Consider the following 115,343-nt stretch of genomic DNA (forward strand, 5'->3'; position numbering starts at 1 on the left):
ATGGGCAGGTTCCGATCCGGCATAACGCAATCCAGGTGCTGGCCACCAAGGGGTTCATGAGCACGCGCGCAGAGTATTTCACCGGCGAACTGATCGCCGCGCTGCAGATCGTAGAGGCCGGTCACGTGAACGGCCGCGCGATGAAAAGCAGCTGGGCCGGCGCGTTGGGCCAGCCCCAATTCATGCCGACCAGCTTTTTGAACCACGCGACCGACGGCAATGCAGACGGCCGGGCCGACATATGGGGGTCGGCCGACGACACGATCGCATCGATCGGAAACTACCTCGCGCGGCACGGTTGGGTCAGCGGCCGCGATTGGGGGTTCGAGGTGACGGTACCGGCATCTGTGTCCTGCGCGCTTGAGGGTCCCGATCAGGGTCGCCCGATCCGCGACTGGGTTGCTATGGGCATCACACGCGTCTCGGGCCGCCCCTTCCCCGAACACGAGCTGCGCGGCGAGGGCTACCTGATGATGCCGGCTGGCCGGAATGGTCCGGCTTTTGTCGTAACGCCCAATTTTTACGTTCTCAAAGACTACAACATGAGCGATCTCTACGCCTTGTTCGTGGGCCATGTGGGCGATCGCATTCAGTATGGCGTGGGCGATTTCAAAGGGCGCTGGGGCAAGGTGGGCGGTCTGTACCGATCGGATATCGCGACCATGCAGCAGGCGTTGATCGCGATGGGGCACGACGTGGGCGGTGCCGACGGGCTCCCGGGATACAAAACCCGCCGGTCGATCGGCCGCTGGCAGGAAGAAACCAGCAAGCGCCCCACCTGCTTCCCCGAGGCCGGGATGAAGTCGCGGTTGCGTCCCTGACCGTTGGCGATTCGCCTGATCGGGCGAAAGCGAGCGGCGAAATTCTGCCGAAACAGATCGCGCCTCGGGCTGCAATCCGAGCGGCTCGGGCACGAAAATATCGCAACGATACACGCCATCGTTACAAAATTTCAGCGACCACGCGTCACGAAGTTTCTTTCTACCTTTAGGCGATCCGGACTCATGGGAAGGCTTTAACCCTGCCCAAAATAGTGGCACGGTCTCGGCCAGCGAGAGGAAGCTCTTGCATCCACTTCACCGACTGCAATCCAGAAAGCTGCGACGCAGTGTTCCTTGCGAATTGGCACAACCCAAAATTCAAAAGAACCGGGTCCCAGCGGATGTCGGGCAACCAGGGCCGCCGGACGCCATCCCATATGGATGCGCAGACCGCCGCCACAATAATTGGGAGAAGATCATGAACACCATCCTTCGAAACTCGGTGGCGGGCCTGCTGTGCTCGACCTTCATCACCGGAGCCGCGCTGGCCGCGGGCACCCATCCGGTCACCGGCGAGCCGCTGGCCGATGACCAGACCTTCGTCTACCGCGTGCTGGACGAGCACAGCTCGGTCGACCCGCAGGTGGTCGAGGACGTGTCGGGCGCCGAGATTGTCCGCGACCTGTTCGAAGGTCTGATGAACCAGGACGAAGACGGCAACCTGGTTCCGGGCGTGGCCACCGGCTATACCACCAACGAAACTAAGGACGTTTACACCTTCACCCTGCGCGACAACGCCAAGTGGTCGAACGGCGATCCGGTCACCGCACATGATTTCGTTTTTGCGTGGAAACGCGCCGTCGATCCGGCCCTGTCCTCGCCCTATGCCTGGTTCATGGAACTGATGTCGATCGAGAACGCCGCCGAGATCATCGCGGGCGACAAGCCGGTCGACGACCTGGGCGTCAAGGCGATCGACGACCACACGCTGGAAGTGAAACTGAGCGCGCCGCTGCCCTATTTCCCGCAGATGACCACGCACTCGACCACCTTCCCAGCCCCGCAGAAGGTCATCGAGCAGTTCGGCGATGAATGGACCAAGCCCGGCAACATCGTCTCGAACGGCGCCTATGTCCTGACCGAGCACCTGCCCAACGAACGCTCGGTGCGCGAGCGCAACCCGATGTACTGGGACAACGACAACACCATCATCGACAAGGTCGTGGCGCTGGTCATCAACGATGAAAACGTGGCCCTGACCCGCTATCTGGCCGGTGAGCTGGACCGCACCGAGGTGCCCGCAGGCCAGTTTCCGCGCCTGAAGAAAGAATACCCGAACGAGGCGATCAGCTTCCCGCGCCTGTGCAACTACTACTACACGTTCAACCTGTCCGACGGCGGCCCCGAGGCCTTCAAGGACCCGAACGTGCGTCAGGCCCTGTCGCTGGCGGTTGACCGCAAGATCATCACCGAGAACATCCTGGCCGGCGGTCAGCCCGAAGCCTATACCTTCGTGCCCGAAGCCACCGCAGGGTTCACCCCGCCGGTCGTGGAAATGGCGTCGATGACGCAAGCCGAGCGCGACGAGCTGGCCAAGGAACTGCTGGCCGAGGCCGGATACGGTCCCGACAACCCGCTGAGCTTCGCGATGGTCTACAACACCTCCGAGGCGCACAAGAAAGTCGCCGTGGCCCTTAGCCAGATGTGGAAGCAGAAGCTGGGTGCCCAGGTCGAGCTGGCCAACATGGAATGGAAGATCTTCCTGGAAGAGCGCGGCAACCAGAACTTTGAACTGGCCCGCGGCGCATGGTGCGGCGACTACAACGAAGCCTCGACCTTCCTGGACCTGCTGCAGTCGGATTCCGGCTATAACGACGGCAAGTACAACAATGCCAAGGTCGACGAGCTGCTGGCTCAGGCCAAAACCTCAGACGATCCGGCCCCGCTGTACACCGAGGTTGAGCGGATCATCGCACAGGAAACCCCTGTGATCCCGATCTACCACTACGCCGGTGTCTACATGATGGACAGCGACGTGGGGAACTGGCCGGTGAACAACGTCGAGCAGAACTGGTACTCGAAGAACCTCTACAAGATCGCCGAGTAATCATCATCCTTTGATCGCGCCCTGCCCCGGACATGCTCTGGGGCAGGGCCAATAATTGGGGGCATGAAATGCTTGCCTATGTCATCCGGCGACTGCTGATCGCCGTTCCGACGATCCTGTTGCTGATCGTCGCCAGTTTCTTTCTGATGCACTTCGCGCCCGGCGGGCCCTTCACCTCGGAGCGGCCGTTGCCGCCGCAGGTTCTGGCCAATATCGAGGCGCGCTACGGGCTGGACCAGCCGCTGTGGAAACAGCTGTGGGATTACCTGTACAACATCGTGGTGCATTTCGATTTCGGCCCGTCCTTCAAGTTCAAGGACCGTGACGTGAACGACATCATCGCGCAGGGCTTTCCGATTTCGCTGACCTACGGGATGCTGTCCTTCATCGTGGCCACGCTGGTGGGCGTCGGGCTGGGCATCGCCGCCGCGATCCGCCACAACAGCTGGATCGATTATTTCGCCGTGGGTCTGGGCATCGCCGCGCAAGCGCTGCCGAACTTCATCATGGGCCCGATCCTGATCCTGACCTTCACCCTGTGGCTGGGCTGGCTGCCGGGCGGCGGCTGGAACGGGGGCCAATGGCAATATTTGATCATGCCCGTCATTGCGCTTGCGACGTCGTACATGGGCTCGATCGCGCGGATCACGCGGTCGTCGATGCTCGAGGTTCTGAATTCGAACTTCATCCGCACCGCGCGGGCCAAGGGCCTGCCCACCCGCACCGTGATCTGGCGCCATGCGCTGAAACCCACGCTGCTGCCGGTGGTGTCCTACCTGGGGCCGGTCTTCGTCTATGTGCTGACCGGTTCGGTGTTTGTGGACATCTATTTCTCGACCGGCGGGCTGGGGCAGGCCTATGTGGGTTCGGCCCTGTCGCGCGACTATGCGGTGCTGCTGGGGGTCACGATCCTCTATGGCGTGCTGACCGTTCTGGTGAACCTGCTGACCGACCTGGCTTATGCCTGGTTCGATCCGAAAATCCGTTACTGAGGGGGCTGGCAAATGCTTGGAAAATCTCAGAAAGCCGCCCATCTGGCCGAAGACATCACCGATTACACGGTCATTCAGGGACGTTCGCTTTGGCAGGACGCGCGGATGCGTTTTGTCCGCAACAAGGCCGCCATGGCCAGCGTGTTCATCCTGGGCCTGATCGTTCTGTTCACGATCATCGGGCCCTACTTTGCCGTCTGGAGCAACGAGGAAATCGACTGGAACGTCATGGGCGACGTGGCCGGCATGGGAATGCCGTCCATCGAGACAGGGCACTATTTCGGCGTCGACGATCTGGGGCGCGACCTGTACAGCCGGGTCATCCAGGCCACCACAACCTCGTTGCTGGTGGGTCTGATCGGGGCGGCCACCGCGCTGATCGTGGGCACGTGCTATGGCATCGCCGCCGGATATATCGGCGGGCGCGTCGACGGCGTGATGATGCGCTTCGTCGACATCCTGCTGGCCATTCCGGCCACGCTGGTCATCATCCTGCTGCTGGTCGTGGCGGGGCGGTCGTTCTTCATGCTGTTCATCGCGCTAGGTGCGGTGGGCTGGCTGACCATGGCGCGGATCGTGCGCGGCCAGACCCTGACCCTGAAGAACCGCGAGTTCATCGAGGCCGCCCGCGCCGCCGGTGTCAGCGAGTTCACCATCATGTACCGCCACATCCTGCCCAACCTGCTGGGCGTTGTGATCGTCTATGCTTCGCTGCTGGTGCCCGAGATGATCCTGACGGAGAGCTTCATCTCGTTCCTGGGGCTGGGGATTTCCGAGCCCTATACCTCGTTGGGTCGTCTGATCGCCGAGGGCGCTGGAACCATGGGTTACGGCACGTTGTGGCAACTGATGTACCCCCTGGCATTTTACGTCACCATCATCATAACGATGTTCTTCATCGGCGATGGCCTGCGTGACGCACTGGATCCGAAGGACCGCTGACATGAGCCTGCTTTCCGTAAAGAACCTGAGCGTTCAGTTCGACACGTCCGACGGGGTGGTCGAGGCCGTCAAGAACATCAGCTTTGACATCGCGCCGGGCGAATGCCTGGGCATCGTCGGCGAAAGCGGGTCAGGCAAAAGCCAGACGTTCATGGCCGCGATGGGGCTGCTGCCGCCGGCGGGCCGGGCCACCGGGTCGGTGCTGCTGAACGGGCAGGAAATTCTGAACCTGCCCGTGAACAAGCTGAACCAGATCCGCGGCGATGACGTGGGCATGATTTTTCAGGACCCGCTGACTGCCCTGACCCCGCATTTGCGGGTCGGCCAGCAGATGCGCGAAGTCTTGCAGGTGCACGAAGGCCTGCAGGGTTCGGCCGCGCGGCAACGGTGCCTGGAATGGCTGGACCGCGTGCGCATACCCGAGGCCGCGCGCCGGCTGGACCAGTTCCCGCACGAGCTGTCGGGCGGGATGCGCCAGCGGGTGATGATCGCCATGTCGATGCTGTGCAATCCCAAACTGCTGATCGCCGACGAACCGACCACCGCGCTGGACGTGACCGTTCAGGCCGACATCCTGGACCTCATGGTGCGTCTACAAAAGGACGAAGGCACGGCCATCGCCCTGATCACGCATGACATGGGCGTCGTGGCCCGCATGTGCGACCGGGTGCAGGTCATGCGCCTGGGTGAGTTCGTCGAGGCCGGTGACACGCGCGAGATCTTCCACGCGCCCAAGCACGACTATACCCGCACTCTGATCGAGGCCATGCCCCGCATCGACGCGGGCGACGCGCCCAAGGCAGTGGAAACCGACGAGGCGCCGCTGCTGAAGGTCGATGACGTCAAGGTGCATTTCCCGATCCACGTTCCGGGCGGCATCTTCGGCCGCAAGGTGCCTTTGAAGGCGGTGAACGGCGTCAGCTTTGACATCCGCAAAGGTGAAACCCTCGGCGTGGTCGGTGAATCGGGCTGCGGCAAGTCCACCCTCGCCCGTGCCGTGCTGCAGCTGATCGAGCCGAGCGCCGGCAATGTCAGCTGGCTGGGCCATCCGATCGTCGGGCTGAAACGGGCCGAGCTGAACAAGTACCGTAAGGATCTGCAGATCGTGTTCCAAGACCCGCTGGCCAGCCTGGACCCGCGGATGACGATTTCGGCCTCGATCGCGGAACCGCTGAAAACCTATCGCCCCGACCTGACCGAGCGCGAGCGCAAGCAGATGGTCGCCGAGATGATGGAACGGGTCGGCCTGAACGCCAACATGATCAACCGCTACCCGCACGAGCTGTCGGGCGGCCAGAACCAGCGGGTGGGCATCGCCCGGGCGATGATCAACAAGCCCAAGCTGATCATCTGCGACGAGGCGGTCTCGGCGCTGGACGTGTCGATTCAGGCGCAGATCGTGCAGCTGCTGAAGGAACTGCAGCAGGAATTCGGCCTGTCGATGATCTTCATCAGCCACGACCTGTCGGTGGTGCGCGCGGTGTCGAACCGGATCATGGTTCTGTATCTGGGTCGCATCGTCGAGCTGGGCGATGGCGAGGTGATCTGCGCGAACCCGGTTCATCCCTACACGCAATCGCTGATCTCGGCGGTTCCGATCCCGGACCCGGATGTCGAGCGCAGCCGCCAGCGGCTGAAACTGCCCGGCGAACTGCCCTCGCCCATGGATCCCAAGGCAGCGCTGCGGTTCCTGCCCAGCCGTCTGGCGGCGGGTCAGACCGACTATGTTCCCGCGCTCAGCGAGATTGCGCCTGGGCACTTCGTGGCCGAGCATGATCCGCTGGAAGCGATCATGGCAAACGCTTGATCCTGTCCCCGAAGCCGGACAACCGGCTTCGGGGCGCTTGCCCGTTAGGGCAGTGTTATTGGGACTGGGTGTTTTGACTTTGCCATGACCAGATGGCACCCTTCGGTCGTTTTCGGCCTGTTTTTTCGGGCATCATTGATTGATCCGGTTTCGCAGCCTAAGAGGAAGCCCCGGATGCACCACATCCGCCGGCTAAGTTTTTGAAATTGAGAGGTCACATGTCACGCAAGGTCACCAAGGCGATTTTCCCTGTCGCAGGATTGGGCACCCGGTTTCTTCCGGCAACGAAATCCGTTCCGAAGGAAATCATGACGCTGGTTGACCGGCCTCTCGTTCAATATGCCATCGACGAAGCCCGCGCTGCGGGTATTACCGAGTTCATCTTCGTCACATCACGCGGGAAATCGGCGCTCGAAGACTATTTCGACCACAATCTCGTGCTGGAGCAGGAGCTGAAGGCCAAAGGCAAGGATGATTTGCTGGAGGTTCTCGAGAACACCAACATGGAAAGCGGTGCTATCGCCTATATCCGCCAACACAAGGCATTGGGCTTGGGACACGCCGTCTGGTGCGCCCGCCGTCTGATCGGCGATGAACCCTTTGCGGTCATGCTGCCGGACGACGTTATTGCGGCCGACAAACCCTGCCTGCAGCAGATGGTCGAGGCTTATGAGGAAACCGGCGGCAACATGGTCGCCGCGATGGAGGTCGCACCCGAAAAAACCAGCTCGTACGGGATACTGGACGCCGCCGACAGTTCCGGCAAGGTGATCCGCGCCCGCGGCATGGTTGAAAAGCCCAAGGCCGACGAGGCACCGTCGAACATGGCAGTGATCGGTCGATACATTTTGGGGCCGTCGGTGCTGTACAACCTCAATCAGATGAAGAAAGGCAGCGGCGGAGAGATCCAGCTGACCGATGCCATCGCCGAAGACATCGGCAACGGTGTCCCCGTTTTCGGATACCGCTTTGATGGTCAACGCTTCGACTGCGGATCAAAAGCGGGCTTCCTACAGGCCACCGTGGCCTTTGCCCTGGCCCGGAATGACCTGCGCGACGACCTGAGCGCCTATCTGAATGATATTGTTGCCACAGGTCGGGCTGCCCAATAAGCGGCGGTCCTTCACCCACCCTGTGATGACTGCGATAAAACGTCAGAAAACCAGCCGAAAAGCCCATTCGTCATGACCACCATCTATCCTGTCATTCTGTGCGGCGGCTCCGGAACCCGGCTTTGGCCGCTGTCCCGAAAAAGCTATCCCAAACAGTTCGTGCCTCTAGTCGGAAACAGCAGCCTGTTGCAGGACTGTGCGGACAGGATGCGAGGGCCCAAGGACGCACCGTACGCCAAGCCCCTGATACTCACCAATGAATCGTTCCGCTTCATCGTCACCGAGCAGCTTACCGCCATTGGTGTCGACCCGGGTCCGATCCTTATTGAGCCTGAGGGCCGCAACACGGCTCCGGCGGTCTTGGCGGCCGCGCTTTACCTGTCCAAGGTAGACCCGGATGCTTTGATGCTGGTGGCGCCGTCCGATCACGTCGTTCCCGACAAATCCGCGTTCCACGCGGCGGTTTCGCAAGGTGTGACCGCCATCGAGAGGGACCGCCATCTGGTGACGTTCGGGATCACTCCGGACCGGCCGGAAACCGGATATGGATATCTGAAGTTAAGCGCTGCGCCCGACGCGACAGGTGCTGCGGTCGCATTGGACCGTTTCGTTGAAAAGCCCGATCTGGATCGGGCCAAGGCCATGATTTCCGATGGCAGTTACCTGTGGAATTCCGGCATTTTCCTGTTTGCGGTGCGCGACATCATCGCTGCGTTCCAGGATCATGCACCCAATTTGTTGCCGCCGGTTCAGACTGCCGTCGAGGACGCGAAGGCCGATCTTGGCTTTCTGCGACTGGACGCATTGGCCTGGGGGAAAGTCGAAGACATTTCGATCGACTACGCGGTCATGGAACGGGCCAAAAACCTGAGCGTTGTTCCCTATGCCGCCGGCTGGTCGGATGTCGGCAGCTGGTCGGCCGTCCAGGAGCTGAGCAGCCCCGACGAAAACGGCGTTGCGACCACCGGTGAGGTGACGACGATCGACTGTAACAACGTGTTGATCCGGTCCGAGTCAGCCTCCCAAGAAGTCGTGGCCATGGGGCTCGAGAACATGATCGCTGTGGCCATGCCGGATGCCGTTCTGGTGGCCAGCATGGACAAGGCACAGGATGTCAAACAGGCCGTGGCCGCCCTGAAGGCCAAAGGGGCACCGCAGGCCGAAGCTCTGCCGGTCGACCATCGCCCCTGGGGCTGGTTCGAGAGCCTGGTCGTGGGCGAACGATTCCAGGTCAAACGGATTCACGTAAACCCCGGCGCGGCCCTGAGCCTGCAGTCCCACCACCACAGGTCCGAGCATTGGATCGTCGTAGAAGGTACCGCCAAGGTCACGATCGATGACGAGGTTCGTCTGGTCAGCGAAAACCAGTCTGTCTACATCCCCCTTGGCGCGGTTCACCGGATGGAAAACCCCGGCAAGGTGCCTATGGTCCTGATCGAGGTCCAGACCGGCGCCTACCTCGGAGAAGACGATATTATCCGGTACGAGGATGTCTACGCCCGCAACTGATCCTGGCTGAACACCTCGGCTCCGGTCGCCAACGGTTCACGCTTTGGGCGTACAGGTCAGAATCAGCTGACCGACCTCCATACTAAAAATATCCACAGCCGCCCCAAAAGGGCGGCTTTGTTTCGTATTTGGAAATCCACAAGTAACCAAATCCTTTTTGTGTCGTTCGCACGTGAAAGCGGGGATTCATCCCATCCGCGGCAGGGTGGCGCGCAGCGAATTCCGTGAATCGATGGCCCAAGGAGGATCCCGCCCGTGTCCCAAAACACCCCCCGTTTGAATCTGCCGTTTCTGCAACCCTCACAGGCGCAAAAACACGTTACCCACAACGAAGCGCTGCGGCAGCTGGACCTGATCGTGCAGCTGAGTGTTGTGGCTCTGGATGAAACCATTCCACCTGCGGCACCAGATCAAGGTGCCATCTACGGCTTGGGGGCCAGCCCGACAGGCGCCTGGGCGGGGAAGCCTGGGCAACTCGCGGCTTGGTTGGACAATGCTTGGGTCTTTGTCACTCCGGCAAACGGATGGCGCGTTTGGGACCAAGCCGGCGCCGCACTCAAGGTTTGGGACAACGGGGGATGGATCGATCCTCCGATCAATACAGCGAACCTTGCCGGGGTCGGGGTCGCAACCGGATACGATCCGACCAATCGCCTGTCGGTTCGGGGTCCCGCCACATTGCTGAGCCATGACGGGAGCGGTCACCAGTTGAAGATCAACAAGGCGAGCGCGACTGACACGGCCTCCCTCCTGTTTCAGTCCAACTGGACCGGTCACGCCGAGATGGGCCTTGCGGGCAATACCGATTTTTCCATCAAGGTTTCACCGGACGGAGGCTCTTGGACCGAGGCGGTGCGCGTGGATGCCACATCGGGAACGATCAGCGGCGCGGCCGTTCAAGCCACCCCTGAAGATGTAACACCCGGACGGCTGATGCGAGCCGACTACGGATATTGCCCCGGCAACCTCGTGGGTCCGGTGACGCAGTCTGGCGGGACCCCGACCGGCGCAGTGATCGAACGCGGCGCAAATGCGAACGGCGAATTCGTTCGTTTCGCGGATGGAACCCAGATCTGCACCCTCGCGGCGAGCGCGGTGGCCTGTACTGTCGGCAAGGGGCCACTGTTTGCAAGCGCCCAGAATACTTGGACTTTCCCCGCGCCTTTTGCTGTGGGCAGTACTCCAACCCTAAGCGGCAGCGGTAATGCCCTGGGACGGTTCATCAGCTTCGATTTGCCGACCGAAACGCAGGTAGCGTGGCAAGTTCTGTCGCCGGTATCCGATCCGGCGGCAATACCCCCGGCGGTCTCGGCCATCGGTCGCTGGTTCTGATCAGCGAACGCACCCGGTCTTTGGGCCGGGTGCCTATTTGGCCCGCAGGTCGTCGGTCGATTGATCAAGGAACCAGGCATAGGTCTCGCGGATACCATCTTCGAGGCCTATGCGTGCCTTCCAGCCCATCTTGGCCAACCGGGAAACGCCCATCAGCTTGCGCATCGTACCATCTGGCTTGGTGGTGTCCTGCGTGATCCGGCCGGTATATCGGGTGATTTCGGCGATCAGTGCGGCCAGCTCGGCAATCGAAACGTCCTGCCCGCAGCCCACGTTTATGTGGCTCAGCATGGGTTGCGTATTGGCCTGATACACGTCCTGCGGCAAATCCATTACGAACAGCGATGCCTCGGCCATGTCATCGACATGCAGGAATTCACGCCGCGGCTTCCCAGTTCCCCAGATCACCACTTCGTCCAGCCCGTCGCGTTTGGCTTCGTGGAAGCGGCGGATCAGTGCTGGCAGAACATGGCTGTTCTCAGGGTGGAAATTGTCGCCCGGCCCATACAGGTTGGTCGGCATGACCGACCGGTAGTCGACCCCGTGCTGGCGGTTGTAGCTTTCGCACAGCTTGATCCCGGCGATCTTGGCAACCGCATATGGTTCGTTCGTCGGCTCCAAAACACCCGTCAGCAACGCGTCTTCGCGCATCGGCTGCGCTGCTTCACGCGGGTAGATGCAGGAACTGCCCAGCTGCAGAAGACGCCGTACACCGGCCGCAAAAGCCTGATGGATCACGTTGCACTCGATCATCAGATTTTCGTAAATGAAATCTGCAGGATACGTGTTGTTGGCGTGAATCCCACCGACCTTTGCAGCAGCCAGGATCACGACGTCTGGGCGCTCGGCCTGCATGAAGGCACGGACGGCCGCCTGATCGGTCAGATCCAATTCGGAATGGGTTCGGGTCACCAGTTCAAGCGGCTCGCCATCGGCCTGGCGCGCCTTGAGCTGACGCAGGATTGCTCCACCTACCATGCCACGATGTCCGGCGATGTAGATCTTGCGCATTTCTGCCTCCTCAGCCGTTTTCCAGGCTGACCGGCAATTCGAACCCGTGCTCTTTCAACAAGGCGTGGCGCTTGGCGGTTTTGAGGTCTTCCAGAACCATCTCTGCGCACATTTCCTGCACGGTCAGCTCCGGCTCCCATCCCAATTTGGCCTTGGCGTTCGACGGGTCACCCAGCAGAGTGTCCACCTCGGCTGGTCGGAAATACTGCGGGTCGATCCGTATGATCACGTCACCGGGTTTCAGCGCTGGGGCGTTGTCGCCGTCGATCGCCGTCACCGTTGCAACCTCGTCCACACCGCTGCCCGAAAACTCCAAGGTGAGCCCAAGCTCGGCCGCCGACCATTCGATGAATTGCCGCACGGAATACTGCTTGCCGGTGGCAATAACGAAATCCTCGGGCTTGTCCTGCTGCAGCATCATCCACTGCATCCGCACGTAGTCCTTGGCATGGCCCCAATCGCGCAGACTGTCGATATTCCCCATGTAAAGGCACTTCTCCAAGCCCTGGGCGATGTTGGCCAGACCACGCGTGATCTTGCGGGTGACAAAGGTTTCGCCGCGGCGCGGGCTTTCATGATTGAACAGGATTCCGTTGCAGGCATACATCCCGTACGCCTCGCGATAATTGACCGTGATCCAATACGAATACAGTTTGGCCACCGCGTAGGGCGAGCGGGGATAGAACGGGGTCGTTTCGCGCTGCGGAGTTTCCTGAACCAGCCCGTAGAGTTCCGACGTGGACGCCTGATAGAACCGGGTCTTGTTCTCAAGTCCCAGGAACCGGATCGCCTCAAGCAGGCGCAGGGTGCCGATGGCATCGACATCCGCGGTATATTCCGGCGACTCGAAGCTGACGGCCACGTGAGATTGGGCGCCCAGGTTGTAGACTTCGTCGGGCTGAACCTCCTGAATGATGCGGGTCAGGTTCGAGGTATCGCTCAGATCGCCGTAGTGCAGGCGCAGCTTCGGATCAGGCTCGTGGGGGTCCTGATAGATGTGGTCGATCCGCTGGGTGTTGAACGAGGATGCCCGACGCTTGATCCCGTGAACTTCATAGCCCTTTGCCAACAGAAATTCGGCCAGGTAAGACCCGTCCTGTCCTGTAACTCCAGTGATCAGCGCTTTTTTGGTCATCAGTTTGTTCCACCAGTTTCATGGACGCCCATTTGTCGCCCCAAAAACAGCAAGATGTCATGGAATGCAACCCGAGGCCACCGTCAGGCATTGAAACCGGCGGAAGTTTCTCCGAATGTGTGGCCGCCCGAGGTGGCATTGGTAACAAGGGAATTTGAATAATGCGTATTGCGATGATCGGCACGGGATATGTGGGTCTGGTGTCGGGTGTGTGCTTCTCGGATTTCGGTCATGACGTCATTTGCGTCGACAAGGCCGAAGCTAAGATCCAGATGCTGCAGGACGGAAAAGTTCCAATCTACGAACCGGGACTGGATGTTCTGATGGCCAAGAACGTGGCCGCCGGCCGGCTGAGCTTTACCACCGATCTGGCGAATGCAGTGAAAGGCGCGGATGCCGTCTTTATCGCTGTCGGGACACCAACCCGCCGCGGCGACGGCCATGCGGATCTGACCTATGTGATGGCAGCGGCCGAGGAAATCGCCCATGCGATGGATGGCTACACCGTGGTGGTGACCAAATCCACGGTTCCGGTCGGGACCAACCGCAAGGTTCAGGAAGTTGTCGCGGCGGCAAACCCCAAGGCAGACTTTGATGTCGCCTCGAACCCGGAATTCCTGCGCGAAGGCGCTGCGATCGACGATTTCATGCGTCCTGACCGCGTCGTTGTAGGGGTCGAGAACGACCGCGCCGCCGAGGTGATGGCCGAAATCTACCGCCCACTTTACCTGCGCGATTTTCCGATCCTGACGACGGATCTGGAAAGCGCCGAAATGATCAAATACGCGGCAAACGCCTTTCTCGCCACCAAGATCACATTCATCAACGAAATCGCTGGCCTGTGCGAGCGGGTCGGTGGCGACGTCAAGGAAGTGGCGCGCGGCATCGGCTTGGATGGGCGAATCGGAAACAAGTTCCTGCATGCCGGCCCCGGCTACGGCGGATCATGCTTTCCCAAGGACACCGCGGCGCTTGCGCGGATCGGACAGGAACATGCCTTTCCAATGCAGATCACCGAAACCGTCATGCGCGTGAATGACGAGGTCAAAAAACGCATGATCGAAAAGATCCGCGAAGCTTGCGACGACAGTTTCAACGGCAAGACCGTGGCGGTTTTGGGAGTGACGTTCAAACCCAACACCGACGACATGCGTGACGCTCCATCACTGACCATCGTGCCCGCCCTGATCGGTGGCGGCGCCAAAGTTCGCGTGGTCGACCCTCAGGGCCGATCCGAGGGTGAGGCTCTGCTGCCGGGTGTAGAGTGGGTCGAAGACCCGTATGCCGCTGCCAAGGACGCGGACGCAGTGGTGCTGTTGACCGAATGGAACGAGTTCCGCGCGCTGAACCTGACGCAGATGGCCGCTGAGATGAAATCTCCACGCATGGTCGACCTGCGGAACATCTATTCACGCGACAAGGTCAAGAAATCCGGTTTTGAAACCTATGTCGGGGTTGGGCGCTAGGCGTCCAATCCCCTGGCCTTTGGGTTTCGAACCCGGCTCAATCATAGAGCGGAACGGTGGCCTTGGCCCCAGCTGCCAGCGCCTTGCCCAGATCGCGGCGCACCTGTTCGTACAGGGCAAGCGACTCGTCGGAAAACAGGGTGGCGGGCGGATCGACATGGATGAAGTTTCCCTGCCGGTCCTCTCCGCGCGCGACCATCGCGTAGTCGCGGTCCGCCACCAACTGCTTCGCATTCGGGCTGATATAGCGGATGGCCATCCCGATACGCCGATCGTCCGACCGGTTCGGACCCGAGCCATGAATGGTCAGCCCGTGGTGAAGTGACATCTGCCCGGGCGCCAGTTCGATATGGGTTTTGTCTTCCTCGGCCACTTCGACCGCAATCTCCTGCCCGCGCGACAGCAGGTTGGTCTCGGAATAGGTGTCATTGTGCGGAAGAATGGGGTTCTTGTGACTGCCCCGGACAAAATCCATGCAGCCGCTTTCCACGGTTGCCGGCGACAGGGCCAGCCAGGCCGTAACCTGATCCGGGGTCTCGCCCATCCCCCAATAGGTCAGGTCCTGATGCATGCCAACTGTCTGGACGGTGCGTGGTTCTTTGATGAAAAATTCGGCCGACCAGATCATGATGTCCGGACCCAAGACGCCTTCGACGGCATCCAGTATACGCGGGTCCATGGCCAGTCGCGCCGCCAGCGGCATGACGAGGTGTGAGTTCACGCGCTTGTAGGTATTCAGCGGCAGAGGCAGATCGGCGGCCATCCAGTCGCGTTCAATCTGCTCGAGTTCCGAGCGCACCTGCGCGGGCTCGTCAGCAGACAGAATATCCAGCGGAAACAGGAAGCCGTCTTCCCAGTATTGCGCTGCTTGCGATGGGGTCAGTTTGTGCCGGGCCAGGTCTTGGATGTCGGGCATGGGTGCACCTTTTCGGATCGTTTCACGCACAGCCTAGCCGAACCGGTCTTGCGACGAGAACGCAAAGCCTTGCCTGTCAGGACAAGTTCAGCTTAGCCTGATTGCCATGTCGACCCGCATCCCCTCTCTCAACTGGCTGCGCGTTTTCGAGGCCGCGGCCCGCACCGAAAGCTTTGCCCGTGCTGCCGCCCAGCTGAACATGTCGGCCGCCGCCGTCAGCCAACAGGTCAAGGCACTGGAAACTCGTCTGGGCACGCCGCTGTTTCATCGCCATGCCCATGCCGTCACTTTGACCGAGGCCGGGAGGGCGTACCTGCCGGTCGTGCAGCAATCGCTGGTGATGCTGGACTCAGCCACTACCGGCCTGTTCGGCCAGACCCGGGACCAACGGCTGTATGTCCAATCCGTGTTGTTGTTCGCGCAAGGGGTGCTTGCGGCGGGCCTGACCCAGTTCCAAAAATCCCATCCTCAGATCAACCTGTCCCTGACGACCGGGAACCGGATGGCCGACTTCGCCAATCGTTTTACCGACCTGCAGATCGTGTTCGGCAACCCGACGCTGTTCGGCGCCGAAGGTGACATGCTGTTGACCGAGACCCTTTTTCCCGTGGCACCACCGGACATTGCCGACCAGATCAGCACTCCGCTGGATCTGGCCCGGTTTCCGCTGATCGAGGTTTCGACCCACCGGGCCAGTTGGCCGCACGTGTTCGAAGCCCTGCGGCTGCCGACCGGGCAGGCTCAGTATTTCTTCGCGGACAACTCAGTGATGGCGGCCGAGCTATCCGCGCAAGGGGTCGGGATCGCCCTGGCCCGCGCGCCCGCGTCTGACCGGATCATGCGGATGTCTGGCCTGGTGCCATGTCTGCCCGAGGTGGCCGTGCCGGGCCGGGATGCCTACCACCTGATCTACCCTTCACGGGCCACATTGCGGCCACCCGCGCGCGCGTTCCGTGAATGGTTGTTGGACTACAGCGCGGCAGCCCAAACCCGATAACGGCCCTGCCCGGTCACTTCGCGGATCAACCCACGTTCGGTGAACTTGTCGAGATTGCGCTGCACGGCCGCACGCGATGCCTGCGTCAACTCCTCGGCCAATGGCGCAGATACCATGGGCCATGCGGTCAGCACATCGATCAGGACCGGCGGCGTCCGCCCGCTGAGACCCTTGGTGGCCTCGCGTGCCCGGGCCTCCCACGCGCTGACGCGATCCAGGTGCAGCAGCGCGGCCAAGGCCGCCTGCCCTGCCCCACGAACCCAAGCGTTGAGTTTTTCCTCTGGCGTGCCGATGCCGCGCAGCGCCCCGGGGCCCGACAGTGCCAGCGGCATGAACAGTGCCCCGCCCCGACCCATCGTGGCCGCATGCCGCGCAGCGATCACCGCTGCTTCGGTATCCTGTCCATTTCCTTGCGAAAGCGCGCGCCACGCGTGAAAGGCAATGGCCGACTGCGTGACAGGGTGCAGGGCTTGTGCGCTATCCATCACTTCGGCCAAGTCCGCGACCGCCTCTGGGACTTCGTCTATCCCCTGAGCCATCCGGTCCAGAAAGGCGGCCAGTCCCGATTGCCAGCCGCCGTCCGACGGCCCTGCGCCCGAAGTCAGTCGCCGAACCGCCCAACCCGCCCGAAACAATGCTTGCACATCGTCCCCGGTGGCTCCGATACGCAATCCGGTCCACAGGGCAAGCCGATCAACGCTGATCCGGTCACCGGTCCACCACCCCAGGTCGGATACGTCCATCAGGGCCAGCCGGTGGGTCCACCCCTTTGGACCACTGCGCAACCGCTCGTCCAACGCCCCGAAGGTCAAGGTCAGATCCGCCAAACCCTGCGCCACTTCTGCCTGAGCTGCGCGCCAGTCCCGCGGGTCGAACAAAGCGCCCCGATCGGCACGCGGACCCGGCGGCAACATGTCCTCGGGCGCCGCTGCATCTTCGGGCGGCAAAAACCAAAGGTCTTCGTCGTCCGGCGGATCGACGTCATAGATACTGCGCGGCCCGTCCAGGACATCGTCCTCGTCCGGGTCCGGGTTCGTGGCCTTGGTCGTCATGCCATGCATTGTTCGGCCAATCGCACCGGTTCACAAGAGGTTTTGCGCAAGGCGGCTCAGCCGGCGAATGTCTGGGCCAGGTAATCCAGCTGCACGGTCAAATCGTTGTCCGGCCGGTTCCCCAACAGCATGTATCCGTACCCGTCGCGCGCCCACCGGGCCGTTGCAAGCCCGCTCAGGACTTCCTGCTTCAACTCTGAATTCGGCGCGCCATCGCCCTGACGGATCACGCACAGCGCAAAGGGATTGCCATCAGCGTCGGCAAAAACGATCTGAACCAATGGTTTGCCCTTGAAGGACAAAACCTGCGCGGCCTTCAGTTCCAGCCCCGGCAAACCTTCAAGCGAATCCCGGTTCAGCGGGCGGCCCAGTTTCTCTTCGGCCAATGAGATCTGGGCGTCGACGAGCGCCGGCGGGTATTCCAGCGTTGCAATCGAATCCGCCGTGTAAAGCGACTGGTACAGGGCCGCCTGCTCCGCCCATCCCATCGGCTGTGGGCGGGTCAGCCAAATGGTCAGAGATACGGCCAACACGGCCGCGGCAGCCGCGACGCCAAACAGGCGCCAGGGCCCCGCCAAAGCCGGAACCCTAGGCGGCAGTTCAACTTGTGGCGCGGCGGCGGGAATGTCTCGGAACACCTCGCGAACCACCGGCGCGATCGGATCCAGATCCATCAGGCGCTGCTCCAGTTCCGGATCGTTCTCAACAGCGGCCTCGATGGCATCGCTTTCCCCAGACCCCAATGAGCCTTGCAGATAGGCCTTTAGCGTATCGTCGGAAAAGGTCATGAGTCCCTCCGTCGGTCGGACGCAGCGGCATCCTGCGGCATCGCAGCTTGCAGTTTCTTGCGGGCATTGGAAAGCCGGCTCATGATCGTACCAATCGGAACCTCCAGCAACGCGGCGGCCTCGCGATAACTGTAGCCCTCGACAAAGACCAGCATGACCGTTTCGCGTTGCGCCTCGGGCAGTTGCATCACCTGTGTAAACACTTCCCGCGCAAAAATATTCATTTCGGCGTCGGTACCCGGCGCGATCAATTCGGCGTCCGGCGTTGCGGCCAACCCCTGGGACTTGCGCACGGTCCGCGCCCGCAGCTCGTTCAACCAGATTGACCGGCAGATCGTCATCAGCCACGAATCCAACCGATCAGTATGCGTAACCTGATGGCTTCGCTCCAACGCGCGCAGGCAAGTGGCCTGGGTCAGGTCGTCGGCAACATCCTGCGCCCCCGACAGAGCCAGCGCAAACCGCCAGACGCGTCTGGAATACGCCCCAATCGCCTGACGCACGGCCTGTTCCGAACTGTTGAGGTCATCACTGGGCACTTGGTCGATCCATGTTTCGGCACGCATCCCGCGACGCCAGAACTGGCACAGACAGAGAAGAATTGAAAACGCTTTCTTTCCGGTCGCTTGGCGTCAGCGTCCGATCGCTTCCTCGGACGCTCGCTTGGCAGCCACCAGTGCCAACAATTGGTCCTTGGTTCGTCCGATATGCGCGGACAGAAGCGCACAAGCCTGCTCGACCTGTCCATCCCGGGCAAGGCGCAGCAATTCGCGATGCTCTTTGCGGGCCGGTTCGCGTTGTTGCATCACACTGAGATGCATTCGGATATACCGGTCCGACTGCAGGCTCACACGGTGCAGCAGCTCGTTGGTCAGGCTTCGGTTCGCGGCCGCATAGAGGGCCGAATGGTACTGGTAGTTCAGCGCGCCCCACCGGCTGACGTCGTTGGCGTCGTACGACGCCTCCATCTGCTCCAGCAGTTGTTCGCAGCGCGCAAAGTCAGATTGGGTCATCTGCGGAATTGCCCGACGGAACAGGTCGGTCTCCAACAGCGACCGCAGGTCGAAGATCTCGCCGATTTCGGACAGGGAATGGCGCGTGACCCGCGCCCCGCGATTGTTCGTCAGCTGAACCAGTCCTTCGGCATCAAGCTGTTTCAGCGCCTCGCGCACCGGCATGCGCGACACGTCATAGTCTTCGGCCAATGCCTCCTGACGGATCGTCTCGCCTTCCGCCAGATCACCGCTGAGAATGCGTTCACGCAAGTCGGACGCGATTGCATCGGGAAGGCTTTGACGGGTGATTGCGCGTTTTGCTGCCAAGGGTCTGTCCGCATTTGCATTTTGGATACAAATATCCGCCCCGAGGCGCTTTTCCAACCGCCTATCGGGTTGAACAGGGCTAGGGTTCCCCGCTACCCCTTTGGCAACCGAGATCAAACCCAGGAACGGAACATGAGCGAAACGGTACGGCTGACGCCTAAAGAAATGACCGATCTGAGCCTGAAGGTTCTGTCCCATGTGGGTTATGGCCCCGACCACGCGCGGGCGATCGCGGAACTGCTGACCACCTGCCAAATGGACGATTGCCAGTCGCACGGTCTGTTTCGTCTGTTCATGTGCGCCCAGACCATGCAGGCGGGCAAGATCGACGGCCATGCGCAGCCCCAGGTCGCCGCCTCGGACAATGCCATCGTGCGCGTCGACGCACAGCGCGGCATGTCGTTGCTGGCGTTCCAGAAAGGCTTGCCGCGGCTGGTCGAGAAGACCCGCACCCACGGGATCGCGGCCATGGCGATCAAACGCTGTTTTCATTTCTCGGCCCTGTGGCCCGAGGTGGAGGCCCTGTCGGCCAAGGGGCTTGCAGCCATGGCGATGGTGCCCAGCCATTCCTGGGTGGCCCCTGCGGGGGGCACGCGCGGCAGCCTGGGCACCAACCCACTGGCCTTCAGCTGGCCCCGCATGGGCAAAGACCCGTTCACCTTCGATTTCGCGACCAGCGCCTTCGCCCGCGGCGAGATCGAGCTGTACAAGCGCGCGGGCAAACCCTTGCCCGAAGGCGTGGCGATCGACAAAGACGGCAACCCCACGACCGACCCGCAAGCGGCGCTGGACGGCGCGATGCTGACTTTCGGCGGCTACAAAGGCTCGGCCCTGTCGATCATGATCGAACTTCTGGCCGGCCCGCTGATCGATGACCTGACCAGCCTGGAGAGCATGGAGTTCGCCCAAGGCACGGGCGGCGCGCCTTACCACGGCGACATCATCATCGCCTTCGACCCCGACCAGTTCAGCGGCGGGCGACGACAGGCCAACGACGCGCGGGCCGAGCGCCTGTTTGCCGATATCCTCGATCAAGGCGCGCGCCTGCCGTCACAGCGCCGCTTTGCCGCCCGCGCGCGCAATACCACCCGGGGATATGCCGAGGTTTCCGCGCAACTGCACCGCGATCTGCTGGCCCTTCTGGACTAGGCACCCCAGGTGTCGCGCAGGCGGTAACCTTGCGGCCAGGGGTCGTCGGGGTCCAGCATGTGCTGGTGGATGCCGGTGATCCATCCGCGGCCCGAGATCTCGGGCAGGATGGCTGGATGGTCGCCGACATGGGTCGTGCCCAGTATACGGCCGGCAAACCGCGAGCCGATGATCGACACCGCGTCAAAGCTCTGGCCCGGCCGCATCTGCCCCCGCGCGGCCATCAGCGCCATGCGGGCCGAAACGGCGGTACCGGTGGGCGAGCGGTCGACCTTGCCGGGCTGGATCGCCACCGCGGATCGGCCGGTCAGGCCGGTTTCTGTTTCGGCAAGCGGTCCGCAGAACGCGCAGAACGAGATGTGGTTCCAATCCGGGTTTTCGGGATGCGCAAAGCCCAGCTGCGCATTGGCAGCGTCGGTGATCGCCACCCCCAGACGGGCGATGTCGGCGGCCTCGTCCTCGGTGATGCGCAGCCCCAGCGCCGCGGCGTCGACCACGACGAAACTGTCCCCGCCATAGGCGGTGTCCACCGTCAGGGTTCCCAGCCCCTCGACCTCGAGCGGCGCGGCGAGGCGGTCGGCAAAGCTGGGCAGGTTCTGGACGTAGATCCGTACTGCCTTGCCGTTGCGGCATTCGGCCCGCACCCGCACCAGCCCGCCCGGCGCCTCGAGCGTCAGGTGGGTTTCCGGTTCGGTCATCGGCAGGATGCCCCCGTCCAGCAGCACTGTCGCCACGCATATCGCGTTCGAGCCGGACATGGGCGGCGTATCCTCGGGCTCCATTATGATGAAGGCGGCGTCGGCATCAGGATGTTTGGGCGGCACCAGCAGGTTGACATGGCGGAACACCCCGCCGCGCGGCTCGTTCAGCACGAAGTTGCGCAGGGTCTGGTCGCGGGCGATGAAGCTGCGTTGCGCCCAGATCGTGTCGCCGGGCGGCGGGGCGACACCGCCGACGATCACATCCCCCACTTCACCCTCGGCATGGGCCGAGATCACGTGGATGGTCTTGCTGCTGCGCATCCCCCGCTCAGAACCGGGTGGCGGCGAAGGGATCGACCGGGATGGACGGATCGGTGCCGTCGATCAGCGCGCCCACCAGTTCGGCGGTCCCCGCCGACTGGGTCAGGCCCAGATGGCCGTGCCCGAAGGCGTAGATCAGGTTCGGCGATTTCGAAGACCGTCCGATCACCGGAATGCTGTCGGGCAGCGAGGGGCGGAACCCCATCCACTGCGTCCCGCCTTCGGTCTTCAACCCCGGTAGGAACTGGCGCGCCTTGTTCAGCAAGGTATCGGCGCGTTTGAAATTGGGCGGCAGGTCAAGCCCGCCCAGTTCGACCGCGCCGCCGATGCGCACACCGCCGTTAATCTTGGTGGCCACGAAAGCATGCCGCGAGAAGGCAAGGTGCAGCCGCAGGTCGAACGCGCCCGGCGGCAGGGTCGTGTTATAGCCCCGCTCGGTCTCGAGCGGGATCCGGTCGCCCACCGTGCGGGTCAGGTGGTGCGACCACGCCCCGGCGGCCACGACCACCTTGCTGGCATCCGCCGCACCCTGGTCGAAGCGCACCCAGACGCCCGTGTCCGACAGCTCCAGCGCGCGTACGGGGCGCGTTTCGATCACCCCGCCACGGTCGCGAAACACCTGTGCCAGATGCTCGACCCAGCGTTTGGGATCGACGGTATTCCACCAGTGTGGCGTGAACCCGGCATGGGAAAAACGCGGGCTGAGCCCGGGCTGGATCTCGGCGATCGCTTCGGGGCTTTCCAGCAGATCGAAGGCGATGCCATGCCGGCGACGCAACTCCCACGTGGGCAAGGCGGCGCGGAACTCGGCCGCGCTTTCGTACAACTGCAACTGCCCGTCGCGCTGCATCATCGCCTCGCCACCCGTATCGGCGATCTGCCGTTCGGTCGCGGCCTGGCACAGGCGCATCAGGTTGGCCTGCGCGGCGACCAGCGCCTGGTACCGGCTGGGGCGGCTGGCCCGCCAGAACCGCCACATCCACGGCGCGATCTGCAGGGCATAGGCGGGCGGGATCGACAGCGGCCCCAACGGATCGAGCAGCCATTTCGGGGCCTTTTTCATGATCCCCGGCGTGGCCAGAGGTTCGACCTCGGGGAAGGCGAACGCCCCGGCATTTCCCGCCGAACTGCCCGCGGCCACGCCTTCGCGGTCCAGTATCTGAACCGTGTAACCCCGACGCTGCAATTCCAGCGCCGCGCTGATACCAACGACGCCGGCACCTATGACGATGACATCTTTCTTCATGTGATCTCTATACCCGAACGGAATGGATCGGCGGGATCAAAAATCAAGCGGCTTTCGGCCATCACGAAAGCCTGACCGGTGATCGAGGGGATCACCCCGCCGTTCGGACCCGGCTGATAGGACAGCCTATAGGGGCTGCCGATGACGCTAGCCTGCACGATTTCTTCACCCGGCGCCAAGCGCCCATCGGCCGCCAGACAGGCCAACCGCGCCGAACTGCCCGTGCCGCAGGGCGAGCGGTCATAGGCGTCATCGGGGCACAGAACGAAGTTTCGGCTGTGGACGCCGGAGGCCGGCGCGGTCTCCTGAAAAATCACATGATCGATCGGCTCGCCCGCTTCGCCGCCCACGCCCTGCGCGACCGAGGCCTGCCGAATGGCGACGCCCAGATCGGTCAGTTGCCGGATGTTCGCGGGCTCGACCGGCACCGGGCTGGGATCGACGATAAAGAACCAATTGCCGCCATAGGCCACATCACCTGTAACCGGCCCGAAATCCGGAACCTCGATCGTCACGGCCTGATGCACCCGCCGGCTTTCGATGTTGGTTACTGTCACTGTGTTGGGATCGTGCAGCTCCACCGTGACCACACCCGCTGGGGTTTCGATCCGGTGGATGCCAACACCGATCCGCCCAAGATGGGCCAGCGTCACGGTCAACCCAATCGTGCCATGCCCGCACATGCCAAGCACCGCATCCACGTCGAAGAAGATCACCCCGGTCACGCAGGACGGATCGACCGAAGGCACCAGCAGCGCCCCCACCATCGCTGGCTGACCGCGCGGCTCCAGCATGACCGAGCGCCAGAACGGGCGGTGCTGGGTCGCCAAAAGCCCTGCGCGTTCGGATAGAGGACCGCTGCCCAGATCGGGCGCGCCGTCCAGAATCACGCGCGTCGGCTCTCCGCCGGTATGGCTGTCGATCACATGCACGCGGCAATCACCCCGCCTTGCCTTGACCAGTCTGCAAACCAGGCGCGAAACAAGCTGTACTGCTGTTCGCAATAGTTGCGCTGCGCATCGGTCAGCGCGTCAGTTTCGTTGAAGTGCAAGCGGTATTCATCCTCGCCGTTCAGAACCAGAAGGTGCTTGTAGTACAGAACCAGATCGGGGCCTTCATCGAAACTGGACAGCACGTGGATGGCCTCTGTCAACTCCTGTGCGCGCTGGCGGGCCTCGGCATTGCCAGTGGCCGCTTTTTTCGACAAAGCGGTCAGCAGCAGAACCTCTTTGGGCAGTACATTACCGATGCCGGTGATTGCGCCGGTTGCGCCACAGTTGACGATGCCATGGTAGACGGCCGTATCGACCCCCACCATCAGCGTCACCTGGTCATCACGGCTGGTGATGTTCTCAGCCGCATAGCGCAGATCGTCCTTGCCACCGAATTCCTTGAAGCCCACCAGATTGGAGTGCTCGGCCCGCAGCGCAAAGAAAAGGTCGGCGCGTGTGGCGAATCCATAATACGGACTGTTGTAGATGACCGCCGGAATATCCGGTGCCGCCGACAGGATGGCCTTGAAATGGTTGCGCTGCGCCGTGACCGAACTGCCGCGCGACAGGACCCGCGGGATAACCATCAGCCCAGCTGCACCCACCTTTTGCGCATGCGCCGCGTGTGCCACGGCGGATTGCGTATTGACCGCCCCGGTGCCCACCACGACGGGCAGGCCGGCGCCGATCAACCGCTCGACCCCTTCCATCCGCTGTTCGTCGGTCAGCAGTGGCCAGTCGCCCATCGACCCGCAGTAGACGACTGCGGACATGCCCGCCTCGATCATCTGCTGACCCTTTCGCACCAAGGCGTCAAAGTCGGGCTGACGGTCGGGCGTACAAGGGGTCATGAGCGCGGGCATGGTGCCGGTAAAGACGTCGGGTGACATGTGGCCGATCCTTTCCAAGTTGCCCGCGTCCATCGCCGGGCGGTCAGATTTCCTGTCTCAACCCCGCAGTATCGGATTTTGTATCCAAAATCCATAGGATTCGTCTGGCAAAAGGAAAACGCGCCAGGCAGAGGGCCCGGCGCGTTTACATTTTCCAATTGAACAACGGTTCAGCGCAACCGCATCCCGCTTTCCGGGTCAAACAGCATGGCGCGTTCGGGCCGAACCGAGATTCCGATCCGTTCGCCCGTTTTGCTGCGCTGGTCGTCCCGCTCTTCGACGATCAACTTGTCACCGTTGGGCGTCAGCAAATAACTGTAGGAGACGCCGCCAAGCGCTTCGGTCAGATCGACGGTACAGGTGTCGCCGGACCGATCCACGGCAATATGTTCCGGGCGGATTCCCAGGACCACCTTCTTGGCATCGGTCGGCACGCCATTGGTGACGGGGATCGAGTCCGTCAGAGCCGGGTGGCGCACCGTTCCTTCGACGACATCGCAATCCAGAAAGTTCATTGCGGGCGAGCCGATGAACCCCGCCACGAACCGGTTGTCGGGGTCCCGATACAGATCCATCGGAGCGCCCACCTGCTCGATCCGGCCATCGCGCAGCACCACGATCTTGTCGGCCATGGTCATAGCTTCGACCTGGTCGTGGGTGACGTAGATCATCGTCGCGCCGATCTCCTGGTGCAGACGGGCGATCTCAACCCGCATTTCCACGCGCAGTTCGGCATCGAGGTTCGACAGCGGCTCGTCGAACAGAAAAACCTCGGGGCCGCGCACGATGGCCCGGCCGATGGCGACCCGCTGACGCTGGCCACCCGACAAGGCCTTGGGCTTGCGCTTGAGATACTGGTCCAGTTTCAGGATTTCCGACGCTTCGGCGACCTTCTTGTCGATCTCGGCCTTGGGCACACCGTTCATGCGCAGACCAAAGCCCATGTTCTCGGCCACGGACATGTGCGGATACAGGGCGTAGGTCTGGAACACCATCGCGACACCGCGCTTGGCCGGGTCCATGTGGGTCACGTCACGCTGACCGATGCGGATTTCACCCTCGGTGGTTTCTTCCAGCCCGGCGATCATCCGCAACAGGGTGGATTTGCCACAGCCCGACGGCCCGACAAAAACGCAGAACTCGCCGTCCTCGATTTCCAGATCAATGCCGTGAATGACCTGGGTCTGGCCATAACGCTTGATTGCGCCCTTCAGGGTAACGCCTGTCATGATGCTTGCATCCTGTCCTTGCGGCCCTCGGGGAACCGCCATGCTTCGGCTTCGGACCCGATCTGGTCGGCCGAACGCCGCACCCGAGGGACCCATTTCTTCAATTGGTCAAAATCCATGCGCTGGGTCGATCCGGTGATCGAGATCGCCCCCAGTACCCGCCCGCCCGATGTCAGGATCGGACAGGCCACGCAGATGATGCCGGGCTCGTGCTCTTCATCATCCATGGCGAACCCCCGTTCGCGGATCCGGGCCAGATCCGCCCGCAGCACCGCCTCCGAGGTCAGCGTCTTGTCGGTAAAGCGGTGAAAGCTTTGCTGCGAAATCGCTTTGTCCAGCCGGTCGTCATCCAGAAAGGCGAGCATCGCCTTCCCCACACCGGTGCAATAGGCCGGACCAACCTTTCCGGCCTCGGAATACATCTCGACCGGGTTTTTGGCATTGCGCTTGTCCACATACAGAACCTGACTGGAATCAAGCTGCGCAAGGTGCACCGTCTCGCCGGTTTCCAGGCTCAGCCCATCCAGGATCGGCCGCGCGATCGGCGCGAGCGAGCTTTGCGTCCAGGCCGAATGCGCCAGCCGCACCAGCCGCAGCCCCGGCGAATAGGTCTGCCGGTCTGGGTCGTAAGACAACATGCCCTGATTGGTCAGCGACTGCAGAAACCGGTACAGGGAAGCCTTGGGAAAGCTGCTGCTTTCCAGCAATTCGGCGAACCGCACAGGCCGGCCGAACGCCGCGACCTGTTCCAGCACGTCACATGCCTTGCCGATGGTTCCGTCACCTGCCACGGGTCTGATTTCTCCTCCACTTCCCCTTGCGGACGGGCCGCGAGGGTATTGACAAGCCTAGCCGATTCGATGTGTAGTTTTCAATATATAAAACTTGGTTTCATTATTTGGAACCTCAAAATGGAAGCTAAGGGAGGAAACCATGCATTCCATGTTCAAGCGCACTGCGGCGGCACTGGCGGCCAGTGTGGCACTTGCAGCGCCCGTTTCGGCAGAACTGACCGGCGAGCTGCGAATCTTCCTCGACACATCGAATCCGGCGCCGCGCGCGACGATGGAAGCGATGATTGAGCGTTTCGCGGCACAGCACCCGGGTCTGGAGATCGAGACCACGGTCATCGACCGTGAGGCGTACAAGACCCAGATCCGCAACTTCCTGACGGCGGACACGCCCGACGTCGCGACCTGGTACGCGGCCAACCGCATGAAGCCTTATGTCGAGGCCGGACTGTTCGAAGATGTATCGGACCTGTGGGCCGAGCCGGAAATCGCCGAAAACCTGGCCTCGACCAAGGGCGCGATGACCATCGACGGCAAGCAGTGGGGCGTGCCCTACACCTACTATCAGTGGGGCGTCTACTACCGCAAAGACATCTTTGACGAGCTGGGCCTGTCCGAGCCGACCACCTGGGAAGAAGAGCTGGCCAACTGCCAGAAGATCGTCGACTCGGGTCGCGCCTGCTATACCATCGGCACCAAGTTCCTGTGGACGGCTGGCGGCTGGTTCGACTACCTGAACATGCGCACCAACGGCTTCGACTTCCACCAGCAACTGGCCAATGGCGAAGTCAGCTGGGAAGACGACCGGGTCAAGCAGACCTTCGCCAACTGGAAGCAGCTGATCGACATGGGCGCGTTCATCGACAACCACCAGACCTACAGCTGGCAAGAGGCCCTGCCCTTCATGGTTCAGGGTGATGCAGCGGCCTATCTGATGGGCAACTTCGCGGTGGCTCCGCTGCGCGAGGCCGGTCTGACCGACGACCAGTTGGACTTCTACCAGTTCGTCGCGATCAACCCCGATGTCGAGCTGGCCGAAGATGCGCCGACCGACACGTTCCACATCCCGGCGAACGCGTCGAACAAAGAAGCCGCGCGCGAGTTCCTGCGTTTTGTCGTTTCGGCTGACGAGCAGACCGAAATCAACAACGGCAAGAACCTCGGACAACTGCCCGTCAACGCCAAATCCTCGGTGGATGACGACAAGTTCCTGCAGGAAGGCTTCAAGATGCTGTCGACCAACAGCCCCGGCGGCGTCGCCCAGTTCTGGGATCGCGACGCACCGGCGGAAATGGCCAAAGTGTCGATGGAAGGCTTCCAGGAGTTCATGGTCAAGCCGGACAACCTGGACAGCATCCTGGCCAAGCTGGAACGCGCACGTCAGCGCATCTATGACAACTGATCGGGTTGTGGCCGGGGCAACCCCGGCCACGCCGTAGCCAAACGCAGGACGGGCACGATCCCGTCCTGCCCATTCCAAACCGGGATTGACCATGACCGCTGTCGACGTCACCGAACACGAAAGCTGGTTCCACAGAAATCAGCAACGTATCGCACCCTGGCTGTTTCTGGCTCCGGGCGTGCTGTTCTTCATGGTCTACGTGATCATCCCCGTATTCCAGTCCTTCAACCTGTCGCTCTACGAATGGGACGGGCTGGGCGCGGCCGAATATGTCGGAATGCGCAACTATGAAGACCTGTATTGGGAATGGGTCGATCGTGACGCCTTCTATGTCTCGCTGAAGAACAACCTGATCTGGCTGATCATGTACCTGCTGGCGATCCCGGCTGGTCTGTTCATCGCGCTGTTCCTCAACCAGACGGTCTGGGGAATCCGGTTGTACAAATCCCTGTTCTTCTTTCCCTTCGTCATCAGCCAGGTCGTAGTCGGGCTGGTCTTCACCTGGTTCTACGACCCCACTTTCGGACTGCTGAACGAGCTTTTGGGCTTGGTCGGGTTGGGTCCGCTGAACGTACTGGGTGATGAACGCTTCGTAACCTACGGCATCATTTTCGCGGGCCTCTGGCCGCAGACCGCCTATTGCATGATCCTGTATCTGACCGGCCTGAACGCCGTGGACCCCGAACAGATCGAGGCCGGCCGGCTGGACGGCGCCAAGGGCGGGCGGATGCTGTGGCATATCATCCTGCCGCAACTGCGCCCGGCGACCTTCATCGCCTTCGTGGTGACCATTATCGGCGCGCTGCGCTCGTTCGACCTGATCTCGATCATGACGCAGGGCGGGCCGTTCGGGTCAAGCCGCGTGCTGGCCTATTACATGTTCGAGGTCGCCTTGTCGGAGTACGGGTTCCGCATGGGCTATGGCGCGGCCATCGCCGTGATCCTGTTCCTGATCATGCTGTGCTTCATCGCCTACTTCCTGTGGTCGATGTACCGCGAAGAAAAGGGGCACTGAGATGTTTCCCAAACCGATCGAAAAACAACCCCGCGCGGCGCAGATTTCCTATCAGGCAATGCTGCCGGTCGCCCTTCTGCTGTGGCTCGGCCCTCTGCTGGCGGTGGCCCTGTTTTCCATCAAGCCCGAGGCGGATTTCACCAACGCCAACTACTGGGGCCTGCCCTCCAGCTTTGAAGGCGCCAGGAACTATGGCCAGGTCTTCTTCAACTCGGACATGCCGCGCTATCTGCTGAACTCGTTCCTGATCACGGTTCCCACGGTGATCGGCGCGGTGGCGCTCAGCTGCATGACCGGGTTCGCGCTGGGGATTTACAAGTTCAAGTCGAACCTGTGGATTTTCTTCATGTTCGTGGCCGGCAACTTCGTACCCTTCCAGATCCTGATGGTGCCGGTGCGCGACCTGACGCTGGACTTGGGGCTCTACAATACGAAAACCGGGCTGGTACTGTTCCACATTGCGTTCCAGACGGGGTTCTGCACCCTGTTCATGCGCAACTTCATCCGCGCCCTGCCCTTTGAGTTGATCGAGGCCGCCCGGGTCGAGGGCATCAGCGAATGGCGCATCTTCTGGTACGTGGTCCTGCCGCTGATGAAACCCGCAATCGCCGCGCTCAGCGTTCTGATCTTCACCTTCATCTGGAATGACTATTTCTGGGCCGTCGTGCTGACCCAGGGGGCCGAGAGCCAACCCGTCACCGCCGGCATCACCAGCTTCAACGCGCAGTTCCGCGCAGCGTATCACTTGATGAGTGCCGGCTCGATCGTCGCGGCCCTGCCGCCGGTGGCCATGTTCTTTCTGATGCAGAAACACTTCATCGCGGGTCTGACCCTCGGTGCCGTAAAATAACGCCTAGTCAAGGTTTACAGTCATGACCAAGATCACCTTCATCGGTGCAGGTTCCACGATTTTCATGCAAAATATCGTGGGCGATGCCCTGCTGACCCCGTCACTGGCCGACAGCCATTTTGCCCTGATGGACATTGACCCCGAGCGTCTGGCCGAAAGCGAAACCGTGGCCCGCGCCATGATCCGCTCGGTCGGGACCGGCGCGACCGTGTCCACCCATACCGACCGCCGCGCGGCGCTGGACGGGGCCGATTTCGTCATCACCGCCTTCCAGATCGGCGGCTACAGACCCTGCACCGTCACCGATTTCGAGATCCCCAAGCAATATGGCCTGCGCCAGACCATCGCCGACACGCTGGGCGTGGGCGGCATCATGCGCGGCCTGCGCACCGTGCCGGTCCTGTGGGATGTGGCACGCGACATGGCGCAACTGTGCCCGAATGCCACGCTGCTGCAATACGTCAACCCGATGGCCATCAACACCTGGGCGCTGGCCGAACGGTTCCCGGCACTGAAACATGTGGGTCTGTGCCACTCGGTCCAGAACACGGTCGAGGAACTGGCCCATGACCTGGACCTGCCCAAGGATGAAATCCGCTATCGCGTTGCGGGCGTGAACCATGTGGCGTTTTTCCTGCGGCTGGAACATCAGGGCCGCGACCTGTATCCGGCGCTGCGCCGGGGCTATCACGCGGGCCAGCTGCCCAAGGCGCCGCTGCTGATGCCGCGCTGCCCCAACAAGGTGCGGTACGAGGTGATGGATCACCTGGGCTATTTCTGCACCGAAAGCTCGGAACACCTGGCCGAGTACGTCCCGTGGTTCATCAAGGACGGACGTCAGGACCTGATCGACCAATTCCAGATCCCGCTGGACGAATACCCCACCCGTTGCGAGGAGCAGGTCGCGAATTGGAAGGAACAGGCCAAGACCCTGACCGACGGGCGCGACATTGAAGTGATCCGCAGCCACGAATTCGCCGCCGACCTGATGAACGCCATCGTCACCGACACGCCCTATGTCGCCTATGGCAACCTGCCCAATACCGGGCAGATTCCGCAGCTACCGCTCGGCGCCGCAGTCGAAACACCCTGCCTGGTCGACAGCAACGGCGTGCAGCCCTCGGTCGTGACCGGCATCCCGCCGCAGCTGGTCGCCCTGATGCGCAGCCAGATCAACGTGCAGGAACTGACCGTGCGCGCCCTGGTCGAGGAAAACCCCGAACACATCTACCACGCCGCCATGATGGACCCGCACACCGCCGCCGAACTGGACCTGCGCCAGATCCGCAGCCTGGTCAGTGACCTGCTGACCGCCCATGCCGACTGGCTGCCGGATTGGTGCCGTCCGGCCCGCGCGGCCTGATCATCCGGTAAACACACAAGAGAACCACGACCCAATACGAAAAAGAAACAAAGACATGAAGAAACGCCGCTCACAGCACTGGTACGGCAAGCTCGACAAGGACGGGTTCATCCATCGGTCGTGGATGAAGAACCAGGGCTTTCCCGATCATGCGTTCGACGGACGCCCGATCATCGGCATCTGCAACACATGGTCGGAACTGACGCCGTGCAACTCGGGCCTGCGCGACCTCGCCGAAGGCGTCAAGCGCGGCGTGTGGGAGGCCGGAGGCTTTCCGGTCGAATTCCCGGTGATGTCGCTGGGCGAAACCCAGATGAAGCCCACCGCCATGCTGTTCCGCAACCTGCTGGCCATGGATGTCGAGGAATCGATCCGCGCCTATGGCATTGACGGCGTGGTGCTGCTGGGCGGCTGCGACAAGACCACGCCCGGCCAGCTGATGGGCGCGGCCTCGGTCGATCTGCCCACCATCGTGGTCAGCTCGGGGCCGATGCTGAACGGCAAGTACTGCGGCAAGGATATCGGCTCGGGCACCGATGTCTGGAAGTTCTCGGAAGCCGTGCGCGCCGGAGAGATGACCTTGCAGGATTTCATGAACGCCGAATCCGGCATGAGCCGGTCCAAGGGCGTGTGCATGACCATGGGCACGGCCTCGACCATGGCGTCGCTGGTCGAGGCGATGGGCATGAGCCTGCCCACAAACGCCGCCCTGCCCGCCGTCGATGCCCGCCGCATGGCGCTGGCGCACATGACCGGCAAGCGCATCGTCGAGATGGTGGACGAGGACCTCAAACCCTCGGACATCCTGACCAAGGCGGCGTTTGAGAACGCCATTTTGGCCAATGCCGCGGTGGGTGGGTCCACCAACGCCGTGGTGCACCTGCTGGCGCTGGCCGGCCGGGTGGGCGTGGACCTGACCCTGCAGGATTTCGAGATCGGCTCGGACATTCCGCTGCTGGTCAACTGCATGCCCTCGGGCAAATACCTGATGGAAGATTTCTGCTATGCCGGCGGGATGCCGGTGGTCCTGTCCGAGCTGAAATCGCATCTGCGCCCGGCCCGCACCGTTCTGAACAAGGACATCTCGGCCCACTATGAGGGCGCGGAATGCTTCAACCGTGACGTGATCCACGCCTTTGACGATCCGGTGAAACCGGCCGCCGGGCTGCGCGTTCTGCGCGGCAACCTGGCGCCGAACGGGGCCATCGTGAAACCCTCGGCCGCCACAGACAGCCTGCTGGAGACGGAAGGTGAGGCCTATGTCTTCGACAGCATCGAGGACCTGAAGGCCAATATCGACCGCGACGACCTGCCTGTGACGCCCGAGACCATACTGGTGCTCAAAGGCTGCGGGCCCAAGGGCTATCCGGGCATGCCCGAGGTCGGCAACATGCCGATCCCCGCCAAACTGGTGAAACAGGGCGTAAGTGACATGATCCGCATTTCCGACGCACGCATGTCGGGCACCGCCTTCGGCACCGTGATCCTGCATGTCAGCCCCGAGGCGCAGGCGGGCGGTCCTCTGGCGCTGGTGAAAACCGGTGATCGCATCCGCGTCTCGGCCAGCAAGGGCGAGCTGGAACTGCTGGTCGACGAACAGGAACTGGCCGCCCGCCGCGCGGATTGGCAGCCCGACGACCCGCATTACACCCGCGGCTATGCCAAACTGTATATCGACCATGTCCTTCAGGCCGACCGCGGCGCTGACCTTGATTTCCTGGTGGGCAAGGACACCCGCCTTGTGACCAGAGAGAGCCATTGATGACCCAGCCAGCAACCTTCCATGACCTCGACGGCGCGTCCGTCTTCATCACCGGCGGCGGGTCGGGCGTGGGCGCGGCCCTGACAGACGGGTTCCTGGCCCAAGGCGCCAAGGTCGCCTTTATCGGCCGGTCCGACGCCAGCGCGTTCGTCGAAGAGATGCGCGCCAAACACGGCCGCGCGCCCTTGTTCCTGCAGGGCGACATGACCGACACCGCGCTGCTGCACGAAACAATGACCAAGGCTGCCGAGGCCCACGGTCCGCTGAACGTGCTGGTCAACAATGCCGCAAACGACAAGCGCCACAGCCTCGAGGAAACCACGACCGAGTTTTGGGACTGGATGATCGAGGTCAACCTCAAGGCCTATTACTTTGCCTGCCAGCAGGCCGCGCGCCAGATGGCCGAAACCGGCGGGTCGATCATCAACTTCAGTTCGATCAGCTACATGATGGGCAATGCGGGCTATCCGATCTATACGACGGCCAACGCCGGAATCACCGGCATGACCCGCTCGCTCGCGCGCGAGCTGGGGCCGAAGAACATCCGCGTCAACGCGCTGGCGCCCGGCTGGGTGCTGACGCAGAAACAACTGGACATGTGGGCCACGCCCGAGGATCTGGCCGCGCATATGGATCGACAGTGCCTGAAGGAACATCTGAGCCCGGACGACATGATCGCGCCGACGCTGTTCCTGGCATCGACGGCCAGCCGCGCCATGACCGGGCAATGCATGGTCGTCGATGGCGGCGTGGTCACAACGGGGTAAGCACATGAACACCGAGTGGATCGCAGTAGACTGGGGCACCTCGCATCTGCGCGCCTGGGCGATGCAGGGCGACACGGTGCTGGACCACGCCCAATGCGACCGGGGCATGGCGACGCTGGGCCGGGATCAGTTCCAGGACGCGCTGCTGACGCTGGTTCAGGGCTGGCTGGGCGCGGCGCCCGTCGACGTGATCGCCTGCGGCATGGTCGGTGCCCGGCAAGGCTGGGTCGAGGCGCCCTATGTGGCGGTTCCGACCAAGCCGATCTCGAACGTGCCGGTGCGCGTGCCCGGCACCGATCCACGCATCCGCGCTTTCGTGGTACCCGGCCTGAAACAGGACGACCCCGCCGACGTGATGCGCGGCGAGGAAACCCAGATCGCCGGCTACCTGTCCACGCGCCCGCATTGGGATGGCGTGATCTGCCTGCCCGGCACCCACACCAAATGGGTGCAGGTCAGCGCCGGCGAGGTCGTCAGCTTCCGCACCTTCATGACGGGTGAACTGTTCGATCTGCTGGGACAACACTCGGTGCTGAAACACTCGGTGGGCGAAGGCTGGGACGACGACGCCTTTGCCACGGCCGTGGCCGACACGCTGTCCAAGCCCGAGCAACTGGCCGGGCGGCTGTTCGGGCTGCGCGCGGCCGACCTGCTGCACGGCCAGGATCCGGCCACCGCCCGCGCCCGCCTGTCGGGCGCTCTGATCGGTGCCGAACTGGCCGCCACCCGCCCCTATTGGCTGGGTCAGCAACTGGCCATCATCGGGGCCGAGGCCCTGTCGAACATCTATGCCACCGCGCTGCAGCAACAGGGCGCATTCGTCGAAACCGCCGACGCGACCCAAGCCACGCTGGCCGGTCTGCTGCAGGCCCGCACCCTCACGAGGCAAACCGCATGAGCCGCCCCATCATCGCCATTCTGCGAGGGCTTGAACCGGCACAGGCCGAGGCCGTCGGCCAAGCCATTTTGGACGCCGGAATCGACCGGATCGAGGTTCCGCTGAACTCGCCCGACCCGCTGGACAGCATCGGCCGTCTGGCCCGTTCGATCGGCGACCGCGCGCTGGTCGGGGCCGGAACCGTCCTGACCGTGGACGAAGTCGAACAGGTGGCCGCCGTTGGCGGCAAGCTGATCGTGTCGCCAAATTGCGATGCCGAGGTTATCGCGCGCACGGTGGATCTGAGCCTTCAAAGCTGGCCCGGGGTCTATACCCCGACCGAAGCCTTCGTCGCCCTGCGCGCCGGAGCCACCGGGTTGAAACTGTTTCCCGGGGTGATGGCCGGACCGGTGGGGCTGGCGGCCATGCGCCCGATCCTGCCCAAGGGCACGCAGGTCTATGCCGTGGGCGGCGCGGGGCCCGAGAATTTCGGCGACTGGCTCAAGGCCGGGGCCGACGGTTTCGGCATCGGCTCGGCCCTGTTCAAACCCGGCATGTCCGTGGACCAGATCGCCGAAAACGCCCGCCAGATCGTCGCCGCCTTTGACGAGGCCGCGCGATGAGCCAGGTCTTTGACGACCGCCCGTGCGCGTTGGGCGAAGGCCCGCTGTGGCACCCCGAACGGCAACAGCTGTTCTGGTTCGACATCATCAACAAGCGCCTGATGACCCGCGACGCGGGTGGCCCGCAAAGCTGGGATTTTGCCGAGCACGTCTCGGCCGCAGGCTGGATCGACCGCGACACGCTGCTGATCGCGTCGGAAACCGGCCTGTGGCGGTTCGGGCTTGAGACCGGTCACAAGGACCGCATCGTCGCGCTCGAGGCCGACAACCCGGTGACCCGCTCGAATGACGGGCGGGCTGATCCGTGGGGCGGGTTCTGGATCGGCACAATGGGCAAGCGCGCGGAACGGGGCGCGGGGGCGATCTATCGTTTTTGGCGGGGTGAGCTGCGGCAGCTGGTGCCGGACGTGACCATCTCGAACGCGATCAGTTTCGCGCCTGACCGGTCTTGCGCCTATTTTTGCGACACGGCCACCGGGCAGGTGCGGCGCTGGGGCCTGAACCCGGAAACCGGCTGGCCCGAGGGCGACAGCGCGGTGTTTCTGGACCTGCGCGCCGAGGGGCTGAACCCCGATGGCGCGGTCGTCGATGCCGCGGGCAACCTATGGCTCGCGCAATGGGGCGCGGCGCGGGTCGCGGTCTATGACGCCGGCGGAACCTTTCTGCGCGCGGTGAACTTCCCGGCGGCCCATACCTCGTGCCCCGCTTTCGGCGGGCCGGATCTGACGACGCTGTTCTGCACCTCGGCCCGTGAAGGGCTGGATGCGGACACCATCGCATCGCACCCCACCAACGGAATGACCTTTGCCGCCGAAAACGCGGGCCAAGGTCAGGCGGAACACAGAGTCATCCTATGAACCCCGAACTTGGCGTTTGCTATTACCCCGAACATTGGCCCCAGTCGATGTGGGCCGAAGATGCCGCGCGCATGGTCGAGGCCGGCCTGCGCTGGGTCCGGATCGGCGAATTCGGATGGAGCCGGATGGAGCCGGAACCGGGCCGGCTGACATTCGACTGGCTGGATCAGGCCATCGAGACCCTTGGTGCGGCTGGGCTGAAGGTGGTGCTGGGAACCCCAACCGCCACGCCGCCGCGCTGGATGCTGGACCGGCACCCGGACATGCTGGCGGTGGATGAAAACGGGCAGCCGCGCAAGTTCGGCTCGCGCCGTCACTATTGTTTCAGCCATCCCGGATACGTCGATGAGTGCGTCCGCATCGCCCGGATCATGGGCGAACTTTATGGCCGCAACCCGCATGTGGCCGGCTGGCAGATCGACAATGAATATGGTTGCCACGACACCACCGTCAGCTACGGCGAGCCTGCCCGGCAGGCCTTCCGCCGTTGGCTGGCCGAACGCTATGGCTCGGTCGCGGCGCTGAACGCGGCCTGGGGCAACGTGTTCTGGTCGATGGAATACGGCGACTTCGATCAGATCGACCTGCCCAACCTGACCGTGACCGAACCCAACCCGGCGCATGTGCTGGCCTTCCGCCGGTTTAGCTCGGATCAGGTGGTGGCCTTCAACCGGGCCCAGGTTCAGGCGCTGCGGCCCCTGACCGACGCGCCGCTGCTACACAACTACATGGGCCGGATTCTGGATTTCGACCATTTCGAAGTGGGCGCCGATCTGGATATCGCCACCTGGGACAGCTACCCGATCGGGTTCCTGTCCGACCGGCTCGAGGCCGACGCGGCGCACAAGGCGACCTTTCTGCAGCAGGGCGACCCGGACATGCAGGCCTTTCACCACGATCTGTACCGCGCCGTCGGACGCGGCCGCTGGTGGGTGATGGAACAGCAGCCCGGACCGGTGAACTGGGCGCCCTACAACCCGGCCCCTCTGCCGGGCATGGTGCGGCTTTGGTCGCTTGAGGCCGTGGCCCACGGGGCCGAGGTGGTCAGCTATTTCCGCTGGCGGCAGGCGCCTTTTGCGCAGGAACAGATGCACGCGGGCTTGCTGACACCGAACAACCAACCCGCCCCCGGTCTGGCCGAGGCGCAGCAGACGGCCGCGGATCTGGCCGCGCTGGGACCGGTGGAACCGGTGCAGGCGCGGGTGGCCATCCTGTTCGACTACCCGTCGGACTGGGCCTGGGCGACCCAGCCTCAGGGCGCTGGGTTCAACTATTTTCGGCTGGTGTTTTCCGCTTATCGCGCCCTGCGCCGCGCCGGGCTGTCGGTCGATGTCGTGCCGGCCTCGGGCTTGGACGACGCCGACTATGATCTGATCCTCGCCCCCGGACTGGCCACGCTGGACGACGCGCTGGCCGACCGCCTGCGGGCGGCCGCGAAACTGACGGTTCTGGGCCCGCGTACCGGGGCAATCACTGCTGATTTCCAGATCCCGGCCCAAGGCCGCCCTGGCCTGCAAGCGCTGGACTGCGACGTGGCGCTGGTGGAATCCCTGCCGCCCGAGATCACCCGCCCGGTTCAGGGCGGCGGAGCGGCGCAACACTGGGTCGAGTGGCTGACAGGCGACGCGCCCGATCTGTTGACCTTTGCGGACGGAACCCCGGCGCTGAAGGGCAGTGACCAGCTTTGGTATCTGGCCAGCTTCCCGGACGAAGACCTGTGGGACCGGATCGTTGGAATGGCCGCGCAGAAGGTCGGGCTGACCCTGCACCCTATGCCGCCCGGCCTGCGGCGGCGCGAAACCGCGACCCATGACTTCCTGATCAACTACAACGCCACACCGGTGGATTGGAACGGCCACAGCATCGCTGCCTGCGGGGTCGCCATCCTGAAGCGCAATCCGCCCGGCCAGGAATGAACCTGAACCGGGCGGATGTGGTGCTCTGGTAGGCGCTTTTTCCTACTCGTCGGTCTTCAGACTGTTTGGATCGAAGACGTTGCCGAACCCACTGTTGCCCGAAGGCTGATTGTCAGGCTCGGCTGAGCTTTCGTCGTCCTGACCACCCAATGTGTTCGGAGCGAACACATTGCCAAAACCGCTGTTGTTCGACGGTTTGGGCGTGGATTGCTGCGCGTCGCCTTGCTCGGCTTCGCGCTGCTTGCGCTGCTCCTCGCGTTGCTTGCGCAATTCCTGAATGCGCTGTTCGGCTTCCAGACGCTTTTCTTCCTTGACGTCCGCGATGCACTGGGCCGGGTTGTAGGCCATGGCCGTCCCGACGACAGTGATCGTTGCCACGGCAAACATGACCAGCAGCACGGCCGCCATGTTCCCCGAGAAAAAGCTGGGCAACTTGATCTTGCCCGCCAGCTCCTCGACCGTGGCTTCCTTGCGCGCGGCAGCGACCAGTTCCTGACGCTTCAACTTGGCTTCGTTCAACAGGGCGAAGAACACGGTCAGCGCCACGATGATAAAGGCCAGCGCCGAAATCGCAGGTGTAATGCCGTAGCGCACCTTCTGAGCCAGTTCGATTGTCAGTGTCGGGTATTCGCCGAACGTGAAGGTGGTGGTGTTGTAGTTCTCGAACGAGGCAAGAAACGCAAGCACCGCCGCCGAAGCAATCGCCGGGCGCATGAACGGGAGCAGGATCTTGCGAAACGCCTGTGCATGCGTTGCGCCAAGGTCCAGTGCCGCCTCGGTCAGCGCCAGGTCATATCGCTGCAGCCGGGCCACCAGAACCAACATGCAATAGCTGGCGATGAAGGTGGATTGGCCAATCACGGTCAGGAAAATACCGTTCGACAAAAAGCTGTCGGCGCCCAGCCCCAGCATCCGGTTGATCCGGTCCCAGAAGACCAGCGTCGAGATACCCAGAACAACGCCCGGGATCAGGATCGGAGCGATGATGATCGTATAGTAGGTGGCGCGCAGCTTGGGCCAGATCTGGGTCAACATCAGCGCTCCGGCCAAGCCCATCGCCACCGACAGAACCACGGTTCCCGCGCCGATGATCAACGAGTTCTTGATGCCGTTCAGGATGCGTTGGTCCTGAAACAACTCGCCAAACCACTGGAAGGTCAGGCATTCCCACGGGCTCATGCGCGGGAAACCGGACGAGTTGAAGGCGGTGATCGACATGATCACCAGGGGACCCAGCAGGTAGGCGAAGAAGATCGCCAGATAGACCCAGATGCTGATACGGAGGAAGGACATGTTCATTTCCCGATATCCCCCATGTTCACCTTGAACAGGCGCATCATTGCCAGCACGAACAGGATACAGGTGACCAGCAGAACGATGGCGTAGGCTGCGCCTTGTGGCCAGTCGTTGTTGTCATTGAACTGCTGATAGATCAGTTGCGTGAACCACAGACTGGACGGCCCACCCAGGATTTGAGGTGCGGCCAGCGCACCGGCCGACAGCATGAACACCATCGTACAGCCAGAACTGATGCCAGGCTTGGCATAGGGAATGACCACCCTCCAGTGGATCCGCCACCACGGAGCGCCCAAGTCGCGCGCCGCTTCGATCTGGTTTCCATCCAGGCTTTCGATGACGTTGTACATCGGGAAGATCATCAGCAGGATGTACGCGTAGCCGAGGCCCGCATAGAGCGCGATGTCGTTGCGGATGAAATCAAACGGCGTGTCCCAGATCCCCAATCCGACGAACAGCGTGTTCAAAACACCCGTCTCTCCGAAGATGATACGCAGCGCAAAGGCGCGCAGGATCTCGTTGATCCAATAGGGGATGATCAGCATGATCGCGAAGATACGGATGTGATTGCCCTTGGACTGACCCAGGTAATAGGCAATCGGATAGCAAATGATCAGGTTGAAGATCGTCACGCAGACCGCAGCGATCAACGTCCGGAAGAACACGCGCAGATCAACGGCGTTGTAGGACTGGCTACCGCCTTCCGGCCCGTAGATCAGGTATTTGTAGTTCTCTAGAGTGTACACGTCCTTGGGGCCGCCGATTTCCGGGGGCGGCAGGTTGGGACGGAAGGAAAAGTCCAGCATCGACAGCTGCGGCAGGATGATCAGGCCGATCGTCCAGAACAGGACAAGCCCCAGAATCGCGAGCCCCATGCCGAAACCGTTGCGGTTGAAGAAGTCCCTGAGGAAGCCAGGCATCGTCGGGCCTCCTTATTCCGCAGCCAGCTCACCCGCCGGAACGACGACCGCGTTGCGGGTTTCGTATTCCAACGTGATGTTCTGCCCGGTGTGATCTTTGAACGACTGCCCGTGGTTCGGGATCGAGACCTTAATCTCCTTGCCGCCCTCTCCTTCGGTGAAGATGTTGAAGACGTTGCCTTCGAATTCCTCGTGGGTCACCCGTGCCGTGACGAAATGATCGCCGCTCGTCCCCTCGGGTGCAATCGAGAACGCCTCGGGTCGGATGAACATCATGGCGTCGTCACCTTCGGCCAACTTGCCCTGATTGGCGGTCGATATCCGCGCCACCAGATCGCCGGACCGGTTGGTCGAGATCAGGGCCTCTTCGCCCATCACTCTTTTGACCTTGCCGCGGAAGACGTTGTTTTCGCCCACGAACGAGGCGGCAAAAGCGGTTGTCGGGTCGTTGTAGATGGTCTTGCCATCGGCGATCTGGTCAATCACGCCAGCACGCATCACGGCGATGTTGTCAGACATGGTCAGGGCCTCGCCCTGGTCATGGGTGATGTAGATGAATGTGATGCCCACACGCTTTTGGATTTCGCGCAGCTCGGTGCGCATGTGCTGGCGCAGCTTGAGATCCAGCGCCGACAGCGGTTCGTCCAGCAGCAGCACGTCTGGCTCGGCGCATAGAGCGCGCGCGATGGCCACTCGTTGGCGCTGACCGCCCGACAACTCGCTGGGCAGCTTGTCGCCCTGATCCGGCAGGGCGATCATGTCCAGCAGCTCGTCCGCGCGTTTGCGCCGTTCGGCGGCGCTGGCCCCTTTGATCTCCATCGAAAAAGTTATGTTCTCCCACACCTTCATGAGCGGAAACAGCGCGAGGTTCTGAAAGATCAGAGCAGTAGGACGCTTGTTCGGCCCGATGCCCTTCATGTTCTTGCCGCCGATCAGGACATTGCCTTCGCTGGGCTCGAGGAACCCCGAGACCGCTCGAAGGATCGTGGTCTTGCCGCAGCCCGAAGGCCCAAGGAACGAAAAGAAATCGCCCCCGTTGATGTTCACGTTCGCATCTCGCACAGCGACAAAATCGCCGAAGCGGATCCACAGGTTTTCCAGATCAACTCCGATCCCTGCACTCATTTTTGGTATCTCCCTGTGATGCAGCCTCAGGCCGCACCGCATCGTTGTCCGTCACGCGGGGCAAACGCGTGCGGGGTCCAAAGGCCCCCCGCGCGACAACGCGAGGGGCGCGATCTCAAGGCGATCAGGCGCTCTTGAACTTGTTGACGAACTCGGTCCGGGTCTCGGCATACCACGGTGCTTCGGCAGGCCACGGGTTCAGGTTGGCCAGCGAGTCGCCCGGATAGGCCTCGGCAAAGTTCTTCTTGTAGGTGTCGCCCGAATACTGGTCGGCACCCAGAACCGGCGAGTTGTAGCCGTGGCTGTCGATTGCGACACCGGCCGGCTTGGCCTGATAGGCGAAGTCAATGAAGGCGTAGACCTGGTCGATATTGGTTGCGCCGGTCGGCATCGAAATACCGTCGACCCAAGCCATCGCACCCTCGACCGGAGCCTGGTAGTGCACCGGTTCGCCAGCGGATTTCAGTGCCAGCGGCGGACCATCCCAAGTCTGTCCGACGACAACCCCTTCGTTCAGCAGGCCGTTCTTCTGGGTGTCGGCATCGTTCCAGATCAGTTTGATCCGGTCCTTGCGGGCGATGCACCAGTCGGTGATCTGACCCCAGACCTTGCGCATGGTGTCTTCGTCGCCATATGCGGCCCAGACCGAGCCGGGCTCCATCTCGCCGATGCGCTCCATGTACAGACCCGCGCCCAACATCATCGAATGCGCGCGACCCATGGTCTTGCCGGCGTTTTCTTCCGACCAGACGTCACCATAGGACGGAGCGTCGCCCTCGGGCAGCCACAGGTCGGTGCGATAGGCAATGCCTTCGGTACCCCAGATATGCGGCAGCCAATGCGCGCCGCTGTCACCAAAGTTCCAGGCATCGGTGCCGATCTTGGCCATCGCCGGGTTGACCTTGTCGATCGGGACCCTGTTCATGTCGAACGGCTGCAGAAGCTCCAGCGGCTCCCACTGCAGCGAGCGGTTGTTGGTCGGCGAAACGATATCAAAGCCCTGGCCCTTGGTGGCCTTCATCTTGTTGATGATCTCTTCGTTCGAGCCAATTCCGGTGTAGTTCACCTTGATCCCGGTCAGGGTTTCGAACTCTTCGATGAAGCTGGGCGGCAGGTAATCCGACCACATCAGGATGTTGACTTCGCCCGAAGATGCAAGGGCGCTTTTGCTGTACAGAGGTGCCGCCAGCGCAGCTGCGCCGGCCCCTTTCAACACCGTACGACGGCTGAAGTTTGACGATTTGGTCATTCGTGTTTCTCCCGTGTTTGGACTGAGTTTTGTTTTTTATCCGTGCGTCACGTTAGAGTTTTGCGGTCGCCCCGTCAGTCCAAAAAGTGACAGTTTGCGAAATTCTTAGGTCCAGTTCCCTCGGAAGCCCAAGCCCGGAGCCTGCCCAAACAGCACGCGACTCTGCGGGAATTCGCGCAAGGATCATATATCAAAAGGGCCGACGATACCTAACGGCGCATCGGAACTGGCCTCATGTCGCGAAGGGAGATCACGCGAATTTTTTACGCAGCCGCCTAATCGATGCGCACCATTTCAGCCGCAAAAATCAATTTGCGACGAATTCAGACCAGAATCACGACGCGGTCGGAGCTATTTGCGCATTGACCGGCCGTCATGAAACAGGTGGATCTTCTCCGGCGCGGCAGTCACCGAAACCGTCTGACCACGCAAGCCACGATGGATGCCCGGCAGTTTGCCGATCACCGACTCAGCGCCGGGGGCTTTCGCGAAATAGAGCAGCGTTACCTCGCCCAACGCTTCGGTAAAGTCCACGGTCCCGGTCACGATGGGGTCACCGTCGGCGACCACCAGATCCTCGGGCCGCACACCCACATTGACCTTCTTGCCGGCGTCGGCGTCCCGGGTCGGAATGGCCGAAACTGCCGTGCCGCCACAGTCCAGCGCAACGGTCGTGGTGGCACCGGTGCCGGTGATCGTGCCCGGCAGCAGGTTCATGGCGGGCGAGCCGATGAACTGGGCCACGAATTCATTGTCGGGCGTCTCGTACAGTTCCAGCGGCGTGCCGACCTGCGCGATGCCCTTGTTGGCCAGAACCACGATCCGGCTGGCCAGGGTCATTGCCTCGACCTGATCGTGGGTGACATAGATCATCGTGCTGTCGGGCATCGCCTCTTTCAGGCGCGCGATCTCGATCCGCGTGGCCACCCGCAGCGCGGCATCCAGGTTCGACAGCGGCTCGTCGAACAGATAGACCTTGGGGTCGCGCACGATGGCCCGGCCGATGGCCACCCGCTGACGCTGACCGCCCGACAGAGCCTTGGGCAGCCGGTCCAGAAACGGTTCCAGCTGCAGGATCTGCGCCGCGCGGTTCACCGACGCGTCGATCTGATCGGCAGGCATCTTGGCGATCTTCAGGGCAAAGGCCATGTTCTCGCGCACGGTCATATGCGGATACAGCGCATAGCTTTGGAACACCATGGCGATGCCCCGCTGTGCCGGGGGCACATCGTTCATCACCTGCCCCTCGATCTCCAGCGTTCCGCCCGAAATACGTTCCAGCCCCGCGATCATCCGAAGCAGGGTGGACTTGCCGCAGCCCGAGGGGCCGACGAACACGATCAACTCGCCGCGCTCGATCTCGAGGTTGATGTCCTTCAGGACATCAACATTGCCATAGGTCTTGGCGACATCGGTCAACTTGAGCTCGGACATGGGTTACCCTTTCTCTCGGACCATCAGGCAAAATTGCGACGGCGCCAGCGTGGCGCGGCCCTGCGCCTCGACTGCGCCCAGATCCTGACCGATGCAGCGCCAGTTGCCTTCGGGCAGGTCGATTTCCGCGGTGCCATCGCCTAGGTTGAAGGCACAGAACACCTGTTGGGTGTCATCCTCGCGCAGGAAGCTGAGGATCGGGCCGGTTTCGCGCATGTCGGACTGGGTGCCCGACATCAGCGCCGGATATTCATGGTGCAAAGCGATGGCACGGCGATAGTGGTTCAGAACCGACTGCGGGTCGGCGTCCATCCGGTCCACGGCGCGTTCGGCCTGCGCGGTGCTGACGGGCAGCCAGGGCGCACCGGTGGTAAAGCCCGACTGTTCGTCCTGCGCGGCCCAGACCATGGGCGTACGGCAGCCGTCGCGGCCCTTGTATTCAGGCCAGAACTCGATGCCATAGGGGTCCTGCAGGTGCTCAAAGGGCACGTCGGCCTCGGGCAGGCCCAGCTCTTCGCCCTGATACAGGCAGGCCGAGCCGCGCAGGCACATCATCAGAACCGCGTGCTGCCGGATGCCTGCGTCGTCCAGATCCCAGCGCGAGGCGTGGCGCTGCACGTCGTGGTTGGAGAACGCCCAGCACGGCCAGGCGTCGCCGGCCTTGGACAAAAGCTGGTCGAACACATGCTTGGTGTATTCTGCCGTCAGGCGGCGTTTTTCTAGAAATTCAAAGGCATAGCACATGTGCATGCGCTTGTCGCCACGGGTGTATTCGCCCATGATCTCGAGCCCGCGCTGTGCGTCGCCCACCTCGCCCAGACAGGCGCGACCGTCATATTGATCGGTCAGGGCGCGCAGCCGTTCCAGGAAGGCGATGTTTTCCGGCTGGCTCTTGGAATACAGGTGGTCCTGATGGTTGTAGGGGTTGACCATCGGCGCGATCGTGGCGTTGCGCTGATCCAGCGGCAGCGCCGGGTTGTCGCGCAGTTGCGCGTCGTGGAAGTAGAAGTTGATTGTGTCCAGCCGGAACCCGTCAACGCCCATGTCCAGCCAGAACCGCGCCACGTCCAGCAGCGCGTCCTGCACGTCGGGGTTGTGGAAATTCAGGTCCGGCTGCGAGGTCAGGAAGTTGTGCAGGTAGTACTGCTGCCGGCGCGTATCCCACTGCCAGGCCGAGCCGCCGAAGATCGACAGCCAGTTGTTGGGCGGGGTCCCGTCGGGCTTGGGGTCGGCCCAGACATACCAGTCGGCCTTGGGGTTTTCGCGGTTTCTGCGGCTTTCGACGAACCACGGATGCTGGTCCGAAGTATGCGACAGCACAAGGTCGATCATCACCCGCAGACCCAGACCATGGGCGCGGTCCAGCAACGTCTGGAAATCCTCCATCGTGCCGAACATCGGATCGATGGCGCGATAGTCGCTGACATCGTACCCGAAATCCTTCATCGGCGACTTGAAGAAGGGCGAGATCCAGATCGCATCGACCCCCAGACCGGCGATGTAATCCAGCCGCTGGGTAATGCCTCGCAGGTCTCCGATGCCGTCGCCGTTGCTGTCCTGAAAGCTGCGCGGGTAGATCTGATAGATCACACCGCCGCGCCACCAGTCGGACGCCGTCTTGGTTGAGTGCTTGAGGTCCACGTTGTTCTGCACGTTCATCACACGCCCTTATTTGACTGAACCGGCCAGCAATCCGCGGACCAGGTATTTCTGCATTGCAAAGAAGACGACCAGCGGCACCGCGATCGACACGAACGCGGCCGTGGCCAGGATTTCCCAATTGCCGCCCCGCGTGCCCAGAAGCTCGACGATACTGTTGGTCATCACGGTGGTTTCGCCGGACGCGTCGATCAGGAACACCTTGGCCACCAGCAGGTCGTTCCATGTCCACAGGAACTGGAAGATGGCGAACGAGGCCAGCGCCGGAAAGCTCAGCGGCAGGATCAGCTTGGTGAAGATTTGAAACTCGGTGGCGCCATCGACCCGCGCATTCTCGATCAGGTCGCGGGGCAGCCCGGCCATGTAGTTGCGCAGAAGATAGATCGCCAGCGGCATGCCAAAGCCGGTATGGGCCAGCCAGACGCCCAGATACCCTTTGCCGATGCCGATGTTCAGGTGGAATTTCAGCAGCGGGATCAGCGCCAACTGCAAGGGAACCACCAGCAGACCGACCACCGCGGCGATCAACAGCGCACGGCCCGGGAAATCCATCCAGGCCAGCGCATAGGCCGCGAAAGCCGCCACCAGGATCGGAATGATCGTGGCCGGAATCGTGACTGTCAACGTGTTGAAGAACGCCTTGGCCATGCTGTCAGTGCTGTCCTCGGCCAGCAGGACCTTGTGGTAGTTGTCCAGCGTGAACTCGGGCGGCAACTCGGCGGTCACGAAGACGCGCGACCCACGGCTGCCGGTGAATTCCTCGGTGTTCTCCATCCGGTAGTCGCCATTGGCCTGAACGGTGATCGCACCGCCCTTGCGCAGTTCGGCGGTCTGGCCCGGCTCAAACGCATCGATCTCGCGCGAGCTGATGCCCCATTTCGAGATGCGCGCCTTGGTTCCGGCGTCGAACAGGTTGCCCTCGATCACATACAGGCCGTTTTTCTGCATCTGGGTGTCGGGCGCGGCGCTGCGCAGCGTCAGGTTCTGCTCGGACGGGAAAATCGCCCGCCACCAGCCGCTGGTCGCGATCTGGTCCGCCGTGCGAAACGACGAGATGAACAGGCCCAGCGTGGGCACCACCCACAGCACCACCAGAAACAGAACCGAGGCATGTACGGCCCATCTGAGCGCCGGGCGGGTTCCTGCGATCTCACTCATGACGCACCCCCTATTCCATTTCCTTGCGCGCGTTGCGCACGTTCCAGACAAGGATCGGCGTCACCAGCAGCATGATGACCATGGCCGAGGCCGAACCCACGCCCCAGTCATTGGCGCGGAACAGCTTGTCGAACATGTAGTTGGCCAACACCTGTGTCTCCCACTGGCCGTTGGTCATGGCGAAAACGATGTCGAACACCTTCAGCACGACGATGGTGATCGTGGTCCACACCACCAGAATCGTCGTCTTGATCTGCGGCACCTTGATCTTGAAGAAGATCTGGAACGGGCTGGCGCCATCCAGAATGGCGGCCTCGACCGTTTCTTCGGGAATGCCGCGCAGGGCCGCCGACAGGATCACCATGGCAAAGCCCGTCTGAATCCAGACCAGCACGATCATCAGGAAGAAATTGTTCCAGAACGGGATCGTCAGCCAGGTCTGCGGGTCGGTTCCGCCAAAGAAGATGTACAGGGCATTCAGCATGCCGATCTGGTCCTGCTCGACCGGACGGGTGTCATAGACAAGCTTCCAGATCACCGATGCGCCCACGAACGAGATCGCCATCGGCATGAAGATCAGAGATTTGGCGACATTGCCCCATCGGATGCGGTCGGTCAGCTGGGCGACCAACAGGCCAAATGCTGTCGACAGCGCCGGGACCACGATCAGCCACAGCATGTTGTTACGCATCGCTTCCCAGAATTTGGGCTCTCCCATCATCTGGGAGTAGTTGTCCAGACCCACCCACTCGTATCCGCCGCCAGGCACCCGGTCGGTCAGGGACAGGCGCAGCGTTTCCACCACAGGATAGGCCAGGTACAGCCCCAGCGCGACCAGAGCGGGCAAAAGAAACAACCATGGCCGGACCATGTTTGCCCGATTGATGTTGCGTCCGGCGTTCGGGCCGCGCGGCGGGAACAGAATCTTGTCCAGAAACTGGTTGGACAAGTAGAAGTAACCAACACAGCCGGATACGCCGATGGCGATCGTCAGCAGACCTTGCAATGCGGGATGCATGTCACCCTCCCTGGCGACAATGGGTCGGGCAACCCTGAGGTCGGATTGCCCGGTTTCATGGCTTTATTGGATCGCGTCCCAAGACGCCTGGATCTCGTCCGCCACGTCTTGCGCGGGTTTGCCACCGGCATAGTCGACCATGCCCGTCCAGAACGTGCCTGCGCCAACCGCGCCCGGCATCAGGTCAGACCCGTCAAAACGGAAGGTGGTCGCACCCAGAAGAATGTCGTTCATCTTCTTCAGGGTCGGATCCGAGAAGGCCGAGGTATCGACACCCTTGTGCGGCGTCAAAAAGCCGCTGAGCGCCATCCAGGTCTCATGCGCCTCGGGGGTCTGCAGATAGGCGATCAGGTCATGCGCTGCGGGGCTGTCATTGGTGATCGCCCACAGGGTGCCAGCGCCCAGTACCGGGCTGCCCAGATCCTTGCTTTCATAAGCCGGGAAGTAGAAGAAATCGGCATCTTCACCCACGACCGTGCCTTCGGGGAAGAAGGCCGGGATGAACGAGGCCTGACGGTGCATGTAGCACTGCGGCGGCGAGCTGAACATGCCTTTGGGGCTGTCGCGGAAATCCGTGGTTGCAACCGCACCGGCCCCACCGGCGACGTAGTCGTCATTGCGGGCGAATGCGCCGAATTCCTCGATCGCGGCCACGACCTTGGGATCGTTGAACTTCAGCTCGTTGGCAACCCACGCGTCATAATCCTCGGGGGATTGGGTGCGCAGCATCATATCCTCGACCCAGTCGGTCGCAGGCCAGCCGGTTGCGCCACCCGACCCCAGACCGATGCACCAGGGCGTGCCGCCATCGGCGACGATCTGGTCGGTCAGGGCCTTGAGCTCTTCCATCGTGGTTGGAACTTCATATCCCGCGTCCTCAAAGTTCTCGGGCACGTACCAGACCAGCGATTTCACATCGACCTTGTAGAAGAAGCCGTACAGGTGGTCCTGACCGTCCGGGCCGGCATAGGTGCCCAGATCAACCCAAGACTGGCCCGCGGCATAGTTGTCCCGGATCCAGTCGGCGGTCCCGTCAGCAAGCGGTGTCAGAAACCCGGCCTTGGCCATATCGGCTGCAAGACCCGGCTGGGGGAACACGGCGATGTTCGGGGCCGACCCGGCCTCGGCGTCGATGCGGATCTGCTGCTCGAAGCTGTCCGACCCGACATAGGCATATTCATGACCGGTGGCCGCGGCAAAGCCGTCCAGCACCTTTTCGACATTCTCCTGGTCCGGGCCAAGCCACGGGCCGAACACGGTGACCTTTTCGGCCTGGGCCGCGCCCGCCATCAGGGCAAACGTGGCCGCACCTGCCAAAAGCGAGTGTTTCATTGATTTTCCTCCCAACTGTATCCGCGCGTGTGAGACTCAGTTTTCAAAGCGCTTTGAATGCGGCCGTTATCCGCTAACATGTTGGCCCTGTCAATGGCTAGATTTTGACATGGGCCGTCCGTGTCCATGTTTTATTGACATATAGCAAAGAATGGCAAAACAACTTGACGCAAGCCGCAAATCCCCACACAACAGGGCGCACACAAGCATTGAAAGCCTTTTGAAACCGCTATGAACCTCAAACAGCTCTCTCAGATCCTGGGTCTGTCACAGACAACGGTCAGCCGCGCGCTGAACGGTTACCCAGAGGTGAACGAAGAGACTCGCATGCGGGTTCAGGCGGCGGCGGCCAAACATGGCTATCGGCCGAACGCCCGCGCCAAGGGGCTGGCGACGGGTCGTTCGATGGTGATCGGCCACGTGATCCCCAGCTCGTCGCGCCACGAGATGGTGAACCCGATCTTCGGCGATTTCGTCGCCGGCGCGGTCAAGAAATATGCCGAGCACGGCTACGACATGATGTTCACCAATGCCGACGACACCTCGATCGAAGACGCCTATCGCAGCCTGTTCCAACGCGGTGCGGTCGACGGCGTGGTGCTGCAGGGCCCCAAAGTGAACGAGCCGCGGATCGAGGTTCTGACTCGGATGCAGGTGCCGTTCATCGTGCATGGCCGGTCGACCGGCGTCAGCGTGCCCTATGACTGGATCGACGTGAACAACAAAAGCTCGTTCCTGCGTGCGACCCGCTTTCTGATCGACCTGGGCCACCGGCGGATCGCGCTGATCAACGGTCTGGAAGACATGGATTTTGCCCAAAGGCGCCGCGACGGGTATCTTGAGGCGCTGAAACAAGCCGGTCTGTCGCCCGACCCGGCCCTGATGCGCAGCGCCGAGATGACCGAAGTCTATGGCCATCACGAAACCCGCGACATGCTGCGGCTGGACGATCCGCCGACCGCGATCCTGACCTCGTCGATGATCTCGGCGATCGGGGTGCGGCGCGCGCTGGACGAGGCCGGGCTGAAAATGGGCCGCGACGTGTCGGTGATCGCACATGACGACGACCTGTCCTATCTGAAGAACGGGCAGGACGTTCCGATCTTTACCGCCACCCGGTCTTCGGTGCGCCACGCCGGCGAACTGGCCGCCGAGATGCTGATCGAGCGCATCCGCGCGCCCCACGACCCGGCCAAGACTAGATTGCTCGAGGCCGAACTGGTAGTCGGCGGCTCGACTGGTCCCGCCCCCAACAGGTTCTGAACATGAAGTACACCCGCGCTGATTTCCCCAAAGACTTTCTCTTTGGTGTCGCAACCTCTGCCTATCAGATCGAAGGCCACGCACAGGGCGGCGCCGGCCCGACCCATTGGGACAGTTTCGCAGCCACGCCCGGCAACGTGGTGCGCGCCGAAAACGGCGATCTCGCCTGCGACCACCTGCACCGGTACGAACAGGATTTCGACCTGATCCGCGAGGCCGGGTTCGACTGCTATCGTTTTTCCACCAGCTGGGCGCGCGTGCTGCCCGAAGGGCGCGGGCCGGTGAATCAGGCCGGGCTGGACTATTATGACCGGTTGGCCGACGCCCTGCTGGAACGCGGCATCCGCCCCTGCGCCACCCTGTATCATTGGGAACTGCCCTCGCCGCTGGTTGATCTGGGCGGTTGGCGCAACCGTGACATCGCCCACTGGTTCGCCGATTTCACCGAGATCATCATGGGCCGCATCGGCGACCGCATGTACAGCGTCGCCCCGATAAACGAGCCCTGGTGCGTCAGCTGGCTGAGCCATTTCGAAGGCCACCATGCCCCCGGCCTGCGCGACATCCGCGCCACGGCCCGCGCCATGCATCACGTCCTTCTGGCCCACGGCCGCGCGATTCAGGCGATGCGGGGCCTTGGCATGTCGAACCTGGGCGCGGTGTTCAACCTTGAATGGGCCGAACCTGCCGATGACACCCCCGAGGCCCGCGAAGCCGCCGATCTGTACGACGGCATCTACAACCGGTTCTTCCTGGGCGGCGTTTTCAACAAGGCCTACCCCGAGAATGTCCTGCAGGGGCTGCAGGCCCACCTGCCCGACGGGTGGCAGGATGATTTCGACACGATCGGCACGCCGGTCGACTGGTGCGGGCTGAACTACTATACCCGCAAGCTGATCGCGCCCGCCGACACGCCCTGGCCCAGCCTCCAAGAGATCCCCGGCCCCCTGCCCAAGACGCAGATGGGCTGGGAGATCGAGCCAAGCGCGCTGACTCGGTTCCTGACCCGTACGGCCCGGGACTACACGGGCGATCTGCCGATCTATGTCACCGAAAACGGCATGGCCAGCCCCGAGCGGCAGCAGGATGACGACCGCATCGACTATCTGAATCAGCATCTGGCCGCGGTGCAGGACGCGCTGGATCAGGGCGTCCCGGTCACGGGCTATTTCATCTGGTCGCTGCTGGACAATTACGAATGGGCGCTGGGATACGAGAAGCGGTTCGGCCTGGTCGATGTCGATTTCGACACGCTGGAACGGCGCCCCAAGGCCTCGTTCCGGGCGATGCAGGCCGCTTTGGCCCAGGGCGATCCGGTCTCGGTGCCGATGGCGCAGCCCAAGGGCGCGATGCACGACCACTGGAACCTGGTGGCCGATATCGGCGGCACCAACACGCGGCTGGGGGTCGTCACCAATGGCACGCTCACCGATCTGCGCAAATCGCCCACCGGCACGCTGCCCGAGTTTCTGGCCGCCCTGCACGACCTGTACGCCGAGATAGGAACCCCGCCGCGCGCCGTGGTCGCCGCGGGCGCGGGCCCGGTGCGCAATGGCACGATCCGTCTGACCAATGCCAATCTGGACCTGTCCGAGGCTGACATCGCCTCGGCCACCGGCGCGGACCACACCTTTGTCATCAACGACTTCACCGCCGCCGCCTGGTCGGTGGCCGAGATCACCGGCGACGACGTGCAGGCCCTGCAGGGCGACCCGACCCCGCCCAAGGGCACCCGACTGGTGGTCGGCCCCGGCACCGGGCTGGGCGTCGGCGCGCTTTTGTATTCCGAAGGCCACTATCACACCGTCTCGGGCGAGGGCGGCCATGTCGGTCTGTCGCCCCGTACCCGCGACGAGGTGGACGTGTTCGAAGCCGCCCGCCGGATCGCGCCCGAGTGTTTCTTCGGCGACAGCCTGACGCTCGAGGCCGAGATGTTCCTCAGCGGCACGGGCCTGCCGATCCTGTATCGTGCCGTGGGCATGGCCGCAGGCCAGCCCGAAACGCCCGTCCTGCCCGCCAAGGACATCCTGCAGGCCGCGCGCGACGGGTCCGATCCGCTCGCCATACGCGCCGCGCAGATCTTCACCACCCATCTGGGCGCCGTGATGGGCGACATGGCCGTCACCGTGATGCCCACAGGCGGCGTCTTCTTGGTGGGCGGCGTGGCCGAGAAGAACCGCTGGCTGTTCGGCGACGACTTCCTGGCGGCCTTCAACGCCGGAGGCCGGTTCGACGCGCTGCGGCAGGGCTTTGGCGTTTATGTGTCGGAACAGGCCGAATTTGGCATTGTTGGCGCTAACAACTTCTGCAAAAATGCGCTCGCGCGGTAAACTCACCGCCAGATCTTTGCAGAAGGAAGGAGCCGGGACATGATCCTGTGCTGTGGCGAGGCCCTGATCGACATGATCGCGGAACCGACGGTTTCGGGCGCGCAAGGTTTTGTGCCGCATTCGGGTGGCGCGGTGTTCAACACCGCCATCGCCCTGGGCCGGCTGGGTGCGCCTGCCGGAATGCTGACCGGGTTGTCGCGCGACATGTTCGGCCAGCAACTGGCGCAGGCCCTGAAAGACAGTCATGTGGATGGCTCGCAGGTTGTTCTTTCGGACCGTCCGACCACGTTGGCCTTCGTACAACTGCAGGACGGGCACGCCACCTATTCCTTCGTCGATGAAAACTCGGCCGGGCGGATGCTGCGCCCCGAGGACATGCCGGACCAGCTGACCGCGACCTCGGCGCTGTATTTCGGCGGCATCAGCCTGGCCTGCGAGCCCTGCGCCGATGCCTATGCCGCCCTGCTGGACCGTCACGGGGCCGAGCGCGCGGTGATGATCGACCCCAACATCCGCCCCGGCTTCATCCAGGACCAGACCCGCTATCGCACCCGGCTGAACCGGATGATCGCGCAGGCCGACATCGTCAAAGTCTCGGACGAAGATCTGGACTGGATCGTCCCCGGCCCCGAAACGCTGGAGGAAAAGGTGCCGCTGCTGCTGCAGGCCGGTCCCGCCGTGGTGATCGTCACGCGCGGCAGCCAGGGCGCGACCGGGTATCTGGCCGATGGCCGCACGGTTTCAGTGCCGGTCACGCCGGTTCAGGTGGTCGATACGGTGGGCGCGGGCGACACGTTCAACGCCGGAGTGCTGGCGCAACTGCACCGCGCCGGGCTGCTGACCAAACAGGCGCTCCGCGCGATCTCGCCCGACGACCTGCGCGCCGCGCTGGAACTGGGCGGCAAGGTCGCCGCCGTCACCGTATCCCGCGCCGGGGCCAACCCGCCCTGGGCGCACGAGCTGTAAGTCATCGAAAGCACCGATATGAAACGATCCGAGATCAACCGCATCAAGGCCGAGGCGCAAGCCTTCATCAATTCGTTCGGCTTTGCCCTGCCGCCCTTTGCCGACTGGACGCCCGAGCAGATGCGCAGCCCGCAGGCCGCCGGCATCCGCGCCCGTGGCCTTGGCTGGGACATCACCGATTACGGCCAGGGCAGGTTCGACGAACTGGGCCTGTTCCTGTTCACCCTGCGCAATGGCGACGAAAAGGACCTGAGCGCAGGGCGGGGCATGCTCTATGCCGAGAAGTTGTTGATTTCGCGTGACAAACAGCTGTCGCCGATGCATCGCCACATCGTCAAGGCCGAAGACATCATCAACCGCGGCGGCGGCGATCTGGTGATGGAGATCTACGCCTCGGCCCCCGATGGCAGCATCGACCGCGACACCCCCGTCACCGTGCCCAGCGACGCCTGCCCGGTGACCATCCAGCCCGGCGAGCATCTGCGCCTGAAACCGGGCGAAAGCGTCACGCTCATGCCCGGCATCTGGCACGCCTTCTGGGCGGAAAAGGGCGATTGTCTGATCGGCGAGGTCTCGACCGTCAATGACGACCGCACCGACAACGTGTTCGAACAGCCGATCCCGCGCTTTGCCACGATCGAGGAAGACACCGCGCCCGAATTCCTGCTGGTCGCCGATTACTGAGCGCGCGGGGCCGGACCAAAGGGCGGATCCGAGGCCAGCGTCAACGCGACCCGGCCCGGGCTTGCGGCCTGGGCCAGCCGGTTGCGGACGGCCTCGAAGGCTTCGATCGTCACGGGTTCGGCGGGTTTCAGATAGACAAGGTGGAACAGCGCCCGCCCGCTGCGCACCGTCGCCACGTCCAGCACCTGAAACTGGCTGTCTGCACAGATCCGGCGGGCCTGCTCAATGATCTCGGCCCGGGCATCGGCCGGCAGCGCCACACCCACGATATCGCGCAGCGCGCCCAGAAACACCTTGATGGGCTGCGGCAGCAGCGCCAGGCACAGCAACAACACCACCAGCGCATCCGACACCGGAACCAGACCGGCAAGCGGCCCGCCCTCAAGCAGGTTGATCGCGAAAAACGCCGCCCCGGCCCCAAGGCTCAGCACCCCGTCGACCATCGCGGCCCGGGACTCGACCCGCAGCAGATCGCTGGTTTTGCCGGTGCGGCGCCAGTTCCAGCGATGATAGGCGAACAGCGTCAGACAGATCGCCGCCATCGAGCCGGCATAGATCAGGATCCATTCCAGAACCACCGGCGCGGCTTCGCCCGTCTTGGCATAGGCCAGCAGACGGTTCACCGCCGAACCGGCTGCCATCAGGATGATCCCGAACAACAGCAGGCTGCGGAACATTACGAAGACGGATTCGTCGATCTCGTATCCAAAGGGGGGGTTCTGGTCCGGAGCGCGCCGGATCGAGGCGGCGACCCATCCCGCCACCACAGCCGTTGCGAAATTGAGCCCCGAAAACAGCCCATCCAGCAACAGCGCATCGGAGTTTGCCAGCAACCCGGCCACAACCCCGGCGCCCGCCATGAACAGGCTGGCCCATTTTGCCGCGTTCAGCGACCGGCGTTCAAAAATCAATGTGTCCTGCATCGGTTCAGCTTTTCGGTTGATGAGGCTGGCGGTCATTTATGTTCGGCAGGCCAAGCCGCAAGCCCCGTGTGCCGTGCTCATGCCCGTCCGCGTATCATGTCGGCAGCCTTCTCCGCGATCATGATCACCGGCGAGGCGGTATTGCCCGAGACGATCTTAGGCATGACCGAGGCATCGACCACCCGCAGCCCCTCCAGACCCCGAACGCGCAACCGTGGATCGACCACCGCGGCGGCGTCACTGCCCATGCGGCAGGTGCCGACCGGGTGAAAGATCGTGGTGGCGATGTCGCCCACCGCATCCAGCAGGCCCTGTTGGTCGTTGATCTCAGGGCCCGGCAGAACCTCTTGCGGGTGGTAGGGTGCCAGCGCCCGCGCAGCCATCACCTGTCGGGCCTGCTGCACGGATGTGACCGCCACCTGCCGGTCACGCTCGGCCGAGAGGTAGTTCAACCTGATCTCGGGCTGGGCCTTCGGATCGGGCGTGGTGATATGGCAGTGCCCCCGGCTTTCGGGCCGCAGATTGCAAACCGAGACGGTGATCGCGGGGAACGGATGCAGCGGATCGCCCAGCCGGTCGGTCGACAGCGGCTGCACGTGATATTCCAGATCCGGCGTGGCCAGCATCGGGTCGGATTTGGTGAACATGCCAAACTGGCTGGGCGCCATCGCCATCGGGCCTGACCGGGTCAGGGCGTATTGCGCCGCGATGCGCACCTTGCCCCACAGGCTGTTGGCCATGGTGTTCAGAGTTTTGGCATTTTGCACCTTGAACACGGTTCGGATCTGCAGGTGGTCCTGCAGGTTCGCCCCCACGCCCGCGCTTTCATGCTGAACCGCGATTCCGTGCGCCGCCAGCACCTGTGGATCACCGATCCCCGACAGTTCCAGCAGCTTGGGCGAGTTGATCGACCCCGCCGCCAGCAGAACCTCGGCCCGGGCCAGGGCCCGGTATTCGATGCCGCCACGGGCAAAGCGCACGCCACGCACGGTCTTGCCTTCGAGGATCAGGCCCAGCGTCTCGGCCTCGGTCAGGACCCGCAGGTTGGGCCGTTTCATCGCCGGGCGCAGAAATCCCTTGGCCGTGTTCCAGCGCACGCCGTTCTTCTGGTTGACCTCGAAAAACCCCGAGCCTTCGTTGTTGCCGTCATTGAAATCGGCGCGCGGCTGGATGCCGATCTCGCGCGCGCCGTCCTGCACGGCCTTCAGGATCTCCCAGCTCAGCCGCTGTTTCTGAACCTTCCACTCGCCGCCGGCCCGGTGCATTTCGCTGTCGCCGGCGTGATGATCTTCGGATTTCAGGAAATAGGGCAGCACATCGTCCCAACCCCAGCCCGCGTTGCCAAGTTGCCGCCAATGGTCATAGTCGGCCGCCTGCCCGCGCATGTAGATCATCCCGTTGACCGAGCTGCACCCGCCCAGCACCTTGCCGCGCGGATAGACCAGCGACCGCCCGTTCAGACCCGGCTCGGGCGCGGTTTTCATCATCCAGTCGGTGCGCGGATTGCCGATGCAGTACAGATACCCCACCGGGATGTGGACCCAGTGGTAGTTGTCCGACTTGCCCGCCTCGAGCAGCAGAACCCGTGTCTTGGGGTCCTCGGTCAGCCGGTTGGCCAGCACGCAGCCCGCGGTACCCGCGCCTATGATGATATAGTCGTATTCGCCCTCAAGCCGGGCGGTTTCAGATGTGGCGGAATTCATTCTCGGTCTGCTCTGTGCATTGTTTCTGATCCTGCGGAGCGCAGCTTAGCAGCTGTCGCCGGCAATGCACGGGCTCGATGTCGCATTCCGCAACAGTATTTCGCAATCCTGCAGGTCGCGCCCACGGTCGGTGGTCAGACTGGTGTCAAAGGAGGCCCAGAATGACCCAGACCGCCACCCGTGTCCGAACCGGAGGCCGCGCCGCCCGCCGCGCCCTGCGTACCGCGCCCAGCTTTGACATGTTGCCGGGCCTGACCCGCAACATCCCGCTGTGCGAGGTGATGGACGGGTCACAGGTCGAGCGGATCGACGCGGCCTCGATGGACATCCTCGAAAACGTGGGCGTGCAGTTCCGCGACCCGATCGCGCTGGCCGACTGGAAGGCGGCTGGAGCCAAGGTTGCCGGCGAGCGGGTGTATCTTGATCGCGGGCTGGTCCGCGACTTGATCGCGACGATCCCCTCGGATTTCACCTATCACGCCCGTGACCCGCGCAAGAATGTGCGCCTGGGCGGTCCGCACGCGATCTTCGTGCCGATGACCGGCGCGCCGTTTCTGCGCGATCTGGAGGACGTGCGCCGCAATCCGACACTGGACGACCTGGCGATGTTCCACAAGCTCAGCCACATGCTGCCCGCGCTGCATTCCTCGGCTCACCACATCGTGGAACCCTATGATCACCCGATCAGCCAGCGCCACCTGCGCATCACCTATTCGTCGATCAAATATTCCGACAAGACCTTCATGGGCATGACCACCTCGCCCAGAAACGCCGAGGACGTGATGGAGATGTGCGCGATCCTGTTCGGCGAAGAGTTCATGGAGGATCACCCCGTCACCACCGGCAACTGCAACGGCAACTCGCCGCTGGTCTGGGACGAGACCATGCTGGGGGCGATGCGCGCCTTCTGCCGCCGCAACCAGCCGGTGCTGTGCTCGCCCTTCGTGCTGGGCGGGGCCAACACGCCGGCCAGCGTGCCGGCGACGGTCGCGCAGCTGAACGCCGAGGCGCTGAGCGCGCTGGCCTATACGCAGGTGATCCGGCGTGGCTGTCCGGCGATCTATGGGCATTACCTGTCGACCGTCTGCATGAAGTCCGGCGCGCCGATGGCGGGCACGCCCGAGATCAGCCTGATGAACTTCATGATCGGCCAGATGGCCCGGCACTACGGCGTGCCGTGGCGCAGTTCGAACACGCTGGGCGGGGCCAAGACATTCGATGCGCAGGCGGGATATGAATCCGCCACCACGCTGTCGGCGGTGATCCATGCCGGGGCCAACTATATCTGGCATTCGGCGGGCTGGAACGAGGCCGGGATGCATTGTTCGACCGCCAAGTTCGTTGTCGATGCCGAGCAATGCGCCATGGCCTACCGCATGGCCGAGGGCCCGAAGTGGCACGATTTCGACGAGGCCGTTGCGGCCGTATCCGATATCGGCCCCGGCGGGCATTACCTGGGCCATCCGCACACGCAGGACAAATTCCAGGAGGCGTTCTTCATGCCCGAACTGTTCGACAACAACTCGATCGAACAATGGGTGGCCGAGGGCGAAGTCGAGATCACCGAGCGCGCCCTGAACCACGCCCGCAAGCTGCTGGCCGAGTATCAAGAGCCCCGCCTGGACCCGGCCACCGACGAGGCATTGCGCGACTACATCGCCCGGCGCGAGCGGGAGATCCCCGCCGCCGACGAGTTGAACCAGCACTGTTAGGAAACACTCCACTTGCCCGCCTGCCTGTCAGGCGGGCCTTTTTCATTCGTTGCGCGCGCGCCATTCCTTCCAGCGCAGCACCATGTTGGCGCCGACCTCAGACAACGGTCGGGGCGGCAGGCGTTTGGGACGGTCCTCGGCTCCGAAATGCTCGCTGATCCCGGACCGCACGCCACAGGCCATTTCGGCCGCGGCGATCCCGGTCAGGGTGCCGCGCGCGGTACCCAACCCGTTCTGGACGCAGGCGGAATAAACGCCGGTCTCGATCTCGCGGGTGACCGAGACGCCGTTCAGGCTCAGGCACAGATGACCGGCCCATTCGTACTCCATCGCGATGCCCCGAAGCTGCGGAAATCGCCGGTCGAATTTGCGCCGCATCACAGCAGCTGCGCGCCGCAGGTCCGCTGCCCGCGCCTCCATGCCCGGGCGCAGCACGGCGCAGGTGCGGGTGATGATACGGTTGCCGCCCTGCCCGGTGTCGATCAGGCGCATGGTGGTGCCCATCGGATCGGACGGAGTCACGCCCCAGCGCGGCTGGCCACCCACCCGGGCCAGCGCATCGGCCTCCAGTTCTCGCGTCATCGCCGCGAACAGAAACAGCTGCATCAGCCGGCCACGTTCGACACCAAAACTTTCCAGATGGCCGTTCACCGACAGGATCAGCCGGCCGGTCGAGACCTGCCCACGCGCGGTCTGCACGCGCCAGCCCGCCCCGTCGCGCTGGAACCCAGTGACCGCGCCGTGCTCAAAAATCTGCACCCCATCGGCCGCCAACCCCGCCGCCAAACCGCGCACATAGCCCGCCGGCTGCAGCATGACCGTGCCCGGCGTATACAGCCCCGAGACATAGTGCCCGGACCCGGTGAGTTCCTGCATCTGTTGCCGGTCCAGCATCTCGGACCGCTCGCCGAGGCTGTCCAGATGGCGGGCATAGCTTTGGTTGTGCGCATGTCCCGCCGGGCTGGCCGCGCCGTTCACCTTGCCCGCCGGATCGAAATAATTGGGGTCAATGCCGTATTCCTCGACCGCCGCACGGGCAAAGGCGATAGCCTGCCGGTTCAGCCTGATCATCGCCCGGTCATCGCCCGCCCCGGCATAGTCGTCCGAGGCCAGATCATGCGGCAGATCGATCATGAAGCCCGAGTTGCGCCCCGCCGCTCCTTCCGCCACTCGCCCAGCTTCAAGCACCACAATCCGCGCATCGGGAACCAGCTGCCGCAGACGCCGCGCCGCAGACAGGCCGGAAAAGCCTGCGCCCACGATGGTGAAATCTGCGGTGATTTTGTCCGAAAGCTGACGCGCGGCAGGTTGCGGGTCCAGCAGGGCATTCCACGCCGCCGGGCCGCGCTGCACCGGCAGGCGGCAAGCGGTGAACCGCGTCAATCCACCGCCTCGTCGGCATCATCCGACAGGTCGATCCACAGCGTCTTCAGCTGCGTGTACTGGTCGTGCGCGTACAGCCCGTTGTCCCGCCCGCCAAAGCCCGACTGCTTGTAGCCGCCGAACGGGGTCGAGATGTCGCCCTCGCCAAAGCTGTTCACCGTCACGGTTCCGGCCCGGATCGCGCGGGCACCGCGCAGGGCACGCTTGGCATTGGCGGTGAATAGCGACGCGCACAGCCCATATGGCGTGTCATTGGCCATCGCGATGGCCTCATCGAACCCCGCGACCTCGATCACCGACAGGACCGGCCCAAAGATTTCCTCGCGCGCCAGCAGCGCGTCATTGTCCGGAATCTCGACCACGGTTGCTTCGACGAGCCCGTTCTCGGCCTTGCCGCCCAGAAGAACTGACGGTGCCGTGTCCAGATAGCCGCAGACCTTGTTGAAATGGTCTTTGCTGACCAGCGCGCCCAGCCGGGTTGCAGGGTCCAGCGGATCGCCCACAGTCCACTGGCGGGCGTGATGGGCGATGCGCTCCAGCAACTCGGGTTTGACCGCGCGGTGCACGATCAGGCGCGACGTGGCCGAGCAATTCTCGCCCATGTTCCAGAACGCCCCGTTCACCACATGGGCGGCAACCCGGTCGAGGTTCTCGGCATCCTCCAGCACGATGGCCGGGTTCTTGCCGCCCATCTCCAGCACCACCTCCTTGGCGTTGCTTTCGGCGGCATAGGACAGGAATTTCTTGCCCGTTACGGTCGAGCCGGTGAAGGACACCATGTCGACATCCATATGCCGCCCGATGGGTTCGCCCACCTCGGCGCCGCCACCCGGAACCACGTTCAGAACCCCGCGCGGCAGCCCGGCCTCGGCCGCCAGTTCGGCCAGACGCAGGGCGGTCAGCGGGGTTTCCGTCGCCGGCTTCACAACAACCGAGCACCCGGCCGCCAGCGCCGGGCCGATCTTCCAGGCCAGCATCAGCAGGGGGAAGTTCCACGGCAGCACCAGCCCCACCACCCCGATCGGCTCGCGCAGGATCATCGCAATGTGGTCGTCGCTGGCGGGCGCGACCTGGTCATAGATCTTGTCGATCGCCTCGGCATGCCATTTCAGGCAGTGGATCGCCTCGGGCACATCCACGGTTTCGCAGTCAAAGATGGTCTTGCCGCTGTCGATGCTTTCCATCACCGCCAGTTCGCGGGCATTGCGGGTCATCAGCTTGGCCAGGCGGATCAACACGTCCTTTCGCGCCGACGGGTGCAGGCGCGACCAGCGGCCGTCGTCGAAGGACTCGCGCGCCTTTTCCACAGCCAGGTCCACATCGGCGGCGGCGCAGGCCGCGACCTCGGTCAGCATCGCGCCGGTGGCCGGGTTCACGGTGGGAAACACCGCGCCCGAGATCGCCGGGCGATAGCCGCCGTCGATGAAGGCGCCTGCGGGCAGGTCCAGCCCGGCGGCGATGGATGCGTATTCGTCCCGTGTCAGCAAGCCCATGCCTCAGCCCTCCGCCATGATGTCTGCGATCTTGCGTTTCAGCACGCGGGTCACCTGTTCCAGCGCGCGCTTGTCATCCTTGTTCAGCCCCTTCAGAGGCGGCCGAACCGCGCCCGCCGGGATGCCGTTCATCGTGACCCCATGCTTGATGGTCTGGATGAACTTGCCGCCCTGTTCGAGGACCCGCATCAACGGCATCAGCGCCGACATAATCCGGCGGCCCTTGGCGAAATCGCCTTGCAGCGCGCAGGTCTCATACAGCGCTACATGCTCACGCGGCAGAAAATTCGACCCGCCACAGACCCAGAACGGCGCACCCCAGGCGAAGAATTCCAACGCCTGATCGTCCATGCCGCAGCCCAGCTGGATATGCGGATAGTCCCGCGCCAGCATGTGTACGCGGTTGATGTCGCCCGAGCTTTCCTTGATGCCGCAGAAATTGCGGCTGCGCCCCACACGGTCGAGGAACTCAGCCCCCATCATCGTGCCGGTGCGGTGCGGATAATTGTACAGCATCACCGGCAGATCGGCTGCCTTGTCGATGGCCAGCGCATTAAGGGCGTTTTCCCGGTCGGTCGGCACCGAATAGGGCGGGCTGGCCAGCAGGATGGCATCGGTCCCGATCTGGCGCGCGCCTTGGGCCAACGCGATCGAATCCGGCGTCAACATCGCGCCGGTCCCGACCACCAAAGGCAGCCGACCCTTCAGTCGTTGGTGGGTAAAACGCGCCAGTTCCAGCCTTTCATCGACGGTCTGGGCATAGTTTTCGCCGGTGGATCCGCCCGAGATCAGACCGTGCACGCCATTCTCGACCAGGTATTCGATCACCTCGGCCAAGGCATCCCAATCGACGCTATAATCATCCGCATAGGGCGTCACCACCGGGGTATAGATCCCCTGAAATCTGAACACGGGCGTCATCTCAATCCTCTTGCCGGGCACGCGTGAAGCTTGCGCCCGACACCAAGGCTAAGAAAAATACAAGATGTGCACAATGTAGATTCCCGACATGAACGGCCCAGGGTCCGACATGTCGAGGAAAATCAGACGACCATGGGTCGCCGTGGACATCGTCAGTCCAGTGCCTGACCTTCCTGCCAGACCCGGAGAAGCCCATGATCGGAGACATGCAGCACATTGGCGCGGGCACCGGCCGCCAAACGGCCAAGATCTGATCTACCGATCAAGTCCGCAGGCAACCGGGTCGCCATGTCGAAAGCAGCTTGCAAAGGCAGTTGCGCAAATGCAACCACGTTGCGAACCGCGTCCAACAGCTCGAGATGCGCACCGGCGAGCGTTCCATCGGCGAGGGTCAACCGGTTGCCGTCGCGCAAGATCTGCCGTCCGTTCAGCAGGAAGCTGTCGATATCCGACCCGGCGGTCGCCATCGCGTCGCTAACAAGGAAGACACTACCCGGCCCATTTTTTGCCCGGATGGCATTGCGCACTGAAACCGGGTGGACGTGAATTCCATCAGCGATCAGGCCCGCAGACAGCTCGCCAAGCGCCAGCGCCGCGCCTACGACGCCGGGCTCTCGGTTACCCATCTGGCTCTGAGCATTGAACAAATGTGTGACGCAACGCGCCCCGGCCTGAGCCGCTTTCTGACAGGTTTCAAAACTCGCATCCGTATGGCCCAGCGAGACGACGATCCCCGCTTGGGTCATGGCGTGTATCTGATCATCCGTCACGCTTTCCGGCGCCACCGTAACCTTGAGAATCGGCAACCGCGCGACTGTATCCAGCAACAAATCCAGATCAGCCTGCGCCATCGGTCGGATCAGGGCAGCATCATGTGCGCCCTTACGGGCTTGGGACAGGTGCGGGCCTTCCAGATGAAGCCCGACAATGCCGGCAATACCTTTGTTCACGGCGGCAATCGTGGCCGCGATGGCCCGCCGCGTGACCCCAGGCGTATCCGTGATCAGCGTTGGCAAGATCGACGTTGCTCCGATACGCGCATGTGCCACCGACATCGTGCGGAGCGTTTCCAGATCGGGGGCGTTGTTCAGCATTGCCCCGCCGCCGCCATTCACCTGCAGATCGACGAAGCCCGGAACCAGCAGGCCACCGTCCAGCCGCGACACCCTCGCTGTTCCAGGAGTGTTCGAGAGAGGCGTCACGCCCTCGATACGCCCTTCCGCGAACAGAAGGGCATGATCCTGCAGGATACCTGCAGGGGTCAGAATGTCCGCGCCCGCCAGAGCCTGCAGTTCGCTGGTCATACGGTTTCCGTCACCTTGTTCAGATGCCGCGGTGCGTCCGGATCGATCCCGCGCGAGGCGGCAAAGGCCTCGACCATCGCGTAGAAGGAGACGATCAGGCTCAGCGGATCAGTCAGGGAATGCCCCGTGCGGACATGCGGAATGCGGGTCGCGGAAGTAACCCTGTCCGTGGTTGCAAAGACCCGTGCACCCTTGGCGCTGATTGCGTCGGCCACCTCCGCCAACGCAGGCTCCGCCGCATCTGCCGCTGCAAAGCTGAGTACCGGAAAGCCGTCCTCGACGATGGACACCGGTCCGTGCAGAACCTCGGCCGAGGAATAGCTTTCAGCGTGCAACTGGCAGGTCTCCTTGAACTTCAGTGCAGCTTCGTTCGATACGGCCAGTGCCTGGCCCCGGCCAAGCGTGAACAAGGACGGGTGAGCACCGATTGCGTCACGCACTTCGGGCCAATCGATCCGGGCCGCCTGATCCAACTGCTCGGGCAGGTCGCGCAACGCGGCCAGCAACGCCGCATCCTGCCCCCACTCTGCCAACAGCCACAAGCCGGCCACCGCCGAAGTGACGAAGGTCTTGGTGGCCGCAACACTCAGTTCGGGGCCGGCCTGTATATCTATGGCGTGATCGCTGACTTCGGCCAACGGTGAAGCCGCGTCGTTGGTCAACGCTACTGTCAATGCGCCGTCGCGTCGGGCATTGCGGGCCATGGCCACGATGTCGGGGCTTTTGCCGGATTGCGACACCGACAGGCACATCGCCTGGCGCATGCGCAGAACCGAGTCGTAGATCGATCCGATCGACGGCCCGACCGAGGCCACCGGCACACCCAACAGGATTTCCGAGGCGTATTTGAGATAGGTGCAGACGTGATCGGAAGACCCGCGTGCGACCGTCACGACAAATGTAGGGTCCAGTTCGCGGGCAACCGAGGCGACCGCCTCAATATCTGCCTGACCCCGGCTCAGAAGCCGCTCTACGGCCAAGGGGATTTCATCAATTTCCCGGCGCATCCGGGTGATCTGCTGTTGCATGATGTGTCCTAGCTGTTGGCCAACCGCAACTCGGCGACAAAATCATAGGCGTCGCCGCGATAGATCGACCGAGTGAATTCAACGACCCGCCGGTTGGACAGGTATGATGTTCGAACGATGCGCAGCCCGGCCGCACCGGGTTCGACCCCAAGCAAACCCGCGTCGGCGATGTCCAGATTGATCGCCGAAATCCGCTGCAGCGCCCGTACCGGCCGGTTTCCATCCCGTTCCAGGACTTCGTACAATGAGGCTTCGACCTCCTGCGGGCGCGGCAGAATGTCGATCGGCAGCGAGGCCCGTTCGATAGCCATGGGCCGATCATTGGCCATACGCAGGCGCGAGATGCGCGCAACCGCTTCGCCCGAGGACAGGGCCAGCGCCATCACCTCCTCGGGCGACGGAGTGTGCACGCCGCGCTCAAGCCACTCGCTTGAGGATTCAAGACCGCGTCGATTCATGTCCTCGGTGAACGAGGTCAGCCGTGACAGAGATTGCTCGACCCGAGGCGTGCCGTCGGCCACGAAACTGCCCGAGCCCTGGCGCTGAATGACGATTCCCCGATCTACCAGATCCTGCATCGCCCGACGCACGGTGACGCGGGAAAGGCCCGTCAGGTTTGCAATCTCGCGTTCGGCCGGCAGCGGTGCACTTTCCGCCAACAAACCGTTCTCGATGCCCTCTTCGATCCGCTTGCGCAACCGAACGTACCGCGGCCCAACGGCCCGCTGCATCCAGTCACCGGTCCTGAGGAAGGTTTCGATCGTTTCGGCGGTCATGCTGCCCCCAATCTGGCGCGCTCGGCCAGCTGTGCGGCGAGCTGCAGCGCCCCGTCAAGGGCGGAGCCCTCCGGTTCGATCATCGCGCTCTGCACCTCGGCGGAAAGATAGGCGATGTAATGCGATGCCACCCCGCCCACTGCACAGACCGGCTCGGCATCATCTCGACCAAGGGCCTGAAGCCCTGCAGCGACATAGTCGGCGCCCTCGCGCATCAGGGCCACGGCCACCACATCGCCTTTTTGAGCCGCCGCAATGATTTCGGGTGCGAAGTCTGCGATTTCGGCTGGCCGCGCCTGCCCCGCAAATCGCACGATCTGCATCGGGTCTTCGTCAAAACGTCTGCATACGGATCGTGTCAGCGCGCTGTCGGGGGCTATTCCGTCCGCTGCAAGCAACACCCGCCGCAGCAGCTGCTGCCCCAGCCAATACCCGGACGCATCATCACCGATGAGCGCCCCGTATCCGCCAAGCAACCGGATTGAGCCATCGCTTTGTCGCGCCAAGAACGATCCAGTGCCGATCCCGATCAAACATCCATCGACCGGCCCCAAAGCTCCAACCACGGCCGAGCGGCGGTCATCCTCGACCTGCACAATGCGCGATGGCAGGTGCCGCGCGATTTCAGCGCCTGTGTTCGCGTCGGTCACGCCCGCCAACCCAGCGTAGACCGGAATCCCGGTCAAAGCCGCTTCGGGCATCGCAGCACGCTCGGCCAGAGCCCGCAGCCCGGCATTCAGCGTTGAGATAGCCGCCGCACGATCGGAATAGACATTGGCGCTTCCCAGAACCAGATCATGCCGCCCGGTGGGGCCGGCCATGGCAAACCGGCAGCGCGTACCGCCACCGTCAATTGCAATGAGATATGGGAGGGACTCATCCATACAGATACCTTTACAATACCTTTTGCCTGAAAAAAAGACCTCTTATGGCCAAGACTTGCTATTTTTTGCGCTTTTCGGTGGTTAGTTGACGATTTGAAACGAATGGTGGACAAAAGGTATTATATAGGTATTATCTTCGGTGCCAAAGGGGAATCACATGACGCCGCACATGCTGCCGCAAACCGAAATGCTGCGCGACGAATCCGAGGGGCTGGACCTGCGCCCGGACACCGAAGTTCTGCGCCTGCTGCTGGATGCGCAGAAAGCCGCGCTGAACGGGCTGGATGCCTGCCTTCCGGATATATCGAAAGGTGCGGTATTGATGGCAGAAACCATCCGCGCCGGGGGGCGGCTCTATTATGCCGCCGCCGGGTCGTCCGGGCTGATGGGCTTGGCCGACGGGGCGGAAATACCGGGGACATTCGGCCTGTCGCCAGATTCGATCGCCATCTGCATGGCCGGCGGCATACCAACCGGGGCAGAGATGCCGGGCCACACCGAAGATGACACTCGGACGGCCGAAATCGCCGCTGCCGACCTCCGCCCAACGGACACGGTGATCGCGATATCCGCCAGCGGCACCACGCCCTACCCGTTGACCTTTGCCGGAATTGCAAGGTCCCGCGGCGCCAAAACCATCTGCATCGCCAACAACGCCGACGCACCGCTGTTCGAGCACGCCGATTGCGCAATTTGCCTGAACACCCCGCCCGAAGTCATTGCCGGATCGACCCGACTGGGCGCCGCAACCGCGCAAAAGGTGGCGCTCAACATGCTCTCGACCCTCATGGGTGTCAGGTTGGGCCATGTACATGACGGGATGATGGTCAACGTGGTCGCCGACAATGCCAAGCTGCGTCAGCGTGCAGAAGGAATCATCCGGAACATAACCGGCGCCACAGCTCAGCACGCCGCTGCTGCCCTGGATCGTGCCGAAGGCAACCTGAAGCTTGCCGTACTTTTGGCTGCCGGTACCGCAACACCGGCGCAGGCCAGTGAACTGCTGACGGCATCGGGCGGCCATCTGCGCCCTGCGTTGGACCAGGTTTGAACCAAGAAGAAGACCAAAAGGGAGAATACATCATGAGAACAACCACACTGACCGCCGTGCTGCTGGCGTCATCGGCCCTGGCCGGTGCGGCAATGGCCGAAACCACGCTGACCATCGAGAGCTGGCGCAACGACGACCTGGCCTTGTGGCAGGAAAAGATCATTCCGGCCTTCGAAGCCCAGAACCCCGACATCAAGATCAAGTTCACCCCATCGGCCCCCGCGGAATACAATGCCGCCCTGAATGCCAAACTGGATGCCGGTTCGGCCGGAGACCTGATTACCTGCCGTCCCTTCGACACCTCACTTGGCCTGTACGAGGCGGGCAAGCTGGCCGATCTTTCTGATCTGGAAGGCATGGCGAATTTCTCGGACGTCGCCAAATCAGCGTGGCAGACCGATGACGGCTCGGCCACCTTCTGCGTACCGATGGCCTCGGTGATCCATGGGTTCATCTACAACAAGGACGCGTTCGACGAACTGGGCCTGTCGGTTCCGGAAACCGAAGCCGAGTTCTTTGCCGTTCTGGACAAGATCAAGGAAGACGGCACCTATATCCCCATGGCCATGGGCACCAATGACCAATGGGAAGCGGCCACCATGGGTTACAACAACATCGGGCCGAACTACTGGAAGGGCGAAGAAGGTCGCCTCTCCCTGATCGAAGGTTCTCAGAAACTGACGGACGAGCCGTGGGTCGCCCCCTACCGCCAGCTGGCAAAATGGGGTGCCTATCTGGGCGACGGGTTCGAAGCGCAGACCTATCCCGACAGCCAGAACCTGTTCACACTGGGCCGCGCCGCCATCTATCCGGCCGGCAGCTGGGAGATCAGCGGCTTCAACAACCTGGCCGATTTCGAGATGGGCGCTTTCAAGCCGCCGGTCCAGAATGCCGGGGACGAGTGCTATATCTCGGATCACACCGACATCGCCATTGGCCTGAACGCAGCGTCGCCCAACGCCGATGCAGCACGCACCTTCCTGAACTGGGTCGGGTCCGAGGAATTCGCGCAGATCTATGCAAATGCGCTGCCCGGCTTCTTCTCGCTCTCCAGCTTCGATGTGGCGATGGAGGACCCATTGGCACAGGAATTCGTCAGCTGGAGGAACGAGTGCAACTCGACCATCCGGTCCACCTATCAGATCCTGTCGCGTGGAACGCCCAACCTTGAGAACGAGACCTGGAACGCATCGGCTCAGGTGATCAAGGGCGAGGAATCGCCCGAGGACGCCGGCAAGCGCCTGCAGGACGGGTTGGCCAGCTGGTACGCCCCGCACCAGTAACCCGTCTTTCGTGACGCAAACGGCTCTGGCCAGACGGCCAGAGCCACCCTGAGCTTTCGAGGAACAACATGGGCAATCGCCGGATCAAATGGCACATCGTGGTGTTTCTGGCACCCGCAGTGCTGGTCTACTCGGCCGTCATGGTCTTTCCGCTGTTCAACACGCTGCGGCTGGCGCTTTACACCGAGGTCGATCAGGCCCGTGTGTTCGTAGGCCTGGACAACTTCCGCACCCTGTTCGGCGACCCGATTTGGTCGGATGCGTTCTGGAACGCACTGGGCAACAATTTCTGGTTCTTCTTCATCCACATGCTGGTGCAGAATCCGATCGGGATCGCACTGGCGGCGATCCTCAGCCACCCACGCCTGCGCTTTGCGGCGTTTTACCGTTCGGCCATCTTCATCCCGACGATCCTGTCCTTCGTGATCGTTGGCTTCGCCTGGAAGCTGATCCTGTCGCCGATCTGGGGCATCGCCCCCGATATGCTGGCCGCGGTCGGACTCAAATCTCTGTTCGCGCCTTGGCTGGGCAAGGAGGAATACGCGCTGACCACGCTGGCGCTGATTTCGGTCTGGCAGTTCGTGGGTATTCCAATGATGTTGATCTATGCCGCCCTGCTGTCGATCCCCGAAGAAATCCTCGAAGCTGCCGAGGTTGAAGGCATCACCGGCATGTCCGCCTTCTGGAAGATCAAGCTGCCGCTGATCCTGCCGTCGATCGGTATCATCTCGATCCTGACATTTGTCGGCAATTTCAATGCGTTCGACCTGATCTACGCATCCCAGGGTGCGCTGGCGGGGCCGGACTTCTCGACCGACATCCTTGGCACGTTCATGTACCGGACCTTCTTCGGGTTCCAATTGCAACTCGGTGACCCGCATATGGGATCGGCCATCGCAACGGGCATGTTCGCCATCATCCTGACGGGGGTCTGCATCTATCTGTTCCTGATCCAGACCCGCATCCGCCGGTATCAGTTCTGAGGGGCCCGAAGAGCATGAACAAAGCCCGCAGAAACCCCTTCAATATCGCCGCCATGCATGGCGCACTGATTCTCTATACGCTGATAGCCCTGTTTCCTGTCTTCGTGATCGTGATCAACAGCTTCAAATCGCGCAAGGCGATCTTCCGTGAACCGTTGGCGCTGCCGGATGCCGACTCGTTCTCGATGATCGGATACCAGACGGTAATGAAACAGGGCGACTTCTTCCTGTATTTCCAGAATTCGATGATTGTCACCGTCGTGTCGCTGTTCCTGATCCTGCTGTTCGGCGCAATGGCGGCTTTCGCGCTCAGCGAATACCGGTTCAAGGGCAATACGCTGATGGGCCTGTACCTTGCGTTGGGCATCATGATTCCAATCCGCATCGGCACGGTTGCGATCCTGGACATGATGGTGGCGACCGGTCTGGTCAACACGCTGATGGCGCTGATCCTCGTCTACACCGCACAGGGCCTGCCGCTGGCCGTATTCATCCTGTCCGAATTCATGCGGCAAGTCAGCGACGACCTCAAGAATGCAGGCCGCATCGACGGGCTGAGCGAATATACCATCTTCTTCCGCCTTGTTCTGCCGCTGGTACGTCCGGCGATGGCGACCGTGGCCGTGTTCAACATGATACCTATCTGGAACGATCTTTGGTTCCCGCTGATCCTGGCCCCGGCCGAAGAGACCAAGACCCTGACCCTCGGTAGCCAGGTCTTTATCGGGCAGTTCGTCACCGACTGGAACGCGGTGCTTTCCGCGCTCAGCATGGCGATCCTGCCGGTCATGGTTCTGTATGTCATCTTCTCGCGGCAACTGATCCGCGGGATCACTTCGGGGGCGGTCAAATGATCCGGGTTCTGATCGCAGGTTTGGGCAACATGGGTCTCAGCCACGCGCTGGCGCATCATCACCATCCCGACGCCCAGATCGTGGGTCTGGTGAACCGATCCGGGACAGTGGATCACCCGGATTTGCAGGGGTATCCGGTCTTCACCGATTTCCATACGGCGCTTGCGGACACCAACCCTGATCTGGCCGTGATTGCCACCTATTCCGACAGCCATGCCGATTATGCCTGTGCCGCAATGGACGCCGGTGCGCATGTGTTCGTCGAGAAACCCTTGGCCACCACCGTCGCGGACGCACGCCGTGTCGTCGAGAAGGCCACTGAAGCCAACCGCAAGCTGGTGGTTGGGTACATCCTTCGGCATCACCCCTCTTGGATGCGGCTGATATCCGAGGCGCGCGACCTGGGCGGCCCCTATGTCTTTCGCCTAAACCTGAATCAGCAGTCCGACGGCCCGACATGGGAGACGCACAAGGCGCTGATGCAAACCACCTCACCCATCGTTGACTGCGGTGTGCATTACGTCGACGTCATGTGCCAGATTACCGATGCCCGGCCCGTTCGGGTCAACGGCATGGGCCTGCGTTTGTCGGATGAGATCGCGCCCGACATGTACAATTACGGCCAGTTCCAGGTGGTGTTCGAAGATGGCTCGGTTGGTTGGTACGAGGCTGGTTGGGGTCCTATGATGTCCGAAACGGCGTTCTTCGTGAAAGATATCGTTTCACCCAATGGCGCGGTTTCCATAACCGAGGGCAACAAGGGCGCATCCGACGATGTGGACGGCCACACGAAGGTAGGCGGCATTCTGGTGCACAAAGCCAGCGGCGACACCATGATCGAGATGGATGGCGAACCCGGCCACCAGGAACTGTGCGACGCCGAACAAGCCTACATGCTGCAAACCATCGCGCAGAACATCGACCTGACCCGCCATATGAATGACGCGGTGCAATCCCTGCGGATCTGCTTTGCCGCCGACCAAAGCATTCGATCCGGCCAGCCGGTCGACCTGAAGGAGACGTGACGTGACCGCCCTGAAACTGACCAATGTGTGCAAGTCCTTCGGACAGGTAAACGTGCTGAAAAACATCGACCTGACCGTCGAGGAAAACGAATTCGTGGTCTTTGTAGGCCCCTCGGGATGCGGCAAGTCCACCCTGCTGCGCGTGATTGCGGGGCTTGAAGAGGCGACCTCGGGAACGGTCGAAATCGATGGCCAGACCGTCAACGAGGTCCCACCCGCCAAGCGCGGCATCGCAATGGTGTTCCAGTCTTATGCGCTGTATCCGCATCTGACTGTTCGGGGGAACATGGAACTGGGCTTGAAGCAGGCCGGGCATCCCAAGGACGAAATCGCGCGCCGCATCACCGAAGCCAGCCGCATGTTGTCGCTGGATCCCTATCTTGAACGTCGCCCGGCCGAGTTGTCCGGCGGTCAGCGCCAGCGCGTCGCGATCGGCCGCGCGATCGTGCGCAACCCCAAACTGTTCCTGTTCGATGAACCGCTGTCGAACCTGGATGCCGCGTTGCGACTGAACACCCGGGTCGAAATCGCAAACCTGCACCGCCAGATCGACGCCAGCATGATCTACGTGACCCACGACCAGACCGAGGCGATGACTTTGGCGGACAAGATCGTCGTGTTGCGGGACGGCCGAGTCGAACAGATCGGCAGCCCGATGGAGCTGTACAACAACCCCGCCAACCGGTTCGTGGCCGAGTTCATCGGGTCTCCGGCGATGAATTTCGTGCCCGCCGATCGGATCGGTGGATCTGGCCGGCAACTTATCGGCATTCGCCCTGAATACGCTCGCCTTGGGCAGACGGGTCCGCTGTCAGGCACAGTCGTTCACGTGGAAAACCTTGGCGCAGATACCAACGTGTTGGTCGATATCGGTACCGAAAAGCCTTTTACCGTTCGGGCCTTTGGTCAGCATCAGGTGTCCCCGGGGACACAGGTCGGCATCGACTATGATCCGGCCAATGCACTGACGTTCGGAGAGGACGGGTTGCGGGTTTGACCGGGCGCGTTCAGCGCCCCCAATTGTCGGCCGGGTCGCTGTCGGCATAGTCTCGCAGCTGCGGAATGTTCGAGATTTCCGCGTGGTTGCGGTTGATCTTTACTCCCACCGCCTTGAGCCGTGAAAACGCACGGCTCAGGCTTTCGGGCTTCATGCCCAGACGCCCGGCGATCAGCATCTTGTCATAAGGCAGCTCGACTTCGCAGGCGCCTTCGTCGCAATCACACAGGTTCAGCAGGAACTCGGCCACCCGCTGCGCCCCGGTCTGGGCCTTGAGCTGTTCCAGCTGGGACACCAGCGAATGCAGATGGGTGAAGGTCGAAGCCAGGATCGAGATCCCGATCTCGGGGTCGGTCTTCATCAAGGAAATCAGCACCGGGCTGGGAATGTGCATGATCTCGCAGGCCGAGACCGCCTCGGCCGAAACCGGATAGGGCACGTTGCGCAGCGCTACCGCTTCGCCAAAGCTTTCGCCGCGGGTAAAGACGCTGACCACGGCCTCAGCCCCGGTGGGCGACATGCGGAACAGCTTGACCCATCCGGCCAGCACCACATGCACGGCCTGGGCGCTTTCTTCCTGCACAAAGATCGTCTCGCCACGGTCATACTGACGCCAGATCGCGTGGCTCAGCAACGTTTCGACATGCTGATCCGGCAGGCTTTTGAGCAGCAGCGACTGCCGCGCAATGGCTTTTTGTGCTTCATGCGCCACGAAGGCATCCCCTTTTGTCCGGCCGAAAACCCGGCCCATCCATCCCTGCGCCAGCCTATGCCAAACCCGCGCGCCGCGCACCACCCTTTTCCCGGCGTCGCTTGACTATTGTCATGTTCCCGGCGTGCGCGCACCCATAGTCTGCCCGCCAACAGCCAGTTTTCCGGGGAGATCGAGACATGGATTACGAGCGTTTTTTCAGCCAGAGCCTCAGCAACCTGAAGGCCGAGGGCAACTATCGTGTCTTCATCGACCTGCAGCGCAAATGCGGCGCCTTTCCCAATGCCCGCCAGACCGATGGCGCGGCGGCACGGGACGTGCGCATCTGGTGTTCGAACGACTATCTGGGCATGGGCCAGCACCCGTCGGTTCTGGCGGCGATGCATGATGCGCTGGACCGCTGCGGCGCCGGTGCGGGCGGCACCCGCAACATTTCCGGCACCACCCATGACCACGTCCTGTTGGAACACGAACTGGCTGACCTGCACGGGAAAGAGGCGGCGCTGCTGTTCACCTCCGGCTACGTCTCGAACTGGGCGGCGCTGGGGACGCTAGCGGCAAAGATCCCCGGCCTGATCGTGTTCTCGGACGCGCTGAACCATGCCTCGATGATCGAGGGCATCCGCCATTCGCGGGCGCAGAAGGTGATCTGGAAGCACAACGATCTGGACGACCTGCGCGCCAAGCTGGCCGCCGCCGACCCCGAGGCGCCCAAGATGATCGCCTTTGAATCAGTCTATTCGATGGATGGCGACATCGCACCGATCAAGGAAATCTGCGACCTGGCCGATGAATTCGGCGCCATGACCTATCTGGACGAGGTCCATGCCGTCGGCCTCTATGGTCCCCGCGGCGGCGGCATCGCCGAGCGCGAGGGTCTGATGGACCGCCTGACCGTGATCGAGGGTACGCTGGGCAAGGCCTTCGGTGTGGTGGGCGGCTATATCGCCGCGTCGGCCGCGCTGTGCGATTTCGTGCGCAGCTTTGCCAGCGGGTTCATCTTCACCACCGCCCTGCCCCCGGCAATCGCCGCCGGAGCGGCGGCCTCGATCCGGCATCTGAAGCAGTCGAATGCGGAACGCGACCTGCAGAAGGCGCGCGTGGCCCAGGTGCGCGCCCGGCTCGACGCCGAGGGCATCCCGCATCTGCCCAACCCCAGCCACATCATCCCGGTGATGGTGGGCGACCCGGTCAAGTGCAAGTTCATCTCGGACACGCTGCTGGAAGAGTTCGGCATCTACATCCAGCCGATCAACTATCCCACCGTGCCCAAAGGAACCGAGCGGCTGCGCATCACGCCCTCACCCGTGCACACCGATGCCGATATCGACCATCTGGTCGGCGCGCTCTCGGCGCTGTGGCAACGGTGCCAGATCGCCCGGATGCCGATGGCCGCGCAATAGATTTCTGTCCCTGAACTGGCAAGCCGCCGTGCCCCTGTGCGCGGCGGTTCTTTTTTGCCTCAGACCAGGTAGAGCGCAAAGATGAGTGCCGCAAAGGTGCTCAGCACCAGGGTGAAGCCGCGCAGCCAGGCCGGGCTGCGTTCAAGGTCGAGATACCGCGCCAGGATGACGCGGGCCTTGAACAGGGCCAACAGCAGGATACCGCCCCCGACCGGTCGGGACCCTACGGGCATGAGGGTCAGCAGGGCCGAGGCCAGGCTGAGCGCGATCAGGCCGGCCCAGGCGCGCGTCAGGCGATCCGCTTGGGTGGGTCGAGCAAAGAAGAACCTCGGCATCGCGTCACCCCAGCAGGTAGATCACGGGAAACAGCAGGATCCAGACCAGATCGACCATGTGCCAGAACTGGCCGCCGGCCTCGATATTGCGGGGATCGTCGCGCCAGGCGACAAGCAGCAGAATGGCGACCCCGGCCAGCACATGCGCGGCGTGAAACCCGGTGAGAAGGTAGTAGAACAGGAAAAACGGGTGGGTTTCGTAGCTGATGCCCTGCGCGGCCTTGCCCGCATATTCCGCGCCCTTGATGATCAGGAAAACCACCCCCAGCAGGGCCGCGCCGATCAGGGCCAGCCGCGCGGCACCGCGTCGCGCCGCGTGCCGCCAGCGCAGCGCCCGCGCCGCCAGAAAGCCTGATGTGACCAGAACGCCGGTGTTGAGCGCGGCCCCGGTTCGGTAGAGATGGGATTGCGCCTCGGCAAAGCCTGCCGGGTCGGTCAGGCGGACGCCCATGAAGGCGGTCAGCCCGGCCCCGAACACCAGCAGTTCCGAGACGATCAGAACCCACATCAGCAATTCGCCGGGCAGCTCGTCGATCAGCGAAGCATCACTCATGCGCCGACCAGTTGGCGATAGATCTGCGGCAGGGCCATGGTCAGGCGGTTGGGGTCGGGGATCACCGCGAACCCGCCTTGCCCGAACATGCGCGGGAACCAGCTTTTGCCGGTCTTGTCGATGGTGACGCCAAAGACCGACTGCCCCGCCCGGCGCGCCTCGCGCACGGCCATGCAGGTGTCTTCGATGCCGTGGCGGCCCTCGTAGTGGTCCAGATCGTTGGGCTTGCCGTCGGTGATCACCAGCAGCAGCCGGCGTTTGCGCGCCTGCGCCGCCAGATCGGCCGAGGCATGACGGATCGCCGCCCCCAGCCGCGTGTAATGGCCCGGCCGCAGCGACGCGATGCGCTGCTCGACGGTGGCGGTCATGGGCTCATTGAACTTTTTGCAGCGCTGCACATAGACCCGCTGGCGTTTCAGCGAACTGAAAGCGTGGATGGCAAAATCGTCGCCGCAGGCGTTCAGACCCCAGGCCAGCGCCGCCAGTGCCTCGCGTTCGATATCGATCACCGCACGCCCCGCGACCGCGCTTTCGGTCGAGCGGCTGATGTCCAGCAGGATCGACACCGCCAGGTCGCGCGCCTCGGGACGGGATTGCATCCAGACGCGCTCGTTGCCCTCGCCATTTGCGTGGCGGTCCACGGCGCTGCGCACGGCGGCCTCGATATCCAGCTGGTCGCCGTCCAGATGGCCGCGGGTCATCACGCGGCCCGGGCGCAGGGCCTCGAACTGGCGTTTGACGGCGCGGATGCGGCGGGCGGTGGCCGGGTCCTTGCCGAAATCGGCGGCATCCTCGCGAATCTCGGCATCCGAAGTCAGAACGTTGACGTGATCGGGCAGATACTGCCCCGTGCGCACATCCCATTCCGGGTAAAGCACACGCCCCGAAAGGCGCTCGCGGTTCACGTCTTCGGGCGCGAGATCGAGATGCAGCTTCAGCCGCGTCGGCGGCGCCTTCGTTATCTGGCCCAGCCCGATTTCGTCCTGATCGTCGGCGGCCTTTTTTGCGTTGTCCGGGTCGTCATCGTCGATCCGGCGGTTGAGGTTCAGGAATTCAGCCCAGCTGAGGATCGCCTCGAACTTGTGCAGGATCAAACTGTCCTGCCGCTCGGCCTGGTCGGATTTGCGGCGGCGGGCGCGGTGGGTCTTTTCCCCTGATTCCTCGGGTGGGCCGTCGGTGTCGCGGCTTTCGACCTCGGTGTGTTCGGAAAACGCGACCGCGCGCAGTTCGGGCCACAGAGGCACCGGGCGGAACGGCTGGTACCCGCGCGGGGCGGCCACGTCGTCACCCAGGGCGTCGTAGGCCTGGGCGCGGGCGGACAGGGGGGCGGGGTCGCCCAGCATCCTGCGGATCAGGTCCTCGACGGCGGCCTCGGCCGGGGGCAGGCCGGGCAGGTCGCGCTGATACAGCACGCCCTTGCACAGTTCGGTGTAAAGCGGGCGCAGACCCGGCGCATCTTCGAGCGTTGCGGCGACCATCGCGCGGGCCGCCTGCAGGGCGCGCAGATCGGCGCGCAGGGGATCGTCCTCGTCGATGCGGGTTCCGGCATGGGCCGCCACCGCCGCCAGCCAGACATAAAGCGCGCCGTTGGCTTCGCGCGCGGGAAACACCGCCAGCCGGTCGGGCAGGCGCAGGACCTCGCCGTCGAAACTGGCGCGTGGGATCAGTTCGGCCTCGGTGGCCAGCTTGCGCCGCCAGCCCAGCCGGTGGCGCGAGAGCTCGGGCGAAACCGGGCGCAGTTCGACGCCCGGACTGCCGCCCAACCCCCGGAAAAGAACGGCCAGCCGCCCCGCGACCTGCGACAGGTCGACCGCGGCTCCTTCGTGCACCTCTGGTGCATCAAGGCGGCTGGCAAGGCTGTGCCACAGTTTCCCGATGGTTTCTTCGGGTTCCCATGGCTCAAAGTCGATCCTGACCATCGCCGGCCTCACCCAAAGACGGCGGTGACAAGATCGAGGAGCCCGCGTTTGATATCCTCGTCATCAGTCAGAGGTTCGATCATGGCGGCAAGGATGGCGCGGTCGGTGGACATGCCCTGCGCGATCAGAGTCGCGGCATAGACGACCAGGCGGGTGGATACGCCTTCCTCGAGGTCCTGACCCTTGAGCCCGCGCAGCTTGCCCGCCAGCCGCACCAGCGGCTTGCAGCGCTCCAGCGGCAGACCGCTTTCCTGCGCGACCACCTCGGCCTCCATCTGAGGCGAGGGGAAGTCGAATTCCAGCGAGATGAACCGTTGCCGGGTCGAGGGTTTGAGGGTTTTCAGAATGTTCTGATAGCCGGGGTTGTAGGAGGCCACCAGCATGAAGCCGGGCGCGGCCTCAAGCTCTTCCCCGGTGCGATCGATCGGCAGGATGCGCCGGTCGTCGGTCAGCGGGTGCAGCACCACGGTCACGTCCTTGCGCGCCTCGACCACCTCGTCCAGGTAACAGATCGCGCCCTCGCGCACCGCGCGGGTCAGGGGACCATCGACCCAGACGGTCTCGCCGCCTTTCAGCAGGTAGCGCCCGATCAGGTCGGCGGCGGCCAGGTCGTCGTGGCAGGCCACGGTATAGAGCGGCCGACCCAGACTGGCGGCCATATGGGACACGAAGCGGGTCTTGCCGCAACCTGTCGGGCCTTTCAGCAGGACCGGCAGCTTGTTGGTATAGGCGGCGGCGAACACGTCGCATTCGTCGCCCTGGGGCAGGTAGAAGGGGGCCTCTGCCGCCCCCGTTCCCAGTTTCATGGAGCCGTCCATATTCATCACTCCGCCGGGGTTTCCGCGACGCCGGGTTCGATGACCTCTTTGCGCGGAACCCAGATCGAGTAGATGAACAGCAGCGCACCGATGACCACGACCAGACCGGAGCCGAAGCGCATCCAGTAGAAGATCGCGACCTGATCCTGCACATCCATGTAGTAGTCACCCACCACGCGCTGCATGTGCGTCTGGACGGTGCCGGCAAAGGTCAGCACGAAGGTCATGAAGACCATGCCGCCGGTCATCAGCCAGAACGAGGCCATGTTCAGCACCTGATTGTACGGATCACGGTTCTTCAGGATCGGCATCGCATAGGTGAAGATCGCCAGGTTGAGGCAGACATAGGCGCCGTAGAAGGCCAGGTGCCCGTGGGCCGCCGTGATCTGCGTGCCGTGGGTGTAATAGTTCACCCCGTGCAGCGTGTGCAGGAAGCCCCAGACGCCGGCGCCGAAGAAGGCCAGCGTGGCACAGCCCAGCGACCACAGCAGCGCGGCCTTGTTGGGGTGGTCCCGACGGCCCTTCCAGACCATGACGAACGCAAAGGCCATCATCGCAAAGAACGGGATCACCTCGAGGCTTGAGAAGATCGACCCGATCCACTGCCAGTAACCCGGCGTACCGATCCAATAGTAGTGGTGGCCGGTGCCCAAAATGCCCGAGAACAACGCGGCGGCGACGATGACATACAGCCATTTCTCGACCACCTCGCGGTCAACTCCGGTCAGCTTGAGCATCAGGTAGGCCAGGATCGAGGCCATGATCAGCTCCCACACGCCTTCGACCCACAGGTGAACGACGTACCACCAGTACTGCTTGTCGAGGCTCAGGTTGCCCGGGTTGTAGAAGGCGAACAGGAACAGCAGCGCCAGACCCCAGAGGCCCAGCAGCAGGATGTTGGTGATGGCGGTCTTCTTGCCCTTCAGAACGGTCAACGACACGTTGTAGAGGAAGATCAGCGCCGCCACGACGATGCCGGCCTTGACCCATTTGGGTTGTTCAAGGAACTCGCGCCCCTCTTTGCCCAGCAGCCAGTTGCCTTCGAACAGGTTGAAGACATAGGTCAGCACCGCACCCAGCGTACCCAAGATCAGGATCGCCAGCTGGATATAGGCCAGCTTGGTCGAGTGGATCTCGCGTTCGGCCTCTTCGGGGATCAGGAAATAGGCCGCGCCGAAAAAGCCGGTGATCAGCCACACGATCAGCGCGTTGGTGTGCAGCATCCGCACGATGTTGAACGGCAGAAGCTCGCTCAGAAAATTGGGGGATACATAGATCCAGCCGGCCAGCAGACCGCCGATCACCTGGATCGCGAACAGGCCCATTGCGAATGCGAAATAGGCATAGGCCACTTTTTGGGATTCGTATTTCATTGCTCCGTTCCCTTCTCAGCCCGCGTCATTCGGGGGCCAGTCCTGAGCGTCGATGTTGTCCGTCCAGATCAGGAAGTTGGCCAGATCACGGATCTCTTCGTCGCTGAGGTTGAACCTTGGCATCTGCCGGCGACCGGGAATGCCGGTGGGTTGCGCCTCCATCCAGCCCTTGAGGGACTCAAAGGCCGATTCCGGGTCGTCCAGAACGCCCCAGCGGGTCATCACGTTGGCGACCTCGGGGGCGAAATAGGCACCCTCACCCATGATCGAGTGACAATTGATGCAGGCGTGTTTTTCCCAGACGTGTTTGCCCCGGATCACGCTCTCATCCAGCTTCGCCGAGTTCGGCGAATTGACGATGTACAGGTGTGAGTGGGCCGACAGGGCCAGAAAGATTAAAATGAAGAACAGTGACCCGCCATAGAATATGTTGCGGGCCATGCTCTTGGTCATGACTTCTCGCATTGCGCTCTCCTTTGCGCCGCTTTGCTGGTGGGGGGACAATGGCGGGATGGGCGGTTTGCCGCCTTAACGAAAGTCAAGACTCTGTCCTGGCACTCGGCCAATAGGCTACATTCCCTTAAAATAAGCGTGAAATGCCCCGAAATCGCCTTGAACCGCTGTTATCAGGGTGCGAAGTCAGATGGAGTTTCCGGGTCCGTGATGTGCTGTTCCGGTGTCTTTGATTGAGCGAGTGAACGAGTAAGAGATGGCGAACTATTCCTATATCGGCTACGCGCCAGGGGTGATTTCACTTAGTTTTACCGGGTTTAACTCCGGTACCATCACTCTGAGTTCAGGCTATGATCCGAACACCGATCGCCGGGTATTTGACGTAACCGACGCGGCCGGTGGAACGCTGGTGAACGGAGATCCGGACAACGGAACTGATTTCAACGGCGACCGTTTCAACAACGAAGTCGGCGATGACCTGACACAGACAGGCGTCGTCACCAGCCTTGACGGATCAACCACCTTTGATTCCGGCGCTATCTATCTGGAAGAATCCTATGCCCTGACCAAACCGGGCGGCGGTACGATCGATGTTTTCCGGGTCGAGGTTGAAGGAAATCTTGTCGGATACATCACGTCCGAACCTTTGGTACCCGGTACCGCCTATTCCTTCATTCGTTCGAATGTGACCCCTTCAAACGCTCCGGACACCACCGATCCCACAGCCATTGTCGACGTGCCCTGTTTTACCGCCGGTACGCTGATCGAAACACCCACCGGCGCCAAGGCGATAGAAGATCTGGCCGAAGGCGACCTGGTTCTGACGCTCGATCACGGCTCGCAACCGATTCGCTGGATCGGCTCGCGCACCCTGACGTCGATCGATTTGCAGGCCAACCCACGCCTGCGTCCGATCTGTGTATCAGCCGGAGCGCTGGGGGCGGGTCTACCGCGGCGCGACCTGCGGGTCTCTCCGCAGCACCGGATGCTGGTTCGCTCGGCGATTGCCGTGCGCATGTTCGACGCCCAAGAGGTGCTGATCCCAGCCCACAAGCTGGTCGGCGTTCCCGGCGTTCATGCCGATGAAACCGCCAGCAGCGTGACGTACTACCACATTCTGTTCGACCGCCATGAAATCGTGACCGCCGAAGGGGCTCCGTCGGAAAGCCTGTACACCGGGCCCGAAGCACTCAAAAGCATTGGCCGCGATGCCCGAGACGAGATCTTCGAGATTTTCCCCGAGCTTGACGACCCGGATCATGTCCCGATCGCCGCTCGGCCCATTCCCGAAACCGGCAAGCGTGCGCGGCACATGATCCATCGGCATGTCAAAAACGCGCGACCTTTGATCGACCGGGCCTGAGCCGCTCAGGACGGTACCGCACGCGGACCCACCAAGGCCGGCCACATCGCCACCACATACAGCGCCATCGCGCTGATCCACAGCCCGTCGGCAACCAGCATGGCGGTCAAGAATTGCGCGTCCAACCCGGACCCAATCCAGCGCAAAATCGCGGCCAGAGCCATCGCGCCGTAGGCGACGACCACCGGCGCGGGGGCGACCAGCGCCCGTCCGCTATGGCCAAGCGCCGCGCGGCTCATGACCGCCAGCGTCATGCCACCGACGCAGCCGATGCCCAACACATGCAGCGCACCAAGTTCACTGCCGAGGCCCAACAAGCCCATTCCCCACAGAACCAGTCCAAGGCCCAGCATCCCCAAGGCCAGATGCAGCGCAAACAGAATCGGCTGCCGGACAGCCCAAGCCCCCCGCCAACCTGACAGGCGCAAGCCCTGTATCGCTCCGAGGACCAGCGCCAAAATCGCGACCGCGTGCCCGGCCCCGAAGATCAGCATCACAGCGGGCAGCAACAGGGCCAGCACCATGTTGCTTTTTTCCATCCAATCGCGACTGACAGGCCAGTCAGCTTCGGGCACGCCTGCGCGCTTCATTGCGTTGCGCGTAAAGGCCGGAGTGATCCGACCACCCAGAATGGAGATCATGGAACACAAGGCCAGCAGTCCTGTACGCAGACCGACATCCAGGGTTCCGACCGTCACACCGATCCAGTCCAGATGGGTCAACAGGTTGGACACCCAGATGTAGGCCAGCAACAGAAGAAAGATCATGTTCTGCGGTTTTGGTCGCCGGATCAGCTGGGTGGCGATCTTGGCCGCAAGAACCGGCACGAAGGCGAGGTCGAGCACCGCGACAATCACCGGGTCGATCACACCCGAAAACCACAGCGCCACGCGCCCGGCCAACCACAGCGCCGCTGCAGCGGCAATAAACAAACGCCGCGCCTCAGGGGCACCGGTCCAGTTGGGAACGGCGGTCAGAAAGAACCCGCCCAGTGCGGCACTGGCATAGCCGAAAATCATCTCGTGCGCGTGCCACATCGGCGGGCTCATGGCAGAGGGCGCTTCGGTCCACATTTCAATCCCGGCCAACGTTGCCAGCCACCCCCCCCAGGCCAGACCGGCAAACACGCCGTAAAGACCTGCAAACAGAAAAAAGACCCGGAACCCCTCACCCATAACGCGCGTGATTGCCGATGGCATGCCTGCTCTCCTTGGCCAAGCTGTTCGTTTCCCAAGCACTAGCAACCGCTGGGCTCGCGCCCCTTAACCAAAATCAAGCGTCGGCGAAAACATGACCCCAAAAAGCACTTATTTTCATGGCTTCTTTCGGCCCCATTTCCGTCTGAACACCCCCTCCGTTGACTTTCGTCAAGGAGAAGACGCCCGTCCCGGCGCAGTGTCCGGCCTGCCTCACCAGCAAACGGAGAGTGATCATGTCACTTGGAATCAGCTATCACACCACCAGCCGCGCCTTCGGGGTCGGTCTGGCCATGTTGTTGGGCAGCGTCGCTGCTCCGACATTCGCCGAAGAGCCAACCCTGAGCGACGAGGCCTTCGAGGCTTCGAAACAGCTCTACTTCGAACAATGTGCCGGCTGCCACGGCGTGCTGCGCAAGGGCGCCACCGGCAAGAACCTCGAGCCGCAATGGAAGAAAACCGCAGCCGACGGCACCGTGACCGAAGGCGGCACCCTGCAACTGGGCCAGGAGCGCCTTGAAAAGATCATCGCGTGGGGCACCGAAGGCGGCATGAACAACTTCTCGGACATCATGACCGAGGAAGAAATCCGCGACATGGCGACCTACATCATGATGGAGCCGCCCAAGCCGCCGGAAATGTCGCTGGAACAGATGAAGGCGACCCGCAAGGTCTATGTCGAAGAGGCAGACTATCCGACCGAACCGCTGCACGGTCGCAACTGGGAGAACTTCTTCGTCGTCATCGAACGTGACGTGGGCAAGGTGGCCGTAATCGACGGCGACACCAAAGAGGTGCTGACCCACATCCCCACCGGCTATGCCGTGCACGTTCTGAAAGCGTCCGAACACCATAGCCTGACCGAACCGGAACATCCCGGCCGCTTCTGGTACACCATGGGTCGCGACGGCAAGATGACCAAAATCGACCTCTGGCAGACTCCGGACAAGATGTTGGTCTCTGAGGTCAAGATCGCCTATGACGCCCGCGACGTCGCAGTTTCCGGCGATGGCAAATACGTCATCGGTGGTGGTTACTGGCCGCCGCACTTCGCGATCGTTGACGCCAAAACCATGGAACCGCTCAAGGTCGTTTCGACCCGCGGCGTGAACGTGGACGGCGACTATGTCGAAGAAAGCCGCGTGGCCGCGATCTACACGACACCGAACGAACCGACCTGGATCGTCGCCGTGAAAGAGTTGGGCCAGTTGTGGCAGGTCGATTACACGGACCTCGACAACCTGCGCATCGACAAGATCGACAGCGCCAAGTTCCTGCATGACGGTTTCTTTGACCCGACGGGCCGCTATTTTCAGATCGCCGCGAACGCGTCGAACAAAATGGTGGTCGTCGATACCGAGACCCACAAGCTGGAGGCGATGATCGACACCGCTGCCCTGCCGCACCCCGGACCGGGCGCAAACTGGGTCGATCCGAACTGTGGACCGGTTGCCGGCACGACCCACCTGGGTGTGGGTACCGTGACCGTTTGGGGCAACGACCCCGAAGGCCACCCGGATCAGGCTTGGAAGGTCTGCTACGAAGTAGAGACGGACGGCCCCGGCCTGTTTGTCCGCACCCACCCGAACTCAGACTACATCTGGGCTGACCAGACCAAACACCCCGAGCCGGAAATCCAGCAGTCGGTGCAAGTCATCTCGAAAGAGACCGGCGAGATCGTGAAAACGATCCAGATCACCGAAGACGAAGGCAGTGCCGCCGTTCACTTTGAATTCAATGCCGACGGCACCGAGGTCTGGGTCTCCAAGTGGAACCTGTCGGACTCCAAGGAGCCCAACGGTCAAATCGTGATCTTCGACGCCAAGACGCTGGAAGAGATCGGCCGTATCGACGGGCTCTATGCGCCGACCGGCAAGTTCAACGTCTACAACCGCTCGAACCACGTCACCTGACGGGTTGGCAGCAAGCACAGGAAAGGGCGGGCCCCTCGCCCGCCCTTTCCACGTTTGTCCGCGGCGCCCTGCCCGGCATCCCAACCACCATTCCAACCGGCCTGAAATCCAAGGCCAGACATGACAGCCAAAACGGAGCCTGGACATGACCCAGTCCGAACCGGAAAAGAAAAAACCGATCTGGCGCCGGTATTTCCTGTGGGGAATGCCCGTGGCCGGCATCGCCGCGGCCTTTGTCGCCGGCATCATCTTCTGGGGCGGGTTCAACACCGCCATGGAAGCCACCAACACCGAGAAATTCTGTGTCTCGTGCCATGAGATGCGCGACTATATCTACACCGAGTACAAGGGAACGATCCATGACGTGAACCGCTCGGGCGTGGGCGCGGTCTGTTCGGACTGCCACGTGCCCAAGGACTGGACGCACAAGATCATCCGCAAGATCAAAGCCTCGAGAGAGCTGTACGGCAAGATGGTTGGCTCGATCAGCACGCCCGAGAAATTCGAGGCCAAGCGCATCCATCTGGCCATGAACGAATGGCAGCGGATGAAAAAGACCGACTCGCGCGAGTGCCGCAACTGCCACGATTTCGAGTCGATGATGCCCGAGTTCCAGAAGCCACGCGCGCGGCAGCAGCACCTGAACGCGATGGAGGTGGGCCAGACCTGCATCGACTGCCACAAGGGTATCGCACACTCGAACATCCGTGACCGCGCACCCGAAGATTTTCTGGAAGAGCTCGAAGCCCCGAACCCGGCCTTCGCCCGTCCGATCCCGCCGGAATACCTGGCCAGCCTGGAGCGGATCGAAGCCAAGGAGGCCGCCGAGGCCGAAGCCGAGAAAGCCGCCCGCAAAGCCCAGCAGGAGGCGGTGCAGGCGCAGATCGCTGCAGCGGTCGACACCGCCTTGGCCGAGGAACGCGCCAAGGCCGATGGCACAGCAACCGACGCCGCGGCCTCGGGCGGCAGCGACGTTGGTGGCAACATCGACTGGAACGCCGTGGCCAGCACCGATCTGAAACTGTTCTATCCGGGACAGGCTTCGTTCGAATGGGTGCAGAACGGCAAGACCCACGGTGGCGCACGCCCTCTGACCAAGGGTGGCGACCAGTGCTCGACCTGCCACGCCAAGGAGCTGGACGCGATCGGCAACAAGATCGTCGCTGGCGGTGATCTCGAACCGACCCCCATCCCCGGCAAGCGCGGGGTGATCGACGCTACGGTTCAGGCCGCGCATGACGACGAAATCCTGTATATCCGGCTGCAATGGGCGGATGCGGGCCACAATCCCGCGCCCTTCGTCGACGGCGGTAAGATGGACCCGGACAACCCGATCAAGGTCGCCATGATGATCACCGGCACCGGGATCGAGCTGGGCGAACAGGTGGGGTGCTGGGCCTCGTGCCACGCCGACAACACCTATATGCCCTTTGCGCCCGATGCCGAAACCATCGCCGCCAACCCGGACGTGGCCGCACGCCTGACGGCCAAGGACACCGTCACCAAGTACATCAGCGAAAGCCGCACCGAGGTCGAAGTCAAAGGCCGGCGCGGCAAGCCGCTAGGCGGCTGGGACAAGCTGCAGGCCGAAGAGCAGATCGCGCAATACCTGCAGGACGGCACATTCCTTGACCTGATGCGCGTCTATGCCGACGGCAGCGCCACCAATGGCTATCTGCTGGAACAGCGCGTGGTCAACGATGGCGAGATCTCGGCCTCGGCCAGCCTGTCGGGCGGCATGTGGACGGTGGTGTTCTCGCGGCCGCTGAACTCGGGCGCACCGGGCGACGTGCCGCTGGAGCCGGGCAAGACCTACACGGTGGGCTTTGCCATCCACGATGACCACTCGGCCGCACGGTTCCACCACGTCACGCTGAACACCAGCCTCGCGCTGGATGACGACAGCGCCGACATCAACGTGGTCAAACAGTAACGAAAAGGGGCCGGCGATACGGCCCCTTTTCCACGGCCGAGGAGACACGCGACCATGACGACCAAGCCCCTTCTGACCGCAGTCCTGACCCTAGCGATGGTTCTGCCAGCCCTAGCCGATGAAGCCGACCAGATCTGCGCCGAGGCCGAGGAAAGCTATGTCGAACTCTTCGGCGATCCTTCCGACGCCGTGCTGGATGCCGAGGTGGTGCTGATGTACAAGTACCACTTCTGCCCGGCCCAGATCACGGTCAAGCCCGGCACCACGGTGCGCTGGGTCAACGTGGACAAGCGCACCAGCCATTCGGTGCTTTTGAAGGACGGCAGCCAGCCCGAATCCGACCGCATCTTCCCCGAGGAATCGGTCGAGATGACGTTCCTTGAACCCGGCCCGCAGAACTATCTGTGCGGCCCGCATTGGGAAACGCAGAACATGGTCGGCATGGTCACCGTCGAGCCCTGAACGCAGGCAGACATACAGGCAAACTAAAGGAGCGCGGGCGCAAATCCCGCGCTCCTTAACTTATGTCAAGGAGGCCTCTTTGCGAATGCGCCAGTCTGCGGCCATGACACGCCCGGCCATCCCAGCAACGTCCCGATCCGCCGCTCTGTCCGCGCTCGGAACCGACCGGAACACCCGGGTCCCGATGACATTCAGACCAAGCGAGATTGCACCATGAGCGGTAAGGTTTTTCTGATCGGCGCCGGACCCGGAGACCCCGAATTGATGACCCTGCGCGCCTTGCGTATGCTGCGCGAGGCGGATGTGGTGGTCTACGACCGTCTGGTCTCGGAGGAGATCCTGGCCATGCACGCCCCCGGTGCGCGGCTGATCCCCGTGGGCAAGGCGCCCAAATGCCATACCGTGCCGCAGGACCGGATCAACCAGATCCTGCTGGAACAGGCCCGCGCGGGCCACAGGGTTGCCCGCCTCAAGGGGGGCGATCCGATGATCTTTGGCCGCGGCTCGGAAGAGGCGGCGTTTCTGATGGACCATGGCATTGCGGTTGAATACGCGCCCGGCATCACCGCGGCGCAGGGGGCAAGCTGTTCGACCGGCGTGCCGCTGACCCATCGCGGGCTGGCCACCTCGGTTCAATATGTCACCGGCCATCGTCAGGCCGACAAGGTGCTGGACCTCGACTGGAAGCGCCTGGCGGACCCTGACACCACCTTGGTCATCTACATGGGCGTCGCCAATATCGGCCAGATCGCCATGGGCCTGATGACGGAAAACCTGCCGGGATCGACCTCCGTCCTGGCCGTCGGCAAGGCGACCACCCCGGACGAGCGCCGCCTTGTCTCGCGTCTGGACCGTGTCGCCGCCGACGTGCGCGCGGCCGGTCTGGCCGCCCCTACCCTGTTCATCATCGGCAAGGTCGTGTCGCTTTATGCCGAACGGCCGGTTGCCGAGTTGCTGGAGCATGCTCATGGCTAGGACTCTGCCCCTTGAACCGGCCCGCCGGGACTGGCCCGGGCGCGCGGTGCTGACCGCCGCCGTGCTGGTGGCCACCTCAGCCTTTGCCGCCGACACGCTGGACCCCAACGCGCTGAAGCGTCTGGTGCATCAGGATTGCGGGTCCTGCCACGGCCTGACCCTGAAAGGCGGGCTGGGCCCCGATCTGCGGGCGGGAAACCTGCAGCACTATGACCCCGAAATCCTGACCGGCGTAATCCTGGACGGCATCCCCGACACGGCCATGCCGCCGTGGCGGCCCCTCATCAGCGAGGAAGAGGCCGAATGGATCGCCCGTTATCTGCTGAAACCGGAGGCCCAATGAAACAGTTTGTCCTTGGCCTCGCGGCCTCGTTGCTGATGACCGCAGCCCATGCCGAACCCACCGCCACCGGAGACCTGGGGCTGGTGATCGAACGGGCCACCGGCTCGGTCCTGCTGGTCGATCAGTCCGACCGCGCCGCGTTGGCCCGGATCGAAGGACTGGGCGATCTGTCCCATGCCTCTCTGGTCTATTCGCCCGACGAACGCTTCGCCTATGTGTTCGGGCGCGACGGCGGGCTGACCAAGGTCGATATCGTGACCCGTCAGATCGCCAAGCGCGTCGTGCAGGCCGGGAACGCCATCGGCGGGGCGATCTCTGACGACGGCGCGCTGGTGGCGGTGTCGAACTATGAACCCGGCGGGGTGCACGTCTTTGACGCCGACACGCTGGATCTGGTGGCCGACATCCCCACCGGCAGCAAGACCATCGGCCTGGTCGATGCACCGGGCCGCCGTTTCGTGTTCACCATGTGGGATACGGGCGAAACCTGGATCGCCGATTTCGCCCGCGGCACCGACCCGCAGATCACCAAGATCACCGACATGGGCAAAAACCCCTATGACGCGCTGATCACCGCCAATGGCCGAATCTACATCACCGGTCTGTTCGGGCAGGACGGGCTGACCGCGCTGGACCTGTGGGCAGACACCCCCGAACCGATCCGGGTGCTGCCCGGATATGGGCGCGGCCAACAAGAAATGCCCGTCTACAAGATGCCCCATCTGGAAGGCTGGGCGCATACGGGCGACGAATTCGTATTGCCGGCCGTCGGCCATCACCAGGTGCTCTGGGTCGATGCCGACACACTCACGGAAACCGGGCGCACCCAGACATACGGCCAGCCCGTCTTTGCCATGGCGCGGCCCGACGGCCGGCAGGTCTGGGTGAACTTCGCCCACCCGCTGAACGACACGATCCAGGTGATCGACACGGTCAGCAAACAGGTCATCCACGAGTTCAAACCCGGCCCGGCGGTGCTGCACATGGAGTTCACCCCGCGTGGGCACGAGGTCTGGATCAGCGTGCGCGATGCCAACAAGATCATGGTCTATGACACCCACAGCTTTGAAAAGCTGCGGGAAATCCCGGCCGACAGCCCCTCGGGCATCTTCTTCACCGCGCGTGCGCACAGAACGGGGCTGTAAGCGATGTGCCATATCACCGACCCGATCGACCGAAGGCTGCTGGATGACTGGCAGCGCGATTTTCCCGTCACCGACCGGCCGTTCCAAGTGCTGGCCGCGGCGCTGGGGCTGGATGAGGCCGAAGTGATCGACCGCCTGGACCGCATGCGCGCGGCCGGGCGGATCACCCGCGTCGGCGCGACGGTCGCGCCCGGCGTGGCCTCGGCCAGCACCCTGGCCGCCGTCGCCGCGCCCGAGGAGAAGGTGGAACAGATCGCCGCCCTGATCGACGCCGAACCGGGCGTGAACCACAATTACCAGCGCGAGGATGACTGGAACCTGTGGTTCGTGGCCACCGGCCCCGACCGGGCGCATGTAGACGCCACCCTGGCCCGGATCAGCGACCGCACCGGGCTGCGCGTGCTGGACCTGCGTCTGGTCCGCCCGTTCAACGTCGATCTGGGTTTTCGCATGTCGGATTTTTCGCGCCGCGTGCCACGGCCGCGTGCGGTCGACCGGAGCGTTCTGCGGCAAGGCGACCGCGACATCCTGCAGGCGCTCAGCGCGGGGCTGCCGCTGATGGCCGACCCCTACGCGGCGCTGGCCCGGTCCCTGAACCGCACGTCCGAGGACGTGATGGACCGTATCCGGGTGTTGCACAGGGCCGGCGTCATCTCACGCCTTGGGGTCATCGTGCGGCATCGGGCGTTGGGGTGGTCGGCCAACGCCATGGTCGTGTGGGACCTGCCCGCCGACCGGATCGACCACGCGGGCCCCGCACTGGCCGCGCATCCCGGCGTGACCCTGTGCTATGAACGCCAGCCGGTCGAGGGCGTGTGGCCCTATCGGCTCTACTCCATGATCCACGCCCGGTCGCGCTCCGAGGCGCGGGGTATCCTGGCCGGCGCCGCCGCCCTGCCCGAACTGGCGGGCGCCGCGCACAAGGTTCTGTTCTCGACCCGGTGCTTCAAACAGACCGGCGCATTGATCAAACCGAAAGAGGCCGCCGCATGACCCCGCTGGACGACACCGACCGCCGCCTGCTGAACCGCCTGCAGGAGGACCTGCCGCTGACCCCCCGCCCCTATGCCGACGTGGCGGCCGAACTGGGGATCACCGAACAGGACCTACTGGACCGGCTGGCGCGGATGAAGGCCGACCGGGTCATCACCCGGTTCGGCCCGTTCTTCGACGCCGCCGCCATGGGAGGGGATTTCTGCCTGTGCGCCATGGCTGTGCCCGAGGCCGAGTTTGAAACCGTCCTGACCAAAATCAATGCGCACCCCGAGGTGGCGCATAATTATGAACGCACGCACCGGCTGAACATGTGGTTCGTTCTGGCGACCGAAACGCCCGAGGCGATCACCGCTACGGCCGACGCAATCGAACGCGAGACGGGACTCACGGTTCACCGGTTCCCGAAACTGCAGGAATTCTTCATCGGCTTCCGGGTGGCAGCATGATCGACGCAACCGACAGACGGATCATCGAGGCGCTCCAGGGCGGGCTGCCCCTGGTGCCCGCGCCCTATGCGCAGGTCGCCGACGATCTGGGGATCGAGGAAGCCACCCTGCTGGATCGGCTGGCCGCGTTGAAGGCGCGCGGAGTGATCCGGCGGATCGCCGCGGCCCCCAACCACTACAAGCTGGGCATGACATCGAACGGCATGACGGTCTGGGACGTGCAGGACGACCTGATCGGCGAACTCGGCGCGCAAATCGGAGCGCTACCCTTTGTCACCCATTGCTACGAACGGCCCCGCGCTCTGCCCGACTGGCCCTACAACCTGTTCGCCATGGTTCACGGCAGCTCGCCCGATGAGGTCGAACAAAAACGCGGCCAGATCGCCGCAATCCTTGGATCGGCCTGCCGGGGCAGCGACATCCTCTATTCCACGCGCATCCTGAAGAAAACCGGGCTGCGCCTGAAAGCGAAAGGCTGAGACCGATGTTCCGCCTGACCGAATACATGCAGCAGCTTGTCAACCCGACGCCGGTGCGCAAACGCCGCCCCGGACCGGTGAAGCCGGTGGTGATCTGGAACCTGACCCGGCGCTGCAACCTGAAATGCCGCCATTGCTACACCGTGTCTGCGGATGTGGCCTTCCCGGGCGAGCTCAGCCACGAGCAAGCCATGGTCACCCTTGAGGATCTGGGCCAGTTTCGCGTCCCGGCCCTGATCCTCTCGGGCGGGGAGCCATTGGACCGGTTCGATTTTTTCGACATCGCCCGGCGCGCGCGCCAGCTGGTGCCGATGCTGGCCCTGTCGACCAACGGCACGCGGATCCACGACGAAACGGCCGACATGATCGCCGACGTGGGCTTCAACTATGTCGGCATCTCGCTCGACGGGATCGGGGCCACGAATGACTGGTTTCGCGGGGTCGAGGGCGCCTTTGATGACGCCCTGCGCGGCGTGCGCGAATGCAAAAAGCGTGGCATCAAGGTGGGCCTGCGGTTCTGCCTGACCGAAGGCACCCAGCACCACCTGCCCGACCTGCTGAAACTGTGCGACGACGAGGGGGTGGACAAGTTCTATCTCTCGCATCTGGTCTATGCCGGACGTGGCGACAAGAACCGGGGCGAGGACGCGGAATATCGGCGCACCCGGCAAGGGCTCGACCTGTTGCTGAACCGCGCATGGGAGGCCGCCTCGGGCGGACGCCCGCTGGACATCGTGACCGGCAACAACGACGCGGATGGCGGGTATTTCCTGAACTGGGCCGCCGCCCGGTTCGACGCCGATACCGTCGCGCATGTGCGCGAACATCTGGCCCATTGGGGCGGCAATTCCAGCGGTCTGGGCGTGGCCAATATCGACAATCTGGGCCGCGTCCATCCCGATACCTACTGGTCGGACTACACGATCGGCAACGTCAAGCTCACTCCGTTCTCCGAGCTGTGGTCCGGCGATGACCCGATGCTGGCCCTGCTGCGCACGCGGCCGCGCCCGTTGAAGGGGCGGTGCGGCACCTGCCGGTTGCAGGATGTCTGCGGCGGCAATACCCGCATCCGGGCCCTGCAACTGACCGGCGATCCGTGGGCCGAAGACCCGGCCTGCTACCTGACCAATGACGAAATCGGCGTGGACGGCGCGGGCGAGCGCCTGCAGGTCACGCCTTTCCGGGGGAAAAGCCATGATCCGGCGCATCAGTTCTTTTAAGGCACTCAAATTCGGTACTTTGTGCTCGGTGTTGCTAGCTGGAACGGCTTGGGCGGATGCTCAATCAGATTACGCCGAGCATTGCGCCAGCTGCCATGGCGAGGCGCGGCTGGGCGGCGTCGGTCCGGCACTGATCCCCGAAACGCTCAAACGCATGCGCGGCCCCCGCGTAGCCGCCGTCATCGCCGAGGGGCGTCCGGCCACCCAAATGCCCGCCTTCGCACACGAACTCGACGCGCTGCAGATCGAGGAACTGGCGGGCTGGCTGAAATCTCCGCTGGAGGTGGACCCCGAATGGGATGCCGAACAGATCATGGCCAGCCGTACTCTGGATGCCGATTACGCACCGGTCGATGCGCCGGTTTGGGACAGCGACCCGATGAACATCACGCTGGTGGTGGAAACCGGCGATCACCATGTCAGCGTTCTGGACGGCGACACCTTCGAGGTTCTGGACCGGTTCGAGACCCCCTTTGCCGTGCATGGCGGCCCCAAGTTCAGCCCCGACGGGCGCTATGTATTCATCATGTCGCGCGATGGCTGGGTGCAGAAATACGACATCTGGGCGTTGAAACAGGTGGGCCGCATCCGCGCCGGCCTGAACAGCCGCAACATCGCCATGTCGGGCGACGGCAAGTGGCTGGCCGTTGCGAACTATCTGCCCAACAGCCTGACCCTGCTGTCGACCGAGGATCTGTCGGTGGCCAGGGTGGTCGAGGTCAAGGGCAAGAAGGGCAAGCCCAGCCGGGTCTCGGCCGTGTACCAGGCCCCACCGCGCGAAAGCTTCGTGCTGGCGCTCAAGGACGTGCCCGAGATCTGGGAAGTGTTCTATGGCGACAACCCGCCGCAATTCGGGCTGGGCCATGATTTCCGGATCGAGGGGCAGTTCAAGAACCCCGACCCCTTCCCCGTCCGCAAGATCACCACGCCCGACTATCTGGACGATTTCTTTTTCGACCAGAGCTATGAATACGTCATGGGCGCGTCGCGCGATGGCAAGGGCGGTCAGGTGATCGACCTTGTTATCGGGCAGAAAGTGGCGGATCTGGACCTGCCCGGCATGCCGCATCTGGGCTCGGGCATCACCTGGCAACGGAACGGCACCACGGTGATGGCGACGCCGCACCTGACCGAAGGCACCATCTCGGTCATCGACATGGGCACCTGGGAAACGATCAGGCGGATCGAGACCGAAGGCCCGGGCTTTTTCATGCGCAGCCACGAGAACTCGCCCTATGTCTGGGCCGACGTGTTCTTCGGCCCCAACAAGGACGCGATGCATGTGATCGACAAGCAGAGCCTCGAGATCGTCAAAACCCTGCGGCCTGCGCCGGGCAAGACCGTGGCGCATGTGGAATTCACGCGCGAAGGCGCCCATGCGCTAGTGTCGATCTGGGAGGATGACGGCGCGGTGATCGTCTATGACGCGCAGACGCTCGAGGAAATCAAACGCCTGCCGATGCGCAAACCTTCGGGGAAATACAATGTCTGGAACAAGATCACCTTCTCGGAAGGCACCAGCCACTGACGGGCGCTGGCCGGTCTGGAAACTTGCCATTCTGTTGTATCCGGCGACGGCGCTGACCGTCGCCATCAACCTGTTTCTGGCCGGGTTGATCGCCCATGCGCTGGGGTTCGGCGCCGTGACACCGGTGGCCGCGCTGATCTGGGGTGTGCCCCTTGGGGTTCCGGCCAGCTGGCTGGCGGGGCGCTGGGTGCGGCGGCTGATGGATGAGGCCGAGGGCTGAGCAAGGCCGGAATTTCGCGGCGCCTAACCGAAGTCAAGTAGCCGGTATCCGCGATCCCTTACGACTCGGGCAACATCAAATCCGAGTCGGAGTCTCCATGCCCGCCGCCCGCCAAAACCACAGCCTCCCTGTCCGCGCGACACGCGTGGCAGCCGGGCTGGCGGGCATTTTTCTTTTGATGTTGCAGGTGCTTGGGCCAGCGCTGGCGAGTCCCGGCCAGGGCACCTGGATGGAGATCTGCTCGGAGGCAGGAGCGGTCTGGGTCCAGGTGGACCTGGAAGACGACACCGGCGACCCGACCGCGCCCTGCGCGAAATGTGCCGATTGCGCCCTGTGCGCGATTACGGCGACGGCACCGGTCCCGGACCTGCCGCAGCTGCAGCAGCCCGGGTTTGTACAAATCCCACGGTGTGCGTTCACTGATCTGTTGGATCTGTACAACTCCGAACGGCTGTGGCCCGAAACTCGCGGCCCCCCGGCCGCGCCCGAAATCAGAACCGAACGCGCGCCGCGCGCGTCCATGGCGTCAACCCGAACCGAAGGAGGTGCGCCGTGGTCGTGACCCGCGCAGCCCATTTCCTTGTGGCCCTTGTCCTGTCCTGCCTGCTGGCGTTTGACGCGCGGGCCGACAGTCTGGCCAGCTTCCTGCCCGAGTTCGAACCCGCCGAACTGGCGCCCGGTGCCGATGCCATTGGCCCGGTCCGCGACGACGTGCCGGTCGCCCCGGTGCTGAAGGGTGGCGAAACAGTCGCTTGGGCCTTTCTCACATCCGATTTCGTGGGCACCACCGGCTATTCCGGCAAGCCCATTCACGTCGTCGCCGCCATCGACGGTGATGCGGTGCTGACCGGCGTCAAGCTGGTCAAACATTCCGAACCCATCGTTCTGATCGGCATTCCCAACGCGCGCATGGTCGAGCTGACCGAAGGCTATGCCGGGCTGGACCTCAAGCGCGAGGTCGAGACCGGCGGCGAGGGGCATGATCTGGACATCATCTCGGGTGCGACGGTGACGGTGATGGTCATCGACGACAGCGTCGTGCGCGCCGGGATCAAGGTGGCCCGTGCCATGGGTCTGGGTGGGCTGTCCGAGGTTCAGGCGGACGGACCCAAGCGCGAAGTCGACATGGCCAAGGCCGACACCCATGACTGGGCCACGCTCTCGGGCGACGGCTCGATCCGGCGGCTGACGCTGGACGTGGGTCAGGTCAACGCCGCCTTCGAGGCCACCGGCGACCAGCGCGCGATCAAACGCCCCGAGAAGGGCAACCCCGAGGACACCTTCATCGACATGCATGTGGCGCTGGTCTCGGTGCCTTCGATCGGCAAGTCGCTGCTGGGCGAGGCCGAGTACCAGAACCTGGTCAATTGGCTGGACGAGGGCGAACACGCCATCCTGGTGCTGGGCCGTGGCAAGTACAGCTTCAAGGGCTCGGGCTATGTGCGCGGCGGGATCTTCGACCGGATCCAACTGATCCAGGGCGACAATTCGGTGCGGTTCTTCGACCGTCAGCATCGCCGCCTGGGCACGGTGGCCGCCGAGGACGCGCCCAGCTTTACCGAGCTGGACATCTTCAAGATCCCTGCCGACGCCGAGTTCGACCCGACCGAGCCATTCCGCCTGCAACTGCTGGTGCAGCGGGCCATCGGCGCGGTGGAAAAGACCTTCCTGACCTTCGATCTGGGCTACATTCTGCCCGAACAGTACCTGTTGCCGGTCGCGCCCGCGCCCAAGGTCGTGGACGATGCCACCGGCGAGGCCGCCGCCAAGTCAGCCCTGTGGCAGCGCATCTGGAAGGACCGCCAGGTCGAGATCGCCGTGCTGGGCGCCATGCTGCTGGTGCTGACGGCCACCTTCTTCTTCCAGTTCCACGCCACGATGAACGCACGGGTCTTCTACTGGTTCCGCATCGGGTTCCTGACGATGACGCTGTTCTTCATCGGTTGGTACGCCAATGCGCAGCTGAGCGTGGTGAACATCATGGCGCTGGCCGGCAGCCTGCGCAGCGGTTTCACCTGGGATGCCTTCCTGCTGGACCCGCTGGTGTTCATCCAATGGTTCGCCGTGGCCGCCGCGCTGCTGTTCTGGGGACGCGGGGCCTATTGCGGCTGGCTGTGCCCCTTCGGCGCCCTGCAAGAGCTGACAAACAAGATCGCCCGCGCGCTGAAAGTCCCGCAATGGACCCTGCCCTGGGGCCTGAACGAGCGCCTGTGGCCGATCAAGTACATGATCTTCCTGGCGCTGTTCGGCCTGAGCATCGTGTCGATCCCGCTGGCCGAGAAATACGCCGAAATCGAGCCGTTCAAGACCGCGATCATCCTGAAATTCATGCGCGACTGGCCCTTCGTAGTCTTTGCAGTGGGTCTGCTGATGATCGGTCTGTTCATCGAACGGTTCTATTGCCGCTACCTGTGCCCGCTGGGCGCGGCGCTGGCGATCCCCGCCCGTATCCGCATGTTCGACTGGCTACGCCGCTACAAGGATTGCGGCAACCCCTGTCAGACCTGCGCCAACGAATGCCCCGTTCAGGCCATCCACCCCACCGGTGAGATCAACCCGAACGAGTGCGTCACCTGCCTGCATTGTCAGGTGCTCTACCAGTCCGAGAGCAAATGTCCCGTCGTCATCCGCCAGCTGAAACGGCGGGCCAAGACCGGGTCGGTCAAACTCAAGACCCCCCTCGGACAACCACCGGCGAACCATCCGAACGCCAAACCGCAAACCGTTTCCTAAAAGGAGGAACGATCATGTCGGATCATGACACCAAACTGAACATCACCCGCCGCGGGTTGCTGGGGGCCTCGGCCACCGGGGCCGTGCTGGCCGGAACCGGGCTGGGCGTCGGCGGCACGCTGATGACCGCCAAACAGGCCAGCGCCGCCGCCAAGGTCGAACTGGCCCCCGGCGAGCTGGACGAATATTACGGCTTCTGGTCCTCGGGCCAGACCGGCGAGCTGCGCATCATGGGCTTCCCGTCCATGCGCGAGCTGATGCGGGTACCGGTGTTCAACCGCTGCTCGGCCACCGGCTGGGGCCAGACCAACGAGTCGCTGAAGATCCTGACCGAGGGCCTGCTGCCGGAAACCAAGGAGTTCCTGGCCAAGCGCGGCATGAAAACCTATGACAACGGCGACCTGCACCACCCGCACATGTCGTTCACCGACGGCACCTATGACGGCCGCTATCTGTTCATGAACGACAAGGCCAACACCCGCGTGGCCCGCGTGCGCTGCGACGTGATGAAATGCGACAAGATCATCGAGATCCCCAACGCCAAGGCGATCCACGGTCTGCGCCCGCAGAAATTCCCGCGCACCGGCTATGTCTTTGCCAATGGCGAGGACGAAACCCCGCTGATCAACGACGGCAGCGTGCTGGACGATCCCTCGCAATACGTCAACATCTTCACCGCCATCGACGGTGACACGATGGAGATCGCCTGGCAGGTGATGGTGTCGGGCAACCTCGACAACACCGATTGCGACTATCAGGGCAAATACGCCTTCTCGACCTCGTACAACTCGGAAATGGGCATGAACCTGGCCGAGATGACCGAGAGCGAGATGGACCACGTGGTCGTCTTCAACCTCAAGGAAATCGAGGCCGGCATCGCCGCGGGCGACTATCAGGAGATCAAGGGCGTCAAGGTTCTGGACGGGCGCAAGGGGTCGAACAAGAAATACACCCGCTACATCCCGATCCCGAACTCGCCGCACGGCATCAACACTGCGCCCGACGGCAAACACGTCTGCATCAACGGCAAGCTGTCGCCGACCGTGTCGATCATGGACGTCACCAAGCTGGACGCGCTGTTCGAAAGCGACGCCGATCCGCGGTCGTGCATCGTGGGCGAGCCGCAACTGGGCCTTGGCCCGCTTCACACCGCCTATGACGGTCAGGGCAACGCCTTCACCACGCTGTTCCTGGACAGCCAGATCGTCAAATGGAACATCGACAAGGCCATCCGCGCCTACAATGGCGAGGACGTGGACCCGATCATCTCGAAGGTCGACGTGCACTACCAGCCGGGCCACAACTCGACCTCGATGGGTGAGACCAAAGAGGCCGACGGCAAGTGGCTGATCTCGATGAACAAGTTCTCGAAGGACCGGTTCCTGAACACCGGCCCGCTCAAGCCCGAGAACGAGCAGGTGATCGACATCTCGACCGACGAGATGAAGGTGGTGCATGACGGCCCGACCTTCGCCGAGCCGCATGACTCGATCATCGTGCGCCGCGACATCGTCAACCCGGTCAACGTCTGGGACCGCAACGACCCGACCTGGGAAGATGCGCGCAAACAGGCCGAGGCCGATGGCGTCGATCTGGAGGAAGGCGCCGAAGAGCCCATCCGCGACGGCAACAAGGTGCGGGTCTACATGGTCTCGCAGGCCCCGACCTTCAGCCTCGAGAAGTTCACCGTCAAACAGGGCGACGAGGTCACGATCTACGTCACCAACCTGGATGACGTGGACGATGTGACCCACGGCTTCTGCCTGGGCAACTACGGCATCGCCTTCGAGGTCGCGCCGCAGGCCACCGCATCGATCACCTTCACCGCCGACCGTCCGGGCGTGCACTGGTTCTATTGCCAGTGGTTCTGCCACGCGCTGCACATGGAAATGCGCGGCCGGATGCTGGTCGAACCGCAAGGAGCCTGACCCATGCGCTGGCCCCTGCTCATCCCGCTTCTGCTCGGCTCGCCGCTTTGGGCGGCGGACTGGGACGTGCCCAACCGGGCGGGGGCCATCACCGAGACACTGGCGCAGGCGGCGGATGGAGACACCCTCCGCCTGAGCCCCGGCGTCTATGCCGAACGCCTGGTTCTGGACCGGCCCGTCACCATCGACGGACAGGGCCAGGCCACCATCGACGGTCAGGGCACCGGTAGCGTCATCACCGTGACCGGGCCCGGCGTCACTCTGCGCGGCCTGACCGTGATCGGGTCGGGATCGGACCATGGTGAGATCGACAGCGGCATCCAGCTGACCAAGACGGCCCGCGTGGCCGTGGTGGAAAACAACGTGCTGCTGGGCAATCTCTACGGCATCGACATCCACGGCGCCGATGACAGCATCGTGCGCGGCAACCGGATCGAGGGCCGGCAGGACCGCCGGATGAACGACCGCGGCAACGGGGTCTATGTCTGGAACGCGCCCGGCGCTGTGGTCGAAGGCAATGACATCCGCTTTGGCCGCGACGGGATCTTCGTGAACTCGTCGAAGAAAAACACCTTCATCGGCAACAGCTTCCGCGACCTGCGATTTGCCGTGCACTACATGTATGCCGACGATTCCATCGTCAGCGACAATGTCTCGATCGGCAACGATCTGGGCTATGCGGTGATGTTCACCTCGAACGTGCAGGTGATCAACAACGTCTCGGTCGGCGACCGCGAACACGGGGTCATGCTGAACTATGCCAATGACAGCGTGATCTCGGGCAACGTGGTGAAAGGCGCCAAGGAGAAGTGCACCTTTCTGTACAATTCCAACAAGAACGAATTCACCGACAACTGGTTCGAAGGCTGCGGTATCGGGATCCATTTCACCGCCGGCAGCGAACGCAACCGGATCGTCGGCAACGCCTTTGTCGGCAACCGGACACAGGTGAAATACGTCTCGACCAAATGGGTCGAGTGGTCGGAAGACGGCCGCGGCAACTACTGGTCCGATTTTGCCGCCTATGACGTGAACGGCGACGGCATCGCCGACGCCCCCTATCGCCCCAACGATAGCATGGACCATGTGCTGTGGACCCAACCCGCAGCCAAGCTGCTGCTCGGCTCGCCCGCCGTGCAGCTGGTGCGCTGGTCGCAATCGGCCTTTCCCGCGCTGCTGCCGGGCGGCGTGATCGACAGCCACCCCTTGATGCAAGCCCCTCAACCCCCAGCCATGAAAAAGGTGCCTCATGACGGATAAGGCCCTGACCATCGAAACGGTCTGCAAGGATCGCGGCAAGACCCGCGTTCTGAGCGATATCTCCCTGACGCTCGAGCCCGGACAGCGCGTGGCGCTGCTGGGCCACAACGGCGCCGGAAAATCCACCCTGATCAAGTCGATCCTGGGCCTGACGCCCATCCAGGCCGGCACGATCCGCATCGGCACCGCCGCCCCCGGCAGCGCGCAGGCGCGCCGCGACACGGCCTATCTGCCCGAGGCGGTCTCGTTCCACCCGGCCCTGACCGGGCGCGAGCAGCTGACCCTGTTTGCCAAGCTGTCAGGCACAAAAGCCGACGTGCCCGCCCTGCTGGACCGTGTCGGGCTGGGCGATGCGATGGACCGCCGGATCGGCGCCTATTCCAAAGGGATGCGGCAGCGGCTGGGCCTTGCGCAGGTGCTGCTGGGTCAGCCGAAACTGGCGCTGCTGGACGAACCCACCTCGGGATTGGACCCGATCTCGCGCCAGGACCTGTACGCCATCATCGACGAGCTGGCCGCGCAGGGCACCGCGGTGCTTATCGCCAGCCATGCCCTGACCGAGGTCGAGGCCCGCACCGACCGCATCGCCATCATGCGCAAGGGCCGGATGGTGGCCGATGACACGCTGGCCAACCTGTCGGCGCTGGCCGGGTTGCCGATCCGTCTGCGGGTCCGCGCGCGTGCCAATGCCGACGCGCTGGCCGCCGAACTGGGCGGCAACCGGATAAACGGCGCCTCGGTCGAATTGCTGTGTTCGCCCGCCGACAAGATGCAGGCGCTGCGCCGCATCGCCGGTCTGGGTGATGCGGTGGCCGACGTGGAAATGACCCCGCCCAAGCTGGAAGACCTCTATCGCCACTATGCTCAGGAGGCGCTGCAATGACCCGTTTCCTTGCCATCACCCGCACCGAGATGCTGATCCTGCGCCGCAACCGCTGGCTGCTGGTGGCGACGCTGATCATGGTTCTCTTCGCGCTGGCCCTGACCTTTGCCGGCAGCGCGCCCACCGGCACGCTGGGGGTCGACATGCTGACGGTGTCGGTCGCCTCGATGACCACGCTGTCGGTGTATCTGGCGCCGCTCCTGGCGCTGATGATTTCCTTTGACGCCATCGCCGGTGACGTGGACCGGGGCAGCCTGTCGCTGCTGCTGTCCTATCCGGCGGGGCGGGGCGAGATCCTGCTGGGCAAATTCACCGCCCACCTGGCGGCGCTGGCCTTCGCCATGACCGTCGGTTTCGGCACTGCCGGGGCGGTCGCCGCGTGGTTCGGCGGCGCGGGCGCGGACAGCCTGTTCGCGCTTGGCCGGCTGATCGTCACCTCGATCCTACTGGGCGCCGTGTTTCTGGCGCTGGGATACCTGCTGTCCGCCCTGGCGAGGGGCGCAACGGCGGCGGCAGGTCTGTCGGCCGGGCTCTGGCTGGTCTTCGTCGTCCTCTATGATCTTGGGCTGTTGGGAGCCGTCGTCATGGACAAGGGCGGCGTCTTCACCCAATCCGTCTTTCCATGGGTGATGGTGGCCAACCCGGCCGACGCTTTCCGCCTGTGGAACATCGCCGCGACCGAAGGCGTGGCCATGGCGTCCGGCATGACCGGCGCGGCGCAGGCCCTGCCCGCCTGGGCGGCGCCCGCCTCGCTGCTGATCTGGCCGGTTCTGGGCTTTGCCCTGGCCCGGTTGGCCTTCCGGAGGGTCGAACCATGACACGCCTTGCCCTGATCGCGCTGGTCGCGCTGGCGGCCTGCAAGGAAGAACAGGCCTCCGCCCCGCCGGATCCGGTCGATCTGACCGAAACCGCGCTCAGCTATTTCTGCCAGATGAACGTGGCCGGCCACGGCGGGCCCAAGGGGCAGATCCATCTGGAGGGCTATCCCGCGCCGCTGTTCTTCGCGCAGGTGCGCGACATGGTGGCCTATCTCAAAAGCCCCGAGCGGGATGCCGAGATCACCGCGGTCTATGTCAGCGACATGGGCGCGGCCCCCAGCTGGAACGAGCCGGGCATCTCGAACTGGATCGCCGCCGATCAGGCCACCTTCGTGGTGGGTGCCGGCGTGGCCGGCGGCATGGGCGCGCCCGAGATCGTGCCCTTTGCAACGCCGGACGCCGCCGTGCGGTTCATCGAAACCTATGGCGGCACCGCCCTGCCCCTGACTGACATTCCCGACGATGCCGCTTTGGGGCCCGTCGATCTGACGCAATCCCTGGAGACACCCGCATGACCACCCTGTCTCGCCGCCGTTTCCTGACCATCTCGGCCGCCTGCGCCGCCTTGCCGACCGTGGCGCGCGCGGCACCGGTTGCCCGCTGGCGCGGCACCGCGCTGGGGGCACCCGCCAGCCTGCAACTGGTCGGGTTGAGTGACGCGCAGGCCGAACCGATCATCGCCGCGCTCGAGGCCGAACTGGACCGTCTGGAGAATATCTTCAGCCTGTACCGGCCGGACTCGCAGCTGAGCCGCCTGAACCGGGACGGCACCCTGCCCGCCCCGGCGCCGGAGCTGCTGCAGGTGCTGGCCCAAAGCGCCGCCCTGCACGACGCGACCGGCGGTGCGTTCGACCCGACCGTTCAACCGCTGTGGATGGCGCTGGCGACCGGCGCGACGGATGCCGAAGCGGCGCAGGCCCGGGCGCTGGTCGGCTGGCAGGGGGTTTCGGTCTCGGCCGACGGCATCCGCCTGCCCCATCCGGGCCGTTCGGCGCTGACGCTGAATGGCATCGCGCAGGGCGCCGTGACCGACCGGATCGCGGCGCTGCTGCGGGCGCAGGGGCTGACCGATGTGCTGGTCGACATGGGCGAGATAGCCGCCATCGGCACCCGCGCCGACGGGTCGGACTGGCGCGTCGGCCTGGCCGGCCCCGAGGGCGTGACCCGGCGCATCGAACTGCGCGACCGGGCGGTGGCGACCTCGGCCCCTGATGCGACACAGCTGGCCGGGCGTCATGGCCACATTCTGGGCCCGCAGGGTCAGCCGGTCCGGCATCGGGCGGTTTCGGTCTCGGCCCCTGACGCGGCGCTGGCCGACGGGTTGTCGACCGCGCTGTGCCTGCTGCCCACCGACCGGATCACGCCGGTTCTGCAACGTTTCCCCGACGCCCGACTCGAGATGCTGATCTGACCGGAATGGCCGTTCTGGAACTCTGCCGTTGAAATTTGTCGCGCGATAAGAAAAGGTAAAACAGCGACAAATTCAGAGCGGCGCGGGTCCGGCCCCGCGCCAGAGGCAAGGCATGGCACCCAGAAAAATCCGGAACATGGAGGAGTTTGCGGCGGTCAGCGGGATCTCGCGCCCGACGGTGTCGAAATATTTCAACGATCCCGACAGCGTCCGTCGGTCGACCCGGGAACGGATCGAGCAGGCGCTTGAGCGGTTCGACTATCGCCCCAACATCTTTGCCATGAACCAGAACCGCAAGCTGACCAAGAATGTCGGCATCGTGGTGCCCTATCTGGCCGACCCGTTCTTTGCCGAGATCGCCCGCAACATCGAGGAAAAATGCATCGAGGCCGGGTTCCGCCCGACGCTCTACAGCGCCTATGGCGACCCCGCGCAGGAGGCCGAGATCCTCGACAGCCTGCGCGCGCTGAAGCCGGCAGGCGTGCTGCTAGCGCCGCTGGGGCGCGACTCCGACCGGTCGTTCATCGAGAAATTCTGCAAGGACATCCCCACCATCCTGTTCGACAGCAACCTGGAAGGCATGGGCGCAGCCTTTGTCGGGTCGGACAACGCGAGCTTCATCGAACAGACCGTCGATTACCTGTGCCGCAGCGGCGAACCGCCCGCGTTCTTCGAGATGCGGCACCCGGCCAACCCCAACGCCAACAAACGCCGCATCGCCTACATCAAAAAAATGGAGAGCCTGGGCTTTGAGCCGCAGGTGATCAAGGTCGACGGTCGCGGCTGGGGCTTCGAGGAAATCGGCCGTCAGGGCGCGTTCAAGCTGTTGGAACAGCCCAAGCTGCCATCGCGCACCATCCTGTGCAGCAATGACCGGCTGGCCATCGGGTTCCTGTCAGCCTGCTATGAAAAGGGCCTGCGGGTCGGGTTGGGCGACGATTGCGACCTGCGCGTCGCCTCGCATGACGACCATCCGTTTTCCAAGTTCACCTGCCCGTCGCTGACCACCGCGGCGCATGACTACACCGCAGTATCGAATCGCTCCGTCGAGACGCTGACGCAACTGGTCGAATCCGGTGGGCGGCTGAGCGCCCGCACCGAAACCCTGTTTCCCGCGCGCCTGATATTGCGGAGTTCGGCCTGATTTTCGGCTTTTTTTTACGCGCGTAAAATTTTAGTTGACGCGCGACAAATAATTCACGATGCTTTCCTTCAGGTAATTCGACACCAGGGAGGAAAGAATGTACCTGAAATCCGTTCTATGGGCGGCAAGTGCCGCGGCGTTGACCGCCGGCGTGGCCTCTGCCGAAACGATCACGATCGCCACCGTCAACAACGGCGACATGATCCGCATGCAGAAATACACCGACAAGTTCACCGAAGCGACCGGCCACGAGGTGGAATGGGTCACGCTGGAAGAGAACGTATTGCGCCAGCGTGTGACCACCGACATCTCGACCAAAGGCGGCCAGTTCGACATCATGACCATCGGCATGTACGAAACGCCGATCTGGGGCGCGAACGGCTGGCTTGTGCCGCTGGACGGTATGTCCGCGGAATACGACGTGGACGACATCCTGCCCGCCATGCGCGGCGGCCTCAGCCACGACGGTACGCTGTATGCGGCGCCGTTCTATGGCGAAAGCTCGATGATCATGTACCGCACCGACCTGATGGAGAAGGCCGGTCTGGAGATGCCCGAGGCGCCGACCTGGCAGTTCATCCGCGAAGCGGCGGCTGCGATGACGGACCGCGACAACGACATCAACGGCATCTGCCTGCGCGGCAAGGCCGGTTGGGGTGAGGGCGGCGCCTTCATCACCGTGACTGCGAACTCGTTCGGCGCGCGCTGGTTCGACGAAGACTGGAAACCCCAGTTCGATCAGCCCGAGTGGAAAGAGGCGCTGACCTTCTTCGTAGACATGATGAACGAATCCGGCCCCGCCGGGTATGCCACCAACGGCTTCAACGAAAACCTGTCGCTGTTCCAGCAGGGCAAATGCGGCATGTGGATCGACGCCACCGTTGCCGCATCTTTCGTGACCAACCCCGACGACTCGACTGTCGCCGATCAGGTTGGATTTGCTCTGGCGCCGAACTCGGAAGGCGTTGACAAGCGCGCCAACTGGCTGTGGGCCTGGGCCCTGGCCATTCCGGCCGGCACCCAGAAAGAGGACGCCGCCAAGCAGTTCATCGAATGGGCTACTTCGAAGGAATACATCGAACTGGTCGCCGAGAACGAGGGCTGGGCCAACGTTCCGCCGGGTGCGCGCACCTCGCTGTACGAGAACCCCGACTACAAGGACATCCCCTTCGCGCAGATGACGCTGAAGTCGATCCTTGCGGCCGATCCGGAAAACTGCTGCGTCAAGCCGACGCCGTATACCGGGATCCAGTTCGTCGCCATCCCCGAATTCGCGGGCATCGCCACCCAGGTGAGCCAGGAATTCTCGGCGGTCTATGCCGGACAGCAGTCGGTTGACGAAGCTCTGGCCAAGGCACAGGCCTTCACGGCCGAAGAAATGGAAGCCGCAGGGTACTGAGGCCTCCTCCCGGCGGGTGGGCAGGTTTCTGTCCCCCGCTCTCCCCCTTCCACAACACGTGTTAGTCTCGCAGGCAACAAGTCGCCTGAACAGAGAGGTCTTGCGTCATGGCAACTCAACACTCCCGATCCGTCGCACGCCTGATGATGGCGCCCGCCGTGGTCCTGCTGCTGGGCTGGATGCTGGTTCCGCTGACGATGACTCTGTATTTTTCCTTCAAGAAATACCTGCCGCTGCGCGGCGGTGACCTGGGTTGGGTCGGGTTCGACAACTACGTCCGGTTCGTGACCTCGAGTTCCTTCTGGCCCGCCGTTCAGGCGACGCTGGTGATCGTGGGCGGTGTGCTGGCCATCACCGTGGTGCTGGGCATCCTGCTGGCGCTGCTGCTGGATCAGCCGATGTGGGGCCAGGGCGTGGTGCGCATTCTGGTGATCGCCCCGTTCTTCGTAATGCCCACCGTTTCGGCGCTGGTCTGGAAGAACATGTTCATGGATCCGGTCAACGGCCTGTTTGCCCATCTGTGGCGGTTCTTCGGGGCCGAGCCAATCTCGTGGCTGTCCGAGGCGTCGATGCCGTCGATCGTGATGATCGTGTCCTGGCAATGGCTGCCCTTTGCCACCCTGATCCTGCTGACCGCGATCCAGTCGCTGGACAGCGAACAGCTGGAGGCCGCCGAAATGGATGGCGCGCCACCGCTGAAACGCTTCTTTTTCATCATTCTGCCGCATCTGAGCCGCGCGATCACGATCGTCATCCTGATCCAGACGATCTTCCTGCTGTCGATCTTCGCCGAGATCTTCGTGACCACCGGCGGCGCCTTCGGCACCCGCACCCTGACCTATCTGATCTACCAGCGCGTGCTGGAAAGCCAGAATGTCGGGCTGGGCTCGGCCGGCGGAGTCTATGCCATCATCCTTGCCAACATCGTCGCCATCTTCCTGATGCGCATCGTCGGCAAAAACCTGGACGCGTGAGGAGGACGAAAACATGGCCCGCACCGTCACCACACCACGCAAGCTGATCAACACCGCCTTTGCCTGGGCTGTCGGCCTGCTGATCTTCTTCCCGATCCTCTGGACGATCCTGACCAGCTTCAAGACCGAGGCCCAGGCCATCGCCAGCCCGCCGATCTTTCTGAACTTCGACTGGACGCTGGAGAACTATGCCGTGGTCCAGGAGCGGTCGAACTACATGCGGTATCTGTGGAACTCGATCATCATCGCGGGCGGGTCCACCCTTCTGGGCGTGATCGTCGCGGTGCCCGCCGCCTGGGCCATGGCCTTCGTGCCCTCGGCGCGCACCAAGGATATCCTGTTGTGGATGCTGTCCACCAAGATGCTGCCGGCGGTGGGGGTGTTGTACCCGATCTACCTGTTGTTCATCCAACTGGGCCTGTTGGACAGCCGCGCCGGGCTGGTGGTGGTTCTGATGCTGATCAACCTGCCGATCATCGTCTGGATGCTGTACACCTATTTCCGTGAAATCCCCGGCGACATCCTGGAAGCCGCGCGCATGGACGGCGCCACGCTGAAAGAGGAAATCCTATACATCCTGACGCCGATGGCGGTGCCGGGCATCGCCTCGACCGTGCTGCTGAATTTCATCCTGGCCTGGAACGAGGCGTTCTGGACCCTGAACCTGACCGCCGTCGACGCGGCCCCGCTGACCGCGTTCATCGCCAGCTATTCCAGCCCAGAGGGCCTGTTCTTCGCCAAGCTCAGCGCGGCATCGACAATGGCCATCGCCCCGATCCTGATCCTTGGGTGGTTCAGTCAGAAACAACTGGTCCGCGGCCTGACCTTCGGCGCCGTGAAGTAAGGAAAGACACATGGGACGCATCGTACTTGAGAAAGTCAGCAAGAGCTTTGGCGACGTGGAAGTCATTCCGCCGCTGGATCTGGAAATCAACGACGGCGAATTCGTGGTGTTCGTGGGCCCATCGGGCTGCGGGAAATCCACCCTGCTGCGCCTGATCGCGGGGCTAGAGGACGTTAGCGGCGGCCGCATCCTGATCGACGATCAGGACGCCACCGCGGTGCCACCGGCCAAGCGGGGCCTGGCCATGGTGTTCCAGTCCTACGCACTTTATCCGCACATGACCGTGCGCAAGAACATCGCCTTTCCGCTGCGCATGGCCGGGCTGGACAAGGCCGAGCAGGACCGCCGCGTCGAACAGGCGGCCGAGGTTCTGAACCTGACCGACTATCTGGACCGCCGCCCCGGCCAGCTGTCGGGCGGCCAGCGCCAGCGGGTCGCCATCGGCCGCGCCATCGTGCGCGAACCGGCGGCCTTCCTGTTCGACGAGCCGCTGTCGAACCTGGACGCCGCGCTGCGCGTGGGCATGCGGCTTGAGATCTCCGAGCTGCACAACCGGCTGGAAACCACGATGATCTACGTCACCCATGACCAGGTCGAGGCCATGACCATGGCCGACAAGATCGTGGTCCTGCAGGCAGGCGTGATCGAACAGGTGGGCTCGCCGCTCGAACTGTACCGCGCGCCGCGCAACAAGTTCGTGGCCGGCTTCATCGGCTCGCCCAAGATGAATTTCATCGAAGGCCCCGAGGCCGATAAACATGGCGCCCACACGATCGGCGTCCGCCCCGAGCACATTGCCGCCTCGCCCAGCGAGGGCCTGTGGAAAGGTATGGTCGGGGTGTCCGAACATCTGGGTTCGGACACGTTCTTTCACGTCCATGTGGACGGCTTCGCCGAGCCGATGACCGTGCGCGCCGGCGGCGAGGTCGGCCTGCGTCACGGCGACACGATCCATCTGACGCCGGAGGAGGACAAGATCCACCGGTTCGACGCGGCGGGGCTGCGGATCGCATGAACCGGCTGGTTGGAAAACGGGCCCTGATCACCGGGGCGGCGCGGGGCATCGGGCTGGCCTTTGCCCAGGCCTATGCCGCCGAGGGCGCGCAGGTAGCGCTGGCCGACATCGACGTGCAGCAGGCGCGCAAGGCCGCGCGCGAGATCGGGCCGCAGGCGATTGCGGTCGAAATGGATGTCTCGCAGCAGGACAGCATCGAGGCGGGCGTGGCCGACGCCGCGGCGCGGATGGGCGGGGTCGACATCCTGATCAACAACGCCGCGATCTTCACCGCCGCCCCGATCGTGGAAATCATCCGCGCGGATTACCAGCGCGTGTTCGACATCAACGTCGCCGGCACCCTGTTCACGATGCAGGCAGTCGCGCGCCAGATGATCGAGCAGGGTACCGGCGGCAAGATCATCAACATGGCCAGCCAGGCCGGCCGCCGGGGCGAGCCGCTCGTGGCGGTCTATTGCGCCAGCAAGGCGGCGGTGATCAGCCTGACCCAATCGGCGGGGCTGAACCTGATCAAACACGGGATCAACGTGAATGCCATCGCCCCCGGCGTGGTGGATGGCGAGCACTGGGACGGCGTCGATGCCTTCTTTGCCAAATACGAGGGCAAGGCGCCGGGTCAGAAAAAGAAGGAAGTGGGCGAAGCGGTGCCCTTCGGCCGGATGGGCCGGGCCGAGGACCTGACCGGAATGGCGGTCTTTCTGGCCTCGTCCGAGGCCGACTACATCGTGGCCCAGACATACAACGTGGATGGTGGAAATTGGATGAGCTGATGGTGGAGCGCCCCGCGGATACCCGACCGGTCCGGTTGTGTCAGGCCAATTTGGACGCGTTGCCCAAGGGCGTGCTGCGGCCCGAATACGATCGCGCGGCACTGACGCCGGGGATCGTGCATATCGGGGTGGGCAATTTTCATCGCGCGCATCAGGCTTGGTACCTGCACCGGCTGATGCAACAGGGCGCGGCGCAGGATTGGGCCATCATCGGCGCCGGCGTGCGCGCCTATGACGCCGAGATGCGGCGCAAGCTGCTGGCGCAGGACTGTCTGACCACGCTGGTCGAACTGACCGAGGGCCAGCGTCGTGCCGAGGTGACGGGCGCGATGATCGATTACCTGCCCCCGCAAGAGGACAACGGCCCGCTGATCGCGCAACTGGCCGATCCGGCGATCCGCATCGTCTCGCTGACCGTGACCGAGGGCGGCTATTTCGTGCACCCTGTGACCAAAGGGCTGGACACCGACCACCCCGACATCCGCCACGATGCCGCCAACCCCGACCGTCCGCGCACCGCCTTCGGTGCCATCGTCGCGGGCCTGCGACGGCGGCGCGATGCAGGCGTTGGTCCGCTGACCGGGCTGAGCTGCGACAACCTGATCGGCAACGGGCAGGTTCTGCGTCAGGCAGTGGTGGGGCTGGCGCGACTATCGGACGTGGATCTGGCCGACTGGATCAACACGCAATGCACCTTTCCCAATTCGATGGTCGATTGCATAGTGCCCGCCACCGGCCCGACCGAGCTGGAGCTGGTGCGCGCGCTGGGGATCGACGACGCCGCCCCCGTCACCCATGAAAGCTTCCGCCAATGGGTGATCGAGGATGCCTTTTGCGCCGGTCGCCCGGATTGGGACAAGGTCGGCGCCACATTTACCGTCCGCGTTCATGACTATGAGGTCATGAAGCTGCGCATTCTGAACGCGGGCCACCAGGTTCTGGCCAATGTCGGCGAGATCCTGAGCCTGAATACGATCGCAGACTGCATGGCCGATCCACTGGTTTCAGCATTCTTCCGAAAGGTTTTGGTCGAAGAAATCGCGCCTTTCGTGCGTCCGGTGCCCAATCAGTCGGTTGCGGACTACGTAACCTTGATCGAGGAGCGGTTCCGCAATCCAGCCATCGTCGACACCACGCGTCGCGTTGCTTTTGACGGATCATCCCGGCATGTGGGATTTGTGCTTCCCACAGTCTATGATGCGTTGGCTGCCGGCGCGCCGATCAATGGGCTGGCCCTGGTCGAGGCGCTGTGGGCCCGCATGTGTGCCGGTGCTCGCGAGGATGGAAGTATTATCGAACCCAACGATCCCAACTGGTCCGATCTGGTCACCTCGGCCAACGCGGCCCGTGACAACCCGACCACCTGGCTTGAGCAGACCCAGTACTATCAGGACCTGTCACAATCCGGCGCGTTTCGCGACGCGTTTGACCGGTGGCTCAGGGTGATCTGGGATCAGGGAGCGCGCCAGGCCCTGACGACGTATCTGGGCGACCAAACCTGACCGGTGCAGGATCTAGCAGTGTGCGGCTTTGCCCAAGCCCTCTTCTGCATCGAACAGGGTCTCGGCAACCGACGCCGCATCGTCCAGATGCCGTTCGACGGCTCGGCGCGCGGCGGAGGGGTCGCCGGACTGAATCGCAGAACAGATGGCCTCCATATGTTCGATCCCGGGGCGGTCGCGTTCTGTTGCCGCCAAGGTCATCATCCGCAACCGGCTGATCCGACCATTCAGGCGCTGGACTACATCCCAAGCCACATGATGCCCTGCCCCCTCAAAAATCTCTGAGTAGAAATCGGAAGTGGCGCGGAAGATCGAGCCCGGTGTCTTGTCCACGAAACCTTGCTTGAGCCGCACCAGCGCCCCATGCAGGCTGCTGGCCCTGTCTGATGTGATATTGCGCGCGCAGTTCTCGGCGGCCGCGGTTTCCAGCATGCGGCGGATATCGTAGATCTGCCGTGCCTCGTCCCGTGTGATCGAAGCCACGATCGGCCCGCGCCCGGGCAGAATTTCGACCAGCCCCTCGGCCTCGAGATAGCGGATCGTTTCCCGGATAACTGTCCTGCTGACACCAAGCTGATCACATAGCGGACGTTCCACCAGCCGTTCGCCGGGCTGGAAAACACCTTCGATGATGGCCTCGCGCATACGCTCCTGCACCATGTCGCGCAGGGTTGCCGGAGGATGATCGATCTTGGTGAGTCTTGGCGTTGTCATGGACGGGAATCTACCTGTCGCGCGTTGCCTCAGCAAGGTATGATTGACATCCTGTCTTATGGTATACCATCATGCCGGAAACGGAATCACAGGAGCTTTGCGATGCCCTCCACCATCCGTAAAACACTGCTGCATGTCGAAAACACGCTGATCGAAGGTGGCAAAGCCGCCGAGCGCCCTTTGACCTTGATCGCGGCGGTTGCCGTCGTCACCAATCCCTGGGCGGGCCGCGGCTTTGTCGAAGATCTTCGTCCGGAGATACACGATTGTGCTCCGGGGCTGGGCCACATGCTGACCGAGATGATTCTCGAGGCGGCCGGCGGCGGTGACCGGGTTGAAGCCTATGGCAAAGCCGCCGTTGTCGGAGTGAATGGCGAGGTCGAGCACGGGTCGGCCCTGATCCATACCCTGAGGTTCGGAAATGCCTATCGCGAGGCGGTTGGTGCAAAATCCTACCTTGCCTTCACCAACACGCGCGGACCGGCGAATGCGGCCATGCAAATTCCCCTGATGGACAAGAATGATGGTGGGCGGCGCAGCCACTATCTGACCATCCACCTGCAGGTCGCCGACGCTCCGGCCCCGGATGAGATCATGATCGCTTTGGGCGCTTCGATCGGAGGGCGCCCGCATCACCGCATCGGAGATCGTTATCAGGATCTGAAGGATTTAGGACATGACGTCGACAATCCGGCAGCTGTCTGAACCATTCGGGCGCCTTGGCTTGCGCTTCGCCGGCCGCCCCGATGGCGAACCTCTGGTCCTGTTGCACGGGGTCGGTATGCAGTCGGAGGCCTGGGCACCGCAGATCGATGCCTTGTCCGACTTGCATGCGGTCTACGCACTGGATCTGCCAGGGCATGGCCAGTCCGGCCCGATCGCTGCGGGGGCGCAGTTACCAGCATTTGTGGAGTGGCTGCGGGCGGCGCTGGACGCTTTGAACCTGGATCACGTGAACCTTGTCGGTCATTCGATGGGCGCACTGATTGCCGGCGGGTTTGCGGTCGAACATCCCGATCGGGTCCGGCGCGTCGCCTTGCTGAACGGAGTGTTTCGTCGGGATGACCAGGCCCGGGACTCTGTGCTGGCGCGCGCCGGCTTGATCAGCGCCGGAACGTTTGATCTGGAAACCCCGCTGCAACGCTGGTTCGCAAACAGTCCGGCCGACCGCACCGCTCGGGACAGGGTCGCCGCATGGTTGGCCGCGGTCGACATAAACGGCTATTCGGCGGCCTACGATGCCTTTGCCCGGGGCGACATGGTCTACGCTGATCGCTACCCTCAGATCTCTTGCCCTTTGCTGGCGTTGACGGGTGCTGAGGATCCGAATTCCACACCCGACATGACCCGCGCCATCGCCGCGGCCGCCAAAGGGCAGGCGGTTATCGTCGAGGGTCATCGGCACATGGTGAACCTCACTGATCCAAAGACTGTCAACGCGGCCCTTGTTCAATGGCTGAAGACCCCAACGCACGAAAGGTCGCCCGCATGACCGATTTCGACCCTCGCGCCCTGCGCAGCGCGTTCGGAACCTTTCTCACCGGTGTCACGGTGGTCACGACCCATGACGAATCCGGCCGACCGATCGGCTTTACCGCCAATTCCTTTTCCTCGGTTTCGCTGGACCCTCCGCTGATATCGGTCTGTCTTGCCAATACATCCAGCAATTTCAACACATTCTCTGAAGCCACCGGATTCGCCGTCAACATCCTGTCGGAGGATCAGATCAGTGTTTCGAACACCTTCGCACGCCCTTCACAGGACCGGTTTGCCGGTGTCGATTGGAAGCCAGGACCCAACGGCGCACCAATCCTTGACGGGGTTTCAGCCTGGTTTGACTGCTCGGTTTTCAAGACGGTCGAAGCCGGCGACCACCTGATCCTGATCGGTCGGGTCGAGGCCTTCGACCACTCGATCGCACCTGGCCTGGGCTATGCCCGCGGCGCCTACGTGACGCCTGCCGCCGAAGCCCGGGCGCTGAACCGTCGCGCGGGCGTCGTGGTTTCCGCGTTGATCGAGCGGGACGGCCAGATCCTTCTGCTGGACGATGGCAACGGCGGGCTGACCATTCCGGCGACCGAGGACGTGGCCAACGGCGCCGATACTGCATTGGCCCAGTTGATCGCGGGATGTGGGATCAAGGCAGAACCGGGCTTCATCTATTCGGTCTACCAGGACAAGTCGCGACGACAGCATATCTCGTTCCTTTGCCAAGCCGAGGACGGGACCCCAGCCAACGGGGCTTTTACGCAGATCGTCGAGTCGACGCTGATGGATGTCGCGGACCCGGCGATCTGTACAATGCTGGAACGTTTTGCCCGGGAAAGCCGTTTGGGCAATTTCGGCATATACTACGGAGATGAAACCAGCGGACAGGTCAAACCGTTGGTTCGGGGGAGTTGAAATGAAGTTCTCGCTGTTTGCGCATATGGAGCGGATTTCGCCAGAGCAGGACCAGAAGCAGTTGTATGACGAGTTCATCCAACTGTGCAAAATCGCCGACGACGGCGGGATGCATGCCGTCTGGACGGGCGAGCACCACGGGATGAACTTTACCATAGCGCCCAACCCGTTTCTCAGCCTGATTGACGTGGCTCGGCACACCCGGAATGTCCGGCTGGGCACCGGGACCGTGATCGCGCCGTTCTGGCATCCGATCCGTTTGGCAGGCGAGGCCGCGATGACGGACATCATAACCGACGGTCGGCTGGATCTGGGCATTGCCCGCGGTGCCTACAGTTACGAATACGAACGCATGATGCCTGGAATGGATGCCTGGGAAGCCGGGCAGCGCATGCGCGAACTCATCCCTGCCGTGAAACAGCTCTGGCAGGGAGATTACGCCCATGACGGCGAATTCCACCAATTTCCCAGGACCACCTCGTCGCCCCTGCCCCTGCAACCTGGTGGGCCGCCCATCTGGGTGGCGGCACGCGACCCCAACAGCCACGAATTCGCCGTACGCTCAGGGTGCAACGTACAGGTCACGCCATTGTGGAACGGCGACGACGAGGTCATCGACCTGATGGCCAAGTTCAATGCCGCCTGCGCAAAGTTTCCTGACATGCCGCGCCCCAAGATCATGTTGCTGCGCCACACTTACGTGGCCGAAGATCAGAACGACGTGAAACAGGCCGCCATCGAGTTGAACCGGTTCTACTGCTATTTCGGTGCATGGTTCATGAACAAGCGTGACGTCACACAGGGCCTGATCGCCCCGCTGAGTGATGCCGAAATCGCCAAGCATCCGTTCTATTCGCCCCAGAACATGGAGCGGGACCTTGTCATCGGAACAGCCGATACCGTGATCGACCGGCTTCGGAGATGCGAGGAACTGGGGTATAACGAGTATTCATTCTGGATCGACTCCAGCATGCCGTTTGAACGCAAAAAGGCCTCGTTGGAGCGT

The 115,343-nt window shown here is 63.1% G+C and carries 105 protein-coding genes and 1 pseudogene (2 of these 106 cut by a window edge); 66 read left to right on the forward strand and 40 right to left on the reverse strand.

The window, feature by feature from the left end; all coding sequences use genetic code 11:
- The 8 genes from GOW72_RS14875 to GOW72_RS14910 form a co-directional block, all read left to right on the forward strand.
- Positions 1-821 carry the 3' portion of a lytic murein transglycosylase gene (locus tag GOW72_RS14875; RefSeq protein ID WP_170367373.1) on the forward strand. It extends 415 nt beyond the left edge of the window, so 821 of the gene's 1,236 nt are visible here — the last part of the coding sequence; the start codon falls outside the window, past its left edge; the stop codon is at positions 819-821.
- 418 nt (positions 822-1,239) lie between these two features.
- Positions 1,240-2,868 carry a peptide ABC transporter substrate-binding protein gene (locus tag GOW72_RS14880; protein ID WP_093963729.1) on the forward strand — a complete coding sequence of 543 codons (1,629 nt, stop codon included), beginning with the start codon at positions 1,240-1,242 and terminating at the stop codon, positions 2,866-2,868.
- A 68-nt stretch (positions 2,869-2,936) separates the two neighbouring features.
- Positions 2,937-3,860: an oligopeptide ABC transporter permease OppB gene (oppB, locus tag GOW72_RS14885; protein WP_170367374.1), complete on the forward strand. Its 924-nt coding sequence runs from the start codon at positions 2,937-2,939 to the stop codon at positions 3,858-3,860.
- Between the two features lie 12 nt (positions 3,861-3,872).
- Complete coding sequence (locus GOW72_RS14890) at positions 3,873-4,802, forward strand: ABC transporter permease subunit (RefSeq protein WP_170341315.1); 930 nt, start codon at positions 3,873-3,875, stop codon at positions 4,800-4,802.
- 1 nt (position 4,803) lies between these two features.
- Positions 4,804-6,609 carry an ABC transporter ATP-binding protein gene (locus GOW72_RS14895; protein WP_170367375.1) on the forward strand — a complete coding sequence of 602 codons (1,806 nt, stop codon included), beginning with the start codon at positions 4,804-4,806 and terminating at the stop codon, positions 6,607-6,609.
- A 218-nt stretch (positions 6,610-6,827) separates the two neighbouring features.
- The gene (gene galU, locus GOW72_RS14900) at positions 6,828-7,721 is read left to right on the forward strand and encodes a UTP--glucose-1-phosphate uridylyltransferase GalU (RefSeq protein ID WP_093963131.1); all 894 of its coding nucleotides are present in this window, start codon (positions 6,828-6,830) and stop codon (positions 7,719-7,721) included.
- Between the two features lie 72 nt (positions 7,722-7,793).
- Positions 7,794-9,230, forward strand: a complete 1,437-nt coding sequence (locus GOW72_RS14905) for a mannose-1-phosphate guanylyltransferase/mannose-6-phosphate isomerase (protein WP_170367376.1) — start codon at positions 7,794-7,796, stop codon at positions 9,228-9,230.
- Between the two features lie 255 nt (positions 9,231-9,485).
- Complete coding sequence (locus GOW72_RS14910) at positions 9,486-10,562, forward strand: DUF2793 domain-containing protein (protein WP_170367377.1); 1,077 nt, start codon at positions 9,486-9,488, stop codon at positions 10,560-10,562.
- 33 nt (positions 10,563-10,595) lie between these two features.
- Here the strand turns inward: GOW72_RS14910 and fcl are convergent, their stop codons facing one another.
- Positions 10,596-11,573, reverse strand: coding sequence for a GDP-L-fucose synthase (fcl, locus tag GOW72_RS14915; RefSeq protein ID WP_170367378.1), 978 nt, complete (start codon positions 11,571-11,573; stop codon positions 10,596-10,598).
- A gap of 10 nt (positions 11,574-11,583) precedes the next feature.
- Positions 11,584-12,708, reverse strand: a complete 1,125-nt coding sequence (gene gmd, locus GOW72_RS14920; protein ID WP_170367379.1) for a GDP-mannose 4,6-dehydratase — start codon at positions 12,706-12,708, stop codon at positions 11,584-11,586.
- Between the two features lie 161 nt (positions 12,709-12,869).
- On the opposite strand from gmd, the gene GOW72_RS14925 reads away from it, so the two are divergent.
- Positions 12,870-14,174, forward strand: coding sequence for a UDP-glucose dehydrogenase family protein (locus tag GOW72_RS14925; protein WP_170367380.1), 1,305 nt, complete (start codon positions 12,870-12,872; stop codon positions 14,172-14,174).
- 37 nt (positions 14,175-14,211) lie between these two features.
- Here GOW72_RS14925 and GOW72_RS14930 read toward each other — a convergent pair whose 3' ends face one another.
- Entirely contained in the window at positions 14,212-15,090 is an 879-nt protein-coding gene (locus tag GOW72_RS14930) for a phytanoyl-CoA dioxygenase family protein (RefSeq protein WP_170367381.1), read from the reverse strand.
- 106 nt (positions 15,091-15,196) lie between these two features.
- Between GOW72_RS14930 and GOW72_RS14935 the strand changes: the two genes are divergently transcribed.
- Positions 15,197-16,087 (forward strand): LysR substrate-binding domain-containing protein, encoded by an 891-nt coding sequence (locus GOW72_RS14935; protein WP_170359323.1) that lies wholly within the window; start codon positions 15,197-15,199, stop codon positions 16,085-16,087.
- Here GOW72_RS14935 and GOW72_RS14940 read toward each other — a convergent pair.
- From GOW72_RS14940 to GOW72_RS14955, 4 genes are all read right to left on the reverse strand, one after another.
- The gene (locus GOW72_RS14940; RefSeq protein WP_170367382.1) at positions 16,060-17,139 is read right to left on the reverse strand and encodes a helix-turn-helix domain-containing protein; all 1,080 of its coding nucleotides are present in this window, start codon (positions 17,137-17,139) and stop codon (positions 16,060-16,062) included. The two genes, GOW72_RS14935 and GOW72_RS14940, sit on opposite strands and share 28 nt — an antisense overlap.
- A gap of 56 nt (positions 17,140-17,195) precedes the next feature.
- The gene (locus GOW72_RS14945; RefSeq protein WP_170367383.1) at positions 17,196-17,927 is read right to left on the reverse strand and encodes a hypothetical protein; all 732 of its coding nucleotides are present in this window, start codon (positions 17,925-17,927) and stop codon (positions 17,196-17,198) included.
- Positions 17,924-18,493, reverse strand: coding sequence for an RNA polymerase sigma factor (locus GOW72_RS14950; protein ID WP_170341291.1), 570 nt, complete (start codon positions 18,491-18,493; stop codon positions 17,924-17,926). Before GOW72_RS14950 ends, GOW72_RS14945 begins: the two co-directional genes overlap by 4 nt.
- A gap of 66 nt (positions 18,494-18,559) precedes the next feature.
- Complete coding sequence (locus GOW72_RS14955; protein WP_170367384.1) at positions 18,560-19,249, reverse strand: GntR family transcriptional regulator; 690 nt, start codon at positions 19,247-19,249, stop codon at positions 18,560-18,562.
- A 132-nt stretch (positions 19,250-19,381) separates the two neighbouring features.
- Between GOW72_RS14955 and GOW72_RS14960 the strand changes: the two genes are divergently transcribed.
- On the forward strand, positions 19,382-20,398 hold the full coding sequence (locus GOW72_RS14960; protein WP_170367385.1) for an Ldh family oxidoreductase: 1,017 nt from the start codon (positions 19,382-19,384) through the stop codon (positions 20,396-20,398).
- On the opposite strand, the gene GOW72_RS14965 is transcribed toward GOW72_RS14960, so the two are convergent.
- The 6 genes from GOW72_RS14965 to GOW72_RS14990 form a co-directional block, all read right to left on the reverse strand.
- Entirely contained in the window at positions 20,395-21,420 is a 1,026-nt protein-coding gene (locus GOW72_RS14965; protein WP_170367386.1) for a trans-3-hydroxy-L-proline dehydratase, read from the reverse strand. The genes GOW72_RS14960 and GOW72_RS14965 overlap by 4 nt on opposite strands.
- 7 nt (positions 21,421-21,427) lie before the next feature.
- Complete coding sequence (locus GOW72_RS14970) at positions 21,428-22,666, reverse strand: NAD(P)/FAD-dependent oxidoreductase (protein ID WP_170367387.1); 1,239 nt, start codon at positions 22,664-22,666, stop codon at positions 21,428-21,430.
- A complete protein-coding gene (locus GOW72_RS14975) occupies positions 22,663-23,598 on the reverse strand; it encodes a 4-hydroxyproline epimerase (protein ID WP_170359311.1) in 936 nt (311 codons plus the stop codon). The genes GOW72_RS14970 and GOW72_RS14975 overlap by 4 nt, the downstream gene beginning before the upstream one ends.
- Positions 23,589-24,548, reverse strand: a complete 960-nt coding sequence (locus tag GOW72_RS14980; RefSeq protein ID WP_170367388.1) for a dihydrodipicolinate synthase family protein — start codon at positions 24,546-24,548, stop codon at positions 23,589-23,591. The genes GOW72_RS14975 and GOW72_RS14980 overlap by 10 nt, the downstream gene beginning before the upstream one ends.
- A 170-nt stretch (positions 24,549-24,718) precedes the next feature.
- Positions 24,719-25,777, reverse strand: a complete 1,059-nt coding sequence (locus GOW72_RS14985; RefSeq protein ID WP_170367389.1) for an ABC transporter ATP-binding protein — start codon at positions 25,775-25,777, stop codon at positions 24,719-24,721.
- Positions 25,774-26,568, reverse strand: coding sequence for an IclR family transcriptional regulator (locus GOW72_RS14990; RefSeq protein WP_170367390.1), 795 nt, complete (start codon positions 26,566-26,568; stop codon positions 25,774-25,776). The genes GOW72_RS14985 and GOW72_RS14990 overlap by 4 nt, the downstream gene beginning before the upstream one ends.
- Positions 26,569-26,710: 142 nt before the next feature.
- Here GOW72_RS14990 and GOW72_RS14995 point away from each other — a divergent pair, with 142 nt between their 5' ends.
- The 10 genes from GOW72_RS14995 (at position 26,711) to GOW72_RS15040 (ending at position 38,000) form a co-directional block, all read left to right on the forward strand.
- Positions 26,711-27,970, forward strand: coding sequence for an ABC transporter substrate-binding protein (locus tag GOW72_RS14995; RefSeq protein WP_093963148.1), 1,260 nt, complete (start codon positions 26,711-26,713; stop codon positions 27,968-27,970).
- A 91-nt stretch (positions 27,971-28,061) separates the two neighbouring features.
- Positions 28,062-28,985 carry a carbohydrate ABC transporter permease gene (locus GOW72_RS15000; RefSeq protein WP_093963149.1) on the forward strand — a complete coding sequence of 308 codons (924 nt, stop codon included), beginning with the start codon at positions 28,062-28,064 and terminating at the stop codon, positions 28,983-28,985.
- Position 28,986: 1 nt separating this feature from the next.
- Positions 28,987-29,835 carry a carbohydrate ABC transporter permease gene (locus GOW72_RS15005; RefSeq protein WP_093963150.1) on the forward strand — a complete coding sequence of 283 codons (849 nt, stop codon included), beginning with the start codon at positions 28,987-28,989 and terminating at the stop codon, positions 29,833-29,835.
- A 22-nt stretch (positions 29,836-29,857) separates the two neighbouring features.
- Positions 29,858-31,198 (forward strand): alpha-glucosidase/alpha-galactosidase, encoded by a 1,341-nt coding sequence (gene melA / locus GOW72_RS15010; RefSeq protein ID WP_170367391.1) that lies wholly within the window; start codon positions 29,858-29,860, stop codon positions 31,196-31,198.
- 55 nt (positions 31,199-31,253) lie between these two features.
- Positions 31,254-32,960, forward strand: coding sequence for an IlvD/Edd family dehydratase (locus GOW72_RS15015; RefSeq protein WP_170367392.1), 1,707 nt, complete (start codon positions 31,254-31,256; stop codon positions 32,958-32,960).
- Complete coding sequence (locus GOW72_RS15020; RefSeq protein WP_170365985.1) at positions 32,960-33,727, forward strand: SDR family NAD(P)-dependent oxidoreductase; 768 nt, start codon at positions 32,960-32,962, stop codon at positions 33,725-33,727. The genes GOW72_RS15015 and GOW72_RS15020 overlap by 1 nt, the downstream gene beginning before the upstream one ends.
- A 4-nt stretch (positions 33,728-33,731) precedes the next feature.
- Positions 33,732-34,625 carry a 2-dehydro-3-deoxygalactonokinase gene (locus GOW72_RS15025; RefSeq protein ID WP_170367393.1) on the forward strand — a complete coding sequence of 298 codons (894 nt, stop codon included), beginning with the start codon at positions 33,732-33,734 and terminating at the stop codon, positions 34,623-34,625.
- Positions 34,622-35,227 (forward strand): 2-dehydro-3-deoxy-6-phosphogalactonate aldolase, encoded by a 606-nt coding sequence (locus GOW72_RS15030; RefSeq protein ID WP_170367394.1) that lies wholly within the window; start codon positions 34,622-34,624, stop codon positions 35,225-35,227. Before GOW72_RS15025 ends, GOW72_RS15030 begins: the two co-directional genes overlap by 4 nt.
- Positions 35,224-36,084 (forward strand): SMP-30/gluconolactonase/LRE family protein, encoded by an 861-nt coding sequence (locus GOW72_RS15035; protein WP_170367395.1) that lies wholly within the window; start codon positions 35,224-35,226, stop codon positions 36,082-36,084. Before GOW72_RS15030 ends, GOW72_RS15035 begins: the two co-directional genes overlap by 4 nt.
- A complete protein-coding gene (locus GOW72_RS15040; RefSeq protein WP_170367396.1) occupies positions 36,081-38,000 on the forward strand; it encodes a beta-galactosidase in 1,920 nt (639 codons plus the stop codon). The genes GOW72_RS15035 and GOW72_RS15040 overlap by 4 nt, the downstream gene beginning before the upstream one ends.
- Positions 38,001-38,042: 42 nt before the next feature.
- Here the strand turns inward: GOW72_RS15040 and GOW72_RS15045 are convergent, their stop codons facing one another.
- From GOW72_RS15045 to GOW72_RS15085, 9 genes are all read right to left on the reverse strand, one after another.
- Positions 38,043-39,299, reverse strand: coding sequence for an ABC transporter permease (locus GOW72_RS15045; RefSeq protein ID WP_170341237.1), 1,257 nt, complete (start codon positions 39,297-39,299; stop codon positions 38,043-38,045).
- Positions 39,296-40,216 (reverse strand): ABC transporter permease, encoded by a 921-nt coding sequence (locus GOW72_RS15050; RefSeq protein ID WP_170341829.1) that lies wholly within the window; start codon positions 40,214-40,216, stop codon positions 39,296-39,298. Before GOW72_RS15050 ends, GOW72_RS15045 begins: the two co-directional genes overlap by 4 nt.
- 12 nt (positions 40,217-40,228) lie before the next feature.
- Positions 40,229-41,341 (reverse strand): ABC transporter ATP-binding protein, encoded by a 1,113-nt coding sequence (locus GOW72_RS15055; protein ID WP_093963159.1) that lies wholly within the window; start codon positions 41,339-41,341, stop codon positions 40,229-40,231.
- Between the two features lie 124 nt (positions 41,342-41,465).
- The gene (locus GOW72_RS15060) at positions 41,466-42,590 is read right to left on the reverse strand and encodes an extracellular solute-binding protein (protein ID WP_170341827.1); all 1,125 of its coding nucleotides are present in this window, start codon (positions 42,588-42,590) and stop codon (positions 41,466-41,468) included.
- 351 nt (positions 42,591-42,941) lie between these two features.
- A complete protein-coding gene (locus tag GOW72_RS15065; RefSeq protein WP_170367397.1) occupies positions 42,942-44,024 on the reverse strand; it encodes an ABC transporter ATP-binding protein in 1,083 nt (360 codons plus the stop codon).
- A gap of 3 nt (positions 44,025-44,027) precedes the next feature.
- On the reverse strand, positions 44,028-45,683 hold the full coding sequence (locus tag GOW72_RS15070; protein ID WP_170367398.1) for an alpha-glucosidase: 1,656 nt from the start codon (positions 45,681-45,683) through the stop codon (positions 44,028-44,030).
- Between the two features lie 9 nt (positions 45,684-45,692).
- Positions 45,693-46,841: a carbohydrate ABC transporter permease gene (locus GOW72_RS15075; RefSeq protein WP_170367399.1), complete on the reverse strand. Its 1,149-nt coding sequence runs from the start codon at positions 46,839-46,841 to the stop codon at positions 45,693-45,695.
- 10 nt (positions 46,842-46,851) lie between these two features.
- On the reverse strand, positions 46,852-47,859 hold the full coding sequence (locus GOW72_RS15080; protein WP_170367400.1) for a carbohydrate ABC transporter permease: 1,008 nt from the start codon (positions 47,857-47,859) through the stop codon (positions 46,852-46,854).
- Between the two features lie 63 nt (positions 47,860-47,922).
- Positions 47,923-49,191 carry an ABC transporter substrate-binding protein gene (locus GOW72_RS15085; RefSeq protein WP_170366000.1) on the reverse strand — a complete coding sequence of 423 codons (1,269 nt, stop codon included), beginning with the start codon at positions 49,189-49,191 and terminating at the stop codon, positions 47,923-47,925.
- A 231-nt stretch (positions 49,192-49,422) separates the two neighbouring features.
- Between GOW72_RS15085 and GOW72_RS15090 the strand changes: the two genes are divergently transcribed.
- The 5 genes and pseudogenes from GOW72_RS15090 (at position 49,423) to GOW72_RS15105 (ending at position 54,434) form a co-directional block, all read left to right on the forward strand.
- Entirely contained in the window at positions 49,423-50,454 is a 1,032-nt protein-coding gene (locus tag GOW72_RS15090) for a LacI family DNA-binding transcriptional regulator (RefSeq protein ID WP_093963166.1), read from the forward strand.
- A 2-nt stretch (positions 50,455-50,456) separates the two neighbouring features.
- A pseudogene (locus GOW72_RS18975) lies at positions 50,457-51,755 on the forward strand (GH1 family beta-glucosidase); the annotation flags it as partial.
- Between the two features lie 48 nt (positions 51,756-51,803).
- Positions 51,804-52,784: a glucokinase gene (locus tag GOW72_RS18980; protein ID WP_244952458.1), complete on the forward strand. Its 981-nt coding sequence runs from the start codon at positions 51,804-51,806 to the stop codon at positions 52,782-52,784.
- Positions 52,785-52,823: 39 nt separating this feature from the next.
- Positions 52,824-53,750, forward strand: coding sequence for a carbohydrate kinase family protein (locus tag GOW72_RS15100; RefSeq protein ID WP_170367402.1), 927 nt, complete (start codon positions 52,824-52,826; stop codon positions 53,748-53,750).
- Positions 53,751-53,768: 18 nt separating this feature from the next.
- Positions 53,769-54,434 (forward strand): D-lyxose/D-mannose family sugar isomerase, encoded by a 666-nt coding sequence (locus tag GOW72_RS15105; protein ID WP_170359737.1) that lies wholly within the window; start codon positions 53,769-53,771, stop codon positions 54,432-54,434.
- On the opposite strand, the gene GOW72_RS15110 is transcribed toward GOW72_RS15105, so the two are convergent.
- Together GOW72_RS15110 and GOW72_RS15115 are read right to left on the reverse strand one after the other, a co-directional pair.
- Positions 54,428-55,393 (reverse strand): cation efflux transmembrane domain-containing protein, encoded by a 966-nt coding sequence (locus tag GOW72_RS15110; protein ID WP_170367403.1) that lies wholly within the window; start codon positions 55,391-55,393, stop codon positions 54,428-54,430. The genes GOW72_RS15105 and GOW72_RS15110 overlap by 7 nt on opposite strands.
- Positions 55,394-55,434: 41 nt before the next feature.
- Positions 55,435-57,060 (reverse strand): GMC family oxidoreductase, encoded by a 1,626-nt coding sequence (locus GOW72_RS15115; RefSeq protein ID WP_170367404.1) that lies wholly within the window; start codon positions 57,058-57,060, stop codon positions 55,435-55,437.
- A gap of 161 nt (positions 57,061-57,221) precedes the next feature.
- On the opposite strand from GOW72_RS15115, the gene GOW72_RS15120 reads away from it, so the two are divergent.
- On the forward strand, positions 57,222-58,772 hold the full coding sequence (locus GOW72_RS15120) for a trimethylamine methyltransferase family protein (protein ID WP_170367405.1): 1,551 nt from the start codon (positions 57,222-57,224) through the stop codon (positions 58,770-58,772).
- Between the two features lie 42 nt (positions 58,773-58,814).
- Here GOW72_RS15120 and GOW72_RS15125 read toward each other — a convergent pair whose 3' ends face one another.
- The 7 genes from GOW72_RS15125 to GOW72_RS15155 form a co-directional block, all read right to left on the reverse strand.
- Positions 58,815-60,155, reverse strand: coding sequence for an NAD(P)/FAD-dependent oxidoreductase (locus GOW72_RS15125; protein ID WP_170367406.1), 1,341 nt, complete (start codon positions 60,153-60,155; stop codon positions 58,815-58,817).
- A complete protein-coding gene (locus tag GOW72_RS15130; protein WP_170367407.1) occupies positions 60,152-61,648 on the reverse strand; it encodes an aldehyde dehydrogenase in 1,497 nt (498 codons plus the stop codon). The genes GOW72_RS15125 and GOW72_RS15130 overlap by 4 nt, the downstream gene beginning before the upstream one ends.
- Positions 61,649-61,651: 3 nt before the next feature.
- Positions 61,652-62,569 (reverse strand): dihydrodipicolinate synthase family protein, encoded by a 918-nt coding sequence (locus tag GOW72_RS15135; protein WP_170367408.1) that lies wholly within the window; start codon positions 62,567-62,569, stop codon positions 61,652-61,654.
- 152 nt (positions 62,570-62,721) lie between these two features.
- Positions 62,722-63,873, reverse strand: a complete 1,152-nt coding sequence (gene nagA / locus GOW72_RS15140; RefSeq protein ID WP_170367409.1) for an N-acetylglucosamine-6-phosphate deacetylase — start codon at positions 63,871-63,873, stop codon at positions 62,722-62,724.
- Entirely contained in the window at positions 63,870-64,901 is a 1,032-nt protein-coding gene (locus GOW72_RS15145; RefSeq protein WP_170367410.1) for an SIS domain-containing protein, read from the reverse strand. The genes nagA and GOW72_RS15145 overlap by 4 nt, the downstream gene beginning before the upstream one ends.
- Before the next feature lie 8 nt (positions 64,902-64,909).
- The gene (locus GOW72_RS15150) at positions 64,910-65,677 is read right to left on the reverse strand and encodes a GntR family transcriptional regulator (RefSeq protein WP_170367411.1); all 768 of its coding nucleotides are present in this window, start codon (positions 65,675-65,677) and stop codon (positions 64,910-64,912) included.
- Positions 65,674-66,561: a glucosamine kinase nucleotide-binding domain-containing protein gene (locus GOW72_RS15155; protein WP_170367412.1), complete on the reverse strand. Its 888-nt coding sequence runs from the start codon at positions 66,559-66,561 to the stop codon at positions 65,674-65,676. The genes GOW72_RS15150 and GOW72_RS15155 overlap by 4 nt, the downstream gene beginning before the upstream one ends.
- A gap of 157 nt (positions 66,562-66,718) precedes the next feature.
- On the opposite strand from GOW72_RS15155, the gene GOW72_RS15160 reads away from it, so the two are divergent.
- From GOW72_RS15160 to GOW72_RS15185, 6 genes are all read left to right on the forward strand, one after another.
- Positions 66,719-67,612 carry an N-acetylmuramic acid 6-phosphate etherase gene (locus tag GOW72_RS15160; RefSeq protein ID WP_244952447.1) on the forward strand — a complete coding sequence of 298 codons (894 nt, stop codon included), beginning with the start codon at positions 66,719-66,721 and terminating at the stop codon, positions 67,610-67,612.
- A 32-nt stretch (positions 67,613-67,644) separates the two neighbouring features.
- Positions 67,645-68,895 carry an ABC transporter substrate-binding protein gene (locus tag GOW72_RS15165; protein ID WP_170367413.1) on the forward strand — a complete coding sequence of 417 codons (1,251 nt, stop codon included), beginning with the start codon at positions 67,645-67,647 and terminating at the stop codon, positions 68,893-68,895.
- Between the two features lie 68 nt (positions 68,896-68,963).
- Positions 68,964-69,878, forward strand: a complete 915-nt coding sequence (locus tag GOW72_RS15170; protein ID WP_093963180.1) for a carbohydrate ABC transporter permease — start codon at positions 68,964-68,966, stop codon at positions 69,876-69,878.
- A 14-nt stretch (positions 69,879-69,892) separates the two neighbouring features.
- On the forward strand, positions 69,893-70,732 hold the full coding sequence (locus tag GOW72_RS15175) for a carbohydrate ABC transporter permease (protein ID WP_170341791.1): 840 nt from the start codon (positions 69,893-69,895) through the stop codon (positions 70,730-70,732).
- Positions 70,729-71,757 carry a Gfo/Idh/MocA family protein gene (locus GOW72_RS15180; RefSeq protein WP_170367414.1) on the forward strand — a complete coding sequence of 343 codons (1,029 nt, stop codon included), beginning with the start codon at positions 70,729-70,731 and terminating at the stop codon, positions 71,755-71,757. Before GOW72_RS15175 ends, GOW72_RS15180 begins: the two co-directional genes overlap by 4 nt.
- Before the next feature lies 1 nt (position 71,758).
- On the forward strand, positions 71,759-72,754 hold the full coding sequence (locus GOW72_RS15185) for an ABC transporter ATP-binding protein (RefSeq protein WP_170359714.1): 996 nt from the start codon (positions 71,759-71,761) through the stop codon (positions 72,752-72,754).
- 10 nt (positions 72,755-72,764) lie between these two features.
- Here GOW72_RS15185 and GOW72_RS15190 read toward each other — a convergent pair whose 3' ends face one another.
- Complete coding sequence (locus GOW72_RS15190) at positions 72,765-73,466, reverse strand: Crp/Fnr family transcriptional regulator (protein WP_170359769.1); 702 nt, start codon at positions 73,464-73,466, stop codon at positions 72,765-72,767.
- A 179-nt stretch (positions 73,467-73,645) separates the two neighbouring features.
- Between GOW72_RS15190 and hemA the strand changes: the two genes are divergently transcribed.
- On the forward strand, positions 73,646-74,869 hold the full coding sequence (hemA, locus tag GOW72_RS15195; RefSeq protein ID WP_170367415.1) for a 5-aminolevulinate synthase: 1,224 nt from the start codon (positions 73,646-73,648) through the stop codon (positions 74,867-74,869).
- A gap of 59 nt (positions 74,870-74,928) precedes the next feature.
- Here hemA and GOW72_RS15200 read toward each other — a convergent pair whose 3' ends face one another.
- From GOW72_RS15200 to GOW72_RS15225, 6 genes are read right to left on the reverse strand one after another with little or no spacing between them, the layout of a single operon-like run.
- On the reverse strand, positions 74,929-75,204 hold the full coding sequence (locus GOW72_RS15200; protein ID WP_170367416.1) for a cytochrome C oxidase subunit IV family protein: 276 nt from the start codon (positions 75,202-75,204) through the stop codon (positions 74,929-74,931).
- A 4-nt stretch (positions 75,205-75,208) separates the two neighbouring features.
- Positions 75,209-75,757: a cytochrome c oxidase subunit 3 gene (locus GOW72_RS15205; RefSeq protein WP_170367417.1), complete on the reverse strand. Its 549-nt coding sequence runs from the start codon at positions 75,755-75,757 to the stop codon at positions 75,209-75,211.
- On the reverse strand, positions 75,754-77,676 hold the full coding sequence (locus tag GOW72_RS15210) for a nitric oxide reductase activation protein NorD (protein WP_170367418.1): 1,923 nt from the start codon (positions 77,674-77,676) through the stop codon (positions 75,754-75,756). Before GOW72_RS15210 ends, GOW72_RS15205 begins: the two co-directional genes overlap by 4 nt.
- 8 nt (positions 77,677-77,684) lie before the next feature.
- On the reverse strand, positions 77,685-78,500 hold the full coding sequence (locus GOW72_RS15215) for a CbbQ/NirQ/NorQ/GpvN family protein (RefSeq protein WP_425328549.1): 816 nt from the start codon (positions 78,498-78,500) through the stop codon (positions 77,685-77,687).
- Positions 78,500-79,867 (reverse strand): cbb3-type cytochrome c oxidase subunit I, encoded by a 1,368-nt coding sequence (locus tag GOW72_RS15220; RefSeq protein WP_170367420.1) that lies wholly within the window; start codon positions 79,865-79,867, stop codon positions 78,500-78,502. Before GOW72_RS15220 ends, GOW72_RS15215 begins: the two co-directional genes overlap by 1 nt.
- Before the next feature lie 15 nt (positions 79,868-79,882).
- Positions 79,883-80,332, reverse strand: coding sequence for a c-type cytochrome (locus GOW72_RS15225; RefSeq protein ID WP_005977183.1), 450 nt, complete (start codon positions 80,330-80,332; stop codon positions 79,883-79,885).
- Between the two features lie 244 nt (positions 80,333-80,576).
- On the opposite strand from GOW72_RS15225, the gene GOW72_RS15230 reads away from it, so the two are divergent.
- A complete protein-coding gene (locus tag GOW72_RS15230; RefSeq protein ID WP_170367421.1) occupies positions 80,577-81,683 on the forward strand; it encodes a Hint domain-containing protein in 1,107 nt (368 codons plus the stop codon).
- Positions 81,684-81,688: 5 nt separating this feature from the next.
- Here the strand turns inward: GOW72_RS15230 and GOW72_RS15235 are convergent, their stop codons facing one another.
- On the reverse strand, positions 81,689-82,882 hold the full coding sequence (locus GOW72_RS15235; protein ID WP_170367422.1) for an NnrS family protein: 1,194 nt from the start codon (positions 82,880-82,882) through the stop codon (positions 81,689-81,691).
- Between the two features lie 233 nt (positions 82,883-83,115).
- On the opposite strand from GOW72_RS15235, the gene GOW72_RS15240 reads away from it, so the two are divergent.
- The 27 genes from GOW72_RS15240 (at position 83,116) to GOW72_RS15370 (ending at position 111,220) form a co-directional block, all read left to right on the forward strand.
- Entirely contained in the window at positions 83,116-84,792 is a 1,677-nt protein-coding gene (locus GOW72_RS15240) for a cytochrome D1 domain-containing protein (protein WP_170367423.1), read from the forward strand.
- A 145-nt stretch (positions 84,793-84,937) separates the two neighbouring features.
- Entirely contained in the window at positions 84,938-86,725 is a 1,788-nt protein-coding gene (locus tag GOW72_RS15245; RefSeq protein ID WP_170367424.1) for a NapC/NirT family cytochrome c, read from the forward strand.
- A 54-nt stretch (positions 86,726-86,779) separates the two neighbouring features.
- Positions 86,780-87,187 carry a cupredoxin domain-containing protein gene (locus GOW72_RS15250; protein WP_170359694.1) on the forward strand — a complete coding sequence of 136 codons (408 nt, stop codon included), beginning with the start codon at positions 86,780-86,782 and terminating at the stop codon, positions 87,185-87,187.
- A gap of 213 nt (positions 87,188-87,400) precedes the next feature.
- The gene (gene cobA, locus GOW72_RS15255) at positions 87,401-88,162 is read left to right on the forward strand and encodes a uroporphyrinogen-III C-methyltransferase (protein WP_170367425.1); all 762 of its coding nucleotides are present in this window, start codon (positions 87,401-87,403) and stop codon (positions 88,160-88,162) included.
- On the forward strand, positions 88,155-88,505 hold the full coding sequence (locus tag GOW72_RS15260; RefSeq protein WP_217358169.1) for a c-type cytochrome: 351 nt from the start codon (positions 88,155-88,157) through the stop codon (positions 88,503-88,505). Before cobA ends, GOW72_RS15260 begins: the two co-directional genes overlap by 8 nt.
- Complete coding sequence (locus tag GOW72_RS15265; protein WP_170367426.1) at positions 88,502-89,650, forward strand: cytochrome D1 domain-containing protein; 1,149 nt, start codon at positions 88,502-88,504, stop codon at positions 89,648-89,650. The genes GOW72_RS15260 and GOW72_RS15265 overlap by 4 nt, the downstream gene beginning before the upstream one ends.
- A gap of 3 nt (positions 89,651-89,653) precedes the next feature.
- On the forward strand, positions 89,654-90,643 hold the full coding sequence (gene ahbB / locus GOW72_RS15270) for a siroheme decarboxylase subunit beta (RefSeq protein WP_170367427.1): 990 nt from the start codon (positions 89,654-89,656) through the stop codon (positions 90,641-90,643).
- Positions 90,640-91,092 (forward strand): Lrp/AsnC family transcriptional regulator, encoded by a 453-nt coding sequence (locus GOW72_RS15275; RefSeq protein WP_170367428.1) that lies wholly within the window; start codon positions 90,640-90,642, stop codon positions 91,090-91,092. The genes ahbB (GOW72_RS15270) and GOW72_RS15275 overlap by 4 nt, the downstream gene beginning before the upstream one ends.
- Positions 91,089-91,571: a siroheme decarboxylase subunit beta gene (ahbB, locus tag GOW72_RS15280; protein WP_170367429.1), complete on the forward strand. Its 483-nt coding sequence runs from the start codon at positions 91,089-91,091 to the stop codon at positions 91,569-91,571. The genes GOW72_RS15275 and ahbB (GOW72_RS15280) overlap by 4 nt, the downstream gene beginning before the upstream one ends.
- Positions 91,572-91,576: 5 nt before the next feature.
- Positions 91,577-92,791: a heme d1 biosynthesis radical SAM protein NirJ gene (gene nirJ, locus GOW72_RS15285; RefSeq protein WP_170367430.1), complete on the forward strand. Its 1,215-nt coding sequence runs from the start codon at positions 91,577-91,579 to the stop codon at positions 92,789-92,791.
- A complete protein-coding gene (locus GOW72_RS15290) occupies positions 92,766-94,319 on the forward strand; it encodes a nitrite reductase (protein WP_170367431.1) in 1,554 nt (517 codons plus the stop codon). The genes nirJ and GOW72_RS15290 overlap by 26 nt, the downstream gene beginning before the upstream one ends.
- Before the next feature lie 34 nt (positions 94,320-94,353).
- A complete protein-coding gene (locus GOW72_RS15295) occupies positions 94,354-94,539 on the forward strand; it encodes a hypothetical protein (protein WP_342355390.1) in 186 nt (61 codons plus the stop codon).
- Between the two features lie 97 nt (positions 94,540-94,636).
- A complete protein-coding gene (locus tag GOW72_RS15300) occupies positions 94,637-95,101 on the forward strand; it encodes a DUF2946 family protein (RefSeq protein ID WP_244952448.1) in 465 nt (154 codons plus the stop codon).
- Positions 95,092-97,272 carry a 4Fe-4S binding protein gene (locus GOW72_RS15305; protein ID WP_170367433.1) on the forward strand — a complete coding sequence of 727 codons (2,181 nt, stop codon included), beginning with the start codon at positions 95,092-95,094 and terminating at the stop codon, positions 97,270-97,272. The genes GOW72_RS15300 and GOW72_RS15305 overlap by 10 nt, the downstream gene beginning before the upstream one ends.
- A 14-nt stretch (positions 97,273-97,286) precedes the next feature.
- Entirely contained in the window at positions 97,287-99,200 is a 1,914-nt protein-coding gene (gene nosZ / locus GOW72_RS15310) for a TAT-dependent nitrous-oxide reductase (protein WP_170359675.1), read from the forward strand.
- A 3-nt stretch (positions 99,201-99,203) separates the two neighbouring features.
- Complete coding sequence (locus GOW72_RS15315) at positions 99,204-100,460, forward strand: nitrous oxide reductase family maturation protein NosD (RefSeq protein ID WP_170367434.1); 1,257 nt, start codon at positions 99,204-99,206, stop codon at positions 100,458-100,460.
- Entirely contained in the window at positions 100,450-101,343 is an 894-nt protein-coding gene (locus tag GOW72_RS15320; protein WP_170359670.1) for an ABC transporter ATP-binding protein, read from the forward strand. Before GOW72_RS15315 ends, GOW72_RS15320 begins: the two co-directional genes overlap by 11 nt.
- Positions 101,340-102,161 (forward strand): ABC transporter permease, encoded by an 822-nt coding sequence (locus GOW72_RS15325; RefSeq protein WP_170367435.1) that lies wholly within the window; start codon positions 101,340-101,342, stop codon positions 102,159-102,161. The genes GOW72_RS15320 and GOW72_RS15325 overlap by 4 nt, the downstream gene beginning before the upstream one ends.
- Positions 102,158-102,676 (forward strand): nitrous oxide reductase accessory protein NosL, encoded by a 519-nt coding sequence (locus GOW72_RS15330; protein ID WP_170367436.1) that lies wholly within the window; start codon positions 102,158-102,160, stop codon positions 102,674-102,676. Before GOW72_RS15325 ends, GOW72_RS15330 begins: the two co-directional genes overlap by 4 nt.
- Positions 102,673-103,572 carry an FAD:protein FMN transferase gene (locus GOW72_RS15335; RefSeq protein ID WP_170367437.1) on the forward strand — a complete coding sequence of 300 codons (900 nt, stop codon included), beginning with the start codon at positions 102,673-102,675 and terminating at the stop codon, positions 103,570-103,572. Before GOW72_RS15330 ends, GOW72_RS15335 begins: the two co-directional genes overlap by 4 nt.
- A gap of 112 nt (positions 103,573-103,684) precedes the next feature.
- Positions 103,685-104,716, forward strand: a complete 1,032-nt coding sequence (locus tag GOW72_RS15340) for a LacI family DNA-binding transcriptional regulator (protein WP_170367438.1) — start codon at positions 103,685-103,687, stop codon at positions 104,714-104,716.
- A 97-nt stretch (positions 104,717-104,813) separates the two neighbouring features.
- Complete coding sequence (locus tag GOW72_RS15345) at positions 104,814-106,115, forward strand: ABC transporter substrate-binding protein (protein ID WP_170367439.1); 1,302 nt, start codon at positions 104,814-104,816, stop codon at positions 106,113-106,115.
- Positions 106,116-106,222: 107 nt separating this feature from the next.
- Entirely contained in the window at positions 106,223-107,089 is an 867-nt protein-coding gene (locus GOW72_RS15350) for a carbohydrate ABC transporter permease (protein ID WP_149775359.1), read from the forward strand.
- 13 nt (positions 107,090-107,102) lie between these two features.
- On the forward strand, positions 107,103-107,933 hold the full coding sequence (locus GOW72_RS15355; protein ID WP_170341115.1) for a carbohydrate ABC transporter permease: 831 nt from the start codon (positions 107,103-107,105) through the stop codon (positions 107,931-107,933).
- 10 nt (positions 107,934-107,943) lie between these two features.
- A complete protein-coding gene (locus GOW72_RS15360) occupies positions 107,944-108,948 on the forward strand; it encodes an ABC transporter ATP-binding protein (RefSeq protein WP_170367440.1) in 1,005 nt (334 codons plus the stop codon).
- Positions 108,945-109,718 carry an L-iditol 2-dehydrogenase gene (locus tag GOW72_RS15365; RefSeq protein ID WP_170367441.1) on the forward strand — a complete coding sequence of 258 codons (774 nt, stop codon included), beginning with the start codon at positions 108,945-108,947 and terminating at the stop codon, positions 109,716-109,718. Before GOW72_RS15360 ends, GOW72_RS15365 begins: the two co-directional genes overlap by 4 nt.
- Complete coding sequence (locus GOW72_RS15370) at positions 109,718-111,220, forward strand: mannitol dehydrogenase family protein (RefSeq protein WP_170341109.1); 1,503 nt, start codon at positions 109,718-109,720, stop codon at positions 111,218-111,220. Before GOW72_RS15365 ends, GOW72_RS15370 begins: the two co-directional genes overlap by 1 nt.
- 12 nt (positions 111,221-111,232) lie before the next feature.
- Here GOW72_RS15370 and GOW72_RS15375 read toward each other — a convergent pair whose 3' ends face one another.
- Positions 111,233-111,934: a GntR family transcriptional regulator gene (locus tag GOW72_RS15375; protein WP_170367442.1), complete on the reverse strand. Its 702-nt coding sequence runs from the start codon at positions 111,932-111,934 to the stop codon at positions 111,233-111,235.
- 102 nt (positions 111,935-112,036) lie between these two features.
- On the opposite strand from GOW72_RS15375, the gene GOW72_RS15380 reads away from it, so the two are divergent.
- The 4 genes in view from GOW72_RS15380 to GOW72_RS15395 are tightly spaced (at most 1 nt apart) and all read left to right on the forward strand, a layout consistent with a single transcriptional unit that may run on beyond the window.
- Positions 112,037-112,639 carry an amino acid synthesis family protein gene (locus GOW72_RS15380; protein WP_170367443.1) on the forward strand — a complete coding sequence of 201 codons (603 nt, stop codon included), beginning with the start codon at positions 112,037-112,039 and terminating at the stop codon, positions 112,637-112,639.
- Positions 112,611-113,426 carry an alpha/beta fold hydrolase gene (locus GOW72_RS15385; protein ID WP_170367444.1) on the forward strand — a complete coding sequence of 272 codons (816 nt, stop codon included), beginning with the start codon at positions 112,611-112,613 and terminating at the stop codon, positions 113,424-113,426. The genes GOW72_RS15380 and GOW72_RS15385 overlap by 29 nt, the downstream gene beginning before the upstream one ends.
- On the forward strand, positions 113,423-114,337 hold the full coding sequence (locus GOW72_RS15390; protein WP_170367445.1) for a flavin reductase family protein: 915 nt from the start codon (positions 113,423-113,425) through the stop codon (positions 114,335-114,337). Before GOW72_RS15385 ends, GOW72_RS15390 begins: the two co-directional genes overlap by 4 nt.
- Before the next feature lies 1 nt (position 114,338).
- A protein-coding gene (locus GOW72_RS15395) for an LLM class flavin-dependent oxidoreductase (protein WP_170367446.1) crosses the window boundary here: on the forward strand, positions 114,339-115,343 show its 5' portion. Its footprint extends 33 nt past the window's final position; only the first 1,005 of its 1,038 coding nucleotides appear in the window; it begins with the start codon at positions 114,339-114,341; its stop codon lies off the right edge, out of view.

Source organism: Ruegeria arenilitoris (assembly GCF_013032855.1).
GTDB classification, from domain to species: domain Bacteria; phylum Pseudomonadota; class Alphaproteobacteria; order Rhodobacterales; family Rhodobacteraceae; genus Ruegeria; species Ruegeria arenilitoris.

Excerpts from the sequence above, each read along its gene's own strand:
- GOW72_RS14970 (WP_170367387.1), bottom strand. The coding sequence starts at position 22,666 with ATGAAGAAAGATGTCATCGTCATAGGTGCCGGCGTCGTTGGTATCAGC.
- GOW72_RS15365 (WP_170367441.1), top strand. The coding sequence starts at position 108,945 with ATGAACCGGCTGGTTGGAAAACGGGCCCTGATCACCGGGGCGGCGCGG.
- GOW72_RS15055 (WP_093963159.1), bottom strand. The coding sequence starts at position 41,341 with ATGAGTGCAGGGATCGGAGTTGATCTGGAAAACCTGTGGATCCGCTTC.
- GOW72_RS15025 (WP_170367393.1), top strand. The coding sequence starts at position 33,732 with ATGAACACCGAGTGGATCGCAGTAGACTGGGGCACCTCGCATCTGCGC.
- GOW72_RS15240 (WP_170367423.1), top strand. The coding sequence starts at position 83,116 with ATGTCACTTGGAATCAGCTATCACACCACCAGCCGCGCCTTCGGGGTC.
- GOW72_RS14995 (WP_093963148.1), top strand. The coding sequence starts at position 26,711 with ATGCATTCCATGTTCAAGCGCACTGCGGCGGCACTGGCGGCCAGTGTG.
- hemA (WP_170367415.1), top strand. The coding sequence starts at position 73,646 with ATGGATTACGAGCGTTTTTTCAGCCAGAGCCTCAGCAACCTGAAGGCC.
- GOW72_RS15250 (WP_170359694.1), top strand. The coding sequence starts at position 86,780 with ATGACGACCAAGCCCCTTCTGACCGCAGTCCTGACCCTAGCGATGGTT.
- GOW72_RS15065 (WP_170367397.1), bottom strand. The coding sequence starts at position 44,024 with ATGTCCGAGCTCAAGTTGACCGATGTCGCCAAGACCTATGGCAATGTT.
- GOW72_RS14925 (WP_170367380.1), top strand. The coding sequence starts at position 12,870 with ATGCGTATTGCGATGATCGGCACGGGATATGTGGGTCTGGTGTCGGGT.
- GOW72_RS15030 (WP_170367394.1), top strand. The coding sequence starts at position 34,622 with ATGAGCCGCCCCATCATCGCCATTCTGCGAGGGCTTGAACCGGCACAG.
- GOW72_RS15390 (WP_170367445.1), top strand. The coding sequence starts at position 113,423 with ATGACCGATTTCGACCCTCGCGCCCTGCGCAGCGCGTTCGGAACCTTT.
- GOW72_RS15340 (WP_170367438.1), top strand. The coding sequence starts at position 103,685 with ATGGCACCCAGAAAAATCCGGAACATGGAGGAGTTTGCGGCGGTCAGC.
- GOW72_RS15160 (WP_244952447.1), top strand. The coding sequence starts at position 66,719 with ATGACGCCGCACATGCTGCCGCAAACCGAAATGCTGCGCGACGAATCC.
- oppB (WP_170367374.1), top strand. The coding sequence starts at position 2,937 with ATGCTTGCCTATGTCATCCGGCGACTGCTGATCGCCGTTCCGACGATC.
- GOW72_RS14930 (WP_170367381.1), bottom strand. The coding sequence starts at position 15,090 with ATGCCCGACATCCAAGACCTGGCCCGGCACAAACTGACCCCATCGCAA.
- nirJ (WP_170367430.1), top strand. The coding sequence starts at position 91,577 with ATGTTCCGCCTGACCGAATACATGCAGCAGCTTGTCAACCCGACGCCG.
- GOW72_RS15110 (WP_170367403.1), bottom strand. The coding sequence starts at position 55,393 with ATGACCGCCAGCCTCATCAACCGAAAAGCTGAACCGATGCAGGACACA.
- ahbB (WP_170367429.1), top strand. The coding sequence starts at position 91,089 with ATGATCGACGCAACCGACAGACGGATCATCGAGGCGCTCCAGGGCGGG.
- GOW72_RS15230 (WP_170367421.1), top strand. The coding sequence starts at position 80,577 with ATGGCGAACTATTCCTATATCGGCTACGCGCCAGGGGTGATTTCACTT.
- GOW72_RS15145 (WP_170367410.1), bottom strand. The coding sequence starts at position 64,901 with ATGCAACAGCAGATCACCCGGATGCGCCGGGAAATTGATGAAATCCCC.
- GOW72_RS14965 (WP_170367386.1), bottom strand. The coding sequence starts at position 21,420 with ATGCGCAGCAGCAAGACCATCCACGTGATCTCGGCCCATGCCGAGGGT.
- GOW72_RS15075 (WP_170367399.1), bottom strand. The coding sequence starts at position 46,841 with ATGAGTGAGATCGCAGGAACCCGCCCGGCGCTCAGATGGGCCGTACAT.
- GOW72_RS15220 (WP_170367420.1), bottom strand. The coding sequence starts at position 79,867 with ATGAAATACGAATCCCAAAAAGTGGCCTATGCCTATTTCGCATTCGCA.
- GOW72_RS15355 (WP_170341115.1), top strand. The coding sequence starts at position 107,103 with ATGGCCCGCACCGTCACCACACCACGCAAGCTGATCAACACCGCCTTT.
- fcl (WP_170367378.1), bottom strand. The coding sequence starts at position 11,573 with ATGCGCAAGATCTACATCGCCGGACATCGTGGCATGGTAGGTGGAGCA.
- GOW72_RS15105 (WP_170359737.1), top strand. The coding sequence starts at position 53,769 with ATGAAACGATCCGAGATCAACCGCATCAAGGCCGAGGCGCAAGCCTTC.
- GOW72_RS15020 (WP_170365985.1), top strand. The coding sequence starts at position 32,960 with ATGACCCAGCCAGCAACCTTCCATGACCTCGACGGCGCGTCCGTCTTC.
- GOW72_RS15345 (WP_170367439.1), top strand. The coding sequence starts at position 104,814 with ATGTACCTGAAATCCGTTCTATGGGCGGCAAGTGCCGCGGCGTTGACC.
- GOW72_RS15300 (WP_244952448.1), top strand. The coding sequence starts at position 94,637 with ATGCCCGCCGCCCGCCAAAACCACAGCCTCCCTGTCCGCGCGACACGC.
- GOW72_RS15325 (WP_170367435.1), top strand. The coding sequence starts at position 101,340 with ATGACCCGTTTCCTTGCCATCACCCGCACCGAGATGCTGATCCTGCGC.
- GOW72_RS15380 (WP_170367443.1), top strand. The coding sequence starts at position 112,037 with ATGCCCTCCACCATCCGTAAAACACTGCTGCATGTCGAAAACACGCTG.
- GOW72_RS15165 (WP_170367413.1), top strand. The coding sequence starts at position 67,645 with ATGAGAACAACCACACTGACCGCCGTGCTGCTGGCGTCATCGGCCCTG.
- GOW72_RS14950 (WP_170341291.1), bottom strand. The coding sequence starts at position 18,493 with ATGCGTGCCGAAACATGGATCGACCAAGTGCCCAGTGATGACCTCAAC.
- GOW72_RS15210 (WP_170367418.1), bottom strand. The coding sequence starts at position 77,676 with ATGGTCAGGATCGACTTTGAGCCATGGGAACCCGAAGAAACCATCGGG.
- ahbB (WP_170367427.1), top strand. The coding sequence starts at position 89,654 with ATGTGCCATATCACCGACCCGATCGACCGAAGGCTGCTGGATGACTGG.
- GOW72_RS15070 (WP_170367398.1), bottom strand. The coding sequence starts at position 45,683 with ATGAACGTGCAGAACAACGTGGACCTCAAGCACTCAACCAAGACGGCG.
- GOW72_RS15245 (WP_170367424.1), top strand. The coding sequence starts at position 84,938 with ATGACCCAGTCCGAACCGGAAAAGAAAAAACCGATCTGGCGCCGGTAT.
- GOW72_RS15175 (WP_170341791.1), top strand. The coding sequence starts at position 69,893 with ATGAACAAAGCCCGCAGAAACCCCTTCAATATCGCCGCCATGCATGGC.
- GOW72_RS14905 (WP_170367376.1), top strand. The coding sequence starts at position 7,794 with ATGACCACCATCTATCCTGTCATTCTGTGCGGCGGCTCCGGAACCCGG.
- GOW72_RS15260 (WP_217358169.1), top strand. The coding sequence starts at position 88,155 with ATGGCTAGGACTCTGCCCCTTGAACCGGCCCGCCGGGACTGGCCCGGG.
- GOW72_RS14945 (WP_170367383.1), bottom strand. The coding sequence starts at position 17,927 with ATGACCTTTTCCGACGATACGCTAAAGGCCTATCTGCAAGGCTCATTG.
- melA (WP_170367391.1), top strand. The coding sequence starts at position 29,858 with ATGACCAAGATCACCTTCATCGGTGCAGGTTCCACGATTTTCATGCAA.
- GOW72_RS15000 (WP_093963149.1), top strand. The coding sequence starts at position 28,062 with ATGACCGCTGTCGACGTCACCGAACACGAAAGCTGGTTCCACAGAAAT.
- GOW72_RS15180 (WP_170367414.1), top strand. The coding sequence starts at position 70,729 with ATGATCCGGGTTCTGATCGCAGGTTTGGGCAACATGGGTCTCAGCCAC.
- GOW72_RS15225 (WP_005977183.1), bottom strand. The coding sequence starts at position 80,332 with ATGCGAGAAGTCATGACCAAGAGCATGGCCCGCAACATATTCTATGGC.
- GOW72_RS15265 (WP_170367426.1), top strand. The coding sequence starts at position 88,502 with ATGAAACAGTTTGTCCTTGGCCTCGCGGCCTCGTTGCTGATGACCGCA.
- GOW72_RS14980 (WP_170367388.1), bottom strand. The coding sequence starts at position 24,548 with ATGTCACCCGACGTCTTTACCGGCACCATGCCCGCGCTCATGACCCCT.
- GOW72_RS15015 (WP_170367392.1), top strand. The coding sequence starts at position 31,254 with ATGAAGAAACGCCGCTCACAGCACTGGTACGGCAAGCTCGACAAGGAC.
- GOW72_RS15050 (WP_170341829.1), bottom strand. The coding sequence starts at position 40,216 with ATGCCTGGCTTCCTCAGGGACTTCTTCAACCGCAACGGTTTCGGCATG.
- GOW72_RS15385 (WP_170367444.1), top strand. The coding sequence starts at position 112,611 with ATGACGTCGACAATCCGGCAGCTGTCTGAACCATTCGGGCGCCTTGGC.
- GOW72_RS15335 (WP_170367437.1), top strand. The coding sequence starts at position 102,673 with ATGACCACCCTGTCTCGCCGCCGTTTCCTGACCATCTCGGCCGCCTGC.
- GOW72_RS14960 (WP_170367385.1), top strand. The coding sequence starts at position 19,382 with ATGAGCGAAACGGTACGGCTGACGCCTAAAGAAATGACCGATCTGAGC.
- GOW72_RS18980 (WP_244952458.1), top strand. The coding sequence starts at position 51,804 with ATGCACGACCACTGGAACCTGGTGGCCGATATCGGCGGCACCAACACG.
- GOW72_RS15170 (WP_093963180.1), top strand. The coding sequence starts at position 68,964 with ATGGGCAATCGCCGGATCAAATGGCACATCGTGGTGTTTCTGGCACCC.
- GOW72_RS14935 (WP_170359323.1), top strand. The coding sequence starts at position 15,197 with ATGTCGACCCGCATCCCCTCTCTCAACTGGCTGCGCGTTTTCGAGGCC.
- GOW72_RS15040 (WP_170367396.1), top strand. The coding sequence starts at position 36,081 with ATGAACCCCGAACTTGGCGTTTGCTATTACCCCGAACATTGGCCCCAG.
- GOW72_RS15080 (WP_170367400.1), bottom strand. The coding sequence starts at position 47,859 with ATGCATCCCGCATTGCAAGGTCTGCTGACGATCGCCATCGGCGTATCC.
- GOW72_RS15350 (WP_149775359.1), top strand. The coding sequence starts at position 106,223 with ATGGCAACTCAACACTCCCGATCCGTCGCACGCCTGATGATGGCGCCC.
- GOW72_RS15100 (WP_170367402.1), top strand. The coding sequence starts at position 52,824 with ATGATCCTGTGCTGTGGCGAGGCCCTGATCGACATGATCGCGGAACCG.
- GOW72_RS15130 (WP_170367407.1), bottom strand. The coding sequence starts at position 61,648 with ATGGGCTTGCTGACACGGGACGAATACGCATCCATCGCCGCCGGGCTG.
- GOW72_RS15320 (WP_170359670.1), top strand. The coding sequence starts at position 100,450 with ATGACGGATAAGGCCCTGACCATCGAAACGGTCTGCAAGGATCGCGGC.
- GOW72_RS15315 (WP_170367434.1), top strand. The coding sequence starts at position 99,204 with ATGCGCTGGCCCCTGCTCATCCCGCTTCTGCTCGGCTCGCCGCTTTGG.
- GOW72_RS15090 (WP_093963166.1), top strand. The coding sequence starts at position 49,423 with ATGAACCTCAAACAGCTCTCTCAGATCCTGGGTCTGTCACAGACAACG.
- GOW72_RS15120 (WP_170367405.1), top strand. The coding sequence starts at position 57,222 with ATGACCCAGACCGCCACCCGTGTCCGAACCGGAGGCCGCGCCGCCCGC.
- GOW72_RS15330 (WP_170367436.1), top strand. The coding sequence starts at position 102,158 with ATGACACGCCTTGCCCTGATCGCGCTGGTCGCGCTGGCGGCCTGCAAG.
- GOW72_RS15200 (WP_170367416.1), bottom strand. The coding sequence starts at position 75,204 with ATGCCGAGGTTCTTCTTTGCTCGACCCACCCAAGCGGATCGCCTGACG.
- galU (WP_093963131.1), top strand. The coding sequence starts at position 6,828 with ATGTCACGCAAGGTCACCAAGGCGATTTTCCCTGTCGCAGGATTGGGC.
- GOW72_RS15045 (WP_170341237.1), bottom strand. The coding sequence starts at position 39,299 with ATGAACATGTCCTTCCTCCGTATCAGCATCTGGGTCTATCTGGCGATC.
- GOW72_RS15085 (WP_170366000.1), bottom strand. The coding sequence starts at position 49,191 with ATGAAACACTCGCTTTTGGCAGGTGCGGCCACGTTTGCCCTGATGGCG.
- GOW72_RS15205 (WP_170367417.1), bottom strand. The coding sequence starts at position 75,757 with ATGAGTGATGCTTCGCTGATCGACGAGCTGCCCGGCGAATTGCTGATG.
- GOW72_RS15035 (WP_170367395.1), top strand. The coding sequence starts at position 35,224 with ATGAGCCAGGTCTTTGACGACCGCCCGTGCGCGTTGGGCGAAGGCCCG.
- nagA (WP_170367409.1), bottom strand. The coding sequence starts at position 63,873 with ATGACCAGCGAACTGCAGGCTCTGGCGGGCGCGGACATTCTGACCCCT.
- GOW72_RS15150 (WP_170367411.1), bottom strand. The coding sequence starts at position 65,677 with ATGACCGCCGAAACGATCGAAACCTTCCTCAGGACCGGTGACTGGATG.
- GOW72_RS14985 (WP_170367389.1), bottom strand. The coding sequence starts at position 25,777 with ATGACAGGCGTTACCCTGAAGGGCGCAATCAAGCGTTATGGCCAGACC.
- gmd (WP_170367379.1), bottom strand. The coding sequence starts at position 12,708 with ATGACCAAAAAAGCGCTGATCACTGGAGTTACAGGACAGGACGGGTCT.
- GOW72_RS15375 (WP_170367442.1), bottom strand. The coding sequence starts at position 111,934 with ATGACAACGCCAAGACTCACCAAGATCGATCATCCTCCGGCAACCCTG.
- GOW72_RS15215 (WP_425328549.1), bottom strand. The coding sequence starts at position 78,500 with ATGAATATGGACGGCTCCATGAAACTGGGAACGGGGGCGGCAGAGGCC.
- GOW72_RS14880 (WP_093963729.1), top strand. The coding sequence starts at position 1,240 with ATGAACACCATCCTTCGAAACTCGGTGGCGGGCCTGCTGTGCTCGACC.
- GOW72_RS15370 (WP_170341109.1), top strand. The coding sequence starts at position 109,718 with ATGGTGGAGCGCCCCGCGGATACCCGACCGGTCCGGTTGTGTCAGGCC.
- GOW72_RS15115 (WP_170367404.1), bottom strand. The coding sequence starts at position 57,060 with ATGAATTCCGCCACATCTGAAACCGCCCGGCTTGAGGGCGAATACGAC.
- GOW72_RS15135 (WP_170367408.1), bottom strand. The coding sequence starts at position 62,569 with ATGACGCCCGTGTTCAGATTTCAGGGGATCTATACCCCGGTGGTGACG.
- GOW72_RS15060 (WP_170341827.1), bottom strand. The coding sequence starts at position 42,590 with ATGACCAAATCGTCAAACTTCAGCCGTCGTACGGTGTTGAAAGGGGCC.
- nosZ (WP_170359675.1), top strand. The coding sequence starts at position 97,287 with ATGTCGGATCATGACACCAAACTGAACATCACCCGCCGCGGGTTGCTG.
- GOW72_RS15275 (WP_170367428.1), top strand. The coding sequence starts at position 90,640 with ATGACCCCGCTGGACGACACCGACCGCCGCCTGCTGAACCGCCTGCAG.
- cobA (WP_170367425.1), top strand. The coding sequence starts at position 87,401 with ATGAGCGGTAAGGTTTTTCTGATCGGCGCCGGACCCGGAGACCCCGAA.
- GOW72_RS15155 (WP_170367412.1), bottom strand. The coding sequence starts at position 66,561 with ATGGATGAGTCCCTCCCATATCTCATTGCAATTGACGGTGGCGGTACG.
- GOW72_RS15005 (WP_093963150.1), top strand. The coding sequence starts at position 28,987 with ATGTTTCCCAAACCGATCGAAAAACAACCCCGCGCGGCGCAGATTTCC.
- GOW72_RS15235 (WP_170367422.1), bottom strand. The coding sequence starts at position 82,882 with ATGCCATCGGCAATCACGCGCGTTATGGGTGAGGGGTTCCGGGTCTTT.
- GOW72_RS14890 (WP_170341315.1), top strand. The coding sequence starts at position 3,873 with ATGCTTGGAAAATCTCAGAAAGCCGCCCATCTGGCCGAAGACATCACC.
- GOW72_RS14895 (WP_170367375.1), top strand. The coding sequence starts at position 4,804 with ATGAGCCTGCTTTCCGTAAAGAACCTGAGCGTTCAGTTCGACACGTCC.
- GOW72_RS15360 (WP_170367440.1), top strand. The coding sequence starts at position 107,944 with ATGGGACGCATCGTACTTGAGAAAGTCAGCAAGAGCTTTGGCGACGTG.
- GOW72_RS15290 (WP_170367431.1), top strand. The coding sequence starts at position 92,766 with ATGATCCGGCGCATCAGTTCTTTTAAGGCACTCAAATTCGGTACTTTG.
- GOW72_RS14940 (WP_170367382.1), bottom strand. The coding sequence starts at position 17,139 with ATGACGACCAAGGCCACGAACCCGGACCCGGACGAGGACGATGTCCTG.